A 114,033-nucleotide genomic window follows, 5' to 3' on the forward strand; every position below is an offset into this window, starting at 1 on the left:
GCGACTTCCTTATGTTAACACCTTCGTTTTTCAATGTCAACTAAGTTTTTCAATTTCTTTTTTGTCGTTTTCTGCGTTTCCGCATCAGCGACGGTTATTAATATATCATGCAGAAAAATGAAATGCAACACCTTTTATAAACTTTTTTTAAAACTACCCACATTTCTTTTTTAATATCATATACTTAAACGAAATATCTCTTTCATGTATGAGTAATTTCTACATATATTCTATATAAAGTCACTCTATCCCAAAACGTTTCTTTCTATAATAAACGTTTTATTCATATACCATATCATACAAGGAGGAATACATATGGACTATACCGATTTATTAATCAAACTAGGTCTTTCAGCTATTTTAGGATTCGCTATCGGTTTAGAGCGCGAATTAAAACGAAAACCACTCGGTTTAAAAACGTGCTTAGTTATATCTATTATTAGTTGCCTCCTAACAATCGTTTCTATTAAAGCAGCTTACAACTTACCACATACTGATCATATGAATATGGATCCGCTTCGCCTTGCTGCTCAAATTGTGTCTGGCATTGGTTTTTTAGGTGCCGGCGTTATTTTACGAAGAGGAAATGATAGTATTGCAGGACTAACAACTGCCGCTATGATTTGGGGGGCTTCTGGTATTGGTATTGCCGTTGGAGCCGGATTTTATATCGAAGCAATTTTCGGAATGTGCTTCCTTATGATTAGTGTAGAACTTATACCACTCACGATGAAATATGTAGGCCCTAGATCATTTCGACAACGTGATATCGCGGTGAAACTTGTTGTGCGAAATATGGACAATATCCCAATTGTCATTGAAGAAATAAAAGAAATGGATATAAAAGTTAAGAATATGAAGCTTAAAACATTAGAAAATGGTTCTCACTATTTACATCTTAAATTATGTATCGATCAAAAAAGACATACTGCTGATGTTTACTACGCTCTCCAACATCTTGAAAGTGTCCAACAAACTGAAGTGGAAAGTATGTAATGTAAAACAAACTCTCTTTTAAATTAGAGAGTTTTTCTTTTTTCTATAATGGTAACAATGAATGTAGTCCTGCAAAGTAAGGAGGAATAAGCAATTGAAATCCCGTCCGAATTTAGTAGATACATTTCGTGATTCCATTATTTTTCGTTTAATTTGTTTTATTGTTGTACTTACTACTTTTTCTGGCTTTCTTATACATAAGTCAGAGCCATCTCATTTCATCACGTGGTTTGATGGCATTTGGTGGTCTATTGTTACCATTTTCACTGTTGGGTATGGTGATTTCGCACCACATACAACGGTAGGAAAAATTATTGGTATGGGCATTATTTTATTAGGAACTGGATTCTGTTCTTATTATATGGTTCTATTTGCTACAGACATGATCAATAAACAATATATGAAAATTAAAGGAGAAGAAGCTGCTACCTCTAACGGTCATATGATTATCGTTGGCTGGAATGAGCGAGCAAAACATGTTGTAAAACAAATGCACATATTACAACCAAACCTTGATATCGTTTTAATTGATGAAACACTTTCTTTACTCCCAAAACCATTTCATCATTTAGAATTTATAAAAGGTTGTCCGCATCATGATCAAACTTTATTAAAAGCGAATATTACAACTGCTCACACTATATTAATAACAGCCGATAAAGAGAAAAACGAAAGCTTAGCTGATACAGAGTCTATTTTAAATATTTTAACTGCAAAAGGACTGAACCCAAACATTCACTGCATCGCTGAACTTCTTACTACGGAACAAATCCAAAATGCAACGAGAGCTGGCGTATCAGAAATTATAGAAGGAAATAAATTAACGAGCTATGTATTTACCGCTTCTCTTTTATTCCCTACTATTTCAGGTGTACTCTTCTCCCTTTATGATGAAATCTCTGATAACAAATTACAACTGATGGAGCCATCCCAATCCTGCATCGGACAAACTTTCGCAAATTGTAGCTACACCCTTTTAAAACAAAACATTCTCTTACTGGGTATAAAGCGTGACGATCAATATATGATTAATCCAGTTCGTTCCTTCATTCTTATCGAAAGCGACATACTCATTGTTATTCACCATTAAGAAAATGATTTTCTAGTTCCTGTATAAGCACTTTCCCAATATTGATATATTTTCTCTTCACATCTCCATCTGGATCTTTCGGCTCAGCAAATTGATCAAACCCACTCGTTCCAGCTGTTAAAGTATTTACATTATCATCTAGTTCGTCTTGATATACATGAGAAAGAATATATGGCGTTTCAAGACGAACCACTACACCAGGTACATCTAGTTCTCCATCTACTGCTGTGAACGGGACTCGTAAAAATTGATACCCATCTTCTTCATCAATTTTATAATCAAAGCACCCTTTATCGTAATCCCAATTGCCACCGATGCTATATCCAAGTGGTTTCATAACCTCTTCTAACTTATATAACGCATATGTACGTCCTGCTAACTTTGATTGAATCGGAATCAAGTCCATCCCTCCTAGACTTTTCCTTTAGCATACCCATTCTAGTTTAAATATACCGATGGACTTTTCGATAAAATAATAAAAAGCGACCGGGTTACGGTCGCTTTTTATTATTTTAAACGCTCTTCTAATTCCGCTTTTAATTCTTCAAATCCTGGTTTACCAAGTAAAGCAAACATGTTTTTCTTGTATGCTTCTACTCCTGGTTGGTCAAATGGATTTACGCCTAATAAGTAGCCGCTCATCGCACATGCTTTTTCGAAGAAGTATACAAGGTAACCGAATGTGTATTCATTTAATTCAGGAATGTTTACGATTAAGTTTGGTACTCCGCCATCGCTATGTGCAAGTAATGTACCTTCGTATGCTTTCGTGTTTACGAAGTCTACAGTTTCACCAGCAAGGTAGTTTAATCCATCTAAATCGTTTTCTTCTGATTCGATTGTTAGTTCATGTGTAGATTTACCTACTTTTAGAACTGTTTCAAATAAGTCACGACGACCTTCTTGAACGTATTGACCTAATGAGTGTAAGTCAGTTGAGAAGTTTGCTGAAGATGGGAAAATACCTTTTTGATCTTTTCCTTCACTTTCACCAAATAACTGTTTCCACCATTCAGAGAAGTATTGAAGTGCTGGTTCATAGTTAACAAGCATTTCAATTGTTTTCCCTTTATTGTATAAAGCGTTACGAACTACTGCGTATTGATAAGCTGGGTTTTCTTCTAGTTCTGATGTTCCGAAGTCACCATGACCAGCAGCTGCACCTTTCATCATCTCTTCAATATTTAAGCCACTTACTGCGATTGGTAATAAACCAACTGGCGTTAATACAGAGAAACGTCCTCCAACATCATCTGGAATAACGAATGTTTCGTAACCTTCGTTATCAGCTAACGTTTTTAATGCACCACGCGCTTTATCTGTCGTTGCATAAATACGTTTGCGAGCTTCTTCTTTTCCATATTTCTCTTCTAATAACTTACGGAAAATACGGAATGCTAGTGCCGGCTCTGTTGTTGTACCTGATTTTGAAATAACGTTAATAGAGAAGTCTTTCCCCTCTAATACATCCATTAAATCTTTCATGTAAGTGGAGCTAATGTTTTGTCCAACAAATAGCACTTGTGGAGTTTTGCGTTGTTCTTTAGAAAGCGTATTGTAGAAAGAATGGTTTAGCATTTCGATTGCTGCACGTGCTCCTAGGTAAGAACCACCGATACCTACAACAAGTAGAATGTCAGAGTCATTTTTAATTTTTTCTGCACATTTTTGAATGCGAGCGAATTCTTCTTTGTCATATTGAAGCGGAAGCTCTACCCACCCAAGGAAATCGTTCCCAGCTCCTGTTTTTTCGTGGATTGCGTGATGTGTTACTTTCACTGCATCACGTAAATAAGTTAGTTCATGTTCACCGATGAAGGATAACGCTTTAGAATAGTCGAAAGTTACATGTGTACTCATCTTTTTCCCTCCAATTATGTATATGTATCTCTGTATTCACTTTAGCGAAACTAAAGTTGTAAATCAAGCGGTTCAACAATTGTAAACGTAACCAATGTATATTTTTTAGAAAAAGTTCATTTTTTGCATAAAAATTCGCATTTTTCGGTATAGATGTATATACATCTATTTTCACATATTTTTTATGTATAAAAACAACATAACTACACCATTCTATAAAAGAGTTAATTAACTCATCGCTTGCTCATGCTTCAAAATTAAGGGGGGACTTTTTCATGAGTACTCTGCAACGTATCGCATTAGTCTTTACTGTTATTGGCGCCGTGAACTGGGGACTGATCGGATTCTTCCAGTTTGACTTAGTAGCTGCCATTTTCGGTGGACAAAACTCAGCTCTCGCACGTATTATTTACGGCATCGTTGGTATCTCTGGGCTTATCAACCTTGGTTTACTCTTTAAACCATCTGAAAATCTTGGTACGCACCCAGAAACAAACGAAATTCGCTAGTCAGTATGTCTTTATTTCACCTCCGACATACGAATATGATTGCATGCAATCATATTTGCAAATATATATCATAATATAAAGTAAAAGAGGAACGCTCATACGCGCTCCTCTTTTACTTTGTTAACTCCGATTCTTCAATCCATTCTGTTAGCTTTTCTCGCAGCGTATTAAATCCATTTTCAGATGGATTCGGTATAAGAATCCGTCCTTGTTTTCTTTTCGCCGCTTTTAACGATAAACTCATTTTTCTGTGTTCTTCATCAATTGAAAGTACTTTTACTTCTACTGTATCGCCGACTTTTAAAAAATCATGAATATCCTTTACATACCCATTTGTAATTTCAGATATATGCACAAGTCCTTGCGTTTCTGCATCTAACGCTACAAATGCACCGTAATCTTGAATTCCAGTTACTTTCCCTGTTACAACCACTCCTGTTGTATATTGTTCTGACATATGAAACACTCCCATACGTTTACCATTTTCTCTACAATTGTAGATAGCAAAGCAGATGTATTTATTGTTAAATATCCGATTGGTTAGTACGTACCGTAAGTAAAGCTACTCAGGATACGCATACCTTATATTAGTAAATTATACCACTATGACTGAACTCATTCAAAAATCATGAAAAAATTTCCTTGTACAAGTATAATTCTCCAATATTGGGATAGAATACTAACACATGGCTTTCTAGTATTCCCCCCCTTTTATGGACAAAACGTATTATGTTTTGTCCTTTTTTTATTCTCTACGAACCGTTCCATTCTCTTCATCGCTTCGAGAAGTTGTTCAAGCGATGTCGCATACGAACAACGAATAAACCCTTCACCACTCCCGCCAAATACACTTCCAGGTACAACAGCCACCTTTTCTTCTAATAATAACTGTTCTGCAAATTCCGCCGAAGATAGTCCAGTTGAAGAAATAGAAGGAAAAACATAAAATGCTCCGCCCGGCACATGACATGTTAATCCCATTTCATTGAAAGATGTCGTCATAAAATTACGACGTTTCTTATAGCTATCTCTCATCCGAATGACTTCATCATTCCCCCCACGTAATGCTTCAAGTGCTGCGAACTGGGACATCGTCGGTGCACACATCATGGAATATTGATGGATTTTAAGCATCAATTCTGAAAATTGAACAGGAGCTGCAATCATACCGAGGCGCCACCCTGTCATCGCAAATCCTTTTGAAAATCCTGAAATTAAAATCGTATGTTCCCGCATGTTTTGAATGCTCGCGAAACTCGTATACACTTCGTCATATACGAGCTCTGCATAAATTTCATCAGATAATACGATTAAATTGTATTTCTCCACAATCACTGCTATTTCTTCCAGTTCGGATGTATTTAACATTGCACCTGTTGGGTTATTTGGTGAACAAAGTAAAATTGCCTTTGTTTTTGCGGTAATAGCTGCTTCAATTTGCTCTGGTTGTACTTTAAACTCGTCTTCTAAAATAGTCGCCACAGGAACTGGAACTCCTCCAGCTAACGTTACAAGCGGCGCATATGAAACGAAGCTTGGTTCAATAATGAGCACTTCATCATCAGGGTTTATAATGGCACGCATCGCTACATCTAACGCTTGGCTCGCTCCAACTGTAACAATGATTTCTTCGTTCGGATCATAAGATACTGCAAATTGTTTTTTTAGATACTTTGCTATTTCTTGACGGAGCTCCAATAATCCTGCATTTGCTGTATATGACGTATATCCCTGTTCTAAAGAACGAATACATGCTTGCCTTACATTCCAAGGTGTAACAAAGTCTGGTTCTCCTACCCCGAGAGAAATAACACCTTTCATATTTGCTGCTAAATCAAAAAACTTTCGAATACCAGATGGTTGTAAAGACTCTGCTACTCTAGATAGTTCAAACCGCTTCATGGCGTCACCACAATTCGCTTATCATCATCGTTCCTTTCATAAATAATCCCCTCATGTTTATACTTCTTCAAAATGAAATGAGTTGTTGTAGAAACGACAGATTCAATTGTTGCTAATTTCTCTGAAACAAACATCGCTACTTCTCCCATCGTCTTTCCTTCTAATGTAATAGAAAGATCATATGTCCCTGACATTAAATACACGGATTTCACTTCTGAATAACGATAAATTTGTTCGGCAACTGCATCGAACCCAACGCCATGCTTTGGTGTAACTTTCACATCAATCATCGCTGTTAAGCCAGTATGTTCTTTTACTTTTGTCCAATCGATATGTGTTACATAGTCCACAATAACCTTTTCACTTTCTAATTTCGCAACTATCTTCTTTACTTCTTCTACTTCTATATTTAACAGCTTCGCTAATGTATCTACAGATAAACGACTACTTTTTTCAAGACAAGCTAATAGTTCTAATTCTTTCTCCGTCACCATATCAATCACCCTTCCTTTTCTCTTGTGTCTAAATTATACAAATACCTTTTCCAGTTTGAAAAGAAGCTTTTTTTAGAGAATTATGTCAAAATAAAGTGAAACTTTAATCAGTGGAAAAATGCAGAATAAAGTGAAAGGGGATGGAACCGTGAAACCAAAAGTTTATATTGCTGAACCAGTGCCAACATTTGTAGAAAACTATTTATCAGAACACTGTGATTATGAAAAATGGGAGCAAAATGAGAAAGTACCTCGTGATGTTCTATTGGAGAAAATACAAGATAAAGATGGGTTATTAAATTTTGGATCTGCTATTAACGATGAATTATTGGAAGCAGCCCCCAACTTAAAAGTAGTAAGCAACATTTCTGTCGGTTACGATAATTTTGATTTGCAAGCAATGGCCAAGCACAATGTTATCGGAACGAATACACCATACGTACTAGATGATACAGTAGCTGACCTCGTTTTCGCTCTTATGTTATCTGCTGGGCGCCGCGTTTGCGAACTCAATTCCTATGTAAAAAACGGGGAATGGAACGCTGAAATCGGAAAAGAACACTTCGGACTAGATGTGCACCATAGTACAATCGGTATTATCGGAATGGGACGCATTGGAGAGGCCGTTGCCAAACGAGCGAAATTCGGATTTGATATGAATGTTCTTTATTATAACCGTCGCCGTAAAGAAGAAGCTGAGCAAAAATTTGATGCTACATATTGTGATTTACAGACGCTACTAAAACAGTCTGACTTTATTGTCCTTCTTACTCCATTAACAGATGAAACATATCACCTTATTGGAGAAAAAGAATTTTCATTCATGAAAGAAACGGCCATCTTTATTAATGCTTCTCGCGGGAAAACAGTAGATGAAGATGCGTTAATTCATGCGTTAACAGAAAAGAAAATCTTTGCCGCAGGCATCGATACTTTTACACAAGAGCCGGTCCAAAAAGATAATCCGCTCTTATCATTACAAAATGTTGTAACTTTGCCGCACATCGGATCTGCAACATTAAAAACTAGGCAGCAGATGGCTATGACCGCTGCTGAAAATTTAGTCGCAGGATTACAAGGAAAGACACCGCCTAATATTGTTCGCGGCTAATATTAAATAACGAAAAGGCAAGATGACATCGTCATCTTGCCTTTTTTTGTTAACATATTTTTTTCGTGCTTGGAAATGATATGAACAAAAATCAATGGAGTGACAAAAAATGAATCACGAATATACTTGTCCTTATTTCACTTTTTCCACTCGCGGCACTACAATTCATTACGAATTGTATGAACATAATAACAAAACGGAATGTCCTACTTTCGTACTCGTTCACGGCTTTTTATCTTCCTCATTCAGTTACCGTCGTCTCATTCCTTTACTATCAAAAGCAGGGACAGTACTGGCTCTTGATTTACCACCGTTCGGAAAAAGCGATAAGTCTCATCTCTTTAAGTATTCTTATCACAATTTAGCAACGATTATTATCGATCTAATTGAACATTTATCTCTCTCAAATATTGTGTTAGTTGGGCATTCTATGGGGGGACAAATTTCTCTTTATGTAAATCGTATACGCCCTGAACTCATCTCAAAGACGATTTTACTATGCAGCTCTAGCTATTTAGCACGCGCAACCCTACCTTTACTATATTCTTCTTATTTACCGTTCTTTCATTTATACGTAAAGAACTGGATTATACGGCGCGGCATTGTTCACAACTTAATGAATGTCGTTCATGATCACTCATTAATCGACGATGAAATGAAGGAAGGTTACTCCGCTCCTTTTTATGACAACCGTATATTCCCCGCTTTAACTCGCATGATACGAGACCGTGAAGGTGATCTCTCGTCGACTGAGTTACAAAAAATCAAAACACCTACACTACTCATTTGGGGTGAAAAAGATCGCGTCGTCCCTGTACATGTAGGTCATCGTCTACACAAAGATTTACCGAATTCGAAATTTATTTCTTACGAAAATACAGGACATTTACTACCTGAAGAAAAGCCTGAACACGTTTATGAAGAAATCATCGCGTTTTCCGCGCAATAATATAAAAAGGGCTGTCGGAAATTCCGACAGCCTACAATGAACAACTTCCACCTTCTTTTACTACAAGTAACTCCACAGCTAACTTCTCACATTTTTCAAGCGCAGGCACTTCCTCAAAAGACATAAAGTATATATGTTGAATCTTCTTTGCGATATATTTTGGATCGTCAAACACACTTACGACGTTCACAACATCGCTCGCCTCTGTTTCATAAAACTCCGGTCCCATTTGAAACGGATCCCAATTCTTCACAACCTCTATCATCTTTTCATATGTACCCATTCGCTTCCCGCCTTTTCACTTTTTAATGCTTTTCTTTATCCTATCACATCAGCTATTCTATAAGAAGAGAGAGAACTTTCTAACTTAACGGTTTTACAGAAGAAGGGGGCAAACTTATGCAACTATTTCATAAAACAGTAAATCGACGTGGAACACATAGTACAAAATGGGATACTTATAAAAATGAAGAACTTCTTCATGCTTGGATTGCGGATATGGATTTTGAAGTACCAAAGCCCATTCAAACCGCTTTGAAGAAACGTATCGAACATCCTATTTTCGGCTATACACTTCCACCTGAAACTATTGGGGATATTATTTGTAATTGGGCAAAGAAACAATACAACTGGGATATTCAAAAAGAATGGATTGTCTTTAGTGCAGGAATCGTTCCAGCTCTTAGTACGAGCATACAAGCTTTCACAAAGGAAAACGAAGCCGTTCTCGTACAACCACCTATTTATCCTCCATTTTCCGAAATGGTTACAACAAACGACAGACAATTATGCTTGAGTCCATTATATAAACAAGATGGCACATATATGATAGACTTCGATCATTTAGAAAAACAATTTCAACAAGGGATCAAACTCATGCTTCTTTGTAGTCCTCACAATCCTATCGGACGCGTTTGGACGAAAGACGAGCTAACGAAGCTTGGAGCGTTATGTGCAAAATATAATGTAATTGTTGTCTCAGATGAAATTCATGCCGATATTATTTACGGAGATCGTACGCATACACCATTTGCCTCTTTATCTGAAGAATTAGCAGCACGTACCATTACTTGTATGGCTCCAAGCAAAACGTTTAATATAGCTGGATTACAAGCATCTATCGTTATTATTCCGAATGAAACACTACGTAATACCTTTACGTCTATTCAATATCGACAAGGGTTCCATGGGTTAAATACATTTGCTTATACCGCGATGCAAAGCGCCTATACAGAATGTAATGATTGGCTAAGTGAAATCCGTTTATATGTAGAAGAGAATGCTCGTTTTGCATGTGAATACATTGAAACGCACATACCTACTCTTTCTGTTACAAAGCCAGAAGGTAGCTTTTTATTATGGATTGATTGCTCTCGCCTAAACCTTTCTCAACATGAGCGCACCACATTACTTGAGGAAAAAGGAAAACTAATCGTTGAACCTGGTGAGAAGTACGGATTAGGTGGCGAAGAACATATTCGAATTAACATCGGTTGCCCAAGATCTGTTTTAGAAGAAATTTTAAACAGACTGTGCCATACATTTTCATAATAGCGAAGGAGGCTGTTCCATTTTTTTAGAACAACCTCCTTTTATTTATAGTTACTACTACGTCATTTCACAAAAAAGCTACCTTTCGCGGTAGCTTCTACTTTTTCTTTATATCCGATGCTTTTTTCACAATTACACCACAAGCAATTCGATCACCTGATTTACCTGTCGGTTGTGTCATACCATCATCCGGATTTTCTGTAATAATAATAGACGCACCATCTTTTCTATGGATCGTCATTTTTCCTTCTTCAATCGTTATATGCGGTGCATCGATTTCCGCTTTAATCTTTCCAGAACCGTCTGCAATTACATTCGGCAAATCTCCATTTTCTGCACCCTTCGGATTAAGAAGCCCATGCTTTTTATCATCTGGATTAAAATGATTCCCGGCTGATTCAAAATTAGGCGCTTTACACTCTCCAATTTCATGTACATGTATACCATGCGGGCCCGGCGCGAAACCTTCCCCTTTAATCACAATTTTCACTCCGCTTGTTTGCTGAGTTACTTTTGCAGTCCCTACTTCATCTCCTGAAGCATTATGTAATTTCACATCAATTTCTTTCGGCTTTCCTTGGTCACAACCCGCCACCAGAAATAATAAACAACAACTGAAAAAAAGCCGTCTTTTCATTCTATTCCCTCCAAAATACATTCTGCCCTTAGATTGTCCGAGCAGAGAGGGAAACATACAAAAATGCATTACGGTTTCTTTTTAGCTAAAAGTTTTTCTTCTACTTTCTGTAATTGCTCCGCTTCGCGTTTTGAAACGCGAATAAACATGCGCCACGTCGCAACCGCACCGATAATAAATAGCACGCAAACGATCCCTGGAATAATATATTCTGTTTTATCTTCCGGAAAATATAAAGGCATCATATTAGAACACTCCTTATTATAGGATTTAAAAAACATCAGAATTTTCTGTTATATCAATTTAAATTATAGTGTAACCTATCCATATTCTCAAGGGGCGTTCCGAAAGCGAATGATTTCTTTGACTCCTTCTCACACTTTCCTTACTATAAACTTGAGGTGAAAAATATGAGAGAAACACTTGAAATTGGTGAAATCGTTACTGGTATTTATAAAACAGGAAAATACATCGGCGAAATTACAAATAGCCGCCCTGGCAGTTACGTTGTAAAAGTACTAGCTGTTGTAAAGCACCCGGTACAAGGCGATCTACATAACGTAAAACAAGCTGACGTACCATTTTTCCATGAAAGACGCGCTTTAGCTTTTCGTGAACAAACGAACATTCCAGCACAAATGGTGAAAAAGTATGACGGAGAAATCCCCGATTATACAGAATCACTACAGTTAGCATTAGAAACTCAAATACATTCATTTTCTGAAGATGATTCACCTTTTGCAGCACGTAGTCTTGAAACACTAGCGCAATTGAAACAAGATTACAAACTTTAAAAAACAAAACGACCAAATTACATGTTGTGCAATTTGGTCGTTATTGTGTACTTACTTTCTTTAATACTTTTGAAAAATCAACAAGTTCCCCTAATGTTGGAGGTGCCGGTTTCACTAAATACTCTTTATCTTTTTCTACTAATTTAAAAATATTATAGGTCGTCATCGCATCATCCAGCGCACAATGATGCTTCCCTGTCCCTACTTTTCCATATGCCTCAATTGCTTTCCATAACCCCGTTTGATTTCTTTCTCCAAAAAACTTCTTATACTCCAGTGATAAATCACGACATTGTCCGAAGAATGGAAAGGGTACTCCCGCCATTTCGCAATTATGCTTCAGCACTTTCATATCCATATTTCCCCACGTTACAATTGTCGGTTTACATTTCTTTTCATATTCAGCTAGCTTCTCAATAAGTTCAGGGAAAGAAATTCCTTTATCCACTACTTCTTGCTTAATCCCTAAAAATTTTTTACACCGATCCGTTAAAGATGGAAATGTTTTTGGCCTAACATGTGATGAATACGTATCTTCTACTTTACAACCAACAACCGAAACGAGTCCGACCTCAATAATCTCTGGGAAAAATCCTTTCGGTTTCTTTCTATGCTGGGGCATCGTAAACTCAAAATCTAAAAATAAAAATCGTTGTTCATCCATACGATCCCTTCCTTATCATCTTTGTCATTCCTTTCTAATTGACAATCCTACACGAACAAGCTCGAATGCTCATTCTATTTCAAATATTCAGATTGGATGTATCTTATATATATGTCAAATGCCCATAAATATTTTTAAAAATAAGAAAAAATGACCAATGCAGAAAATATGACAAAATCCCCCCTTTCATTTACATACGCCATTTTCCTACTTTATAATGACGTTATGTGTGTTTCTTTGAGAACATTTTTGAAACACTAAGAAAAGTAAACGAAAGGAGATGAGAGTTTTGCATGAAACAACGCAAGAGCTCGCAAACTGGCAGTATTATTTTGCTATCGCAGTCTTTTTAATTACATATGCCATTATTATTTCTGAAAAAATTAATCGCGCTGTAATCGCACTTCTTGGTGCAGCACTTATGGTAATTGTGGGGGTCGTTGATTTACACAACGCCTTTACGAAACATATTGAATGGGGAACGATTACGTTACTCATCGGTATGATGATTTTGGTGAACATTACGAGTAAATCAGGTGTTTTCCAATACGTTGCCATTAAAGCAGCAAAAGGAGCACAAGGAAATCCAATTAAAATTTTAATTTCACTTTCCTTACTTACTGCACTTGGTTCCGCATTTTTAGATAACGTTACAACTGTACTTCTTGTTGTTCCAGTTACTTTATCTATTACGCGCATACTGCAAGTAAATCCTGTTCCATATTTACTTTCGGAAATTATTTTTTCAAATATTGGAGGAACAGCAACGTTAATTGGTGATCCCCCTAACATTATGATTGGTTCTGCAAATAAGCATTTAGACTTCAATGCATTCTTGCTAAATCTAGCACCAATCGTAATTATTATCATTGCAGTTACAGCAACAATGCTTTACTTCATGTACCGTAAACAGTTAATTGCTGATCCTGTACAAATTAAGAAATTAATGAGCTTAGATGAAAAACAATACATTAAAGATCCAGTTTTAATGAAAAAATCTTTAACAGTACTTGGACTTACGATTGTAGGTTTCATGACGCATTCTATTTTCCATATCGATGCAGCTATCATTGCTTTAACTGGCGCTACGATCCTTATGTTAATTGGTGTGAAAGAACATGAAATTGAAGAGGTATTTGCAAGCGTAGAGTGGGTAACAATCTTCTTCTTCGCAGGGCTATTCGTGCTCGTTGGAGGACTTATTGATATCGGTCTGATCAAGACGCTTGCTCAAAAAGTAATTGGTATAACAGGCGGAGATATTTCTCAAGCATCTATCCTGATTTTGTGGGTATCTGGTATCGCCTCTGCAACAATTGATAACATTCCATTCGTTGCAACAATGATCCCGCTTATTAACGATATGGCAGTTGGGCTAGGTTTATCACCTTCTGACGCACAAATCGATGTATTATGGTGGGCATTAGCATTAGGTGCTTGTCTGGGCGGAAACGGAACACTAATCGGCGCTTCTGCTAACGTAATCGTTGCAGGTATCGCGAGCCGTGAAGGACATAAATTTAGCTACATGGAATTCCTAAAAGTCGGCTTCCCAATTATGATCGTTTCATTAATTATTTCTCATATTTATATTTATTTACGCTACCTTATGTAGTAGAAAAAAGCGCCCTGAAAGCAGGGCGCTTTCTCTGTCTCAAATATTGCGTATACTACTCATTGTACCTCACCGGCTCATTTCGAATGATAAATAGATGAATCGGCAAGAAAACTGAAAATGTGATTACATGAATAATCGTAAATAATATAGAGTTCGTTCCGTATCTGTCTAAAATAGCGTAGATGAGATAAATAGACAGCACAATCGATACAGCCGTTGCTACTAAACTTATAATCGGTACGAAATTAAAAATGAAACATGCGACATATATACCGAATACTTTCCATCCTGCTTCTTCTTTCAAGAAATCCGGTAATTTATCCTTCGCTAAGTCCCCCCACGTCTTACTATTCAAAAAAGGAATAAACGCAAGAACACCATCAGTTGCACCATCATTTTTCGCCATCGTATAAAGTGCAAAAGCCGTTAACAAATACGAAATAATTGCCCAAATACATATAACAAGAATAAACGCAAAACTAAGAGCAAAGAAACTTGCTAGCACATCTTGATTTTCCATCTTATCCTCTCCTCTCTACTTTCAACATATTTCATTACAGTGCAAGTTATGTTTTAAAAATTAACCAAACTCTCTGTATAATGATATGAGAAAGATAATGAGAGAGGAGAAAACACTTATGCACCCATTTGTAAAAGCATTACAAGAGCATTTTACAACTCATCAAAACCCTGAAAAAGCAGAACCGATGGCACGTTATATGAAAAATCACTTCCCGTTTCTCGGTATTCAAACTCCCGAGAGAAGACAATTATTAAAAGATGTCATTCAAATACATACTCTCCCAGATCAAAAAGACTTCCAAATTATCATACGTGAACTTTGGGACTTGCCAGAACGTGAATTTCAAGCAGCCGCACTCGATATTATGCAAAAATATAAAAAGCATATAAACGAAACGCATATCCCCTTTTTGGAAGAACTTATTGTCACGAAATCTTGGTGGGATTCTGTTGATAGCATCGTCCCTACCTTTTTAGGTGGTATCTTTTTAAAACATCCAGAATTAATTTCTGCCTATATTCCAAAATGGATTGCATCAGACAACATATGGTTACAACGCACCGCTATTTTATTCCAACTGAAATATAAAGAAAAAATGGATGAAGAACTTCTTTTCTGGATTATTGGACAACTACATTCTTCAAAAGAATTTTTCATTCAAAAAGCGATTGGCTGGGTCCTTCGTGAATACGCAAAAACAAATCCAGATGTCGTTTGGGAATACGTGCAAAATAACGAGCTTGCCCCGCTCAGTAAACGTGAAGCAATTAAGCATATTAAACAAAATTATGGAATAGATAATGAAAAAATAGGCGAGACTCTATCATAGATAGACGCGTTCCTCTATTGAGATTTAAAAAAGAACGTGTTAGAATATGTTCATTATTATTAATATAAGTAGCGATGACGGACTTATAAGTACTTGCACAAAAGCGATTCAGGGATAGTGAAAGCCTGAAGCCGCAAGGAAACGGCAGTCTCGAGCAATACGTGATAAAGTGGATGCACCTTTTGTGTATCAACTAGGGTGGAACCGCGGGCAAACGCTCGTCCCTAGGCAATTAAGCCTTGGGATGAGCGTTTTTTTATGTTTTTCAAAGCATATACTGCGCGTTTCACAAGTTACCTGAGCACGTCATCGCCAATACGTTAACTTTCAAAAGGAGGATTTTCTTATGTATTCAATGGAACAAGTTGTAAACTTAGCGAAACATCGCGGTTTTGTTTTTCCTGGTTCTGAAATTTACGGTGGTCTTGCAAACACTTGGGATTACGGTCCACTTGGAATCGAATTAAAAAATAACGTTAAAAAAGCTTGGTGGAAAAAATTCATTCAAGAATCTCCACATAACGTTGGTTTAGACGCAGCTATTTTAATGAACCCAAAAACTTGGATCGCTTCTGGTCACGTTGGTAACTTCAACGACCCAATGATCGACTGTAAAAAATGTAAAGCTCGTCACCGTGCTGACAAATTAATTGAAGATGCATTAGATGCAAAAGGCATCGAAATGGTTGTTGACGGTCTTACTTTCGACCAAATGGCTGACTTAATGAAAGAGCATGAAGTAAAATGTCCTGATTGTGGTAGCGAAGAGTTCACTGAAATCCGTCAGTTCAACTTAATGTTCAAAACATTCCAAGGTGTTACAGAGTCTAGTACGAACGAAATCTTCCTTCGCCCTGAAACAGCACAAGGTATTTTCGTAAACTTTAAAAACGTACAACGCTCTATGCGTAAAAAGCTTCCATTTGGTATTGGCCAAATCGGTAAGAGTTTCCGTAACGAAATCACACCTGGTAACTTCACATTCCGTACACGTGAATTCGAACAAATGGAACTTGAATTCTTCTGTAAGCCTGGCGAAGATTTAGAGTGGTTCGCATTCTGGCGTGAAACTTGTAAGAACTGGTTACTTTCACTTGGTATGCACGAAGAAAGCATGCGTCTTCGTGACCACGGTGAAGAAGAATTATCTCACTACAGTAACGCAACAACTGATATTGAGTTCAAATTCCCATTCGGTTGGGGCGAACTTTGGGGCGTAGCATCTCGTACAGACTTCGATTTAAAACGTCACATGGAACACTCTAACGAAGACTTTAACTATATCGATCCACAAACGAATGAGCGTTACGTACCATACTGCATCGAGCCATCTTTAGGTGCAGACCGTGTAACATTAGCATTCTTATGTGATGCATATGAAGAAGAGCAATTAGAGAACGACTCTCGTACAGTTCTTCGTTTCCACCCTGCTTTAGCACCATATAAAGCAGCTATCTTACCATTATCTAAAAAACTATCTGAAGGTGCTACTGAAGTATTCGCAGAATTAGCTAAAGACTTCATGGTAGACTTTGATGAGACTGGCTCTATCGGTAAACGTTACCGTCGTCAAGACGAAATCGGTACTCCATTCTGTATCACATACGACTTCGACTCTGTTGAAGACAAAGCTGTTACAGTACGTGACCGTGACACAATGGAACAAGTTCGTATGCCAATTAGCGAACTAAAAGGTTTCTTAGAGAAGAAAATCCAGTTCTAATTATAAAAAAGAGGCCGCTCTACTGAGCAGCCTCTTTTCTATTTTTCACGTTTTTCTTTAATTGCTACTGTACATCTTGAAATACATAATAAGTCATCATTTTCATCAATGATACGAATATCCCAAACCATCGTTGAATTCCCTCTATGTATTGGTGTCCCGATTGCTGTTACAATTCCATCTTGCTTTGAACGAATATGATTTGCATTAATTTCTAAACCGAAACAAATACATTTCTCTTGATCAATTAAATTGTATGAACCAACACTTGCCACTGTTTCCGCTAACGCAACAGATGCACCCCCGTGTAAAAATCCAAACGGCTGATGCGTCCGCCCATCAACAGGCATCGTAGCAACCACCTTATCTTCTGTCATCTCTAACAACTCAATTCCAAGCGAATCCATTAAAGTTTTTCCCATCTCGTTTCCCCCTTCTCTTACGTTAATCGAATGTATAATTTTACCTATTTATTTTCAAACTACCTATAACACTTATATAAGGAGGTTTCACCTAAATGAAACAGAAATTTTGTATACTACTGCTCATGTTCTCCTTGCTGACTATTGTACCAAATTGTACACTAGCAGCCAAAGCATCCAACCTGACAATCGATGTGAAGACTGTCACGCAAAAAGGTAAGAAACCTTATATAGAATATCAAATTAACAGGCCTTCCTTTCACAACTTTTCCGATTCTAAATTTCAAAACAAGCTCAATTTCTATTACAAAAAATCTACTGACAAGTTTAAAAACAAGTTAGAAAAAGACGCAAAAAAATATTATGAAGAAACAGAAGGATCTAGTACACCCTTTCATCCGTACGTGGCAAATGTTGATTATAAAGTCTCTTTAAACAAACCACCTTTTCTCAGCTTATATGTGAATTACTATCAATATACAGGCGGCACACACGGTCTTTATACGTGGAAGGCAAACACATTTGATCTAAACGAAAAAAAGTTACTACACTTAGACGATTTATTTCAACAAGAAGATAAATACAAAGAAGTAATACGCGCAGAGATTGTAAAACAAATTAAACAAAATGAAAGCATTTATTTTCCTGATGCAACGGAAAAAGTAATGAGCGCTACAAAGTTCCACTTCTTTTTAGAACCGGACAATCTCGTAATTTATTTCCCTTTATATGAGATTGCTCCTTATTCAAGTGGAATTCCGCAATTTCGTATTCCGTATACGTTGCTAAGAGACTATATTAAGCCTTCTTATCAAAATATTTTGATTGACAACAAGTAAATAGTTTCGCTACGATAATGTTAACCTAAAAACAACAGGAGGTTAACATTATGAGAAGATTTCACGTTTTAGATTTAGCATTAGCTGCCATGTTTGTTGCTCTTATGGCCATCGGTGCAAATATTGTATCTTGGGCACCATTCTTACAAGTAGCGGGCGTCCCATTATCTATGCAACCATTTTTCGCGATTTTAGCAGGACTTCTTCTTGGAAGTAGACTTGGTGCATTATCAATGACAGTATATATGCTCGTTGGCGTAGCCGGCGCACCAATCTTCGCTAACTTCAAAGCTGGATTCGGGGCACTTTTAGATCCTACTGGTGGTTTTATTATCGCATTTATTATCGTTGCTTACGTATCAGGAAAATTAGTAGAACAAAAAGAAAGACCAACATTCAGTACATTTGCGATTGCCTCTTTCACTGGAATTATTTTAACTTATATTATCGGTACTACTTACATGTACGGGGCGGTCAATCTCTTCATGGGCGGTAATATGAGCTATAAAGCTGCTTGGATGATTATGATGTGGTTTGCAGTAAAGGATATTGTATTTACAATTATCGGTGCTATTATCGCACCTCGCATATACTATGCTGTACGTCGCTCTGCTTATCAGCATTCTCATTCGACGATTTCATAAGAAAAAAGAGTTATCTTAGTATTCTAAGATAACTCTTTTTTATATTTCGACAATATACGACACATATTGAAAATAAATTCTGTTATGCTAGTTCAGCAAATCTTGCATTTTGCACATATAATTAAAACAATGTTTTGGAGGAAAATCAGTGAAACTATCAAAAAACACACTTATTAAACTAAGTGTCGGAGTACTATCTTTATTTTTCATACTAAGTATGAGCATAAGTTACAATTTATATGGAAATAGCGAGTTAGGAATGCCATACACGCTTGGAAATGGCCTAGCATTTTTCTTTTTAATTCTTACTATAGTTAGTTTCTGCGCGGCTTTAATCTTTATTGTGATAGGATTAATAAAAAAAATTCGAAAATCACCAGCAAAAAAGTCCTTAGTGACATCTATAACACTATTTCTTACATCAGTTATATCAATCATTGTCCTTCTCTTTACTATAACAAAAGTAACAAATATGGAGGAGGAATATCAAGCTCTTCAAGCCCAAAAGAAAAAAGAAGCTAGTTACTTAATTGCAGCAGCATCCTTTTATAATAATATAAATACTTTTAAATATGCAGCATCTTACGTCTTATCCGAGTATTCAACTACATGGTCAAATGCAATAGATAACAGACATGACTTCAACAATGCACTAAGTTCTAAGAGAAAAGAAATTGATGGAACAATTGTAGCTGTAGATACGTTTTACAGCAACATGGGGAACGATTTAAAGTTAGTATCTGAAGCTGCAAAAGAACAACCAAATAAATATAAAGAAACCTATGAAGAATATAAAAAAATATATGGTATTATAACTGCCCTCAATGAACAAGCGCAATCCCCTAGTGGAAGCTTAATTTCATTTAATCAAAACGTTAATGCATTGATTCAGGAATACCAAAAAGCAGCAGGAAATATTAATATCGCTATTACTGATGAAATTAAATCCAAAGCAGATGAGCTGAAACCTACCGATCAAAATTAAAGACACTCTCTCCAGAGTGTCTTTTTTCTCAAAAAAATCCCCTTAGATTAAACAATACATTCATTTCTCTACTGCTTATCAAAAGGGGATCATATCACTATATTAAGACTCTTAGTTCGTCTGTTCTTCTAAAATTCTCTTCATCATTGTAACCATGTCATCACGTAATTCTGGGTGTTGCAGGGCCATTTCGATTGTCGTTTGAACGAATCCTAGTTTTTCACCTACGTCGTAGCGTTTTCCTTCGAAATCGTAAGCAAATACACGTTGAATTTCATTTAAGTTTTGGATCGCATCTGTTAACTGAATTTCACCGCCAGCACCGACATTTTGCTGTTCTAAGAACATGAAAATTTCAGGCGTTAAGACGTAACGTCCCATAATTGCTAAGTTTGAAGGCGCTGTACCTGCTGCTGGTTTCTCAACGAAATTGCGAACTTGGTAACGACGTCCCTCTTGCTCTAATGGGTCAATAATTCCGTAGCGATGTGTTTCATCTTCTGGAACCGTTTGTACACCAATAACAGAAGAAAGCGTTTTATCATATTCTTCGATTAATTGGCGTAAACATGGTTTTTCAGCTTGAACGATATCATCACCTAGTAAAACAGCAAATGGCTCATCACCGATGAATTTACGTGCACACCAAACAGCGTGTCCTAATCCTCTTGGTTCTTTTTGACGAATATAATGAATGTCTACCATTTTTGAAGAAGCCTGTACTTTTTCAAGTAACTCATACTTTTTCTTTTCTAATAAGTTTTGCTCTAACTCAAATGCATTATCAAAATGATCTTCAATAGAGCGCTTTGTTTTACCAGTAACGATAATAATATCTTCGATTCCTGATTGTATTGCTTCTTCTACGATGTATTGGATAGTTGGTTTATCTACTATCGGTAACATTTCTTTTGGCATTGCTTTTGTAGCTGGTAAAAAACGTGTTCCTAATCCAGCTGCTGGGATTATGGCTTTTCTTACTTTTTTCATCACAAAATACCCTCTCTTCTGTCAGAATCAATAACGATCATTTCCTTACATAGAACAAAAGGGAGATTTCGCTCCCTTTTGTTCCCTACCACTTAAAATTACTTTATATTATAAACGATTCATAATATCTTCTTTAATAGTAAGTAACTTTTGTTCACTATTTTGTAAAGAATTATCTTGTACACCAAAGTAGAACTTGATTTTCGGTTCTGTTCCAGATGGACGTAAGCAGAACCAAGAACCGTCCTCTAATTGATATTTTAACACATTTGATTTCGGTAAGTGAATCTCTTCTTTATGTCCATCTTGTAAAGATGTAACGATGCTTGCTTTATAATCTTCAACTGCTACGACTGTTAAGCCAGCTACTTCCTTCGGAGGATTTTCACGGAATGTTGCCATCATCTCTTGGATTTGTTCCGCTCCGTCTTTTCCTTTTAACGTTAACGATACAAGATCTTCACGGAAGAAACCGTACTTCTCAAATACTTCTAATAGACCGTCGTATAACGTTTTGCCTTGTGCTTTGTAGTATGCAGCTACTTCACATGCAAATAAAACAGACTGTACTGCATCTTTATCACGGCAGAATGGACGGATTAAATAACCATAGCTTTCCTCATAACCGAATTGGAATTCATATTGTCCGCTTTCTTCGTACTGTTTAATTTTCTCACCGATAAATTTAAATCCAGTTAACGTATCAACTGTATCTAAACCGTATGCTTTTGCAATTGTACGGCCAATTTCAGACGTTACGATTGTTTTTAATACAACACCGTTCTCTGGAAGTGTTCCGTTTTCTTTCTTTTGAGACAATAAGTAATCAAGCATTAATGCGCCTGTTTGGTTTCCAGTTAATACTTGGAACTCACCATCATGATTACGAACAGCTACACCAAGACGGTCTGCATCAGGATCCGTTGCGATTAACACATCAGCTCCAATTTTTTCACCGTCACGAATCGCATACTCAAAAGCAGCATGTTCTTCTGGGTTTGGTGATTTTACTGTAGAGAAGTTCGGATCTGGTAACTCTTGCTCTTTTACAACTGTTACATCTGTAAATCCAACTTCTTCTAAACCACGGCGCACAGAAACATTTGATGTTCCGTGTAATGGTGTAAAGACGATTTTTAAATCTTTACCAACCTTTTGTACCATTTCTTTATTAATAATGACATTGTTCAATTCTGTAGCATATGCATCATCTACTTCTTGTCCAATGATATGTAATAAACCGTCAGCTTTTAATTGCTCCACATCAGCAACCTCAACTGTTAATTCATCTTCTACTGCATCTACGTAGCTAATTAATTCATCAGCTTCTTTTGGAGGCAACTGCCCACCATCTTCACCGTACACTTTATATCCGTTATATTCAGGTGGATTATGACTTGCCGTAAGAACGATTCCACTCACTGTATGTAAATGACGAACTGCGAAAGAAAGAACTGGCGTTGGACGTAAGCTTTCAAACACATATGTTGTAATACCGTGTGCACCAAGTGTAGCAGCTACTTCCATTGCAAACTCAGGTGATTTATGACGAGAATCATACGCTACAACAACACCGCGCTTCTTCGCTTCTTCACCTAATTTTCCGATAAACTTCGCTAATCCTTGCGTTGCTTTACGAACTGTATATACATTTAAACGGTTCGTACCAGCACCAAGTTCACCACGCATACCACCTGTACCGAACTCTAGATTTTTATAAAAGCTGTCCTCGATTTTCTTCTCATCTTGCTTCATGTTTTCTAGTTGTTCTTTTAATTCTACGTCTAATTCTGCATATGAAAGCCAGCGACTAAATTCTTGTTTCCAATTCATAATTCTATCTCCTCTCACTTTTCATACCTTTATTATATGAAAAAAACAACCTGTGTCTCAATATTTTTTACAATCTAACAGGATTTTACTAGGAATATTTGTATACACTATGATTAAATACTCTACCAAAGGGAATGAGGATTATGCAAGAATGGGGCTTGTCAGAAGAGCTCAAAATACAAACAAAGCAAATGATTGAAATTGCTGAAAAAGAACTATCAATCATGAGACAAGCAATCGATAAGGAAGATGAATGTATTTTGTGTAAAATGGAAGATATTCATCATATGTTAGCAAATGTACAAACATTGGCAGCTACATACTATATTCAAGCTTATTTATCACCTTATACGGAAAGCTCACAGTTCATTACAACAGCTGTCCAGCATTTAAGCGCCCGAAAACATGGTGCTCTTATTGTTGTGGAACGAAACGAGACACTTCATCCTTTCATTCAAACTGGAACAACGTTAAACGCTCATTTAACCGCACCATTACTCGAATCGATTTTTTATCCAGGTAACCCTCTTCATGATGGAGCCGTTCTCGTTAAAAACAATCATATTGTCTCAGCAGCTAATATTCTTCCATTAACGAAAAGTACAGAAGTTGATCCTGAGCTAGGAACACGTCACAGAGCTGCAATTGGCTTATCAGAACAAAGCGATGCACTTATATTAGTTGTCTCTGAAGAAACCGGACGCACTTCCTTTGCTTTAAACGGGACTTTATATACGATTTCTTTATAGGATCAACTTTCACTCTGTAACAGTACGATAGTAAATGAACTTATATCGACTTACCGACAAAAACTGACAATAAGTATACTGTATCAAGAAAAAAGGCTGTTCCAACGTGTTGGAACAGCCTTCTTACATAATCTTATTCTTCCTCGAAACGTTCAACAAGTGTTGCAAGTGTACGTACCATTGCACCAGTTGCACCAGCCGGTCCTAAATCATGCGCACCTGTTGTTTCAGATGTTCCAGCGATATCTAAATGTACCCAAGGTGTATCTTCTGCGAATTCACCTAGGAATGTACCCGCCATCACTGCATGCCCTTCACGGCCTGGTGAGTTATTTAAATCAGCAAATTTACTATTTCTCACACGTTCTTTATCGCGTTCAAAAATCGGTAATTGCCAAATTGGCTCATCCGTTTCCATAGAAGCTTCTAACACTTGTTCAAATAGTTCTTCATTATTTGTCATTGCACCTGTCGTATGATTTCCAAGGGCAACAATTACACCACCTGTTAATGTTGCAACATCAATAAGGTAGTTTGCACCAAGTTTTTTCGCATACGTAATACCGTCAGCTAACGCTAAGCGACCTTCTGCATCTGTATTTAATACTTCAATTGTTTTTCCGCTCATAGATGTAATCACATCGTCTGGCTTAAATGCTGTACCACTTACAACGTTATCAGTTGAAGGAATAACAGCAATCACGTTTTGCTCTGGGCGAAGTTCTCCGATAATTTCCATCGCGCCTAAAACAGCAGCTGCACCGCCCATATCACCTTTCATACCTACCATGCCTTCACGTGGTTTTAAAGAATAACCACCTGTATCGTATGTAATTCCTTTTCCAACAAATCCAATTACATCTGTCCACTCTTCTTTTCCTTTATAAATAAGGGCGATCATTTTCGGTGGCTCTGTACTACCTTGGTTTACTGCAAGTAATGCACCCATACCAAGATCTTCCATCTCTTCTTTCTCAAGAACTTTATAATCCATATCATATTTTTCCGCTAATTCAACAGCATACTCAGCAAGTTTCGTCGCTGTTAATACGTTTGGCGGCATATTTACAAGTGTACGAGCTGAATTTGTTGCACGTCCATGTACGTATCCAACTGTTAATGCTGCTTCAATTTCTTGTGCATCTTCCGCTGTAATAGCCGTGAACTTCTCTAGCTCTACATAATCCTTTTTATCTGTTTTATACGTTTGTAATTCATATGTACCAAGGCCTTGTACTTCTGCCGCAATATGAGCTACATCAATCGCATCCAATTTCTCTGTTACGAAAGAATCTAGTAAGATTGCTGCATCTTGTACTTTTGCTGCTTGCAGTGTTTTAAACGCCTTACCAAGAGCTGCACGTAACGTTTCTGTCGTGTAAGACTCTTTCTTACCTAAACCGACGAAATAATAACGTTTCACATTTGTTTTCCCTAAACTATGTACTTTTGAAATAGCTTTTTTCTTCGTAGAAAGTTCTTTTTCTTCTAATAAAACTTGTAATTGCCCTTCAAACGCCTTATCCAATTCTTGTACAAAACTACTCGTTTTATCTTCTTCAAATAAAGCAACAATTACCGCTTCATGACCTGCTAATTCTTTTTGTACTTGAAACATGTTCAGACCCCCTAAATTTCTCTACTCTACCTGTATTATAACTTTATTTTCGATAAAATGCGACAATTCTAACTTCTATTTTGTGACATGTAACATCCATGCCCATCCAATTTCTTCTATTATGAAATATGAAAAGAAAAAAAGTCTAGTGCTATTCCCACTAGACTATCTTTGCTTTAAATATTGCCCTCGAAACACTTGCATCGTTTCGTCTTCATTTAACATCGTTAACTCTTCTTCTGTAAACTTACCATTTCCTATTTTCACTACGTATACATTTACCTTTTTCTTACCCCATTGGCTATAAACATCTTTCACCGTATCATAATATAAATCAAGACGGTTTCCTTTTATAGCACCGCCCTTATCGGCAACGACCCCATACCCGTAATCTGGCACAAATAAAATCGTTCCAATCGGGAATACGCGTAAGTCCGCAGCGATTGTCGAATATAAATCCCGTTTCGCTTTCACACCTGAATATGTAATACCATACTCCGGATGTCCCGGACTCTTACCAGTTGACTCCACTCCTGACGTATAACCCGTTGCCGTCATTTCAATTGTACGATATTTAGACCAGTCATTTGCCTGTTCTAAAGCATTTATCACTTCTTTACTCGGAGCAACATTGTTCTTCATTTCTGCTGCATGTACTTCTTTTGCACTCGTTTCCTCATATTTCTTTACAATCTCTAATAAAGAAACGCCAGTGAAAGCATTCCATGTTACGCATAATGCGGAAACAAGTAAACAAGTCATCATAATGCGAATACAATATCGTTTTAACATTTTTATATTCCACACTCCTTCATCGTTAATCATTCCCTATACGATGAAGGAATATGCAAAAAAATAATCCCCAAGCGAATTGGAGATTAAAACATTTGATATCCACTTTTCCGAAGTTTCTTAATGACGATTCCCGCTAAAGCAGCTCCTACTAATCCAGTAGATAAAATAAATACATCTGCTTGTCCTAAGTGCGATACACTTGTCCCAAATGAAGAAAATGTTTCTTTTGGCTTTGAAAAGTAATCCCACACACTCGCTTTATTAATAATGAGCATACAAACAATCGGATACACAATAACCATTACCCATGTAGCTCGCAATATCATATTTAGTAAAAATCCAATTCCAAAAAACAAAATAAAGAATAGCATCATTGAAATAAGTAGTACCGGTATACTCACTTCTTCTCCCTCTCCTTCGCATGCGCCGTAAATACGTGATAGGCCGTATAACCAAATTGCTCTCCTGGATTTAATGTTTTGTCCATTTCAAGATGTAGCTCTGATCTTCCTTCTAACAAATATTGAATAAGTACAGACGTATTTGGATCGCCTGCTATAGTCTCTGGATGTAAAAACGCTACTTCAGACAATTCCTTCTCCTGCACAATAATAGTTTCTCCTTCAGGCTCCAAAAGGAAAATAATCATATTATCACTAATCTCATTACGAATAACGCCCGATCGAACACCAATGATTCCCTTCACGTGAGCGACAATGCCTGTCTCTTCTAACACTTCACGCTTCACAGCTTCATCAACCGTCTCACCTTCATTCACAAAACCAGCCGGTAACGACCATTTCCCCTTTAATCCACTGTATTTCTTCTTAACGAATAGCCACCTGCCATCTTTTGTAGCTACTAAGCCACTAACAGCTAACCATACTTTCCCGCGCTTCCCCATGATGCAACCTCCTCCACTAGAGAGAACAGAATATTCTTTCTTTTTTATATATTATACTATATTTTTAAGTACACTGTGACTTTTCCTTTCTTAGGGTAATGCACCATTGCCATCAACTTAAAAAATTGGCATTTCCCCATATCGAAAAAGAATAAGCTGAATTATTATAACTAACTCTGGAAAGATAAAACTTTCATTTTGGGGATACTTCAAAATATCAGCCTGATGGACATAGGTATCACCACATGTCCATGGATTAAAGAAAGAGCCTATTATTAAACTGTGCCCTACTCTTTGGGTCGGAAGAGGTGCTATAGATGAATGCAAAGATATATAGAGCTCAACTGTTTTCTTGGTCTAAAAAGGACAAAGTAGAAATAGTAGAACTCATTTCTGCCGGCATAGGTATGGCCGGACCTGTTCTGTTCGCCACAGTTCTAGGCTATCCCGATCTTGGTTTTGTTGCATCGATTGGCAGTTTGGCAGTCAGTAGCGTGAAAGTCGGTTCGAGTTTTATAAATCACGGGGAAAAGTTGGCGTCAGCACTCATATCAGTAACGCTCGCTGCGATTGCTGCTGTTCTCTCTTTCGGACATGGCTCTCTGACATTCGGTGTCTTGCTCCTGCTAGTCAGCTTTGCTGCGTTAATTGGCGGATATAGTCGCGCCTTGGCGGTGGCAACAACACGCTTTGTCATATTCCTAATCATCATCCTCAACATGTTCGACCAGACGGAGTACCGGATGGAACTAATTTTTTCAATCTTAGCAGGGGCCATTTGGACCGGCAGTATCAGCTTGGTGCTAGGCATATGGGTACACCGTTGTTTTAAATCATCGCTGGACGGGGCTGTGAAAGAGCCAACATCGAAAAAAATCATTCTATGGTGGCATTCTCTTGCACACCTATCCAGTTGGCAATTCCCAATCAGGCTCGTATTATGTCTAGGTATAGCTGAGGGATTGCGAATACTTTGGCCCGAGCACCACTTCTATTGGATTGCAATTACCGTAGCAATCCTTACTCAGCGGAAAATAGAACTCTTTCCAATCAAAACAACACAACGAGTGCTTGGTACAGTAATCGGTGTGATTGTTGCGAGCTTGCTTCTCGCAACGAGTCTACCAATTTGGGGATTAGTTATAAGTATCGGGCTATTCGCAAGTGTTCGACCTCTTCTAAAGGTTCGAAATTATCTTGTATACTCTGCAACCATGATTCCGCTCATTATTTTGATTATGGAAGCCGGCAAGCCGTTTCATTCTAGCATTCTGTTTGACCGTGTATTTGCAACCCTTATCGGTGCAGTCATCGTTATTACAGTGAACTTGATATTCAGTAGAGCGATGGTGAAATCAGTGTAAAGATACTTTAATATTTCGGCTATCTTTTCCAGTTGAACAAAATCGCCGCTAAAATGAAAAAACACGCTATTCTTTCTGTAAAATCATAAGAAAGGATGGCGTTTTTGTATGTCTATTTCTGTATCCGATGAATTACAACTATTTGCTAAAGAATTATATAGAAGGAAAAGGAAGTACGAAGGAAACGAAACAGTGGTCTTGCGAATCTGCATTTTCTTTCTTCGGAAACGCAATTATTTTTTATTCCTATATCGAAAAGGTGTATTATACAAAAAAACAGAAACAGCTCATAGCCGTTTCTGCTTTTTCTACTATATATTAAAATAACTTCAATTTACCTTTTTTAAGAACTAATAAAGGCCCACCTAATAAGAATAGGTAACGGTTATCGATCACTTTCTTCATGAAAGAAGCTTTCCAACCTGTTAATTTTTTGCCCATAACAACGCCCATTGCATCGTCATGACCTAAAGAACATACTGATCCTTTATTGTCGAATGCGAATGTTTTCATTTCGCCTTTGCCACGAACTAACACAGTTAAGTTGTGTGCAATATTGTAACCTTGTTGAATTGCAATTTGTGCTGTTGGTGGGTATGGACGGTTAATTTCTTCGTTAATGATTAACGCTGCGTCACCAACCATAAATACATCTTCGTATCCTGGAGCGTGCATGTACTCATCAACTTTAACGCGGCCGCGCATTGCTTCAAAGCCAGACTCTTCCACAATACCATTACCACGAACACCTGCAGCCCAAACCACTGTTTCAGACTTAAGTAATTCAGTATCATCACCGTTTGCAACGATAATACCTTCTTCAGTTGCTTCTTTAATTGCTGTACCGATGCGGAATTCTACACCTTTTTTCTCAAGTTGTTTTACAGCATATTCTACTAATGCTGGATCAAAACCAGGAAGTGCTGTTGGAGCAGCTTCTACACAAATAATACGTGCTTTTTCACGTGGTACATTGTACTCTTTGCAAAGTTCAGGAACACGGTTCGCAAGCTCACCTACGTACTCGATACCAGTAAATCCAGCACCACCAACAACGATTGTTACTAACTCATCGCGTTGTTCAGTCGCATATTGAGCAAATTTAGCTTCCATGTGCTCACGAATTTGACGAGTTGCATTAATGTTAGCAATTGAGAATGCATGCTCTTTTAATCCTGTAATGCCGAACGTTTCTGATTCGAAACCAAGACCGATTACTAAGTAGTCATACTCTAACTCGCCGTCTTTTAAGATAATGCGTTTTTCAGCAGCTTTAATTTCTACTACTGTATCTTGTACAAAGTTCACTTTATTTGTATCGATAACGTCTTGAATATCTAGACAGATTTTTTCATCTTGTAATGTACCAGCTGCGCTCTCGTGTAACCAAGTTGCTTGGTAGTGATAGCTGTTGTTGTTTACTAACGTAATTTCAGCTTCATTTACAGATAATGCTTTTTGCAGACGAACAGTCGTAATCATTCCGCCATAACCTGCACCTAAAACTACGATTTTTGGAGTCTTCACCAAATCACAACCCTTTTCTTTATATAATAGTAATAAAATAATACCAAGTACTAAAAACTCTATTTGTCAAGAATGTGGAATTTATCACATTCTATATCGTAACAAAACGCAGTCAAAAAATCGTACGAATTTTGTCATAGAAATTTAACATAACACTACCCTATATTAGTCGGTTTTATTCCAGAATTCAAGCGTCTGGAGAATTATCAATATTTTAAAATAACATAGCGTTTTCAAGGGTTTTTCAGCCTTTTTTTCATGTATTTTCCTTTCCCTATATTTTATATAATTACAAAAGCATCTATGCAAAAACTTACACACAATTCAGTCGTTTTCAGAAGTATTATGAACTCAAATATGCTATCATTTATTTGAAAGTGTCATCATTTGCAGGATTTTCGTGTACATATGAACAATATATGAAATCAATATTAAAATTCCATCTATAGGGGGAATGAAAGTGGCAGAAAATCAAAAAGTTTACGACATAACAATTATTGGTGGTGGTCCAACAGGACTATTCACAGCATTTTATGGCGGTATGAGACAAGCAAGTGTCAAAATCATTGAAAGCTTACCTCAACTTGGAGGACAATTATCCGCGCTCTACCCTGAAAAATACATTTATGATGTAGCTGGATTTCCAAAAGTGCGTGCACAAGAGTTAGTTGATAACTTAAAAGAGCAAATGAAGAAGTTTGATCCAACCGTTTGCTTAGAAGAAGCTGTTGATACGCTTGAAAAACAAGCTGACGGTATATTCAAGCTTGTTACGAATAAACAAACTCACTATTCTAAATCAGTCATTATTACTGCTGGCAATGGTGCTTTCCAGCCACGTCGCTTAGAGTTAGAAGGTACAGCAAAATACGAAAAGACAAACTTACATTATTTCGTTGATGATATGAATAAATTCGCTGGAAAACGCGTCGTTGTATTTGGCGGTGGTGACTCGGCAGTAGACTGGACAATGATGTTAGAACCAATCGCTGACAAAGTTACAATCGTTCATCGCCGTGATAAATTCCGCGCACATGAACATAGTGTAGAAAGCTTAATGAATTCTCGTGCAGAAGTAAGCACACCGTACGTTCCAGTTGAACTCATTGGTGATGACAAAATTGAACAAGTCGTTCTTCAACACGTAAAAACGGAAGAAAAAGTTATTATCGATGTTGATGACGTAATTGTAAACTACGGCTTCGTTTCTTCTCTTGGCCCAATTAAAAACTGGGGCTTAGATATTCAAAAAAACAGCATTCTCGTGAACTCGAAAATGGAGACAAATATTTCTGGTATTTATGCTGCTGGTGACATTTGTACATATGAAGGAAAAGTAAAACTCATTGCTTGCGGCTTTGGTGAAGCACCGACAGCAGTAAACAATGCAAAAGCTTACTTCGATCCAAACGCAAAACTTCAACCGATGCATAGCTCAAGTATGTTTTAATATAGAAATGAAAAGAACTCCTTTTACATGAAAGGAGTTCTTTTTTATCGCGCTACCTTCCCCTTCCAAAATATGTTACAATAAATAAGAACATACGTTTCGTTTATAGAGGGATTATAAAATGAAAGAACCTATTATCGTAAAGAAAGAAGCTTTCCAAGCAATCGGTGTTTCAATTACGACGACAAATGAAAAAGAGGCATCTACTGAAGGAGAAATTCCAAAACTGTGGAACCGCTACTTCCAAGAACAAATGATACATCACATCCCAAATCAACAAACGAAAGAAACATTCGCTTTCTATTCAAACTACGAATCAGATGAAACGGGTGTATATCAATTTACAATTGGTATGCCCGTTTCTTCGTTAGAAAACGTTCCTGAAAATATGACAACTTTAACAATACCTGCTGCTACATACGCGGTATTTACAACGAGAAAAGGGCCAGTTGCTGAAGTTGTTTGCGAGGCTTGGGAATATATTTGGCAATGGTCGAAAGAAAATAAACGCGCTTTTACAACCGACTTTGAGCTTTATGATGAAAAAGCGGTAGATCCAAATAACGTACAATTAGATATTTATATCGCCTTAGCTTAAAAAAGATGCCTCTTCGGCATCTTTTTTTGTCGTTAAATAGCTACTGTGCAAATCCAACATTATTGTCTACAATGAGAAAGTGCAGTATAGAAATATTAGAAACTGTATAAAACGATTGTTAACAGGTTTTTTAGTTTAAATTTGTCACATAGAAAGGAAGCAATATGGAGGAACTACAACAAAATAAATCTGCTTTAGAAGCAAATGCGAAACCACTATTAAAAAATACGAATTTCCTTTTTCTTTGGGCAGCTACCCTTTTTTCAAGTTTTGCTTTAGCCTTTTTTACATTTTCACAAACATGGTACATAGCAAAAACATTAAACCTTGAAGCTTCACTCGGTGTTGTTTTCGTGGCTCTAAGTGTCCCAAGGCTTATTTTTATGATTGTTGGCGGCGCTGTAGCTGATAAATTCCCGAAAAAAAACATAATGTTTTACTCCAACATTATTCGAGCGATTCTTGTCGCAACCATTCTCACATGGTTTATCGTTGGTGATGTAACACTATATACATTTGCTTTATTCGCTTTATTCTTTGGACTTGCTGATGCTTTCTTCTGGTCCGCAGACGGATCTATTCTGCCGGAACTTGTAGAAAAAAGCCGTTTAACACAAGCGAATTCACTTACACAAATGACAAACCAAGCATCGGTCATCTTGGGCCCTGTACTTGGCGGAATTCTCATCAAATTTACGAACTATGAAACAATCTTTTCAATTACGATTTTGCTGTTAATCGTCGCAGCCATACTCGTTCAAAAAATACAATTTACGATATCAGAACAAAAAGATACAGACAAAGGCATGTTCACTTCTATAAAAGAAGGAATCTTATATGTAAAGGAATCACCTTTCCTTTCAACTTTCCTTATTTGTAGCGCCTTTCTAAACTTATTTTTAATCGGTCCGATGCAAGTCGGCTTCCCCCTATTTGTTAAAAACGTTCTGCACGGTGACTCGCTCCAGTTTAGTTACTTAGAAGCATCTGTAGGCGGTGGAATGGCAATAGGCGCTGTCATTGTCGGATTAAAAAATATTAATCGTAGACGTGGTCTATTTTGTATTATCATGATGCTACTGTCTGGTGTATTCTTCTTATCCATCAACTTTAGCACCGTACTTTGGCAAGCATTATTAGCCGGCATGTTTTACGGTATTACAATCGCAATGGCGATCGTCCCGCTTATGGCAATGATTCAATCTACAGTAAAAGAAGAAATGATGGGACGCGTAATGAGTTTACTAATGCTATCATCAATGGGCTTTATTCCGCTCTCTTATGCATTCACATCCATTGCGCTTGCAATAGGAATTCCAATCGTAACCGTTATGAAAAGCGGTGCAATCGCTGTTATCGTCTTCGTACTATTTGTAGCGATTCGTGTTCCGGTTGTAAGGAAGTTTGATTAGCTAATTAGAGTCATGTGTTATACGCATGGCTCTTTTTTAAATGGATCAAACAGCGATATCCCCTTACTTCTCCTTAATGCTGCTCCCCACTCTAATCCAACCTCTAAAAATAAATCTCTCACTGTACTGTATAAAAGTGCCCCAATGTCTTTACGGATTTCCCCATATTTATCTGCCCTCACAACACTTTTCACACGCCAAATGAAATTTCCGTTCACTTCTTCATCAGCTAATATTTGCTCCAGTAAAACACCTTGCTCTAGTAACCCGCTCTTTTTATAAGCAAGCTCCACCTTACTCCACAGTATGTTAATCTTCTTTGGATTACTCGTCATTGGCACAAGTGCGTATATAAAAGGCTTTGGTATATCATGACGACAGTACGTCTCATCAAGCTCGTACGTTCCTTTTCTCTTCTCTTTTATTTGTGGAATGTTTTTAGAAAGAATTGTTTCCCCCTCGCTTTTTTGCTCCTTTCCGCTACAGCCAGCTGCATCATCTTCACTTTCACAAGCGGACATTTTCATACGGTCATCCATGCGGTCAATCGCAGATGCAAGAAATACATATAAGTTCGCACTATACCCGCCGCGCTTACGTCTTTCTTTTGTCGCAACACGCTTAATAATTCCTAATTCCTCTAACTTTGCAATGGAGCGGCGCACCGTACGAATACTCTTTCCAACATTCGTCGCAATCGTCTCCATTAACGGACAAGCAACTCCTACTGTTTTTTGTTTCTCATTCACTGCATACTTTCCTAAAAAATGAATAATGATAGAATCAGTTTTATTCAATTGAAATCGATAGCACTTCAAAACTTGTTTTTGATATGTATTAAACTCTTCTTTACTTCGAAATTCACTATATGGTTTCATTAAATTATATAAGCTTCCCATTTATATCACCTCACTTATAAGTAAGAGGTAGGAAGTAAAATTGGCGTGATAGTTAATATTTTTTTACTGGAGATGAAAATATGATCGTAATTAGCGCTTGTTTAGGTGGTATCGCTTGTCGGTATGACGGGAATGACAATCTTGTTTCAAAAATAGAGGAGCTTCTGCAAAAAGAAGATACAGTCCTCATTTGTCCTGAAGTATTAGGAGGATTACCAACGCCTCGTCCTTCCGCTGAAATTATTGGTGGGAATGGCGATGACGTTTTAGATGGAAAAGCGAAAGTGATGACAAAAGATGGTGAAGATGTCACAGAAGCTTTCGTACGTGGTGCTTATAAAGCATTAGAACAAATTAAAGATTTACACCCGGAATATATTATTTTAAAAGAACGTAGCCCGTCTTGTGGTAGTACTACGATTTACACTGGGGAATTTAACGGTAATAAACAAACTGGTTACGGGGTAACAACTGCTTTATTTAAAAGACATGGCTTTACAGTGGTTTCAGAAGAGGATTTTGAGAACGAAAAAAGGAATTGACCCTGTTCGTCAATTCCTTTTCTATCTGTCTTATTTCACGCCTAATTTTTCTTTCACTTTCGCTGGAAGCTCGTCTTTCTTCACTTCTTCCCAAGCTGATACACCTTTTTTATCTGAATGATATACACGCAGGAATGCTTCTTTACGTAAGTTTTTTTGAGCTGTGAATTCTAATTCTTTCTCTTTACCTTCTTTATCAAATCCAGTTAGCTTATATTGGTAATCTTTATAAGGCTGACCATTATCAGCTTTACCATTATACTCTTTTCCATCTACTGTAATTTGAACGTAATACTCATCTTTCCCCATACGGTTAATATCACAACCAACTAACAAACTTGCAAAGACAACTAAAATACTAAAAAGTGCAATATATCTTTTCATTTCCTTCACCTCATGTGTTTTTTCTTATACTCTTATCTTAAAGTCCGGGGCTCAAAGAAGAAATTCAAAAACATGACATGAACATTACACTTTTGTAAGATAATAATTATCGCTTCACTCTAGACACCGTCATTCCATCACCAATTGGAAGGAGTACACATTCTAACCTCGGATGATTGGCTACTAACTTCATTAAACTTCTTCATCATTTCTGTATACCGTTTTTGTTTTGCACTTTCATCTGCCACGACACTTGTTACGGATTTCATCACGCAATCTCCTTTAACGCATGCATTAGTGGAACAACCTAAGGTATGCTTCGGTAGCCATTGTTGTACCAACTGGCGATTTCGTTTTCAATATGTGAAAAAGGATTTCTAAATGATGAATTGAATATATATTTATTGTTCTCTAACTTTTGAGCGAAAGTTTTTTACATACGTTTCATTCTGTCCTAATTTAAAGTTTTCGAGGGGAGAAATAATATGGATCCTATTTTATTAGATGTTCCGTTACAAATAGAAACAGACAGACTCATTCTTCGAGCACCACTTCAAGCTGGTGAAGGTAATGTAGTACATGAAGCTATTAAAGACTCAATTCGTGAATTAAAGCAATGGTTGTCTTTATTTCAGTCAATTCCTACTGTTGAAGAAACGGAAGTTCTCCTGAGAAATGCGCATATAGATTTTTTGAAAAGAGAAAGCTTTCGCTATCTTATCTATCATAAGGAGACTCATGATTTTATTGGAACTGCTAGCCTTCACGGAATTAATTGGAAGGTTTCTAAAGGTGAAATTGGATACTGGGTTAACACGCAATTTAGTGGCAGTGGATATATGACAGAAACAGTACGTGCGTTAACAAACCTTGGATTTCAGTTATTCAAATTTAGAAGGATTGAAATACGATGTGAATGTAATAACACGAAAAGTCGTGCGATCCCTGAAAAACTAGGCTTTGAGCTTGAAGGGATATTACGTAATGAAGATCTTTCAGCTGATGGTAAACAACTAGTTGATACTTGCATCTATGCAAAGGTAAAGTGAAACTTTAATCCGCCCTCGCGAATCGGGCTTTTACAGCAAAAGAAAAGACCTTTTTAACGATGTATTCCATCGCTAAAAAGGTCTTTCTCTATTGCTACTAAAATCTTAGCACTCTTCCGGCTTACCAGCATTCGATGCTGTACGGAAAGATGATCCACATCCGCATGATGCGATTGCATTTGGATTATCAATTGTAAATCCGCCGCCAAGCATAGATTGTTTATAATCAATTTTTACTCCTTTAACAATGGGAGCACTTTCTGTATCAATAACAAATTCAACACCGAAAAACTCAAGAACTGTGTCGTCTTCTTTTGGTTCTACTTCAAATCCTAAGCCGTAAGAAAGACCGCTACATCCGCCGCCGTGTACAGCAAGGCGCACATACTTTTCTCCATCTTCAGCATCTTTTAACATATCTTTAATTTGAAAAGCTGCTTGTTCTGTTACTTCAATCATGAAATACACCTTCCTTTCTGTTCTCATTCTATTATACATCTTTACGCTTCTATCTTGTACTCATACACTCCGTGGCAAATTACTTCCGCAGGTCCTTTCATTAACACGTTTCCTTCTTCTGTCCACGCAATCATTAAGTCGCCGCCAGCTAAATGGACTGTAATTTCTTTACCACGTTCCATCTTCCCATTCAAAATAGCAGCAACAACCGAAGCACATGCTCCTGTTCCGCAAGCTTGCGTTACACCAGAGCCACGTTCCCAAACGCGGAAATTCATTTCTTCATCGTTTAAAATCTCGATAAATTCAACGTTCACTCGCTCTGGGAACATTTCATGTGTTTCAAGAACTGGACCAAGTGTTGTAAGAGGTGCTTTCTCTACATCATCAACAAAAATAACCGCATGTGGATTCCCCATTGAAACAGCTGTAAATGCATAACGATGGTTATTGTATAAGAAGTTTTCACGAATAAATGGTGTTTCACCTTCACCGAGCATCGGTATCTCTTCGCGTGTTAAACGTGGTGCTCCCATATCGATTTTCGCTAATGTAACTTTCCCTTCTTCTACCGTTACTTCCGCCGTTACAATGCCAGCTAACGTTTCAATTGTGAAAACTGTTTCCTCTACTAGTTTATGCTCATACGCATATTTCGCTACGCAGCGCAAACCATTACCACAGCTCTTGCCTTCTGAACCATCGTTATTAAACATACGCATTTTCACTGGAGCTACATCAGACGGACAAATTAAAATCATCCCGTCTGCTCCAATACCAGTATTAATATTTGAAACCTTTTCCGCCACAAAAGCTAAATCTTCTTCAGGAATTTGTTCTTCAAACATATTTACATATATATAACTATTGCCAAGACCATGCATTTTTGTAAAAGAAAATTGGCTCATTTATATTCACTCCAAAAATAATTTATTATTTTAAGTATAGAATGCATGCTTTTAGAACACAATATGAATGTCCCCCGTTTCTCATATTTGACAACGTTTGGCGATGAGCCACTCTTACACAAATTGTGTAGGAAAAAAGCCCTTCTAAAAGGGCCTTTTTTTATTTATCTATAGTCTTAATCTACCCTCCAAAATAACGTTTTATCTAAAATAAAATGAAAAAGGCGCTGCTCATTCGCAACACCTTAAAACATTGGATTTTCATCCAAATAATCATATACATTATTTACAAGTTCTTCTACTGTCGCACCTTGTACAACTTCACCATTCACAAGTGCAAATGGTCCTTCAAAACAAATACCACAATAACCTAAACAACCATATTCCATTACATCTAAATTAGGATCTTTTTCTAATTTCTCTAAAGCTGCTTGTGAACCACTTGCCAGGTTACCTACACAAAATTCAATTAATGGTTTAATCAAAATTCTCCCCCCTGTACTACAAAACAAATTACCTTCTGACATCTATAAGAAGAAAACTAAGCTGTTTCTCGTTGTTTTCGTTACACTTACTAAACTATTCAATTCCTTCACTGATTTACTTCAAAGTAAATATTCTTCTCTATATCAATATATTCACGGCAACGCTTTGCGGCCCCCGCAATGAAATAGTAACTAGAAAAGGAAAACAGTTTACTTTACTTTTCTTCTTATTGTACAACAGAGTATTCATTCATGCATTGTTATTTGTTCACAAATTCGATATAATTTGATTGAGTAAAGTCGAAATATTTTATTAATATAAAATTTTAGGATTAGGGGATATTTCAACAGAAAAGGGGTAATCCATCATGAAACACCTCGTAATACTAGGTGGCGGCTACGGTGGAATGAGAATTCTACAACGGCTACTTCCAAGCAACCAACTTCCAGATGATGTACAAGTGACATTAATCGACAAAGTACCATACCATTGTTTCAAAACTGAATATTATGCATTAGTAGCGGGTACAATTTCAGAAACGCATATTCGCATACCGTTTCCTGAGCACCCACGCCTTAATATTCAATACGGCACAATAACAAATATTGATCTCGAAGAAAAAGCTGTTCATCTTGATGGTGGCGAAGCAATCCAATATGATGATTTAATTATTGGACTTGGCTGTGAAGATAAATATCATAACGTTCCTGGGGCGAAGGAATATACACACAGTCTACAATCAATTGAACAAACACGTAAGACATATGAACAACTAAATAGCCTAGAACCTAACGCAACAGTAGCTGTCGTCGGTGCTGGCTTAAGTGGCGTTGAAGTAGCAAGTGAACTTCGTGAAAGCCGTTCGGATTTAAAAATCTATTTATTTGACCGAAAAGATAGAATTTTATTCCCGTATCCAGAGAAATTAAGTAGATACGTAGAAGAATGGTTTGTAAAGCATAAAGTTAACATTATTCGAAACTCTAACATTACAAAAGTAGAACCAAATATTGTATACAACCACGATGAGCCACTTGAATGTGATGCAATCGTCTGGACAGCTGGTATTCAAGCAAATGAAATTGTTCGAAACCTTCCAGTTGAACAAGATGGTAGCGGACGGGTTGTTTTAACAAAATATCACAATATTCCAAATAACGAGCACGTTTACGTTGTAGGAGATTGTGCAGCACTTCCACATGCACCATCTGCTCAGCTTGCTGAAGGTCAAGGAGAGCAAATTGTCCAAATATTATTAAAACGTTGGAATAATGAGCCACTTCCTGATGAACTACCTGTTATAAAATTAAAAGGTGTTCTCGGTTCTCTCGGCAAAAAACACGGATTTGGTTTACTAGCAAACCAACCATTAATGGGGCGTGTACCGAGATTATTAAAATCCGGTCTTCTTTGGATGTACAAACATCATAAAGGTTAATATTTTAAAGGCTGTCTACTACGTAGGCAGCCTCTTTGCATCCATGAAAAATAATTATCAGACATATTTTTCTCAACATGAATCATGTTTTATTTTTCATTTTTATATTAAAAACTACGAATGAAAAGTGTATGCTATTTATAAGTTGTTTTATTATTTCCGTTAAGACCGAATTCATTCGGTCTTATTTTTTTATGTAATACATACTTTTTTAGGAGGCATTACAATTCACTTATGAATGTAACGAAACTCAACGATCGAATAGAAATGAAGAAGAAAGAATTGGTCTATCTTGTTGAAATGTACGGATTCACTCATGATAAAGTAATTTCTTTCAGCCAAGAATTGGATCGCTTACTTAACTTGTTACTAGAGATTAAAACGAAAAAGAAACGTTGCTCTTTATAACCTTATTTTTCTATTTCTCTCTCTTTTTTGATACGATATAACTAGAATCAGAAAGGAGCAATTTATGTTTATATTAAAAGACATTACATATAGAGATATACTAAGTATTCCTTATTTACAGATTCAAAAAGAAAAAATCACATGTATTATCGGGGAAAGCGGGAGCGGAAAAAGTACATTACTCCGCATGCTAAATGATTTGCAATCTCCAACATCCGGTACAATTGAATATAACGGAAAATTAATTTCTGATTATCCCCCTATTCAATTACGACGGGACGTAGTCATGCTTGGGCAAACTCCACCTATTTTTGATGGCACGATTAAAGATAATCTATTAATGGGACTCCGTCTTTCTGAAAAACCCTTTCCAAATGATGATGCCCTGCGAAGCGCATTAACGACTGTTAGCTTAGAAAAAAAATTAGAAGACAACGCTAATTCATTATCAGGCGGGGAAAAACAACGACTTGCTTTTGCACGTATTGTACTTATGGATCCACCTGTCTATTTATTAGACGAACCAACCTCTGCGCTAGATAGTGATACAGAACGCCGCGTTATGAAACAATTTTCTACGCTGGCAAGAGAAAAGAAAAAAACAGTTATCTTCATCACACACTCACAACAACTTCCAGAAGAAATTGCAGACGATATTATTGAAATTAGTAAAACAAACGGTGCAATTAGAAAGGGAGTGCTCTCCGTTGAAGGGCGTTATTGAACTCCAAATTTGGCAACTTGCCGCTGCATATATTTTCATTCTTATTTTAATCGGGCTTGTAAAATTAAAGGGAATACCTCGCGAAAAACAAATCGCGCTCGCAACATTCCGTATGACGATTCAGCTCGTACTTGTTGCCTATGTTCTTACATACGTATTTGAAAATAGTAATCCATTTTATACAATTGCTCTTATTACTTCTATTACTACCTTTGCAATTTTTAATATTTATAAACGAGTCAACATCCCAATGTCGAAAGAATTAAAACGAGTAGCCGCCCTTTCCATGGTCGCCGGATCAATTGGGCCACTTCTACTATTTATCTTTGTTATTATCGGGCACGACCCTTGGTATGCGCCGCAATATATCGTTCCGATTACCGGAATGTTAGTTGGAAACGCGATGACAGGTGTTTCTCTCGGTGCAAATACGTTCTTAAACAGTATGAAATCGCAAAGAGGGCAAATTGAAGGAGCACTTATGCTCGGCGCAACACCGAAAGAAGCAGCTGCTCCGCTCATTCGGGACGCCTTTGACTCTGCCATTTTACCAACAATCAACTCTATGGTCGGAATGGGAATTATAAGCCTACCAGGCATGATGACTGGTCAAATATTATCCGGTGTATCACCGTTCACAGCCATCCAATATCAAATCGCCATCATACTCGGCATTTCAGGAAGTACCGCTTTCGCTGTCATTATCTTCTTGCAGCTCGGATATAAAACGTTCTTTAATAAACGGTGTCAGTTGAAAGAAGTAGATTATGGTGCGAAGTGAATCGTACCTCTCGCTCAGCAAATGATGCACAGTTCTCGGCGAATGAAATTATATCGACGATTTTTCGAATATATCGTCGTAACTCACATTATATCGGCGATTTTTCAAATATATTGATCGTAACTCACATTATATCGGCGATTTTTCAAATATATCGATCGTAACTCACATTATATCGGCGATTCGACAAGGAATATCGACTTACCGACAAAAAATGACAATAAAAAAGAGGAGGCTACTCGCCTCCTCTTTTTACTTACGCCTTCTTAACGAACTGTGATTTTAACTTCATAGCTCCGAAACCGTCGATTTTACAATCAATATCGTGATCGCCATCAACTAGACGAATGCTCTTTACTTTCGTACCGATCTTCACAACTGAAGACGTTCCTTTTACTTTTAAATCTTTAATGACAGTAACAGCATCACCATCTTGAAGAACGTTTCCGTTCGCATCTTTTACAACTTTTGCACCATCATTATTTTCAGCTTCTGCTTCTTGGCCCCACTCATGAGCACATTCTGGACATACGAAAAGAACGCCATCCTCATACGTATATTCTGAATTACATTTTGGACAATTTGGTAAAGTAGCCATAAATTTATTTCCTCCGTTCATTATTTATACGTAAAAATCAAAATTGATGTTTACATCTCGATAAATAAAATTTGTATAGCATTTCTTTATAGTGCCACAGTCTCACGTTATTGACAAGCCTACCTCAAATTCTCATTTTTTATTGTATTTTACAAAATTTCAATTCATATGGTGTTTCCAGTAAAAAAGAAGAACCTTCACAAGATTCTTCTTTTCCAACTAATCGAGTTTCTCTCTAGAAAAACCACATATTTTCTTCAACATAAATTTGATACTCTTCTGCTTCTTCTTCACTTAACTTTTTATTATTTAAATAAATTTCTTGCCATTCAAAGTAATCATCATTTAAATATACAGCGAATTTAATTTTCACATTCTTTTTTTCTTCATAATCATAACCAGTAAATTCTACTACGTCATAATCTTGTTCTTTCTTTACATACTTCCAATTTGGTTTGTCTGCGATAGACTCTAAAGCTTCTCCTTCAAGACTTAAGCGAACAACGTTTTTAATATTAGGTTCCGTTGGTACATAAGATAAACCGAAACTAGCACCTGCAAACAATACAAATACTATCACTTGTAAACCAATCATAAGCCCGATATGAGCGCCACCTTTTGATTGTAAATAATACTCTTTCTTATACTCAGGCACATCTTCTACTTTATGTAAAATGCGTGTAACATGCTTATAATATAAACGGTTTCCTTGCCATCCGGTAAAGACCATCGTTCCAGCGTATATTATAAAATCTATCCACATTGGTATATCAATAAAAGTAGCTATAATTAAAGTAGGTATCGCCAGTAATGTAAGTATAATAAATAACTTATACATTTTACGATACGCTAACCAAAAGTGTGGAAATATAAAGGCTACCCAATTCCACGTATTTCCTTGCGCTGGATTTTTTACTTTGCCCCACTTAAAGTCATAATAAGCTGTATTCTTTTGAACAACTTTATGTAATTCTTGCGGAGAAATTGCTCCCTGTAAAACCGTGTCCTTCACGTACATCATCCTTCTCTTATTTCTATATAACTTTATTGTATATGTACAAAACGAAGGAATCTAACAAAAAAGACATATATTTCACAAAAGTGAACGGAAATCGAATATATTCCGACAATTACCCGTTTCTTATTCCATTTTACTTTTAAATATATTAAAATACTTATGAATGATACATTTAATACACTAAGTTAAACATTTTGTAATAAAGAATGTTTCACATGAAACTATCTATATTTCGTATTACCTTTTCTATCTGCTACAAAATAAAAAGACGCCCTTTTCAAAAGGCGTCTTTTTATAGTTGAAAATTTACTAGTAAATAAAACAAATTGTTTAATAAATGAATGCCCCATGGAACGAGTAATTTATTTGTTTTCTAACAATACCCCATATCATATTATCCTTGTTCTTCCCTACCATTTCTCTCTACACTCTTCAATCAAACTTAGCAAATACCTCTTCGTCATATCCGCTCTTCTCCAAACAGAGAGTTTCTTCTTTTCCATTGGACTTCGCCTCATTCGCTCTACTTCTTTTAATAAAGGCTCCCATTCTTTCGCTGAACGCTCTAACAAGTATTGTAATCCTCTATCTTTTGAAACGATTGTTTTATGGTCTAGTGTATATAAAATACGCCCCATCGTAACGACAGCCGATTCTACCCATTCTTCTATGAAAAATAAATAGGGGCGCTTCGCTTTTTCACTCCAGTAATGCTCGACGTTATATTTCATTGTTTGTACTACATCGTCCCATTTTATTTGAAATGGAAGGTCCCCTGCCTCTTTCCCCATCACTGTAATGCCTTCGTTCTTTAATGTCCACCACGTGACTGCATTAATGTCCCAATAACCAATAGCCGCTTTTCCCTCTGCGCAATATACGTACTCGTTCATTGCATCATTGTATTTCCCTAAATCAGCGAGCGGAATATACATGCCATCCATTCGTTTCCCTAACGTACTACTACTAAGTTTCTTATGTAGTTCTACAAGTTGTTGTTTTTCAGCTTCATTCACAGAATCACTTATTACCGTAACAAAATCTACATCGCTCGTTTCTATATGAAATGCTCCTAGCGCAATAGATCCGTAAACGTATACCCCAACTATTTTTTCATCTAAAAAAATCTCTTTTAATTCTGCTATGTACTGCCCCATTAACTTTTTTACTTCTTCTGGTAGAGCATGTTTTACTCCATTCTCCACATCTATCCCTCCATTAAAAAAAGCCTTTGCTAATTTGCAAAGACTTCTTGTTTTATAAATATTTCTCGATTTCTTCGTAAACATCCTTCAAACGAGGATTTCCTTCTCCAACAATTTCTCCATTTACAAGAACGACTGGATAGAATAAATCTTCCTCCACTACGCGCTCTGCGAATGCTTTTTTATCTTCATCTTCTTGTTCTTCTTGAAAATCAATATACTCGAAATTAAATTTATTTTCTTGTCCTTCATATTTACGACCAATCGCCGCTTGTAACCATTCAAACGTTTCTGTTGAAGATGGCATTCCAACGCAGCTCGCACAAATTACTTTCGTCCCATACACTTGCACATTAACCATTTCTTCTCCCCCACTTCTTGTTCTAACAGTATATTCAGATGTCTTATTACATAAGCACATCATTTTACAAACTTATTCCATACCCCTATACTGAAAAAACACGTTATAAACATGATAAAATATTTCGGCAATAAAACAAGAACAGAAAAAATAGATTTTCCCCTCTATCTTGATTATAATAAAACTGATGAAAGGAGTCGATAAAAATGGAAAACCCACATATGCAAGAACAAGTACTAGAAGTATTAGATAAATTACGTCCATTCTTACTTCGCGATGGCGGAGACGTTGAATTAGTAGACATTGAAGAAGGTATCGTAAAATTACGCCTTATGGGTGCATGCGGAAGCTGCCCAAGTTCTACAATCACACTAAAAGCTGGTATCGAGCGCGCGTTACTTGAAGAAGTACCAGGCGTTATCGAAGTAGAACAAGTATTTTAATTTAAAGCGGAAGCGGCTCGTTCAGAACAGGAGGTCATTGGAGCTCCTGACGAAGAGGCGCTTTTTGCCTCACAGGAAGGCGCGAAATGGCCGACTGTTCTAGCCGCTGGAGCTGGATATTACTAAAAGCGGAGGCGGCTCGTTCAGAATCGCTTGCTAAAAAGAGACCAAAATTGGTCTCTTTTTTTTATTCACATAACTATTCTGGTTTAACATCATAAAACAAAATTGGAAATCCTTCTCAAAAAATGCGATAATTGATACTATATAGTGAATCGTTCACACATATAAAGTAAAAAACATAGGGGGACGACACATGCCAAAAATGGGGAACACTTTTTTAACAATTCAAGAACTAGAAAAGAAAAAAGAATATTTATTAGACCTTTCATCCGCTATACCGACATGGAATGCGAGCTATCAATTTTTATTCAAAGAAATCCAGCAAGAATTATTGAGTAAAGTAAATGAAAAAATCGAAAGACATCAATTCATTTTAAATATATGTGCAGATCAACAAGTAGGGGCATAATGTATTACATACAATTGTGGTATATAAAAAAGAGACCTCACTCGGTCTCTTTTTTATATTTTTAAGATAGCCAATCTAATTTCCGAATCCCTAACTTATCAATTGGTAAACGAAGTGAGCCATAAAAATGCCTCATAAATTGCTCGGAGCGGTTCACATCATGTAAAATGGCTTCTAAGCGATCTCTATATATGCTTTTTTGTTCTTCGTTTCCTGTTTGGTAATATCGTTCGACTGTTTCAAAATAGTGGAGCGGGAACAGAAGCCTTGCAAATAATAAGCGCCAACCAAATGAGGATAGCGAATAATTCCGTTCATAATCTGTAACAAATTGAACGATTGTTTGCTCCCAGTCTTTCTTTTTTTCTATCATCATATAGCGAATCAATTCTGCTATATCTCTAGTTGGGTGATCATACACCCACTCAAAAGGCAGTTTTAGACGCTTCGTTTGATGCCATAATAAAGGTGTAAAGCGTTCTTGGCAAATTGTTGCCGCATCACTCATTTGCGGTGTATCATCCATCTCTGTATCGACAACGTATTGAATTGCATTTTCTGCAACTCCTAAGTAATACGGGAAGGATTCGATAAACAATTGATCGAATACATCTGTAGGGTGATTCATCACTTGTGATTGCCAAAACCTTTCTAATTGATCGAGCCTTTTTTCCCATAATGCCTTCCATTCACCAATGCGGCTTAATTGCTCGATTTCTTCTGGAAAGAATGCACCACGTTTATGAAATATAGAAAGCTCGCTGCCTAATGATATAGCATGTCGCTCTAATGCGCGCATACCTTTTAATAAGCAGTAATTTTTTTCTTCTATCTCACTTACATAGTAACCGTGTATAGTCGGAACGAAAGTCGCAACAGTTATATCCCCTTGCTGGTTCATATAATCACTGAGCTTTTTCATCTCTACAAGTACTTCTTCCTCCATTTCTCCAATTGGAACAAGTACATAAATTTTGTTACGAATCCAAAAGCTTTTATAGGGGCCAAGGGGGATTAATTCTTTAACATGCATGTGATAATGCTCATAAATATGCTGAATCATCGCAGTCGCCACCTATGGTTTTTCTATATATATATGAGCTTGTGCTCGCCTTTCATTCCTATGCACATGATAAAGCAACGAAACGTATACAAATACTAAAAAGAAGAAAAGGTGATAAACATGAAAGAATCTAATCAACTACAAGAAAGAGCATTACAACTATTACAAGAACGCGGTGTAACAATTGACGACATTGCTGAACTTGTTCATTTTCTTCAAAAGAAATACCATACAAATCTAGAGATGTCAGAATGCCGTTATAACGTTGAGCGTGTACTATCAAAACGTGAAGTACAAAACGCACTTATTACAGGTATTGAACTTGATGTCCTCGCTGAAAAAGGAATGCTAAGTCAGCCATTACAAGATATCGTAAAACGTGATGAAGGCTTATACGGAATTGATGAAGTTATCGCACTTTCTATCGTTAACGTGTACGGCTCTATCGGTTTCACGAACTTTGGATATATTGATAAATTAAAACCTGGTATTTTAGAATACTTAAATGATAAATCATCTGGAAAAGTGCATACATTCCTTGATGATATCGTTGGCGGAATTGCTGCCGCTGCTTCAAGCCGTTTAGCGCACAGAGCTGAGCACTCAGAATAAAGTATCTAGGCCGTCAGTTTCATACTGACGGCCTTTCATATTCCATAAGCATAAATTCTCTTCCGCGACTCAAAAATATAGGTCCTTGTTGAAAGCCTATGTTTTTATATAGCGTAATCGCTCTTTTATTAAATGTTGCTACACTAAGTCGAAATATTTTTGGATGCCATTCCTCAATAGCAAACACTATCCCAGCTTGAAAGAATGTTTTTCCCATCCCTTTCCCTGTTAAATCTGGCTTCATGCCAATTCCGATATCGACTACATCTTCTCCCGTATATAAATTAGCATCTCTTCCACCTGGCACTTGTGCATTTTCTCCAAAACAAAAATAACCGATGAGCCCTCCCTTATCGTTACAACAACCATAATATGTTCCGTCCAGCAACTCTTCTATTACTTCTTCCTCTTCTGAAAAACTATATAAATTATACGGCTCCTCGTACGTCCACATCGCTATCTCCATCGCTTCTTCTTCTGTTAACTTATGTATATTCATCCCTCTCGCTCCTTATTAAGTATTCTATATATGTACTCATTCACTTTTCACATTAGATTTCCCTTTAATCGTGATATGCATAATTACATACGCATGCTCATTTCAAAAATGTTAAAATTTACTTAAATCGCTGTTGTTACACTTCTTGATTAAGAAAGGCCGTTAATCGGAAAATTAACGTCTTATCAAATTCAAGCATTTGGCACATTTTGTCATCATGAAAGACATTCGAAAGAGTGTCTTTTTTTCTATATTTCACAAGGACTTACTCATTTCAAAACATAAACACATACAATAATGTAACTCTTTACACGCATGAATCCCTTTCTAAAAGTTATGAAGTAGATTCAAAATAAAAAAGCACTCTTTCGCTAGAGTGCTTTTTACTTTCAAACAAGGAGGTTACATATATGGATAGTACTCTCATATTTAACTTCGGCATTGGTATTGTCATCATTTTATTTGTCTTCTTTGTTCTTTGTATGAGCGGGGTATAGAAAGGCGATTTTGAGCGTCTTTTTATACATACATATTTATTATTTGACTATCATAACAAAGGTAACCATACTAGTTACACAAATACAAATAGGAGGAAGACAATGAAACATGTAATCGTTTATGCACACCCGAATACAGAAAGCTTCAACCATGCGATTTTAGAAACAATAAAAAGTGAATTAGAAGAAAAAGGTCATGAAGTACGTGTTCGTGATCTATACGAATTAAACTTCAATCCAGTATTAGGCGCTTCCGATTTCACCTCATTTTCTCAAGGAAACACACCAGAAGATATTAAAGAAGAGCAGGAGCATATCTCTTGGGCAGATAGCATTACATTCATTTACCCAGTTTGGTGGGCGGGACTTCCTGCTATTTTAAAAGGATACGTTGACCGCGTATTTAGCCACGGCTTCGCTTATGCTTACGGTGAAAATGGCATTGAAAAGTTATTAAGCGGTAAAAAAGGCTTATTATTATCTACAATGGGAAATTCGAAAGAAGCATACACAGCAGGCGGTATGTTTGACGCAATGAAGAAAACAGCGGATGTTGGTATTTTTGAATTTACAGGTATTGAAACACTTGAGCATACATTTTATACAAGCGTCCCTTCTGTGGATAACGATGTGCGTAAACAATATCTTGAAGAGGTTAAAGATGTTGTGAATCGAGCGTTTTAATAAAAAAACTCCGGTTATAACAACCGGAGTTTTTATTTCATCATCAATTTCGGAATATACCTTTGAAGAATGTTTTCTAATTCATTCATATCTTCCTGTCTAATAAGTAAATTCACATTGTCATTCATTTTTTCTCGCCCTCGATATAAAAATATATTTTCTTTTGGATTTTCCCACGTTGATGTTTTATAGCCCTTTAATTCTTCGTATGAATAAAAGTTCAATCCGTCTATTACACCCTTTTCATATATTTGTACACTTTTAATAAGATGGATCGCTATTAAAGTCATAAAACAACTTGCTACAGCATGAATACCTAACTGAATGAGAAACTGTTCAATTGTACCAATATCACCACTTACGTACTGAGCACATATATACATACACTGTCCGATGAAGTACGCTGGTCCAAGTAATGCAATCCAACGTCGTTTCACCCGAGGATATGTTGCAATAAGTTTTCCCGCGCCTTTTTTCATTTCATTTATTTTGTATGTCTTCCATAGAACAAAGAACAAAACACATAATGTAAAAACAAACATAATACATGACATCCAATACACTTTTATTCCCTCCCCTTTCTATATCACCACATATAAATTTTACATTTTATACAACTATATTACATATGCAATTATGCATAAAAAAACAGGTAACCACTTCCGGTTACCTGCATTTCATTACATCTTCTCAATCCACTCCGTCAAGTTATGCACAACTTGCGTCGGTTGTACTTCATATTCTGTTAACTTCTCCACAGTTGTGACTCCAGTGTGGACAAGTAGGGTATGCATGCCAGCATTTATTCCTGCTAAAATATCTGTATCGTAGTTATCCCCAACCATTAACGCCTCATCTTTTTCTATGCCAAGCACTTTTAACGCTTGTTCCATAATGATCGATTCTGGTTTTCCGATAAAGATTGGTTCCACGCCTGTTGATACTGCTACAACTGATGTTAATGAACCGTTACCTGGTAATAATCCTCGCTCAGTTGGAATGGCAATATCCCCATTTGTAGAAATGAACGTCGCACCGTTACGCACAGCAAGACACGCTTTTGCTAATTTTTCATATGTGATGTCGCGATCTAAACCTACAACAACGAAATCAGGATTTTCATCCACAAGTTCAAATCCTTTTTCCACAAGTGCATCGTGTAAGCCTTCTTCACCAATCATATATACAGTTGCGTCTTGTTTACGTTCATAAATGAAGTTTGCTGTCGCCATGCTCGTTGTAAATACTTGGTCCGCTTTCGCTGGAATATCGAAACGAACAAGCTTTTCTGCCACTTGTTCTGGTTTACGAGTAGAGTTGTTTGTAACGAATAAATACGGAATGCCGTGCTCTCCTAATGCTTTTACGAAGTCGCTTGCTTCTTCAATTTGTTCTTCTCCGCGATACATCGTACCGTCTAAGTCAATTAAGTAACCTTTATACATCGATTATGTCTCTCCTTCTACGCTAACGTTCTCACCTATCATACCACTCTTATATTACCCGCTTTTTCCAAAGAAAAAAACGCTTTACCTTAAAGCGCCCCATAACGTTCATTTTTTCTCTTTTACTTGGTAAGAACAACTACAATCGCCCTCGCACATGTTTGCTAGCGTCTTTACATCTGCATCCACAAATATACGCTTATACATTTCTTTTTCATCTTCACATACTTGCGGGAATCTCTCTGCAATTTCTTTTAACGGACAGTTTTGTTTTTCCATTACGAAAGAATTATCCCCATCTCTCTTTATTTGAACCATATACCCGTTTCTCTCTTGAATAGCCGCTATCTCTTGCACTTTATATGCTAAATTCTTTTGGTTACTCACTCTTTTTTGCAACTGTTCTTCCATTCGCTTCGTTCTCTCTTTTAAAACGTAACGAAGTACTTTTTCATCGCCCATACGAGCTAAATCTTCTAGCATATCAATCGCAAATTGCTTATACTCTTTTGGGAATGTGTCTTCTCCCTTTTCACTTAATCCATACAAATAAGTTGGTCTTCCGACATGTTGCCTTACCATCTTGGAATAAATAAGTCCGTCTTTCTCAAGATTACTTAAATGTCTTCGAATCGCCATTTCTGTAATCTCTAAAACGTCAGCCAATTCCGCTACTGTGTGCTCTCCCTTTACTTTCAACAAATGTACAATCTCGTCTTTCGTCGTACGTGCTTCCCCCATGATTCAACCTTCTCCCTTGTCTTTCTCCCATACAATATAAGATCCCCAAAAGATATTCCCTTGGGGATCTTATACGCATAATTATTCTGGTACAAATGCAGATACAGGTCCTAATTCCTTTTCTAAATAACTACGAATATTCGCTGGGTATTTCTCTACCACTGCAATATGTTTTTGAATCGTCGTATATAATTCATCATGATTCATTTGAATATAATCTTGCGTAAGCATTTTTCGAAGAAGGATTACTTCTTTCATTCCTTGTCCCTCTTCTGCACTTATCACTCGCTCGTCCATTAAAATATCGATAATATCTTCGTAACTTCCTGGATCGCGCATAATAAATCCATCAATCATCGCATTCCCTACATCTAATACACAATCAATCATAAGATGAGCTATGCGTTCTAATGCGTAAAATTCAAACTCGGTTTCATATATCTTTTTCTCTTGAAATGTACTTGTTGCTCGTTCTAAACATACTAGCATTTGTTCTATTTTCTTTCTGTCTACAAAATACATGAATGTCACCTACCTGGAAATTAAAGCATTTACATTTTAATTGTAACGCTTTCTTCTGAAAAAATCGACAATTTTTCGAATTCACCTTTTCTCCATTATTTGTTATAGTTATACCTGTATGATTTTTGAAATTGGAGGAATGGAATCTTGGAACGTGAACTCGCACTAGAAATTGTCCGTGTAACAGAAGCAGCAGCATTAGCATCCGCACAGTGGATGGGCCGCGGAAAGAAGAATGAAGCAGATGATGCAGCAACTACAGCAATGCGTGATATGTTCGATTCAGTAAACATGGCAGGTACAGTTGTAATTGGTGAGGGAGAACTTGATGAAGCACCGATGTTATATATTGGTGAAGAACTAGGAACGGGTAACGGTCCAGAAGTAGATATCGCCGTTGATCCATTAGAGGGTACAAACATCGTTGCAAAAGGTCTTGCAAATGCAATGGCAGTTATTGCAATCGCGGATAAAGGAAACCTTCTTCATGCTCCTGATATGTACATGGAAAAAATCGCGGTTGGTCCAAAAGCAGCTGGTAAAATTAGCTTAGATGATCCAATTGAAAAAACAATTGAAATTGTAGCAGAAGCTAACAATAAAAAGATTCGCGATCTAACGGTTATCGTTCAAGAACGTGAACGTCATCAAGATATTATTGACCGTGTTCGTGCAAAAGGTGCACGCGTAAAATTATTTGGTGATGGTGATGTTGGTGCTTCAATTGCTACAGCACTACCTGGAACAGGTATCGACTTATTTGTAGGTACTGGCGGAGCTCCAGAAGGCGTTATTTCTGCAGCAGCATTAAAATGCCTTGAAGGTGAAATGCAAGCTCGCTTAGTTCCAATGAACGAAGAAGAAGAAGATCGTTGTCGTGAAATGGGACTAGAAGATCCTCGTCAACTTCTTATGTTAGATGACTTAGTATCTGGTGATGATGCAATCTTCTCAGCAACAGGTGTTTCTGCTGGTGAATTATTAGACGGCGTGAAATTCCTTGGCGGAGATTTAGCTGAAACATATTCTATCGTAATGCGCTACAAAACAAGAACAGTGCGATTCATTAAAACGCACCACCATTTAGATCATAAACCACACTTAAACTTAGATATTTAATAAAAGGAGCCATGTGTATGGAAGAACGTTTCTTTCTGTACGACGATACAGTCGCTACAAGAACTCGTTTCGTTAGCTTTATGGGGGAAAATGAGCGTCATGACTTAGCGCTTTTATACTCTGATCGTCATTACGGTAAAACAATTGTGCTTGATATGCAGCGCAATAAATTTGCTATCATCGGTCCTGACGATTTAAACGAACCAGGCTACTTAGAGCACGCATTTTCTATGTCTGAAGAAATTGCAGAAGAATTACGCTCATTTTTATTTGAACTTATATAATTTATCGTATGCACCAGCTATTTTAGCTGGTGTTTTTTTGTTACGAAAGTTTCGAATTTTCAATCTTCTATGTTATAATGAGGAATAAATCTATTTGGATAGAAAGGACGTTTACGACGTATGCCAACATTTACTTTGTAATGGACCAGCAATTGGATAGCATTACTCTCAAAAAAGCACCACGCTTTTTCAAGGGAGTAGTCTGCCCATTCCCATTACAAAGGAACGTATTGCATCTGTAGTATGATGTTTACGGAGGTTCCTCTTTGGGGGAACCTCCTTTTATTTTTGTCTACTTCTCCTGTCTTCATACTACAAGACATCCAAATAGCTGTATTACGTTCTTTTGCCACTAATATAAGAGGTGAAGGAAAATGCAGAAAGTACAACTTTCTTGGAGTTTATATGAAAACGAGCAAAACACAATCGAAAAGTATTGTAAAAATTGCAGAAGCACTACCCTATTTACCGACACAAATATTCGTAGGCATAACGCCAATGGAAAAAACATATACCGCTTTGCCATTTATAAATGTCCGAAAGATCATACGTGGAATCAAAAACTGCGTATTTATAAAGCATTTACTGATCACGTTGAAACAGTCGATATGACTCAGCAAGATCAAATAGAAACAACTACTACCATTTCCATTATGCAACATAAAGAAAGCGGCATAGCCGAAATCACAATCGTATTAGATCTCATTTTCGGTTCCCACCGAATCGATAAAGCCTTATCCACATATATTTCCGACTGGAGCCGTACACTCATTGTGGATAAAATTAAAAGTGGGGATATTCAATTGAACGGACAACAAATGAAACCAAATACACTCCTTTCTGAAGGCGATCATATCTCGATTTGTTTGTGAACGAGAATATGCAAAAATCCTCTTACAATCGTAAGAGGATTTTTTTATTTCTTCACTTTTCGTAATACAAAATGTGCACAACCGAAGTTACAGTACTCGTATAAATACTCCGATAACGTACTAATTTTCGTATCATATGTCGCACGTTGGTTACTATCATCAAAGAATCCGCGCAATCTAAGTTGCTCATAACCCCAGTCCCCAACGATGTAATCATATTTATTTAAAATTTCTGCATAGCGCTCTTTAAATGCTTCTTCACTAAAACCGTCACGAAAGTTTTTAATTACTTCGTACTGAACATTATTAATGCTCACCGTAGCATGAATCTCTTGCTCTTGCTTTTGCTCCATTATTAACTTCCTCTCTAAGCATTCTTCTTTTTATCGTATCACAAAGCATAACAACCAACAATTTCAAATACAAAAAATTGCAAATTAGTACATGCTATGGAGAAGGAGGTGATACATCGTGAAAAAACAAATTGTACTTTCCCTTCTCACTCTTTCCTTATTTGCAGGCTGCCAAACAAATAATAAAGCCGAAATGGAACGCGAAGAAGGAAGCCGTGTTCTTGTTTCCAATAAAAACGACATGTATCATACAGAAAATACAAATACAAGACTCACGAGAGTCGGTTATTCATCGAAACAAAAACATGAAGTGTCTAACAAACAAGTAGGGGCCATTAACCGTGAGAAAGTTGCTGAGATGATTACAAGCATGACAGTCCAACTTCCTGACGTTACAAATGCCGCTACACTCGTTACCGATGATGAAGTGTTCGTCGTATATCGTGCAAACACAACGGATCAGAAACTCGTAGCAGATCAAGTATATAAAACCGCTTTGTCCATCGTCCCTCGCTATTATAAAGCATATGTATCAACAAACCAAAAGTTGATTTCTCAAATTCAAGGGCTTCAATCTGGCTCATTAAATGATACAGAATATACACAAAGCCTCGATATGTTAAAACGTGAAATGAGTAAAAACCCTCATTTAAACAATACAGAGAATCAAACTTTGAATGATATGATACAAAAATAAAAGGTGGAGAAAACCTCCACCCTTTTTTACTTTTTATTACGATCCGCATAAACCTCCATCGCATCACACATAAACTGCGCTAACCCTTCGCCGAACTTATCGATATTTTTCGTGAAGCGCTCATCCGCGACGTACATTTGGCCGAGCCCTTTAAAAGCATCTAATGAATATTCTCCAAAGTTTTGCAAGTAATCGTACCATACTTTAATAGCGTCCTGCGCCTCTTTAGAATCAGGTGCACCGTGTCTAAGCGTCGCTAAATTTCTATAAATATCATTAAATTCTTCTTGCTTCTCTTTTGACATGCCTTTCGCATATTCATTCGCTTTATCTACAGCTGTATCTCCCCATCTTTCTCGTGCTTCTTCTTCATATGGGTTATGGCTGAAATCGAATCCTTCAAATTTCTCTTTGTTCGTCATTTCAATCTCTCCTTTTGTATGCTGAATTGTTTTATCAATCGTCGCAATCACTTTATCTAACCTAGCTCGCTTTTCAAGAAGCATTTTCTTATGAAGCTGTAGTGCTCCTTCGCGATCAAATGACGGACTGATGATAATTTCTTTAATTTTCTTCAAAGGGAAGCCAAGCTCTTTAAAAAATAAAATTTGCTGCAATGTCTCTAAATTTTCATTGGAATACAGACGATATCCCGACTCTGTCGTCTCGTCTGGGGTTAACAACCCAATTTCATCGTAATGATGCAGTGTGCGCACACTAATTCCAACTAAACTAGCTACTTCTTTTATCCTCATTGTCATTTGTATCTCCCCCTTAGTACATACGATAAAGTATGACGCAACGTTAGAGTCAATAAAAACTTCATGTTGTTTTTGAAAGATTCATCTCTCCACATTTTCCTCCATTTCATGCATAATATATATGTACATATATTAGAAAGCGGTGAAAGTATGGTTTCAAATACGGTAATTGCCAGCATCACAATTCAGCTTGTGCTTTCAGTTCTGGTACCAATTATTGCGCTCGTTTATTTTCGTAAAAAATATCATATCAGTTGGAAAGTCGTTGGAGTTGGTGTCCTTATCTTTATCGGATTTACCCAAATTCTCGAAACACCTTTCCACCTATTTATGCGCGGTAATCCAGCGATAGCTCCATTTTTAGAAAACCCATTTATTTTTGCAATATACGGCGGATTAACTGCTGGTATTTTTGAAGAATTAGGACGCTTCGTTGCCTTTTACTACTTACTAAAAAAATATCAAGAATATAAAGATGGTTTCGCTTACGGAATTGGTCATGGCGGAATAGAGTCCATTTTAATCGGCGGATTCTCTGCTTTGCAAGCACTTATATTCGCGAATTCAATTAACAACGGTAGCTTCGCTCAAATGGTTGAAAAACTACCAGCAGAACAACTATCGCAATTAAACTTGATAAAAGACATGTTAGTTGAACAACCTGCCTATTTACACCTCCTTGGTAGCCTAGAAAGAATTATGGCACTAGTACTGCAAATCGCCTTTACAATGCTTGTCTTATACGCGGTAAAACAGAAGAAGTACATCTTCCTTGTATACGCTATACTATTCCACGCATTGGTAGACTTCTTCGCGGCACTTTACCAAACAAAAACAATCAATATCTTTGTTGCAGAAGGCATCACCCTTCTCTTCACAATTGGTGCTGTCGTTCTTATTCGCAAAATGAAAGCGAAATTAATGAGTGTGCCGCAGTAAAAAATAACCCACCAATTGGTGGGTTATTTTTTATAAGAATCATCACAATGATGATAACTTTTACCCGCTTGCAGCTCCCTTTTTGTTTCTGCATCTATAACGATATATTTATGCAACTCCTCTACTTCATTTTGAGAAAAGGAAGCGAAAAAATATACTTGGCGATCTGGATGAATAAATGAATCATGCAGCACCACTCTACTCCGACAGCCGACAGCTGTTTTTTGCTGGAAGATAAATGTCTCATCGGCCACTTCTTTAAATGATATTTTTTTCCGAACGCTGTATGCTGCATTTTTGTACTCTTTATAGATTTTCTTATCTAACTGTTCATAAAACACATCCTCACTCACAAATGGTTTATTTCGATTGCTTGGATAGTCTATTTTTGGGTTGGATGCTGCATATGTTGTGGACAATTGCATAAGAAAACAAATAATAAATACAATACCTATTATTTTTTTCATAATGACACCTCATTTTTTTATCCACATTACTTTTCCACATATTCAGATCACTATGCCCTTTCCGAGAAAAAGGAATATTTTCCACTTTTGTCGAAGTATATAAGCGTCAACTTGAAAGATGGGGATGAATTATGAAAAAAATTATTGTAATACGACATTGTTCCGCAACTGGCCAAGAACGTGATGCCGAATTAACGAACGTAGGAAGAGAACAAGCAAACAGCCTTGCTACATTCCTCTTAGAAAATCATCTACAAATAAATCATATTATTTCAAGCCCATTTGTCCGAGCTATCGATTCCATTCGGCCCTATGCGCTTCAAGCTAATTTATCTATCCACGAAGATGAGCGACTAGCTGAGCGCATATTAAGCAACGTTCCAATGGATGATTGGATGCAAAAATTAGAATCTACTTTTACAAACATAGATATTTCCTTTTCAGGCGGAGAGTCAACAAAACAAGCAACAGACCGTGCCATATCGCTTATCCAAGACGTTTTAAAACTAGAGCATGACACAACAGTACTCGTTACACATGGCAACTTACTTACATTAATTTTAAAGCACTTTGATCCTTCCATTGGCTTTCATGAATGGAAAACTTTAACCAATCCTGATATGTACGAAATTACATTAGATGAACAATCGATTATAAAACGATTATGGGAAGTACCATCCAAGTAATATCCCTTTCCAAAACATTCAGTTGACGCCGCGAGAAGAGACTGTACTAACAATAGAAAGGGGTATCATTCCATATGTACGAAGACGTACTTGCTTTACTACATAAAACAAATGTTTCTTATGAGAAGTTTGAACACGAGCCAGTACTCGATTATGAAACAGATCGTATCGTGCGTGAAAGGCTTGGCTTACGAGGTACTCCAAGTAAAAGTTTATTTTTAAAATCAAAATCCGGGGCATATTACGTATTTTTCACTTTAGAAGGCACTCGGCTTAACCGAGGAGAGATGAAAGAAATAACTGGCGAGCACTTATCGCTCTATTCTCCTGATGAATTAAGAATGGAAATGGGCTGTACTCCAGGATGTGTAGCTCCTTTCGGTTATTCACAAGATGTGACAATTATTGTGGACAGTTCCATTTATACGTACGATAAAATTTTAATTACACCTGGTGTACCTGAATTTACGATTGAATTATCCACAGAGGAATTAAAAAAGATTTTATTAACATGCCCAAATACCGTTTTAGAGTACAAACAAAAAGAGAGCTAATGATTAGCTCTCTTTTTTCATTATTTCGCTTCTGCTGTGTTTTCTTTTGCAGAACGTACTTGCTCGTCCGCATGGTAAGAAGAACGCACAAGTGGGCCAGCTTCACAGTGGCTAAATCCTTTGCTAAGTGCAATTTCTTTTAGCTCTGCAAACTCTGCTGGTGGGTAATATTTAAGAACTGGTAAATGCTTCTTAGACGGTTGTAGGTATTGTCCAAGAGTTAAAATATCCACATTGTTTGCACGTAAGTCATCCATTGCTTCAATTAAATCTTCTCTTGTTTCACCTAAGCCCACCATAATGCTCGATTTAGTTGGAATATCAGGCTGCATTTCTTTTGCTCGACGTAAAAACTCTAATGAACGGTCATACTTTGCTCTAGCGCGAACTCGGTCAGATAATCGACGTACTGTTTCAATGTTATGGTTCAAAATATCTGGTTTTGCATCCATTAACATTTTTAAGTTTTCTTCTACTCCACCCATATCAGATGGTAATACTTCGATAGACGTAAATGGATTTTTACGACGTACAGCGCGTACTGTTTCAGCAAAAACAGCTGCTCCGCCGTCCTTTAAATCATCACGTGCAACCGCTGTTATAACAACGTGCTTTAAGCCCATTTGTACAACAGAATCTGCTACGCGTTCTGGCTCTTGTAAATCAAGCTCATTTGGTAAGCCTGTTTTAACCGCACAGAAACGACAAGCACGTGTACAAACCGCACCTAAAATCATAAATGTTGCTGTTTTCCTTACAGCCCAGCATTCATGAATATTTGGACATTTAGCTTCTTCACAAACGGTATGAAGATTTTTAGAACGCATCATTTTCTTTAAGCCTGTATAGTTTTCATTCGTGTTTAACTTAATTTTCAACCATTCGGGCTTGCGCTTATATTCTGTTTGTTTTGTCATGGTTATCAACTCCGCACAATATGAAATAGTTTACCGTGTTCGCTTCTTTCAATGTAACATATCTATTCTAACGTATGAAAGCGATTTGCTCAAATGAAGATTCTAAGATTTTTTCCAATCGTTCCCTATAATGAAATACTCCGTATATCCCACACTAAAAAGAGTGATGTTGCGAAAGGAGTCTATTTCATGCTTCGAAAAATTTCTCTTTTGCTTTCGATTTGTTTTCTTCTTCACCAAAACATCGCTTACGGTGAAGATAATCAGCAAAGCATATACGAAAAGCGCATGGCACTCTATAAAGAAACCGAGCAATCTTCAGGCATTCCGTGGTATTACTTAGCTGCAATGGATCAATATGAAAGAAATATACGGAGCGTAAGAAAAGATATTCCGAAAAAACCAGATGCCATCATTTCCCTTTATTTCAAACCAGAAATATGGGCTGGACCTGTTAATAGTAACGATACTCTCCCCCATACAATTTCTCTATTTGGCGGGTTAGGTTTAGATGGTGACAAAGATGGATTTGCAAATCCAAATAGCGATCGTGATCTTCTGCAAACTGCAGCGACCATTTTAAAGAAGCAAGGAACGTCAGAAGACCGTATAAAAATTATGCTTTGGGAATATTATAGACGTGCGAAAACAGTTGATTTAATTACCGAATACGCCCAAATTTATAAACAGTATGGACGTATTAACTTAGAAGGAAATGCCTTCCCTCTTCCGATTCGTAGTGATCATAGCTACCGGAGTACATTTGGCGCTGGAAGAAGTTTTGGCGGCAGAAGGATTCATGAAGGAACAGATATTTTTGCCCGATATGGCGTACCAGTTAGATCTACTTGCTATGGCATTATTGAAACGAAAGGCTGGAATCGTCTTGGTGGATGGCGCATCGGCATTCGCGACCTTCATAATAATTACCATTATTACGCTCACTTAGGTGGGTTCTCAAAAGAAATACAGCTTGGACAAATTGTCGAGCCAGGAAAAGTAATCGGATTTGTTGGCAGCACTGGATACGGTCCTCCTGGCACAGCTGGAAAATTCCCGCCCCACTTACATTTCGGCATGTATAAAGACAATGGTTATACAGAATGGGCTTTCGATCCATATATGCATTTAAGTCTGTGGGAACGAAAAGAACGAGCGAATACAAAATGATAACCGTAGCATATTGCTACGGTTATTTTTTATATGCACTAACTATCTGTTTTCTTCTTATCAGGTACAACAACACTTCCGCTTCCGTAATAAGTAGGTACTTCTCCTTGGACGATACGCGTTGCAATTGGGACATCTTTCTTCACCGTTATTTCTTTCGTATGAAATGGAATAATCACTTGCAATGTTACTTCCATCTCCATAACAATTTGAATGGCTGTCGTATTAATCCCATGTGGCTCAATTTTTTGTTTAATATCCGTATTCACATGACCAATTGTAGTGAAATCAATAGGAATATCTGGTCCTATATTTCCAAGAAGCGCATTATCCGTTACACGCCCAAAAGGAATCGACATCGTTGCCCCGTTTTTTTCAGAAAGCCCTAGCTCCTTCAAATTCCCTTGCTCTACTTGCTGTAAATATTTTTCTATGTATGTGGTCGTTGATGTTACGATTTCATTTACTTGCTTTGTATTTAAATTAATTGTGGATACTTTCCCGTTTTTATCATTTTGTACTTTCATTAATGAATCGACATCGAATCCTTCATCAATCCTGTCTTTTACCGCCTTCGTCATAACCGCTGTTGCCATTTTATGCGTCTCTACTTCCCCATATTTAAGTAAGGTCGGCTGAATACTACTATTTACAATCCATAATCCTTGCACAAGTAATATGACAAAAAGAATAAACGACATAAGCAGTATGTACCGAAAGGAAATAGGCCCCCTTCGAAACCGCGAATTTCTCAAGCGAAATATACTCATAAAAAAACCTCCTTCTTATATCATTTCTATGCAAGAAGGAGGGACGATATATGCTTATCTCATTTTTAATAATGCTTCTTTTCCAATCGTTCCTACTGGAATACCTAACGCTTCAGCTCCAGTCGTTACCGATTCTAACGGTGCTTCAAGAAGTTGTTCAATCGTTCTTACGCCAACCGCACGGCCAGCAATAATTCCTCGATCTCCTAACTTCTCATTTAAAAGACCTACATCTAATGCACCGCACATAATATATCCTTTATCGCTCATTACAGCTAGCAAATTTGTCTTTGGAAGTTTGACGCTAACGGCAATAAACGTATAGTTATCAATTATAATAGGCTCTACATTAACCATAGTTCACACTCCTCTCTTTCTTATCTGTATGACAAGAGAAAAATGAGTGTTACAAGTTAACTAGCCTATAGTTTGACGGAAGATGTATGAGTTATTAACATGTCTGTTAACACATCTCTAAGTAGTTCTGGCATATAATATTGTTTGTCAGAAAGTGTGGATAGCTCTGGGTATAAGTATCCAAATGTAAACATATCAATCGTTCCTACCGTATATATACGATCTAACTCCAGCGATTCTCCGTTAACCAATACATCTTCGAGTAAAATTTTATTCCCAGGAATCGTGTCTGGAATGACTTCTACACCAGCGTAAATCATTTTCCCCATTACTTTCCCGCGAAATCCGAATCCTTTCACCTCAAGATTCTCCATATTCGGGCGGCGTGCTTTCAAAATAACTTCCCTTAACGTTTTCCCCGGCACTTTTAATAAACATGGATTAATTGGATGTGGACAAATTCTGTGAATGTCTCCGCGTGTCACAACACCTTCATTTAATCCTTCAAGAAGTACACCAGCGTTCACCATTCCAATCTCTGCACCGCACCACGTTTTCAGCGCACTTGCTAACATGTGCGAAAACGTCGTCTCATGAAACCAATCGACCGGTAATGATTCTTTTAAATGAACGACAGGCTCTGCCATAATATGTTTACTCTCTTCCTGCAGCGCTTCAATTGTGGATAACGGTTCACTATAAGCACCTAACCGTTCTGTCTTAATCGCTCTACCATCTTTCTTCAACAGCTTCTTCGTCTCTTTATCCACAGTAAGCTGAACGTGTCCAACGTAACGTCCCCACTTTTCACAACAACAAAGCAAAGTATTATTCACAAGAACGCCTCGCTCAAATAAATGATGCGTATGCGCCCCTAAAATAACATCTATATCATAATGCTCCGCCATATACTCATCCATACTTTTTCCAAGGTGAGATAGGACAACAGTAACATGCGCCTCATCTTTCACTTCTTCTAAAATGGATTCTAAATGCTCGATTGGATCTTCAATGTGCCAGTCTAACATTTGATAAAACTCTGGATACGCTACCGTTAATCCAATAAAGGCAATCGTAATCCCATCTGTCGTTGTATGCAATTTATAAGGCTGCGCCCACCCAGGACGTACCCCTTCTTTTTCAAATAAATTCGCTACAAGCACCTCAAACCCAGCATCATCATATAGACGATTCAAATGCTCCTTCGCTAACGTAATTCCTTCGTTATTTCCAATCGTTACATAGTCATATAACGCCTCATTTAAAAGCTTCGTATTTCCAAGCCCATTTGTCGCTTCCGAAATACTATGAAAACGATCCACATGATCGCCAATATCTACAGTTAAAACAGTCTCCCCCGCTTCCTGTCTTCGCTTTTTCTCCCCTTGTACAAACCGAGAAATTTGCGGCCAATTTTCAAAATGACTATGTATATCGTTTGTATGATAAAGGTGGATGATTGTTTCTTTATTTATATTCAGAGAAAAAACCTCCTCTCAGTTCCTTACTGCCATTTACGCTATACGTACGCAATAATCCTGTAAATACTTTTCGTCTTTTCTTGCTATTTTACATTGTACTCGCATTATGAGAAAAAGCAAAAGATTGCCCTTTTCATGCGAAAAACTTTATATTACTTTTTCTAGTTTGAGGAGATTTTCTGTGGAATGATTGTAGCTAGAGGAGAGGTTTGGGATTTGGGATTGGGGATTGGGGATTTGTCAGTATCTTTGCCTCACTTACCTGCTTTTCGTATAGTTGCCGGGTATACAGTCCTCTCTGCCATGTCGTAATTTGTTGGTAAATCGATATTCCTTGTCGAAACGTCGATATATTAAAATAATCGCTGATATATTCCAAGTTATGGTCGATATATTTGAAAAATCGCTGATATATTTAACCGAACACCCACCTGGGTATCCCGTCTCAGCCTAAACTGATCTCAACCAAGCAGAACACAAAAAAAGCGCCCTGCACAGCAGGGCGCTTTCTTCATACATATATTATCCAGTTCCAGCGGCTAGAATGTTCGGTGGCTTCACTTCTTCCCCCTCACATTCTGAACGAGCCGCTTCCACTTTAAATATTGTCCAGCTTCGCCTCCTAGACCCTCATGTCTAAGAACCTTCCGCACCAGAAGATAAAAAGCATCTTCTGTGCGAAAGAACCTTAGCCAACGGGTCTGAACAGTCGGCTCCGCATTTCTATTTAACCAATAGAACCTTCCATCTCAAACTTAATCAGGCGGTTCATTTCAACTGCGTATTCCATTGGAAGTTCGCGAGTGAATGGTTCGATGAAGCCCATTACGATCATTTCTGTAGCTTCTTGCTCAGAAATACCGCGGCTCATTAGGTAGAATAATTGTTCTTCTGATACTTTCGATACTTTCGCTTCGTGCTCAAGTGAAACGTAATCGTTTTTGATTTCGTTGTAAGGAATTGTATCAGATGTAGATTGGTTATCCATGATTAACGTATCACACTCGATGTTAGAGCGAGAGTTTTTCGCTTTTGGTCCGAATTGTACGATACCACGGTAAGTTACTTTACCACCATGCTTCGCAATCGATTTAGAAACGATTGTTGAAGATGTGTTTGGTGCTAAATGAATCATTTTCGCACCAGCATCTTGGTGTTGGCCTTTACCAGCAATCGCGATAGATAATGTTAAACCACGAGCGCCTTCGCCTTTTAAGATAACTGCTGGGTATTTCATCGTTAATTTAGATCCGATGTTACCGTCAATCCATTCCATCGTTGCGTTTTCTTCACAAACCGCACGTTTTGTAACTAGGTTGTATACGTTGTTCGCCCAGTTTTGGATTGTAGTATAACGGCAATATGCATCTTTCTTAATGATGATTTCTACTACCGCACTGTGAAGTGAGTTAGTAGTGTAAACAGGTGCTGTACAACCTTCTACGTAGTGTACGTGTGCGCCTTCGTCTACGATAATAAGCGTACGCTCGAATTGTCCCATATTTTCAGAGTTAATACGGAAATACGCTTGAAGTGGTGTATCAACTTTCACACCTTTTGGAACGTAGATGAATGATCCACCAGACCAAACTGCAGAGTTTAATGCAGAGAATTTGTTGTCTGTTGGTGGGATTACTTTTCCGAAATGCTCACGGAAAATGTCTTCGTTCTCTTTTAATGCGCTATCTGTATCTTTAAATACGATTCCTAGAGCTTCTAGGTCTTCTTTCATGTTGTGGTATACAACTTCAGATTCGTACTGTGCAGATACACCAGCTAAATATTTTTGCTCAGCTTCTGGAATACCTAATTTATCAAATGTCGCTTTAATTTCATCAGGTACTTCATCCCAAGACTTCTCAGATTTCTCAGATGGTTTTACGTAGTACGTAATTTCATCGAAATCTAAGTCGTTTAAGTCGCCACCCCATTGTGGCATTGGCATTTCATAGAACTTATCCAGTGATTTTAAACGGAAGTCTAACATCCACTGTGGTTCTTCTTTCATACGTGAAATTTCTTCAACGATCTCTTTTGTTAAACCGCGTCCAGCACGGAAAATCGAAACGTCTTTGTCTTTGAAACCATATTTGTAATCGCCGATATCTGGCAGTTGCTTCGCCATGTTGGTGTGTCCCTCCTTAGATAACCTCGTTTTTAGGAACCTTTAACATTACTTATCTTCGTTTAAGCCCTTTTCTAACGCTTTCCACGCTAATGTTGCACATTTAATACGTGCAGGGAACTTGCATACGCCTTGTAATGCTTCAATATCTCCTAAATCGATGCTGTCATCGTACTCTTTTCCTAGCATCATGTCAGAGAAAATTTTCGAAAGCTGAAGTGCTTCTTCAATTTTCTTCCCTTTTACTGCTTGTGTCATCATTGAAGCTGAAGACATTGAGATGGAACATCCTTCGCCTTCAAACTTCGCTTCTTGTACAATACCCTCTTCTACTTTCATCGTAAGTTGAATACGATCGCCGCACGTTGGATTGTTCAAGTTAACGGTAACACTATCTTCTAACACGCCATGGTTACGAGGATTCTTATAATGATCCATAATAACTTGACGATATAACGTATCTAAATTATTAAATGACATTTGTGAAATACTCCTTTGTCTTGATTAGCGATTCAACAAATGTATCAATTTCTTCTTTTGTATTATATAAATAGAAGCTCGCACGTGCTGTTGAAGAAGCTTTTAGCCACTTCATAAGCGGTTGTGCACAGTGGTGTCCTGCGCGAACTGCAATGCCTTCTACATCTAATACAGTCGCTACATCATGAGGATGTACGTCTTCAATATTAAATGTAACAAGACCAGCGCGATGCTTTGGACCATAAATTGTAACGCCATCTACTTCTGATAGTCTTTCTAAAGCGTATTGCGCTAATTCATGCTCATGCTTTTCAATATTATCAAGACCGATTTCTTCTAGGAAATCAATTGCCGCACCAAGTCCGATTGCATTACCGATAATCGGTGTACCTGCTTCGAACTTCCACGGAAGCTCTTTCCAAGTAGATTCTTGTAAATCTACGAAATCAATCATTTCACCACCAAATTCAATTGGCTCCATATTGTTTAGCAATTCTTTTTTACCATATAATACGCCGATGCCTGTAGGTCCACACATCTTATGAGCAGATAATGCATAGAAATCACAGTTTAGATCTTGTACATCCACTTTCATATGAGGTGTACTTTGTGCACCGTCAACGACCATAATTGCGCCATTTTCATGTGCAATTGCACCGATTTCTTTGACAGGGTTAATCGTTCCAAGTACGTTTGATACTTGCATAATAGAAACGATTTTTGTATTCGGTGTAACTGTTTGACGAACATCTTCTAAAGAAATTGTACCGTCTGGTTGAAGCGGAAGGTATTTTAAAGTTGCACCCGTTTTCTTCGCAACTTGTTGCCACGGAATGATGTTACTATGGTGCTCCATGTAAGAAATAACGATTTCATCGCCTTCTTTTACATTTTCAAGACCATAGCTAGCCGCTACTGTATTTAATGCAGTTGTCGTCCCGCGCGTGAAAATAATCTCTTCCATTGATTTCGCATTGATGAACTTGCGAACTTTCTCACGTGCACCTTCATACGCGTCGGTAGCTTTCGTACCGAGCGTATGAACACCGCGATGCACGTTAGAATTATATTCTTTATAATAACGTTCTAACGTTTCAATGACTTGAATTGGTTTTTGAGAAGTTGCTGCACTATCGAAATAAACAAGTTGTTTGCCGTTCACTTTTTGATCAAGAATTGGAAACTGTTTGCGTATTTCATGAATATTCATTAGCGAACTTTCCTTTCAATTACCTCAACAAGCTGTGCTTTTACTCCTTCAATTGGAAGCTCATTTACTACTGGTGCTAAGAATCCATGGATGACTAAACGTTCTGCTTCGCGTTTTGGAATACCACGGCTCATCAAGTAGTATAGTTGGATTGGATCTACGCGACCTACTGAAGCTGCGTGACCTGCCATTACATCATCTTCATCAATTAAAAGGATTGGGTTTGCATCGCCGCGAGCTTTTTCGTCTAGCATAAGAACGCGAGAAGATTGTTGTGCATTTGATTTAGATGCACCGTGTTCAATCTTACCAATTCCGTTAAAGATAGATGTTGCACTATCTTTTTGTACACCGTGTTTTAAGATCCAACCTTCAGAGTGTTTACCGAAGTGAACAACTTTAGTTGTAAAGTTTTGTGTTTGGTTACCACGGCCAATTGTTACTGTTTTCGTATCAGCATATGAACCGTCGCCCATTAAGTTCGTAACGTTCTCTGAAATTGTGTTTCCGTCATTCATAAGGCCTAGAGCCCAATCAATACGGCCGTCGCGTCCTACTACTCCGCGGCGGTTCACATAAGTTGTTACGTCTTGTGCTAATAGATCAACCGCACCGAATTTCACTTGTGCGCCTTGTTCCACGATTACTTCTGCTACGATATTTGCAATACCTTTAGCATTTTCATTTGCAACGTAGTTTTCTACATAAGTTGCAGTACTGTTCGCATCAGCTACGAATAATACGTGGTTATATACGTTAGCTTCTTCGCCGTCTACTAAGAATACAGCTTGAAGTGGAGTTTCAAGAACAACGTTTTTCGGAACATATACGAATGCACCGCCGTTGATTAATGCAGCATGAAGTGCAGTTAAACGATGCTCGTCTACTTTCACGCCGTCTTTCATTAAGTACTTTTGTACTAGTTCAGCATGCTCTGTTGCAGCTGTTACGATATCTGTAAAAATAACACCTTTTTCTTTTGCTTCGTCTGCTAAAGAAACGAACGCAGTTGTACCAGTACGTTGCACTAATACGCTGTTATTTTCATCGATTAAGTTTTTCACTGCTTCTGGAAGTTCAGTTAAAGAACTTACAGGCTCTTGCTTAGCAGCGTCGCCTTTTCCGATAAAGTCCCATTTGTCAATTTTCGTTTTATCAGGCGTTGGCATTGGAAGTTCAGTTGCTTGTGCAAGAGCTTGTAAGCGGAACTCAGTCAACCAAGCAGCTTCGTTTACTTCGCTTGCGCGTTGACGGATTGTTTCTTGATCGAAAGGTAATGTACCGATTGTCATGTTTATGCTCCTCTCTTACGCTTCTTGCTCTGTTGTTTCGTCTTCAATACCTAATTCTTTTTTAATCCAGTCGTAACCTTCAGCTTCTAGACGTTGTGCAAGCTCAGGGCCACCAGATTTAACGATACGACCGTTCATCATAACGTGAACGAAGTCTGGAGTGATGTAGTTTAATAAACGTTGGTAATGCGTAATCATTAGGCAACCGAACTCTTCGCCGCGCATTTCGTTAATACCTTTAGATACAACTTTTAACGCATCGATATCAAGACCAGAGTCGATTTCGTCTAAGATTGCGATTTTTGGCTCGATCATCATTAATTGAAGAATTTCGTTACGTTTTTTCTCACCGCCAGAGAAACCTTCGTTTAAGTAACGTTGTGCCATTTCTGGATCCATTTCTAGGAATTCCATGTTTTTATCTAACGTACGGATAAATTTCATAAGAGAAATTTCATCGCCTTCTTCACGACGTGCGTTAATTGCAGAACGTAAGAAGTCAGCGTTTGTAACTCCGCTAATTTCACTTGGATATTGCATTGCTAGGAATAGACCTGCTTGTGCGCGCTCGTCTACTTCCATTTCTAATACATCTTCACCGTCGATGATGATGCTACCTTCTGTTACCTCATACTTTGGGTGACCCATAATTGCAGAAGATAAAGTTGATTTACCTGTTCCGTTAGGTCCCATAATTGCGTGGATTTCTCCACCCTTTACTTCAAGGTTTACACCTTTTAAAATTTCTTTGCCATCAATTGATACGTGTAAGTCTTTAACCGTTAATGTAGAACCAGCCATCTCAATACCTCCATTAATCCTATATATACATTTTAAAAATTCCTAAAACGTTCATATTCTCATTTTATTCTCATTCTAATTTTATATCAAATAAAATGATATCGCAAACGACGAAAAAAAGTAACAATTTTTTCACAAATGTATATAAGTATTTCCTTTTCACCTTTATATGATACACCTTTCTTCTTATATATATAAAGAAAAAAGGACCGGAAAATTACCAGTCCTTTCCTTATTTTCATTCACTTACCGGAAGTACAGCACCTTTATATTCTTTATTAATAAAATCTTGAATTTCTTTTGAATGTAGTACTTCTACTAGCTCTTTAATTTCTTTTTTCTTCTCGTCACCTTTACGAACTGCAATAATATTTGCATATGGAGAGTCTGATCCTTCGATCGCAATTGCATCCTTTGTTGGGTTTAATTTCGCGTCAATTGCGTAGTTTGAATTAATAAATAAAGCATCCCCTTCATTATTTTCATACAGCTTCGGTGAAAGTCCAGGTTCCACATCTGTTTTAAACTTTAAGTTCTTCGGATTTTCCACAACATCTTTTACTGTCGCCTTAACAACGTCTACTCCATCTTTCAGTTTAATAACGCCACCTTTTTGTAACAGTGCTAACATACGGCCACGCTCCGCTACGTTATTACTCATAATAACTGTCCCGCCATCTGGCAAGTCTTTTAAGCTTTTATATTTCTTAGAATAAATGCCCATTGGTTCTAAATGGATTTTTCCTGCGTTTACAATTTTATATCCTTTTTCTTGAATTTCTTTATCTAAATACGGAATGTGCTGGAAATAGTTCGCATCAATCTCCTTATCCGCTAACGCTTTATTTGGTAACACATAGTCTTGGAATTTTTTAATCTCTAACTTAATACCTTTTTTCTCTAATATCGGCTGTGCCTTCTCTAAAATAACAGCGTGCGGCACGTTAGAAGCTCCAACGACAAGCTTATTCTCCTCTTTCCCCCCGCAGGCAGCTAATGTAAATACAGATAGTGCTGTAACAACTGACAGTAGAATCTTTTTCATATGACGTCCCCTTCTCCCCTATAGTTATGTAGTTATAAAAAGGGCCGGCATACACCAGCCCTCCCGCAGCAATTATTCTTTTACAGGAACAACTGCCCCTTTATATTCTTTGTTAATAAAGTCTTCGATTTCTTTAGAGTGTAATACTTCTACAAGAGCTTTAATCTCTTTCTTATCTTTATCGCCTTTACGAACAGCTACTACGTTTGCGTACGGTGAATCATTTCCTTCAATCGCAATCGCATCTTTTTCTGGATTTAATTTCGCATCAATCGCATAGTTCGAGTTAATTAGAACAGCATCGCCTTCTTTATTGTTATACACTTGCGGTAATAAACCAGGCTCAATATCCGTTTTGAATTTTAAATTTTTCGGATTATCTGAAATATCTTTTGGCGTTGCTTTAACTGGATCTACTCCATCTTTAATTTTTAAAATGCCTTCTTTTTGTAAAATCGCTAAACCACGTCCATGGTCCGCAACAGAGTTACTCATAATAATTGTCGCTCCGTCTGGAAGCTCTTTTAAGCTTTTATATTTTTGAGAATATACGCCAATTGGCTCTAAATGAATTTTTCCTGCTACTTCAAAATCATACTTTTTATCTTTTATTTCTTTTTCTAAATACGGAATGTGCTGGAAGTAGTTTGCATCTAATTCCTTATCCGCTAACGCTTTATTTGGCAACACGTAATCTTGGAATTTTTTCACTTCTAATTCAATTCCTTTTTTCTCAAGTAACGGTTTTGCCTTTTCTAAAATTTCAGCGTGCGGTACGTTAGAAGCACCAACAACAAGTTTATTTTCATCTTTATCTTTTCCCCCGCAAGCCGCTAACCCAAAAATTGAAGTTGAAATAAGTGCTGTAAGTAATAATTTTTTCATTTGAAACATCCTCCCGTTTTCATTATCTTTTATCTATTCGAGTCGTTACACGATCACCAATCCATTGAATGAAAAATACAACAAGTAATACACAAATTGTCGCAACGATTGTTACATCGTTATTTCCTCGCTGGAATCCTTCTAAGTAAGCAAGTGTCCCGAGGCCACCTGCACCAACAACTCCTGCCATTGCCGTATAGCCTACTAAAGCAATTGTCGTTACCGTAATACCAGATACTAGTGCTGGTAATGATTCTGGAATCAATACTTTTAAAATAATCGTGCTCGTTTTTGCCCCCATTGCTTTTGAAGCTTCAATTACACCTTTATCAATTTCACGAAGTGCGATTTCAACCATTCTTGCATAAAATGGTGCCGCTCCGATGATTAAAGCTGGCAGTGCTGCACTCGCTCCAAGAATTGTTCCAAGGAGGATTTTTGTGAATGGGATTAATAAAATGATTAAAATGATGAACGGTATCGAGCGGAAAATGTTTACGAACGCTCCAATTGCCGTATTAACCGCTTTGTTTTCCCATAAATTATCTTTCGCTGTCATGAAGAGTAACAATCCTAAAATAAGTCCTAAAATAAATGTGGCAAGAGCTGCGATTGCCGTCATATATAACGTTTCACCAGTTGCTTCTAACATTTGATTCCAATCAACATTTGTGAGTAACTTATCCATGTGCAATCACCTCCAGCTCTACTTGATCTTGATGAATTCCTTCTATCGCTTGCTGGATCGCTATTTCCTCACCATTTAAATGAACGACTAAACTACCGTAAGAGCCGTTATTCGTTTGTGCGATATTTCCTTGCAAAATGCTTACTTCTATATCACTGCGCTGCATTAACCTTTGAAGTACCGGCCTTTCTACAGCCTCACCGATAAACTGCAAACGAATTACTTTTCCATCTGGATATTTTTCAATTAAACTTTCAATCGTTTCATTTGTATCTTCAGAATCCGTTAACTGTTGTACAAAACGTTTCGTAATGTCCTGCTGCGGATTACGGAATACGTCAAGTACTGGACCCGTTTCTACAATCTTTCCTCTCTCCATTACCGCAACGCGATTACAAATCTTTCGAATTACATGCATCTCATGTGTAATCAGTACAATTGTTAAACCGAGACGCTTATTAATATCTAGGAGTAAATCTAAAATTTGATCTGTCGTTTCTGGGTCAAGAGCTGACGTTGCTTCATCACATAAAAGTACTTGTGGATTGTTAGCCAATGCTCTTGCAATCCCGACACGTTGCTTTTGTCCACCACTTAACTGAGATGGGTATGCGTCTCCTCTTCCCTCTAACCCAACAAGATGAATTAACTCATCAACACGTTTTCTTCTCTTCTCCTTATCAACGCCTGCAATCTCAAGTGGAAATGCAATATTTTCACGTACAGTTCGTGACCAAAGTAAGTTGAAGTGCTGAAAAATCATTCCAATTTCTTGCCTTGCCTTCCGAAGCTCACTTCCTGTAATTGCTGAAATCACGCGATTTGCAATTGTAATTTGGCCAGAAGTTGGTTTCTCTAACTGATTAAACAATCTGATTAAAGAACTTTTTCCGGCGCCACTATATCCAATAACACCAAAGATTTCACCTTTCTCTATTTTTAAATTGGCGTTATCTACAGCAGTGACATCACCGCTTTTTGCCTTATATATTTTCTTTACATTTTCTAATAAGATCATGATGTTCACCCCTTTTTTTAATAAAAAGCGTAAGCGGCTCGTTTAGAATGTGAAGTGGATGGAGCTTCTGACGTAGAGGCGTTTTTTGCCTCATAGGAAGAAGCGAAGCCATCGAACATTCTAGCCGCTGAAGCTGGATTTTTGATTGACTCCGCAATTTTTTATTTGTAATGCGTGTAGTCCACCGTTATCATTACTTTTATTATTTGAATGTCCTCCACATTCAAACAACAAAAAAACCTTTCCGCTTTAGAGAAGCAGAAAGGTTTATATGCGTATATAACAACATTATCCCTCTCTCTCATCTCTCAAAGCATTTGCTTTGCAGGAATTGGCACCATTTCAACATAAGTTGACGGTTGCCGGGCTTCACAGGGCACAGTCCCTCCACCTCTCTTGATAAGAGAAATCAGATTACATTTTCGTCTGATTTGTAATTTATGAAATTGTCTATATTTTATGAATTGAATTGTATCAACATCCACACACCGTGTCAACAGAAATTTTCGTAAAAAATGAACCTTCAGAATTTTAAGCACCTACTGACATCGGTTTACATATATGAAACATCGACTCGACTACTAGCATCGTTCGATACGTCCCCGAATAATGTACACGTCCATCGTTCATTAACATTTGTAATCGTATATTTCCGTTCACCAATTGTTCTACATCTTCTTCGTCTACACAAACGATTTGTTCTGTTCCTCTTTCCTCTTTCAACAACTCTATATAATCTCTTGAAATTTGTAACGAACAACATTCATCCCCAAAACGGAAGTTGACAATTCTTTCTCCTTGTCTTAGAAGTGGTTCTAAATGGTATTGACCATTAGCGTAATTTACAAATGATTGCAGCAAAGAATATAATTTCACCCTAAATCACATCCTTCATATCACTTTCTATTACATACCATTCCCTCTCACTAAAGAGCAATCCTGTTACTTTCGCTCGACAAATACTGTACCCACCCTGCATCTCGACATATTTCCCAAGAAATATGTCGAGGCGGCAAAAACTTTGCCGCCTACTTTAACTCCGTATATAAATATTCAACCGAATGAAATGCATATATCTTCTTCATTAGTGTCCCATTTTCAAAAACAAGTAAACACGGTACACTTTCGATTCCATACTCTTTCGCTAAATGCGGGGCATAATTTAAATCTAACATTCCAATTTTCAAATCCTCAATTGTCATCTCAACAACCGTTAACATCTTTTTTGCTAATTGGCATGTTCCACACATCGGAGTATATACATATAACACTGTTTTTTCTTCGTTCTCTATTAGGGCTGTAGCTTCGGCTCCTGTCCAGTCAATCACTTCTATCATTCCTTACCGTAAATATTCTGTATAGACGTCAATGTCAGCTCCCCATAATACATTTGCTAAGTGTGAAGACGGCGCAGTTGCCACTTCTCGGTACGAGCGATCGATATAAATATGCTCTGCTTGCGGAAATTCTTTTCGAAATTGTTTCCTTAACTTTTCTCCAGCATCATCAGCATCCACTAGCACATACACTTCCTTATCAAAAAACTGATCAACGAGCTCATCCATTTTCGACAAACCAATTGTACCATTTGTACAAACAATTTCCACCGGTTCACGAATAATAGATTCAATCTTTCTTCTATCTGATGTACCTTCTACAATAATGACTTTTTCTACATAAATCATATGTCATCACCCGATCACCATATACTATACAACCTTTAACTTAGTATATAGTATATTCGTTATTTTCATGTTGTTTCCTGTTTATTTTTGCAAAAGAAAAGCAGAAGCGGCTCGTTCAGAACAGGAGGACATTGGAACTCCTGAACTAGAGGCGCTTTTTGCCTCAAGTGAAGGAGTGAAATGACCGACTGTTCTAGCCGCTGGAGCTGGACAATAAGAAAAGCGGAACCGACTGTTTAGCCCTGTTGGCTAAGGTTCTTTCGCACAGAAGACGCTTTTTGTCTTCTCGTGCGGAAGGTTCTTAGACATGAAGGGCTAGGAGGTGGAGCTGGACAATAATGAAAAGCTTTAGCGGCTCGTTCTAGCCGCTAAAGAAAAACGAAATTTTTTTCCAAAAAGCGTTCTCCTACACGATAATTAGTATATGATTCTACGTTCATTATTTTACACAAAATAAAAAAGGACAGCACAAAGGCTGTCCTTCAGTCGACTAAAATTAGTCTTGGTTTGTCATTTCTGCATATTTTTCTGCAGTTAATAACTTCTCAACTTGGCTTGCATCAGAAAGTTCAACTTTAACCATCCATGCACCTTCGTATGGAGATTCGTTAACAAGTTCTGGTTGGTCACTTAATTCTTCGTTTACTGCTACAACTTTACCGCTTACAGGTGCGTATAACTCAGAAACTGTTTTAACAGATTCTACGCTTCCGAATGGCTCGTCAGCTTCAATTGTTGCACCTACTTCAGGAAGTTCAACGAATACGATATCGCCTAGCTCACCTTGTGCAAAGTGAGTAATACCGATAACAACTTCATTACCTTCAGTTTTTACCCATTCGTGTTCTTCAGAGTAACGTAAATTATTTGGAATGCTCATGACTGTACCTCCAGTGAATGTATTAATTATGTAAAAATACCTTATTGGTACTTTTTCCACACACTTTCAAACTGCTCTTCGTTAAAACCAAGTGTTACACTCGTTCCATCTGTTACGATTGGACGCTTAATCAACATGCCATCAGATGCTAAAAGTTCATACATTTCGTCTTCACTCGCATCCTTTAACTTATCTTTCAGACCAAGTTCGCGGTAACGCATTCCACTTGTATTAAAGAATTTTTTTAATGGTAACTCACTTTTTTCATGTAAATTACGTAAATCTTCTTTTGACGGTGGATTTTCAACAATATGAATCATCTCATATGCTACATCGTTTGCCTCAAACCATTTCTTTGCTTTTTGACATGTGCCACACTTTGGATATGAATAAAATGTTACTGTCATAAATTCACCTACTTTTTTACTAACCTTTACCCTTATCATATAGAAAACGTTTTATTATTTCAAACGATTATTCGCTAAACTTTTACTTATTTCGTGATAAATTTTAATAATCCTGCGAATTTTTCTTATTTTTCCGCCATTTGTTAAGAAAAAAAATAAATATATATTTTTTTAGATTCTCCTCACATTAAACCGAACATATATCTTAAACAAACGTTTGATTAGTTTCCTAGTTTCCTTCATTCCCTTTGAACTGCGTTGATCCTTTCTTACCAAACATACATCTTAAACAAACGTTTGATTAATTCCCTATTTTCCTTTGTTTCCTTTGAACTGCATTGATTCCTTTCTACCGAACATACATCTTAAACAAACGTTTGATTAATTCCATACTCCTTCACATTCACTTTCAAAATGAAGCCTTACGTTCTTATCAAACATATTTAAATAAAAGAAGAAGCCCCTATATAAAGGCTTCTCATGATCTATTCAAATAGTCTGCAATTGTTTGAAACACTACGATATACATGTTGTGAATACTTTCTTCTGTATTTCCACCATTTGATAAACCAACTGCCCATTGCTGCCCTTCACCACTTCCGATATTCGCAAAACCTTGCGTATACATAGCATTTACATCTTTTTTTGCGCTGTTATACTCTATACCTTTTGTAATAAAAAGTGAATATGATTTATCTTGTAAACCGATAAAAAACACTGGTTTCTTTAGCGATGAAAATACATCTTTATACTGCTCTGTTGAGGCTTCTTGAAAGTGATCTTTCATTATTAGAAACCCGTCTACTTTCTTAGATTTCTTTTCCAGGTCCTCTAACTTAATTTTCTCAAACTTTACATTTCTAAACGTGTCTTTCGGCTCTTCTCCAACAACTCCAATTACGAGTGCTCTCCCGTTATATTCTAATTTCTCTCCTTCGTTATTCTTTGCACACCCCGCACCGACTAGGCATAACAATATAAAAACTAAGAAATACGATAAACGCTTCATTTAGCACCCTCCTCTTCTTTTTAGTCAAGTGACAAAAATGTAAGGTTAATTCAAGAAAATGTAAGTGAAATCAATAGCCCAATTGAATTTTCTATATTATAATCAATTGAATTTACTTACATTACTAAAAAACATAGGAGATTGTCATGAAGAAATTTAAACTTTCATCTTTTCTTCCGTTAAGTTATATACTTCTACTCGTACTCGTAAGTCCCCTTTACGATGTATTAAATAAATCATCTGTCCACGCAGTAGACGTCACAACAGTAGTAGATGAGTGGATTCCATTTGTAAAAGCATTTATTATTCCTTATTTACTTTGGTTCCCATACTTATACGGTACACTTATTTATTATTGTTTTGCTGATCGAAAGCAATATTACGTTACTTTAAGCAGTGTCATTCTTGGCAAACTTGCTTGTTTTTCTATTTATTATTTTTGGCAAACAACAGTACCTCGTCCAACCGTCGTTGGAACAGACGTATTTTCCGAACTAGTCCGCTATATTTATAGTATCGATCAACCGGTAAACTGTTTCCCAAGCATTCACGTCCTTACTACATTTGTGATTATGTTAGCTGCCTTTAAACGTAGAGAACAGCACGCTTTTGAATATTACATTCTTACTTTCTTCGGTACACTTATCATTTTATCAACGCTATTTACGAAGCAACATGCATTTATAGATGCCGTTTCTGGAATGACGCTGGCAAGCATACTATACTTCGGTGTTCAGCTATTGTTAGCAAAAGAACCAATAAGGGTTCCAGTAAAACAAAATCATAAAATGTAACGCAACAAAAAAGCAGACTGTGGCTTCTTCAGTCTGCTTTTATCTATTAATAAGGAGATTTTCAATTTAAGATTGCGGTACAGTCATATCACCAGAATGAATACGACCTGATTTTTTAAGAGCGCTGTAAAGCATATAAGAAACAGCTACTGGAATGATGACATAAGTGATTATCATCGCTGGGACAACTTCCCATCCTTGGCTGGAAATTAAATTAATTGGTGCGATAAGAGAACTTAATCCAAGACCTGCAATTTCTTTTCCTGCTTCTAGCTGGAAAATGAGTGCCGATACTGGGCCGACTATGGCGCTGGCGACGACAGTTGGGACGAGAATCATTGGATTTTTAGTAATGTTCGGCAACTGTACTTTCGGAGTACAAAGGGCCTGAGCTAATATGCCGCCTAAATTATTTTCTTTCGCTGAGATGACAGCGAATCCGATAAACTGAGCAACACATCCTGCAAGAGCAGCACCACCTGCAACACCATCTAAGCTAAGTGCTATCGCTAACGCAGCTGATGAAGCTGGAGATATAAGTAACAGTCCCCAAACCACTGCAATGACGACAGAAGCGATGAATGGGCTACCAGCTGAGCTATCTTTAATGAATGCTCCAACTGCATTTAAAACCGGGCTAATATTTTGTGCTAACCAAATACCGACTACACCAGAACCTAATATTGCTGCAAATGGAACGAGCATCATATCTAAAGCAGTTTTTCCGCTTAAACGTTTACCAATATAAACTGCTAAAGTTGCTGTTAATAAGGCACCGATTGGTTCACCTGTTTTTATGATGAGACCAGCTTCAGTCATTGAAATGGATCCGGCACCAATCGCTCCAGCTACCATCGCTGAAAAGATGACAAGACCGTTTGCACCGAGCATAAAAGCAATCCCGGCTCCAATGGCTGGTGCCATAAGTGATTTTGCAACAACTCCGATTGTAATAAGTAATGGAATATCAACAATTCTTCCTATATTTTCGATTAGTAAACCAATTCCAAGGGATACGAAAATACCTTGCGCGATTCCAGCAGATGCTTTAAATACACGAGACATTATATATTCCTTCATTTGTTTCACCTTCTCCTATAAGTTAGTAACCAATTGTTTTCATATAATCGCGTAAAATATCGTTTGATTTTGCGAATCGAGCTTCTTCTTCCTCAGTTAAATTTAGTTGTACAACTTCTTTCATACCATCTCTAGTAATAATAGCTGGCACTCCTGTACAAATGTCATATTCACCATACTCACCATCTAAAATAGCTGATACAGCAATTACGCGATGGTCATCATTAAAGATTGAGCTCGCAATATATGCTAGAGAATTTCCGATTCCATAATAAGTAGTGCCTTTTCGTTTATAAATTTCCCATCCAGCTTTTGCAGTCTTCTCAACAATTTCATCTAAATCTATTTCACCGAAACGTTCTTTTTGCTCTTCTAAAATTTGTAGAATTGGCTTTCCTCCAACAGTTACATGTGACCAAGCAACCATTTGAGAATCTCCATGCTCTCCTAATGAATATCCATGAATGCTACGAGGGTCTACATGTAACATTTCAGATAAAATTGTTCTTAAGCGAGAAGAATCTAATGATGTACCTGTACCAATCACACGATTTCTAGGTAATCCAGATAATTTCCACACTTGATATGTAATAATATCAACCGGGTTCGATGCGAGTAAGAAAATACCATCAAATCCGCTTTCCATGACGCCGCCAACAATACTTTCCATAATTTTCGCGCTTGCTCCTAAAGTATCTAAACGACTTTGTCCAGGCTTTGGTGCTGGTCCTGCTGTAATAATGACAATGTCCATATCTTTGCAGTCTTCATAGTTTCCTGCATATACTTTTGTTCTTGTATTTGTAAAGTTAATGCAATGCGATAAATCCATCGCTTCCCCAACTGCACGTTCATGATTTATATCAATTAATAATAGTTCTTCGCAAATCCCTTGATTTACAATGGAATACGCACAACTTGATCCCACTAATCCAGTACCGATAATTGCAATTTTTCTTGTATTTCTTTTCATAGCAATCTCTCCTAATTGATCATAGTAATCTAGTTCTTTTGTTCTTTACACTCCTAATTATAGAGATTCCCACAATAGAAACCATGGATACTTTGTGAAATATCGAGCAAAGTTTTTGTCCTTTCTGTGAATTGTTATATTTAATTTTCGTCATATTTGTTACAACCGGAAAAATATTTATTATGTATTTATTGACATGTACAAAACAAAAAAACGAGCGACTTCATTCGCCCGTTTTTTTTCATCCGATTATTCCGCACTTAATTGACCTTTCAATTGCTGCACAATCATCGGATTCGCAGGTGATGCCGGCTTATAATAACTTTTTTGCTTTGCGTACTCATACATATTACGTTGGCGCATCTCATCCTGATTACGAATTTGAATTAACGTTTGATGTAATTGTTCATTATCAGACTGAGAAATATAATTTGCATAACTCGTTAAACTTGCATTTAATCCTGCTAAATAATCATTTACCATATCTTTTTCATTCATCTTTCGCTTCCTCCTATCCTAAGAAAGTCATTAATTGTTGTTTCGTATTTCTTGCATCTTGTGCATCTTTTTGTAGCATTTGCTTTAGCTGCGGATCTGTACAAGCCTGTGCATACTGTTCTAACTTGTTAATAATTGTTGCGTGTCCACCAATTAAATGACGTAAATTTTCTACTTCAAGTTCTGTTAAATTTTGCATAGGATACTCCTACCTTTCTTTGTTCATTCGTCATTAGTATTTGGCTCTTTTTAAATCGTATTCATTAAAAATCATTCTTAAATTCATTTCATACTAAAATCAACAACATCTATTTATATAGACAAAAAAATGTTATAATTACAGAAAAATACAAATATTAAAAATACATCCTTAACTTTATAATTCACAGATACAACATATTAAGAAGGTGTGCCTACGTAAAGAACATTTAAAGTCATCTTCTTCATCGCTTATGCGATCATTGATGTATTAACTTTAAAACCACTATCCACCTCTATACCTTTACACATGATATTTCTCATTTATTTTCTATTTATAGCACTGAACAATTATAAAAATCAGAACACTACATTTTTCTTATTATTTATTAATGCAGCTCTATTAGTAAGCGGTAGTTTTAAAAAACTCCCTTTTATAAATTCTACATAATAAAGGAGCAATACTCATGAAAATCCACGAATTTCTTACAAAAAGCCAAGAAGCTTATGATTCTGAGTCAAGCCACGACCCTTTCGTATTTACGTTTTTCAATTTTTTCTTAGCAATATATACATTTCTAAAGCCTGCTAAATAATATTATTTAAGTAGAAAGAGCCTCNNGAGGCTCTTTCTACTTAAATTCTGCTTTGCCTCTTCAATCGCCCGTTGCATGTGCACGAACGGCTCTTTCATCATCTTCCCATGCCCTGTCGCCAATATAGCTGGCTTATATTCCAGCAATTTTTGAGCACTTGTTAACGAAACTTCTGCATCCCAAGTGCCAAACACAGGAAACGGAAACAACCACTTTATTTGTCCTGCTACCGCCACGCCTCCTCTCGTTTGAAATGCATCTCCTACAATGAGTGCATCATTTCTCGTATCTAAAAATGACATCGAACCTGGTGTATGACCTGGAGTCGCAATCGCTACAAGTGAACCAATTCTATCTCCTTCTTGAAGAAGAATATCTGGAACCGTATTTATCTGTTTTGACACCCCTACTTTCACCTCTGTGCCCGGTTCCCCTAGTTGCAGTGACAAATCTCCTTCAAGTAAACAAGCATCTCTTTTAGAAATATAGACCGGAATATCCGGCAGCTCTTGTTTTATAGCGTCTAGCGCTCCAATATGGTCATCATGCGCATGGGTAATCACGATATTCGTAATCGGTTTTCCTATTTTTCGAGCCGATTCTAAAATTTTCTTTGCACAAAATGGTAACGCTGCATCAATTAAAGTTAATCCCGATTCTTCTTCGACAAAGTAACAGTTAATCGGAAATAGACGCGGTAAAAATGCGATTTGATGAACTGTTTCTACTCTTATTAACTGCATTCCCTTTACCTCCATCACAAAAAGCTGTTTACACATACATATGTAATACAGCTCTCTTCAAGAATCCACCAACAAAAAACCAGCAGCCAAAAGGCTACTGGTTCTCTTTCATCTATTAAACTGTATAACGCTCTTCTTCTAAAATTTTCGCAGCGATTTCACGTTTCTTCGGAATTACGTTAAGTGGTGTGTGGCGAGTTAATTTACGTAATGATGATAACATCATGCGCAGCATGTCGCCATTTTCAACTGCGATAAGTGTTTCTTTCGCATCTGCTTCGATTTCGTTGAATGCTTCTTGGCAGAATACTTCAGTGTATAACACTTTTTGTTTATTCTTTTCAAGACCAGTCGTTTTAATTGCTTTTTCTGTACGAAGAACAGCTGATTCCATTGCATATAAGTTGCTTACGATGTCAGCAATATTCACAAGAATTTCTTGCTCTTTATCTAATGCTTTACCGTATTTTTGAGCAGCCAATCCAGCTACCATTAAGCCGATTTTCTTCGCGTTACTTACTAAATATTTTTGAAGTGCTAATGGCTCATCGCCTACTTCTTCTGGCATCATCATCATTAACTCTTCTTGTAATTTTTGTGCTTTTTGAAGAAGTGGTAATTCACCTTTCATCGCTTTACGTAAGAACGTACCAGGTACGATTAGGCGATTAATTTCGTTCGTTCCTTCGAAAATACGGTTAATACGAGAGTCGCGGTACATTCTTTCAATCTCGTACTCTGCCATAAATCCGTAACCACCGTGGATTTGAACACCTTCATCTACTGTATAATCTAATACTTCAGAACCGAATACTTTATTTAAAGAGCACTCGATTGCATATTCAGCGATAGAAGCTGCTACTGCTTTACCGTCTTTTACTTCCTCTTCAGATAATGTGCTCATACGGCTTTCAAATAAACCTACTGTACGGTATACAGAGCTTTCAGCTGCATATGTTTTTGCTGCCATATTCGCAAGTTTCTCTTGAATTAATGGGAAGCGAGCGATTGGTTGTTTGAACTGTTGACGTTGGTTTGCATATTGTGCTGAAATTTCTACTGCACGTTTCGCAGATCCAACTGTACCAACACCTAATTTATAACGGCCGATATTTAAAATGTTGAACGCGATAATATGACCTTTACCGATTTCACCAAGTAAGTTTTCTTTCGGTACTAACGCATCTTCTAAAATCAACGTACGAGTTGAAGAACATTTAATACCCATTTTCTTCTCTTCTGGGCTTGTAGATACACCAGCATATTCTTTCTCTACGATAAATGCTGAGAAGTGCTCACCGTCTATTTTTGCATATACAACAAATACGTCAGCGAAAGCAGAGTTTGTAATCCATTGTTTTTCACCGTTTAATACGTAATGTGTACCTTCTGCATTTAAACGTGCAGTTGTTTTTGCACCTAACGCGTCAGAACCTGAACCTGGCTCTGTTAATGCGTATGCAGCTAATTTTTCACCAGTTGCAAGTAATGGTAAATATTTTTTCTTTTGCTCTTCGTTACCGAATAATACGATTGGTAAAGATCCGATACCTACGTGAGCACCGTGAGTAATTGCAAAACCACCAGCGCGAGAGAATTTCTCTGCGATTAACGCTGAACTTACTTTATCAAGGCCAATTCCGCCGTACTCTTCTGGTACGTCAGCGCCTAATAAACCAAGTTCCCCAGCTTCTTTTAAAAGACGAACAGAACGATCAAATTCGTGTTGCTCTAAATATTCAAGCTCTGGAAGAACTTCATTTACGATAAAGTCCTCTGTCGTTTTTGCAATCATTTTATGCTCAGATGAAAAATCTTCTGGCGTAAACACTTGATCAATCGTAATCTCATCAACTAAAAAGCTACCGCCTTTAACCGCACTTCCTACTATTTTTTCCATGAAAATTTCCTCCTCCATATTTTCATGAGCCGCTTCTCTCATTTTGAAAGAAGCTGGCTCTCAATTTTATTTTTTATAAACCTTTGTTGCTTCCATTCTTTGTATTGGCGGCGTCACGTTCTGAGCAAGCCACCTGCACTTTTTATCTAATCCAGTTCCAGCGGCTAGAACAGTCGGTCGTTTCATCCCTTCCTGTGAGGCAAAAAGCGCCTCTACGTCTGAAGCTCCATCCCCCTCACATTCTGAACGAGCCGCTTCCACCTTTTTTTCATAATCCAGTTCCAGCGGCTAGAACAGTCGGTCGTTTCATCCCTTCCTGTGAGGCAAAAAGCGCCTCTTCGTCAGGGCTTCCAACGTCCTCCTGTTCTGAGCAAGCCGCTTCCACTTTTTTTATAGTAATTCAAATACTCCCGCTGCTCCCATTCCGCCGCCGATACACATTGTTACGATACCGAATTGCTCATTGCGACGTTTCATTTCGTGAATAAGAGATAGTGTTAGTTTTGCTCCTGTACAGCCAAGTGGATGTCCAAGTGCGATTGCACCGCCGTTTACGTTTACTTTATCTTCGTCTAAACCAAGCTCGCGAATAACTTGGATTGATTGAGAAGCAAATGCTTCATTTAGTTCGAATAGGCCGATATCAGATAGCTCTAACCCCGCTAGTTTTAACGCTTTTGGAATTGCAGCGATTGGACCGATACCCATTACTTCTGGTGGTACGCCAGCTACTGCAAATGAACGGAATTTCGCAAGTGGTTTCATGCCATCACTCACTGCTTTTTCACGGTCCATTAATAGTACAGATGCTGCGCCATCACTCATTTGTGAAGAGTTACCAGCTGTTACCGAACCGCGAACGTTAAATGCTGGACGTAATTTACCTAAAATGTCTAGCGTCGTTTCTGCTCTTACACCTTCGTCTTGTGCGAAAATGATTGTTTCTTCTTGCAGTTTGTTGTTTGATCCAACAGTACGTAACGTTACATCTACAGATACTGTTTCATCAGCAAAGTTTCCTGCAGCTAATGCTTTTGCTGCACGTTGATGACTTCTTACTGCAAATGCATCTTGCTCTTCACGAGAAATTCCATATTTCACAGCAACTTGCTCTGCTGTATGTCCCATACCCATATAATATTCTGGAGCCGCTTCTACAAGGCGACTATTCGGACGAACAACGTGTCCCATCATTGGAACTAAACTCATTGATTCCGCTCCGCCCGATAATACAGCTTCAGAGTGACCAAGCATAATACGCTCTGCTCCGTAAGCGATACTTTGTAAACCTGAAGAACAGTAACGGTTAATTGTAATAGCTGGCACATCGTAAGAAAGTCCTGCTAATCCGCCGATATTACGAGCCATGTTTAACCCTTGCTCTGCTTCTGGCATTGCACAACCGAAGATTAAATCATCGATTGGTCCTTCATAATTCGCACGCTTTAACGTTTCCTTTACTACTAACGCCCCTAGATCGTCAGGACGAACTGTTTTTAATGAACCCCTCTTTGCTTTTCCAATTGGTGTTCTTGCTCCCGCAACAATGACAGCTTCTCTCATGAACGATATCTCCCCTCGTTATTAGTTACGTAATGGCTTTCCTTTTACAAGCATGTGCTGCATTCTTGCTTGTGATTTCATCTCACTTACTAAGCTAATAAATGCTTCACGTTCTACATCTAATAAATACTGCTCATCAACTTCTGTTCCGTACGGCACTTTTCCGCCCGCAATGACATATGCAAGTTTCTTCGCAATGTGAAGATCGTGCTCTGAAATGTAACCAGATAAATGCATTGCTTCTGCACCAAGTGCAAGAGTTGCATATCCTGTTTCACCAACAACCGGAACCTTTTTACGGATCGGCGCTTTATAACCAGCTTCATATAAAGCAAGTGCTTTCTGTTTCGCATCGTATAGTAAGTGATCGCCATTCACACTAATACCGTCTTTATCACCTAAGAAGTTATGAGAAATTGCTTCTTGTCCTGAAGTTGAAACTTTTGCCATTGCTACTGTTTCGAACACTTTATTTGCAACTTTTTGCAGATCAAACTCTACACCGTTTGCCATTTTATTTAAGTGTTTAATGTATAACTCTTTGTTACCGCCTCCGCCAGGGATTAAGCCAACACCAACTTCTACTAAGCCCATATACGTTTCACTAGAAGCTTGAATGCTAGCAGCTGGTAAACATACTTCTGTACCTCCGCCAAGCGTCATACCATAAGGCGCTGCTACAACTGGCTTAGAAGAATACTTAATTTTCGTCATTGCATCCTGGAAGTTTTTCACAACCAACTCAATTTCAAAGTAGTTGTCGTCTTGTGCTTCCATTAAGATCATTGCAAGGTTCGCACCAACGCAGAAGTTCTTCGATTGGTTACCGATAACAAGACCTTTATAATTCTTTTCTACTTCATCAACAGCGTAGTTAATCATTTGCGTAATATCCATACCGATTGCATTGCTCTTCGAATGGAACTCTAAGCAAAGGATGCCGTCGCCTAAATCAATTAAGCTCGCGCCGCTATTTTTCTTTAATACGCCGTTTTTCGCTTTTAATTGTTTAAGAGAAATTGCTTTTTTATTACGTTCGATTAACTTATATTCGCCATTATCGTAATAGTAGCTATCACCGTTATCGTGTTTATAGAAAGTAGTGAAACCTTTCTCTAGCATTTCTTTCACCCAAGTAGGAATAACTGCGCCGTTTTCTTCCATCTTTTGAACAGATTTTTCAACGCCGATTGCATCCCAAACTTCAAATGGTCCTTGTTCCCAGCCGAAGCCCCACTTCATCGCTTGGTCAATTGCAACGATATCGTCAGCAATTTCTTTATGAAGCTTTGCAGAGTATAAAAGAGTTGGTGTAATGATGTTCCATAACAACTCTCCTGCGCGGTCTTTCGCGTATACAAGCGCTTTCAATTTATTCGATAAACCTTTTTCTTGTTTACTTAATTCGATAGATGCAGCTTTTAATTTTTTGCGTGCTTCGTATTCCATCGTTTCAGGATTTAATTCTAAAATTTCTTTTCCTTGTTTTAAGAAGAAGCCTTGACCTGTTTTACTTCCAAGCCACTTTTTATCAAGCATGTCATGCATGAAAGCTGGTACTTTAAACACTTCACGCTCTTCTTCTTGTACGTTTTCGTATACGTTATTTGCAACGTGTACGAATGTATCTAAACCGACAACATCTAATGTACGGAACGTTGCGCTCTTCGGACGACCAATAAGTGGACCTGTTACAGAATCAACTTCCCCAATGCTGTAGCCGCGTTTTATCATCTCTTGAAGAGTTACAAGTAAACCGTACGTACCAATGCGGTTTCCAATAAAGTTTGGTGTATCTTTTGCGATAACAACGCCTTTTCCAAGAACGTCTTCGCCAAATAGTTTCATGAAGCTTAATACTTGTGGATCTGTTTCTTTCGTCGGTATTACCTCTAGAAGTTTTAAATATCGTGGTGGGTTAAAAAAGTGTGTGCCTAAGAAGTGTTTCTGGAAGTCGTCTGAACGACCTTCTGCCATTTTTTCAACTGAAATGCCTGACGTATTCGAGCTTACAATAGAACCCGGTTTACGAACAGCATCTACTTTTTCAAATAATTTCTTTTTAATATCTAAGTTTTCAACTACTACTTCAATAATCCAATCTACATCAGCTAGACGCTCAAGATCATCTTCTAAGTTACCTGCTTCAATCAGTGTTAAATTTCCTTTCACTGTCAGAGGAGCTGGTTTTTGCTTTAATAGTTTTTGCACAGCCGTATTACTAAAACGATTTCTCACACTTTTATGTTCTAATGTAAGTCCCTTCGCTTCCTCTTCTTTCGTAAGCGCAGGTGGTACAATATCAAGCAATAATGTCGGAATACCAATATTAGCTAAGTGTGCCGCAATTCCTGAACCCATTACGCCTGAACCTAGAACAGCAGCCTTTTTAATTTGGAACATCCAATTCTCCCCCTATTCTTGAATGAATGCTCATTCAATTTTTCGACATAAGTCGCAATCAATGAATGAGCCTCTACTAATAAATATATGTTATTGTTTAAATTTTCGCAATATATTTATTGATAAAATTTTCTGAAATAAATATATTTCTTTCATTTGGCTATGCTATATATGTATTTTCTTCATTCAAATACACTTTTCCTTTTTATAATCTGACGAAACTGGAGGAATATATATGGCAAAACTTAAGAAGAACCCTTCAAAGGCTGGAATTAGCGCAGCAAGCGTAACTGGAAATGCAGGTCCGCATAATCACGGTGTAGAAAAAGGCCGTCAAGGTAATAATCAACAATATAAAAAGCATAATATGGGCGAAAAATAACGCTATATTTTTGGGCAGAGAACGTGGCATAATGGGTAATGGCTGCTTTTTCTGCCCAATTTATTTGTAACAAATGAGGGAATTATAATGAAACGAACAATAGTTATGATTGTAATGATTGCTACACTATTTACAGGGGTGATTTTCTTCTCTTATGCACAAAGGCAACAAGCTGTAAGAGCGGATCAGCCTACTATTACAGGGCAATACGGAATTACAATCGATGCAGACACAGGTGAAATTTTGTATGGGAAACGCGAAGATGAACGCTCTTATCCGGCTAGTATAGCCAAAATGATGACAACGCTTCTCTTACTAGAGAATGTAAAAGAAGATGAAGAAATTACAATTACAGAAAACGCGATTAAAACAGAAAGTCAAAGTAAGAAGATTAAGCTTCACGCGGGTGAAAAATTAAAACGTGATGAGGCATTAAAACTTATGCTTATCATTAGTGCAGACCCAGTTGCCGAATCTATTGCAGAACATATCGCAGGATCAAAAAATGAGTTTGTGAAAATGATGAATGCTAGAGCGAAGGAACTTGGTACAAAGCATGCGACTTTCAAAAACGCAAGTGGTGCTGATGCACTCGGAAATAAAGTATCACCATATGACATTGCTATTATTACGAAAGAAGCATTAAAGTACCCAGTTGTTTTAGAATATATGAATTCAACGCGTACAACTCTACATACTTCAGAACGCTCTCCCAAAATCGCAAACTATGGACGAGAAGAACTATATAATGATCCATATGCGATCGGAAGTAAAAGCGGTCTATCGACACTCGGAAAATATACGGTCGTAACAGTGGATGAAAAAGATGGGAAACGCGTCATTAACGTCGTATTATCCTCTACTCGCACGCAACTATATCCTGATACGAAGAAAATGGCACATTACGCATTTCAACAATTAAAATAACCAAGGAGCTAGTCTCCTTGGTTATTTTTTGATCATACCTTTTAATACGAACGCAACGTTTGCTGGACGCTCTGCTAGACGGCGCATGAAATATCCATACCAGTCGTTTCCGTACGGCACGTAAACACGCATTTTGTAGCCTTCTTTTACTAGCTCAAGTTGACGCTCTGTACGAATACCAAATAACATTTGGAATTCAAATTGATCTCTTGAAATATTGTGTTCTTCGGCAAGTTTTTTTGTATATTCAATAATCGCTTCGTCATGTGAAGCAATTGCAGTATAATTTCCATTTAATAAGTGCATTTTAATAATCTTTTTATAATTGTCATCTACATCTTTCTTGTCCGGGAACGCCACTTCTTCAGGTTCTTTATAAGCCCCTTTTACAAGACGTAAATTAGGATTATAAGAGTTTAAGTCCTCAATATCTTTTTCTGTACGATATAGGTAAGCTTGAATAACAGTACCAATATTATCGTATTCAGATTTTAATTGTTTAAAGATATCAATTGTTTTTCCGCAACGTGTATAGTCTTCCATATCAATGGTAACAAACACACCATTTTCTTTTGCAGCTTCTAAAATACGGCGCATATTGTTCATTACGATTTCATCAGAGATATCTAATCCCATAGAAGTCATTTTTAAAGAAAGCTGCGAATCAAGACCTTCTCTTCCAATTGCACGGATCGCTTCAATCGATTGGTTAGCCATTTCATTTGCTTCTGCTTCATTATCAACGAATTCCCCTAAATAATCGATCGTTACACAAAGACCTTGCTTGTTTAATTGTTGAATAGCAGCTGTCGCTAATTCAATCGTCTCCCCTGCGACGAAGCGACCTGCACCAAAGCGCAAACCGTACTTTTTAGCCAGTTTTGTTAGCGCTTTATTTTTAGATAAGAAAAGAAACGAATTTCGCATTAATTGTTCCATGTAATTCACCCCTATGACTGTACTTTATCTGTTTTTTACCCCTCTTCAAAATTATATCATTCTTTAAAATTATTTGATACAAATAATTATTTAGATAATTTATAAAATACTATAAAAACATTTAAAACCTTATATTCTCGCTTGTAAATATGAAGGAAATATTTTTCGACATTTAGAAAAAACGGGTTTACTAGGTACAAAATAGGCATGCCAAAAATATTCGACATGCCTATAAAACCCTTTATATTCCATGTAAATTATATAAGGATATTAATAAAAAAACCCTGAGGTAACATTACCTCAAGGTTTTCTCACTGCTCATTTCGCTTCTCTTCATTCAGCTTTTTAATATTCGTAATTAGCTGTACCATCTCTTCTTTTGCATCAGGATACGTCTCATTCCAATGCTTCACTAAAGCTGGCATCGTCTTCGCAATGTAAGAATACAGTGCCCACTTCTGCACCTGCTCTTTTCGCTCTTCATTGCTTTCTCCCAGTAATAGTTCCGTGTATTTCTCTAACAACCCATCAAATTGTTCGTTAAACTTTTCACTCATCTTATCTACCTCCTATATGAAAAAAGCAGCGAACATCGCTGCTTTTTCTTATAATTTTGATCGAACAGAGTTTAATTTCTTCTCCATTGTGCTTACTTTATCACGGCGATCATCGATACGAATCGTTGTCGCAACACGCTGTGCACCTTTCGTATATGGCACTTCATGCATTTGTTGAATAACTTCTAGAATGACAGGAAGATCTCCTTCAATAATTGTGTTCATCGGTGTTAATTGATACTTCACGCGATCTGCATTTTTCTCTAGCACCTTTTGTACTTCTGCTACATACTCACTAACACTTGGATTACCTGTTCCTACTGGAATAATCGATACGTCAACAATTGCCATAGTAACTTGCCTCCTATATTCACTTCTTATATATCCATTGTCTATTTTACCAAAATCTTTATCATTTTAATAATATGTTATTCCTCTACTTTAAACTGCTCAACCAGTCTTTCTAAATCGTTCATATGCTCTGTCAAACTTTCCATGGAGCTATTCATTTGTTCCACTGACTGCGCCATGTTCTCAAGTTGTGCTGAAACTTCATCTACACTATTAGCAAGAGTAGATGCTCCCCCGCTTACATCATCCATTGCACCAGAAACTTCTCAACATCTTCCCCCAAGCGTCCCCTTCTCGTTGTATTTTAATTACGTTAATCAATATATTAAGTATAATAGATAATATTAAAAAATTGAAATTAATTCTCATCTCTATCTGATGAAAAAACTTACTACCACTTGTGCAAAAACAAATAGTTCATTATCCTTAAGCTATATAAAGTGAAACTTTAATCAGTGGGATTTTATTCACCCCCACTGATTATTAGCCTTCACCAATCGGGCATTTACGGGCAGCAGGGCTCCCCCCCAACTTCTTTGCTCCAGCCGAATTTTGAGGTGGGCATCTTACTGCCCGCAAATAGCGGGATAATCACATTTGTTCGGAGGGAACTATGTTACAAAAATTCGGTTTCTCACAATATGAAAGCCAAGCTTATGAAGTTGTCGTATCAAGCAATGAACCGTTAGATGCTACGACAATTGTGAAGCACTCTGGTGTTCCAAAAGCAAAAATATATGAAGTGCTAGCGCGCCTAATCGATAAAGGAATGGTAATGGATTCTGTTTCAGAAAAGAAAAAGTTGTATACAGCATTGCCACTCAAGCTAGCAATTGAAAAATTAACGACAGAATTCCAATCAAACATTCAAGAATTGGAAACGAATATATCGAAAAAATCATTTACAGATGACCGTGTATGGAGCCTAAAGATGCAATCTTCTATTCGAGTTCAAAGTAAAGAACTCATAGAAAGTGCAACAGAATCGATTCGTATTTCAGCTTGGAATGATACGCTTTTAGAATATCTTCCATTATTAGAACAAAAAGCAAAACAAGGTGTCTTGATTGAATCCCTCATAGTCGGAAACGTAGAAACAGAATTAGAAAATATGCATTTTCTAATTCCAACTGAAGAACCTAACGCACTAGAGCGTTATTTACTCCTTATCGTAGACGACCGCGAAATTTTATTCGCTGGTGTAGAGCAAGAATCATGGCAAGCGATGAAAACAATGTCACAACCTTTCGTGAAGTTCTTTACAGAATTCTTCTATCATGATGTTGCACTTGCAAAGATTACTCAAAAACACCATGATCTCTTTATGGAAGATGAGGAAATTAAAAGTTTGTTGATGAAATTGAGATATTAACACATCCCAAAAGGAATTCCTCACACAAAAATAGCTGTACCAAAAGGAGTTTTATATACTCTTTTGATACAGCTATTTTTTATGATTTCGCTAATTCAACTTTATGTAGTTTGTTTTTCGGATGATTTTGATTTGTAAATACAGAACGGTCATTTTTTAATACAATTACTTCAAAGAATGGCTTAAATCGCTCCTCTGAAATGTCAAAGGCTTGTAAAAACTTCCCGAACATTACTTGCTCTTCACGTTCAGCCTCTCCATCAGAAAGAGATGAATCAATTAAGTTAACAAGAATACACATTTTTTGTGCATCTGTAAGAGATGGTGCTGCTTCTCTTAAAAATGTATCTACACTATTTTTACGAACATACTTAATCGCCTTCTCAAGTAGGTCATCGTTATTTCCACCTACATAAATCTTGCCGCCTTTATTTTTACCACCTAAAACAGATAATAATTGTCCTAATTCCTCATTATCATATTCTCCATCTGCACCCATCATGTAAAGTAAAGATGTAGCAAATGCAAAGTGTGGTTCCATCCCATTTTCTGTACGAGTTTTGTCACCTTTAAACATATCAAATAAACCCATTTGTGGCCCTCCTATATGAAACTATAATCTTCCTAAATATAACAGAAAGCGCTACAAAAGGATGTGTCTGTTTTGTAAAGTTTGCACTCGAATGATTAGGTCATTTCACGATTTTTTTTGCTCCTTTATCTCCATCAACAGCTCAATAATCTTCTCATTTTGCTCCACTTGTTTCTCAGAATTTTGATAGATAAAACGAATCCATCTAAGAACAAAAATAACCACAAATAACGGAAGTACCGTGAATATAAAACCAATAATTGAATACTCCATATACTATCACCTCGCTATATACCCCTTTCTCCATATCTCTCCTAACCCCTGCAATTTTTTACAAACAAAAAAGAACCTATCAAACGATAGATTCTTCTTTCGCAAACTGAGTAGAGCGCCCTCTCGTAATCGAGAAAATCGCACAAAGCAATGCTAATATAATAAAGCCGCCGCCTACCCAAGCGTTATATATAACAGATGATTTTTCAATAACAACTCCGCCTACTGTTGAACCGAGCGCAATTCCTAAGTGAAGAGCGGAGTTATTTAAACCTTGCTGAATACCAGCTGATTCCGGTGCAATTTCAATTAAATAGTTTTGCTGTGCTGGTGAAATAGCCCAGCTCAGCATACTCCAAAGCCCCATCATCATAATGAAAAGCGGGAATGAGAATGTCATCATTGGTAACATAAAGATTGCACATGCAAATACGATAATGATGGAAATAATACTTTTCTTCGATCCCCATTTATCAGCAAGCCAGCCTCCGAAGCCGCCTCCAATTACTGCTGCGATTCCGAAAATGAAGTAAAACACACTAATCCAATTCGCTTCAACATGCATCACATCTTTTAAGAAAGGTGTTAAATATGCATATAGTGTTAAATGACCTGTTAAAAATAAGAATGACGTTAACTGTGCACTTACAATTTTCTTATCTTTTAACGTAGCAATTTGTTCTCTTATTGATAACACCGACGTCGCTGGTACTTTCGTTAAAAATAATGAAATACAAGCGATCGCCATAACTGTTAAAATCGAAATTAATACAAACGGCGCACGCCATCCGTATGCATTTCCTAACACAAGACCTAACGGTACTCCAAGTACAAGTGATCCACTAATTCCCATAAAAATAATTCCTATCGCACGCGCACGAAAATGCGGTTCTACTACACTAGAAGCAAGTGTTACAGATAGTGCAATAATAAGCGATCCACTCGCCGCACAAATAACCCTTGAGAACATTAACATTCCATAATTCAAACTAAACGCTGAAATAATATTTCCAATTAAGAAAATCGATAATGCCCCAATATATAATGTTTTTCTTTCAACCTTCCCTGTTACTGCTAATAAAACTGGACCTGACAAAGCAAATACTACCGAAAATATTGTGATAAGCTGACCAGCCGCACTAATTGATACACCTAAATCATTGGCCACTAAATCGAGCGTTCCTCCTATAATTAGCTCAACCGTTCCGACTACAAAAGCCGCAATAGCTAAAATATACACACGAAAATTCAAGTCTTTCCCCACACTTTCTATTTTGGTTACTNNAGTAACCAAAATAGAAAGTGAATACAAGTACAATTTTTTCACAGCAAAAAAGGTAGGCGTATTATACGCCTACCTTTCAATCATGACACTTCACTTTTATTTTTCTTATTCAAATACCAATACACCGGAAGCCCCGTAAATACAATTCCAATCGATAAGAAGCAACTTACTGGATCGTTAATAATCGCACTACCGATTACAAAGAACGAACCTAAAATCGCAACGATTGGTACAATTGGGAATAACGGTACACTATACGCACGTTCTTTATTTTTATTACGTTTTCTTAAAATGAAGACACCAATAAACGTCATTACATAGAAAATATAAATGATGAATACGGAAATCTCAGATAGCTTATTCGGATCACTAATAAGCATTAAAATAATTCCTAAAATGATTTCAACAGTAATCGCATTTGCTGGTGTTTTAAATCTCGAATTTTCTTTTGCAATAAACTTAGCAAATGGAAGCTGTCCACGCTCTGCCATTGACATTGGAATACGTGGGAACGTTAAAATCTTTCCGTTTAAACAACCGAAAATAGAAATAATAATACCAATACTAATAATTTTCCCGCCATATTCTCCAAGTAGCATGCCCGCAGCTGTCGCTGTTGCATTTTCACCAAGATCTACAATTTGTGTTGCTGGTAATACATTCAGTAACGCCAAATTAATTAATACGTAAGCAGCCGTTACAATTAAAATCCCAACTGTCATTGCTTTCGGTAATAACTTTGTTGGATTCTTCATTTCTCCACCAATAGAAGCAAGTAGAATCCAGCCGTCATAAGCAAATAACGTTGCTAAAATTGCCATCCCGATACTTTGATTTTCTGATATCGGTACAACTACGTTAAAGATATCACTATTCCCTTTCCAAAAACCTAACACAACAATTAAAACGATCGGAATCATCTTCCCAACCGTCGTAACCGTTTGGACGATACCTCCATACTTTGTTCCCATACTATTTACAACGCCTAGGAACACAACTGTCCCAATCGCGATTGGTAAATTCCATACTTTATCTAAAGAGAAAAAATTAATCATTAAAGAACTAAAATACAAACCTAACGTTCCAATAATAGCTGGTCCATAAACAATTGTTTGCATCCAGCCTGATAAATACCCCCAAAAACTTCCGTAAATCTCCTCTAAATACGTATATAACCCACCATTTTTTGGGATTTGCGCTCCGATTTCAGCTACTGTTAAACCACTTGCTAGCGTCAACAGACCACCAATTACCCAAGCAAGAATAGCCATATTAGAACTCCCTGAGTAATCTAATACGCTCCCTGGTTTCATAAACACACCAGATCCAATAATAGTTCCTACTACGATAGAAAGTGCAACTGTTAAACCAATTTTGTTCTTCTCATCATGATGCATGCTGCGTATCCTCCTTCCAATTCTAGTGTGATGCAAAAATGAAATAAAAAAACACTCCTCCCTAAAAAAGGGACGAGTGTTGTATTCGTGGTTCCACCCTTGTTTCAATTCGTAAAGTTGCACACTTCACCAATTTCTCAAGTCTACATAACGGTTTTTGCCGGCAAGCAATTACTAGGTATCCGTTCACTGCTGCAGTTCAGAGGTGGTAATCCATTTTTCCGTATTAGGAAGCTCACAGCCAAAGACTTCCCTCTCTGAGAATCGTAAAAAATTGATCATGTCCTCATCATCACTTCTTGATGTCGAATTTTGTAGTTATTTTACATTATATTGAATTGTTAGAAAAAATCAATATATTTTTTATATAACATCAGAAATTTTTCTCTTCTTATATTATAACAGAAGATACAATACTTCTCTAATTCCCTTATACCTTCGAAGCAATATGATTGTAAAAAAAGTATATCAACGGTTTCCGAAATATACCTATCCCCCCATCGAAAACGACAATAATAAAAGGAGGCTGTTTCAAGGACAGCCCCCTCACATACGTATCTTCCGATTGCCCCACGAAAGATACATAACTCAATTACTTATCTTCTTTTTTCATGAAAAATTTTTGATGCGGAAGATCCACATTCAATTCCTCTAATTGTTTCTTTTCATTTTCTAGAATGGCTTTCGCTTTTTCTTTCGTCTGATCGTCTAATCCCGCAAAGATGTCTTCATGCTTCGCTTTTTCTAGAAGTTTCACACCTAGTTTTGTTAATTCCTCTTTGGCTTGCTCACGTGTTAATTTCCCGGACTTTTCTTGCTCTAAGATCGACTTCGCTTTTTCTTTTGCCTGCTCGTCTAATCCTGCAAACATATCCTTGTGTTTACCCTTCTCCGGCAATTTCACACCTAGTTTCGTTAATTCCTCTTGCACTTGTTCACGCGTGAGCTTTCCTGATTTCTCTTGCTCTAAAATTGACTTCGCCTTTTCTTTCACCTGCTCATCTAATCCTGCAAACATATCTTTGTATTTACCCTTTTCTGGGAACTTCACACCTAATTTTGTTAATTCCTCTTTGGCTTGCTCACGTGTTAATTTCCCAGACTTCTCTTGTTCTAAAATTGACTTCGCCTTTTCTTTCGCCTGCTCATCTAATCCTGCAAACATATCTTTACGTTTTTCTTTCTCCGGAAGCTTTACACCTAGTTCCTCTAACTGTTTCTTTGTATCATCCATAATTGTTTTCACTTTTTGTTTCGTAGCGTCATCTAAGTTCTTTTTCACCGTTTTTGTAGGCTGATCTGCTGCTGGAGTATTTGTTGCCGCAAATGCTGGGACACCCACTCCTCCTATAATTCCAAATGATAAAGCACCCGCAATTGCTAAATACCCAACTGTTTTCTTCTTCATAGGAAATTTCCTCCTTCATATTTCTAAAGCATGTACACTTTCGTATACAATACCCATAGTAATGTTGGTTTCTTAAAATTCCCTTAACGATTTAAATAAAAAAACACCGCTCGTGATGAGCGGTGTTTCTCTATGCATTTTGTAATTGTACTTCTTCACGTTCCATTATTTTTCTTAATACAATTGTTTGCGTCATTGTAAATAAGTTACCTGTGATCCAGTACAGTACAAGACCTGATGGTGCCGCAAATCCCATAAATAGAATCATGGCCGGCATCATAATTTGCTGTACTTTCATCATTTGCCCTTGCTCACCAGACGCCATATTTGATTGAAATACCTTCATTTGAATAAATGTCGTTAACGCTGCAATAATCGGTAATATATGATATGGATCTGCATGTCCTAAGTTCACCCATAAAAATGAAGATGTGCGAATCTCTTCCGTTCGGCTAATCGCATAATACAAAGCAGAGAAAATTGGCATTTGTATAAAGATTGGCCAGCAACCAGCAAGTGGATTCCAACCGCCTGATTTCATTAGTTCTGACATTTCTTTTTGATACTGCTTTTGTTTTTCAAGATCTTTGCTTACATCACCATATTTTTTCTTTAACTTCTGCAATTCAGGTTGCATTTTTTTCATTTTCGCTTGGCTACGATATTGTGAAACAGCTAATGGAATCATTGCTGAACGAATAACGAGCGTCATGATAATGATAGCAATCCCGAAGCTAGCTCCAGGTATATGATGAGCAACAAATTGAATCATATACGAGATTGGATATACGAAATAATGGTTCCAAATTCCCGTACTATGTGAATCTATTGTGCCTGCAGTACTACAACCAGATAAAACAAAAACAAGTACTAATGAAAAACTAATGAGCTTAGCTCGGTATGATTTTAACATGTTTATTCCTCCAATGTTTCGTAATTATTTAGCGAAACATTGGTGTATACGGACCGACCTCGTCACTCTCGTCACTCGATTCTTGTCTACGTACAGAACGAATCATTCCATATTTATAAAAAATGGAGAAAAGCGGTACAGTTCCGGTACCCTCTTCACACGTATCAACTAGTTTAAAAGCTCTTTGTCTACTGCTCGATGCTTGCTGACGCACAAAGCGAGAAACATTTGTGAGAAAGAAGACTTCTAATAAACAAAGCGCTGTCGTTACAAACGATATATATAGAATTGCATCCTGGAATAAAAACTCCATCGCTTCACATCCTTAATAAAGTCATTTTAGCACATTAGGCAAACATTCTCTATTTCCTTTTGTTTGCAAAAAATAATTTTGCATATTTTCTCAAAAAAATTATGCTAGGAAATTAATGTATTCGCTTTCTTTAGTATATTCACGCACATCAATGAATAGGTTTAATTTATTAGAAATTTATAAAATTTTTGCATTATAATAAAACTATTGCCAGTTTTTGAAAAAAGCTTTATTCTCTTCTTGTAATCAAAAATGAATATGGAGATGAAACATACTATGGGTCAACTAGGAGACGCCGATTACGTTCCCGACACCGCCTTTTTATCCTTCCCAGCAGCTAAAACATTTCATCTAGAATTTATCATACAGTTAATTGTTATTTTTATAGCTTCTATTTTGTATGCAATTTCTATGAATATGTTTTTTATCCCGCATAATATGATTAGCGGTGGATTCGCTGGTGTAGGGATGATTATCGGTTATTTAATGCACTACAATATCGGAGCACTTATCTTTTTACTAAACATTCCGCTTCTTATTTTAAGTCACTTTTACTTAGGAAAGAAGACAACCTTTTTAACAGCATACTTTGTAGCAGTATCATCTTTAGCGATGAATATTCTTCCCGTACACCAAGTTTCAGACGATATTTTACTTTCTTCTGTATTCGGTGGTGTCATCTGCGGTGCTGCTTCAGGAATCATATTCCGATTTGCTTCTTCAACAGGTGGTTTTGATGTCGTTGGATTGATTGTAGCAAAACATCGAGATATTTCGATTGGAGCAATCATCTTTGGATTCAACTTAATCTTACTTGTTGTAGCAGGATTTATTTTCGGATGGGATATTACGCTTTATACGTTAATTAGTCGGTTTGTAGTCAGCAAAGTGATTGATGCCGTGCATACAAAACATATTAAATTAACGATAATGACAGTTACAGAAAAAGGCGAGGAAATAAAAAGCGCACTACTACATCACGGCATACGTGGCGTGACAATGGTAGATGCTGTCGGCGGCTATACAAACCATAAGAAAAAAATGATTTACACTGTCGTAACTCGCTATGAGTTAGGCGAAATGAAACGTATTATCCGTCAAGTGGATAACAAAGCATTTATGAACATTACTGAAACAGTTGAAATTGTCGGCCGTTTCAAACGCATATAAAAAGGCGCAAGGAACTACCATTCCTTGCGCTTTTTATTTTTTACACTTATTACAAAATCAGATAATTCTATTATTATGCGCTCATTTATGTTATAATACAAAAAGAACGTATAGACTTTGGGGGTTTCTCTTAAGAAACGAGAAGTCAGGTATACACCAATCAACTTAGTTACTCTTCAATAACCTTTTAACAATTCACTTCAATTGACTATACCTACCTTTTTGACTTCCAAATCATCTTATTACACAGGGAGATGAACATATGAATCAATATATACGATATACAATAGCTGTCCTGTTTGCTATTATCGGCGGAACAATCTGCTTCTGGACAAACACTCAGCTTGGAGAGAATATCATTTTTAATGGAATTGAAACACTTGTAAGCGCTTCAATTTTAGGCGGATACATTTACTTCCTCTTCAATCCAGAAGAAAATGCACAAAAAACAATGTTATTAACAATGATCGGAATCGTTGGAGGATGTATTTCCTACTCAATGACAGACTATACAGTACCACTTCAATTAAGCTCAGCTTTCTTCCACGGTCTATGGACTTGGTTCATTGCATTCTGCTTAGCAGACATATTCAACCTATTACAAACTACTGAAGAAGATAGCGGTCGACAAATTGAAAGTAAATCGTAAGCTGGAAGATATTCTTCCAGCTTTTTTTGATTGATTTGCATACCCTAGTTGGTATTTACCAAAATATATCAGCGATTCTCCAAATATATCGAATGTTTCTNNCGACCTACCGACATTTTTCGACACTCAAAACGCACAATATACCCTATCCCCCAAGCAATTTACTGCCGAACTCTACGATTAAAAAGATAATTAATAGGATCGCGAGTATTTTTAATGCTACATACGCTACTTTAAAAACAGCATAAATAAGCAAGGCTATCAAAATAATCGTTAAAATTTCCATCTAGAATTCCTCCAAGCTTTGCTCTTCTTATCTTATTTTACTCGCCTCAGACTTTTTATGGAACGGCATAAGATGACATACAAAAAAGAGGATACCTCACCCATCGTAAGATACCCTCTCCTTTAGCCGCTCAAACCATTCTCTCTCTAATTGTAAATATCCCATTTCACTCCTCTCAGCATTCTTCAACTCTGTACCAGCTTTCTTCATATAAATACAAGAAGCTTCCATATCGCCCTCTAAATATTTAACAATTCCTTGTGTGCGATAATATCCGTTTAGATCCATTTTTGTAACGGCCTTCGCATATTTTTTTGCTTCTTGCAAAGAAAGGCTTTCCACCTGATAAAGAACTTTATATAAAAGATACCAACTATGAAAACTACTAACGAAAAACTTATTTTCTTTCGTCACAGGTAGTTGAACAATTTGTTCTACATACGGTATCGCTCTTTCCATTCCCTCTTGATCCGCTCTGGCATAAAAGACAAGCATAAGTCCGCTCATTGTCTCTCTTATACTTTTATTCTCTTTTAGTTTATCTTCGCTAAGTTTTACTAATCTCTCATCCCAATCTTTCGGCCTTTTATAATTAAATAACTCACTCGATACTTGAATCGTATATAAATGCTCTCTAGCCTTTTCATCATCTTTAATTAAAATAAGAAATTGCATACCATCGCTCATAAGCGTTCCTTTTATCGGCACGATTGTAACCGCGAAAATCACCAAATGGAAAACGGAAAAATATAAAAGATATTGATAATAACTTACCATGTATATGTAACCTGAAGTAATACCGAATAGTAAACTCACAATCGGTCCACCTAAAGTCATCCATGCCCATTTTTTTGAAAGATTCGGTGTCACTGTAGAAGGCGGTACTAACATTGCGACGCCACCAAAATAAGCCCATAATTTATTTTCTCGAATGCGTACTTTCCCCTTCTCTTTTTGAACAGTAATAGGCCCTACTGTCATAAATCTAAATTGTAAACCGCCTATTAAACCGAATATGACATGTCCTAACTCATGAATAGCTATCACTAACAATAAAATTCCAACTACTGCCCATATGTTCAACATCGTTTCTAATTTCTCGGTTCGGATTACTCCGTATAAAATGGACAGAACTAGCGCCGCTGTCACTGAACCAGCTGGCCTTTTTAAAATATCCACTTTTCTCTCTCCTTAATAAATCATTTTCCTATCTATTTCGTACATATATGTTACAACGTGTAAAACCAAAACAAATGAAGTCATAATGACCATAAGGAAGTTATTCCCATCTAACAACTTTACTTTGCTAATTGTTTGCTGCGATGAGCCAATCACTTTCCCTAAATCCCCTTGTGATAAACGATGCTTTGCTCGCAATTCTCTTACCCGATTTTGAAGCTTCATACCTTATCTCTTTTTTATGTATTTAATTAAAATTGTAAATAATATCCTTATTTTTATCAATTATAATTGTCATTTTGACGTGAATATATGTCAAAAAATATTATATATATTATGCTAGATATAACATATATAATATTTTTTAAGAACTACATAATTGAGGTGTCTCATGGATAAAAAAAGGATTTTTTCTTATGCTCTTATTAAATTTTCAGCGGCCTGTTCTCTCTTTTTTGCTTTTTTATTATTTTTCTTTATTAGAAATGATATGAACTTCTTTAAAACATCCGGATACTTAATTGGATTTTTATATAATTTTTGGCTTTACCTTCTTTTCTTCTACGCGATCTTATGCTCATTTGTAATTGATAAATTAAATTCAAAACATAATAGCACCCCAAGAAAAATTTCATTTTATATTTTATGTGGTTATTTATTCTTCCTCCCATTCCATATATACAATGGGGGAGATGTAATCGTAACTTTCATAATGGGATCTGTGGGGGCAATCTGTTCACTTTTCTTTTATTTATGTACCTGTATAGCAAATAAATACAAATGGTTTCGATATACAACCGCTATTATCATTCCGCTTCTATTCATTGCGCTATGCTCTATTGATTTTACTCAAAAAGAACAATGGGTTGAGCATAGTACAAAAAATACATTCGAGGCGAATTTCTCATATTTTAACGGTGCGCATAAAATACCCATTCATGTAAAAAAAGGAGAAACAATTGAGGTTAACGTAAACTTCCTTGTCACTGAAAATAGCGCCTACCAAGGTTATGGGACTTACTTTTCTAGTGAATTTAATAAATATGAACCCCTTTCCGAACGAAGTGACGATACGTACGAACTTTCACCTAGTAAAACGGGAACATATTATATAGTAGTGATTGGTTACGGTATCGAAGGAAAGATAAAAACAAATTGGAAAATAAAAAAGGCAGTGCCCAAAAGCACTGCCTTCCTAAATTCTGACATAGAATGGATTCCATATTAACTTGCGTTTTGTAAGAATACTCGTTTTAACTGTTTGCGGAAACGAACACCTAGCGTAATCGCTACAATCACAATAACCCCAAAAATAATTTTACCGATATGATCTTGTAAAACCCCAAAGATATCATGTAAGTTTCCACCTAACCAGTAACCACCTATTAAGAAGAATGATACCCAAAATAGAGCACCTGAGTAAATTGTAATTGCAAAACGACGGAATGGTAAATTAATGATTCCTGCAAAGTATCCTGTAAAATGGCGTACACCAGGAATGAAGAAACCAATAAAGATAAGGAAGTACCCATACTTATCAAACCACATTCTTGTTAAGTCGATTTTTCTTTGTGTTAAAAATACGTATTTCCCATACTTTTGAACAAAGGGCATACCTAATTTATTCCCTAAAAAGTATTGAATCGTCATTCCTACACTTGTCCCAATAAAGGATAGAATAATTAAAATTGGTAAACTCAAATCGCCCTTCTGTGCTAAAAATCCCGCATATGCTAATGTTGGCTCTCCCGGAAACGGAAGTGCAATATATTCTAACAGCAAGCCTACAAGTACAACATAGTACCCGTACTGCTGAAATAATTCATGAACCCATTCCATGTCATCTCTCCTTCCAATCACGTGCAACTTCTTACTATTATTGTATAAAAAAATTGTCGAAATAACTATCACAATAGCTTACATTTTTATTACATTTTTGTAAGGATTAAACTACAATTCGCCCTTTTTTCTTGAATGATATAAATTTTTTTCAAGGAGAGATAACAGCCAATCCGCCTAAAAATATACATTTTTCAACACTTAAATTACCTTTGTTTTGTTCTCAATAAAAAACCATCACAAACTCATACTAACTTCATATTAGCTTCATATACGTATTGTAAGATTATATCGGAATTTGTTGAAAAATTTAACTAATATATGACTAAACATGAAATTGAATAAATATAAGTCGCTTTTCGAAATTGAAAAAAGGGTGAATAAGAAATGGAAGCTTATAAAATGCACGATTTTATTAAAACAAATGTTGAATCTCATCAAAATGAAACCGTTTTTAATTTACACATATGTGAAACAAATGAGTTTGACGTAAGTTTAACAAAATCTACAACGCTGTCTTTTGTCGTTTCAAAAAAGAATATTAAGATTGCCACGAGAAAATGGATTAATTCAAATCAAGAGAGCATGGTTGGCAAAAGCTACATCATTCCAACGAAAGCGTTTCATTATTTCTTACCGATCATTTCTGAAACTGAAGATGAACTACATATTCAAGTTCAAAGTTTTGGACTACATGGTGAGCTTTTACTAAATGAAAGATTATTAATTGATAAAAACAACAAAAACAATGCAAAGATTACTACTTTCTTTGAAACATTAAATGAAAATGTAAATCAAGCACTACGAGGATTACAAATTCATTGTATGTAATACTACTACAATAATAAAAGGAGAATATAATGAAAAAATTATTATTAAGCGTTTTATTATCAGTAGTTTTTTTATCAGTCCCACATATTTCTGCTGAGGCATCATCAACGAACGATCAACTTATTGTGGACACAAACGCAAAGAAAATGGATTTTTATCAAAATGGAAAGTTTGTAAAAAGCTTTACTGTTGCGACTGGAAAAGCTGCAACGCCAACTCCAAAAGGCACTTTTAAGATCGTAAATAAAATTAAGAATCGTCCCTACTATACAGGAAAGATTAAAGGTGGAGATCCACGTAACCCACTTGGTGATCGTTGGCTTGGATTAAATATGGCAGGTACTTACGGAACTACTTATGCGATTCATGGAACGAACAATAATCAAGCAATTGGAAAGGCGACAACACTTGGCTGTATACGCATGTATAACAATGATGTACGCTGGTTATTTGAGCGTATTCCGGAGCAAGCTACTGTCACTGTAAAATAACTTAAGAACAAGATTTACGTGTAGCCAAGATTTTTAATATCTTGGCTTATTTTATTTCTTCATTTACAGTAGCAAAACGACTATACTTGCATATATAATGGGAATAGATTGTGTTAAACAATATTGAAACATTTATAAACATGGATATTAAAATTATACAGTTATAATATTTTATAAATTTTACAATACATACTATAATGGAATTACTGTAATTCCAAGATATTCAGTTAAGATAAACAATCCCCCCTTGCTACTTTTATGACTCTTTTATAGCGGGGGCTTATTATATGTATAAACAATCTGAGTCACTCGAAAAATGATGAATTTGAATATTGCAGTAAAAAGCGTTATTTAGGAGGTGTTACTATGACGCATATACTGGTGATTGAAGATAACCCAGATATACAAGAACTGATTCGTGAATTTCTAATGGCACAAAACTTTACCGTTGATGTTGTTGGCGCTGGAACAGAAGGTATACTTCTTTTCCAAAAAAATTCATACGATCTTGTCCTCCTTGATGTGATGTTACCAGATATAGATGGCTATAGTATTTGTAAAATTATGCGAGGACAATCTGATGTACCAATTATTATGTTAACAGGTCTACATAATGAGGAAAGTGAAATTAAAGGATTTGAATTAGGTATTGATGACTATATTACAAAACCTTTCCATTACACCGTATTTATTAAGCGTGTAGAAGCTGTATTAAGAAGGGCAGCAACGAAGGAAGCAGAAACTGCAACTATACTGCACTTCCATGAATTGATGTTAAATTCTACAGCATACGCCGCTTACGTTCATGGTAATCAAATTGAATTGACTACAAAAGAGTTTGAAATTATATATACTTTACTGCAAAACCGAGGAAAAGTATTATCAAGAAGTGATTTGTTGAATAAGGTATGGGGCTATGAACATTATGGTGATGTAAGAGTTATCGATACACATATTAAAAACTTACGAAAAAAATTAGGAATTCCTTATATTAAAACGGTGAAAGGCATTGGCTACAAAATCGAATCGTAGCAAAAACAACATCACCAAAAATATTTTCATCAAAACCTTATTATTTTGTATTCTTTTATCATTTTGTCTTTATCAAATTATTTATTTTCTAGCTTCAAACTATGATAAAGAACATTTTGCAAATGGAACGCAGACTACAGAACATGCGGATTCAGACAAACAAAACGAACAAAGTAAAACGAATCAAAATACAGCTGTTTCAGAGAGTAACATGTTTAATTTTCAATCTTCTATTATAGACTATAAAACACTCTCTAGAGCTATCAATCACCTTTTGCAGCCTAGCCAAACTGTAAAAGCAAAAGAACATGCACAAAGTATTTCGGGGGAAAATAGCGCTAATGTGCCACTTACAGAAGCGGAAAAGAAAGTCGCTAACAATGATGCCTTACATAAACAAACGGCAGCAAGTAAAACAAATGATACAAATGATAATCCAAAATTAGCAGATGCACTGCAGCAATTAGCTCCGCGTATTGGCGCGACAATGCTTGCATTATCTCTGCTCGGATCTTTAATTTATGCAAAACTAATTGCCAAACCTTTTCAATATATGAGCGATGCGTTAAAAGATATTATGAATCTTGATTTCTCAGATAAAAAGGCACTGAACCAACATACAGATCAAACAGATTTTAATTTACAAGTCGCTGCTTCACAAGTACCAAATATTGTGAAGAATTTACATGAAAGTAATCAAGATTTAAGAAATGAGCTCAAAAAGGAACAACAATTAGAACAATCTCGTAAAGAATTTATGTCTATTTTATCCCATGAATTAAAAACACCAATCGCAGCCGTTATGGGACAACTAGATGGCATGATTCACGGAATCGGAGCTTATAAAGATAGAGATAAGTATTTAAAACGCTCCTACGAAATGATGCAAGATATTAACGTATTAACGGAAAAAATGTCAGAATTATCCAAAATACAAAACCCTCAATTTAAACCGAATTTAGAAGTTATTTCATTAACTACTATTATTGAGGATGTTATGAAGAAAGTAGATTATTTTGTATCTGTAAAACAATTACATGTTCAATCTAATATTAAACAAGATGTACAAATTTTAGCTGACCCTAAATTTATTCAAACTGCTATTTTTAACATTATTTCAAATGCAATTCATTATACAATTGATCATCAGCATGTATATATAAAGCTTTATGAAAAGCCAAACGGTTACGCATTAGAAGTATTAAATACAGGTTCACAAATCGATGAGGATAAACTTGCTCATTTATTTGAGCCATTCTATCGCGCAAACCCTTGCAAACATGGATTAGTACAAGGTAGTGGTCTTGGGTTATATATTGTAAAACAAATATTAGATAAACATCAGTTTCCTTATGGAATACAAAACACACCTCAAGGTGTAAAATGCTCCATCGTATTCCCAAAAGCAATGTAAAAACCAACTCTAATTTCATACCCCAAATTCATACTTCGTATGAATGGCGGAATTTTGTAGAGTGTCTTACTCTGTTTCGTTCGCCCGTTATCCTTTTTGGATAGCGGGCGTTTTTTATTATTTATAAGGAGGATTTTTATGGAGAAGTTTAAGTATTCATTACTCGTTTTATTCGGCGCTTGTAGCTACGGCGTACTTTCAACTATTTTCAAACTTGGATTCATTGATGGCTTTTCAGCACAGCAACTATTAGGAGGACAATATGTCTTCGGATGGATTGGACTACTTTTACTCGTTCTTTTCTTTTCACGTCATACAGTAACAAAAAAGCAATTCTTTTCCTTACTAACAGTCGGAACAACGATGAGTATGACTGGGATTTTCTATGCTATTTCTGTAGAAGAACTACCAGCATCTATCGCTGTCGTCCTACTCTTCCAGTTCACTTGGATTGGTGTAGTTATCGAAGCAATTGCAAATCGAACATTTCCAAGCCGTGAGAAAGTTATATCTATCATTATTTTATTTACTGGTACATTGTTTGCAGGTGGTATCTTTGACGGCCTCGAACAAAATTTTTCTACAAAAGGGATTATCTTTGGACTATTAGCCGCTGTCTCTTTTTCATTCTATGTTTTTGCAAGTGGGCGCGTCGCTACAGATGTTCCGCCTTATACGAAAAGCTTTCTTATGACAACAAGCGCTACTCTGATCGTATGCCTATTCTTCCCGCCAACCTTTTTAACAGATGGTGCCCTACAAGCTGGTCTATGGAAATATGCGTTCTTCCTTGGATTGTTCGGTGTTGTTGTACCTGTCATTTGTTTTTCCATCGGTGTACCGAAAGTTGGAACAGGGCTTGGCACAATATTAGGAGCAGCTGAATTACCAACGGCCATTATCGCTTCTATTACACTTGTACATGAAGTCGTAACGTTCATGCAGTGGATTGGGATTATTTTTATATTGATTGGGATTTTCACTCCTCAGCTGCTTACAGCTAAAAAAAGAAAGAAACATAGTAGTGTGCATAGCGCATGACAAAAGACCTTTCATTTATTTGAAAGGTCTTTTTCTACATTTCACTTTACCGCTCCATGCAGCTTCTCTACCTCACGCTCAATTTGTTTTACATCGATTCGTTCAAATAATGGCTGCACGCTATCAATTCTATCCGGCAACGTATGTTGAGGTTCCCAATTTCGTTTTACAATCGACAATGTGTTTCGAACTCTTTCACTTGAAAATGGTAAAAATGGCTCAAGGAGATTTGCAAAATTAGCGATAAGATAAACACAATTATAAATGGTTTCTTCACATGAAGCTGGATCATCTTCCCTTTGTTTCCAAGGCTGCCTCTCATCAAAGTATTTATTTGCAAAACGTACTGCCTCAAATATTGTCTCTAACGCCACCTTGAATTTTGTTTGCTCAATCGCCTCTCCTACATTTTTATATAATCCTTCTACTTTATCTTTCAGCTCTACATTGATAGTTCCCTTCGGCACAATGCCACCATAATATTTTTCAACAAACTTTAATGTCCGGTTCACGAAGTTTCCATACGCCCCTAACAATTCACTATTATGGCTGTAAATGAATTCGCGCCATGAAAAGTCAGTGTCACGATTTTCTGGTGCATTGACTGTCAAAAAGTAACGAATAGAATCTGGATCGTATCGTTCCAATATGTCAGGTATCCATACTGCCCAGTTTTTACTTGTCGATAACTTTCTTTTTTCTACTGTTAAATATTCATTCGAAACGATATGGTGCGGGATTGCTTCCTCACCTATTCCGAGTAATACCGCTGGCCAAATGATGGAGTGAAATGGAATATTATCCTTCCCATGTACATAATATGTTTTTGCATCTCTATCCCAAAACTCTCGATCATCTTTTCCTGTTTCTTCAGCCCAATGTTTACTCGCTGAATAATAACCTGTCACTGCTTCAATCCATACGTAAACTTTCTTACCTTCATATCCTTCTACTGGAATTGGAACCCCGATTGGTAAATCTCGTGACACGGCTCTATCTTGTAACCCTTCCTTTACATATCTTTCTGTTAGCTGAATGGCATTGTCACGCCATGTTCCGTTTTGTTTTGCGATTTCTACAGCTCCTTTAATTTGCTCCTGAAATGTATGCAATGCGAAATAGAAATGCTCTGTTTCCTGTACAGATGGCGTACTACCACATAACTTACATTTCTTTTCTAACAAATCGAGTGGATCTAAAATGGCTGAACAAGCATCACATTGATCTCCTCTTGCTGCTTCATGACAATGAGGACAAATTCCTTCTACGTAACGATCTGGTAAAAACTGCGTACACGTTTCGCAATATGCTTGTTCCACTGTTTTTTTATGAATATGGCCTTCCTCTAATAAACGTAAAAAAACTTTTTGAACTGTTTCATGATGGTGCTCGCTATCTGTACGTGTATAACAATCATACGTAAAACCGAGATTCTGAAAACATCGCTGGAATTCTTCATGATACTTATCAGCAATTTCTTTCGCCGTTACACCTTCTTGTTTTGCCCGAATTGCAATTGGTGTTCCATTACAATCACTTCCTGAAACATACAACACATTCTCGCCTTTTGCCCTATAATAACGTGCTAAAATATCTCCAGGTAACAAACTAGCAATATGTCCAAGGTGTAACGAACCATTTGCATACGGCCAAGCGCCTCCAATAAAAGTACTCATCTTACACTCCTCCTTTACAATATAAAAAGCCCCACCCCTATCTTAAAAAAGATAAGGGCGGGGCTGTATAAACAGTCGCGGTACCACCTTATTTCGCCAATCACTCACATAATTAGCCTTAACAAGTACGGAGCTCTATGCTCTTATACTGTGGTTTTGATAACGAGTACCAACTCTCGTCGCCGCCTACTATTATCATGTGATAAGTTCAGGACGCAGCTCAAAGGCCATTGTTCAAATGAATATTCTTGCTTCTTCTCAGCTACCGAAGCTCTCTGGAAAGAATGTTTTCATCCTACTTTTCCTTTTCAACGCTTTTACGTATAACACGTATTTTACGACTAAATAACAGAAAAATCAAATTATATTTCAAAAAAACAGGAAATTCCCTCCACCCACCGAATACCTATACGTTCACGAAAGGAGTGATACTATTGAATCAAAAACAACTAAGCGCTATAAATGAAAAGAGCTGGAATGCAGCTGCTTATGAAGCTTGGACAAATCGCCACGGTGCACCAGCTGATTATGCTAAAAAGCTCATGGAAGATCCCGTGCGCGAAGTAGATCACTATTTACCTTACATACAATCTCCAAAAGGAAAACGTATTATTAATTTACTCGGGTCAAAAGGCAATAAAGCCGTTGCTCTCGCTCTCTTAGGAGCTGACGTAACGGTTGTTGATATTTCAGCAAGTAATGCAAAATATGCAAATGAGCTCGCAGAAGCTGCAGGTATCTCTATCCAGTATGTCGTTTCTGATATATTAAATGCGCAGCTCTCCGAATCATTTGATATCGTATTACTAGAACTTGGTGTACTTCATTACTTTCTAGATTTAAAACCGCTCTTTCAAAAAATTGCTACTTTACTAAAAAGAAATGGAACACTTATCCTTCGCGATTATCATCCAATGTATACAAAACTGCTAGGAGTAGACCACCCATCATTTCGGGCCAATGGAAATTATTTCGATGAAGAATTAATTGAAGATGATGTTGCTTACAGCATCCTTCTTACAGAAGCGCAGAAAGAATCGTTACCGAAAACAACCATCCGTCGCTGGACGCTAGGAGAAATTATTACAACACTTGCGGAAGAACATTTTAAAATTGAAAAACTAGTTGAAGAACACGGGTCTCATCAAAAGTGGGTATTCCCTTCTACTGCACCCGAAGGAATTGAAGAACGCGTGCCCGGTCTATATACATTAATTGCGACAGCATGCAAAAAAGGATCCCTTCACGGATAGGATCCTTTTTGCATGCTGTCGCATATAAGTTGAGGTTGGAGATTACCATAATTCTGTAGAATAGGACACAAGATATTTCAACATTTTGTCTCTGACTTACGTCGTCAAAAAGGGGTATGACCAACATAACGAAGAGTAATGTCTTTAGTTGATACTGATAATCGTTATCAACTAATTAGAAGTATACATGATGTTATTTCAAATTACAATAGCATTTTTAATATTTATTTATCAATCTCCAAATATACAAATATATACATTTCAAGAACAATTCCCCCTATCAATCTGTCACCTTTCACCCGCTTGAGGAAAGAGACCTTTTTCGGATAATGCGTTAAAATATATCTTTCTCTCTCCAATTCTGTCTGCTATAATGCCTAAAGGAAAGAAGAAAGCTTTATTCCAACTGGAGTAAAGCTTTCTTTTGATTTTACATCTATTAATTATAATACTAAGATTTTAAAAAAGGAGGATTTTTTTATCACATGAATTTTTTCAGTATTAGAAAAAAACTTATGTTCATGATGGGAACGATTTGTGCTTTATTCGGCATCGTCTTAACTTTCATTTTATACTTCGCCATCGATCAGTCACATAAAGCTGAAGCATTACAACAAGAAATTTCACCTCTTGCAACTGAATTAAAAGAGCGCGGGGACGCTTATCAAGTACAGCTTTCTACTTTAAGAGGTTATTTACTACAACATGATAAAGTCGAATTAGACCAACTCGTATCTCATTTTAAAACCGAATAGCTGGTCAAAAAATACCCCTCCTCCAAAAGGGATATTTTTGAGCTCATTTCCTGCACATTATACACAATTCCGTTATAATGAGAATCGATATCATTAATATATAGGAGGTACTCCTTATGTCACAAGAGGCATTTGAAAATAAATTATTTGCAAACTTAGAAGCTGTTATTGACCCTGAACTAGGGGTTGATATCGTCAATCTTGGATTAGTTTATGATGTTACCGCAGATGAAAATAATAATGCTGTCATTACGATGACAATGACTTCCATCGGTTGTCCAATGGCTGGTCAAATCATAGCAGACGTTAAAAAAGTATTAGCAACGAATGTACCTGAAGTAAATGAAATAGAAGTAAATGTCGTTTGGAATCCACCGTGGTCTAAAGAACGCATGTCACGTATGGCGAAAATCGCATTAGGTATTCGTGACTAAATAAAGTGAAACTTTAATCAGTCAGGGGTGTTCATCCCCCACTGATTATTAGCCTTCACCAATCGGGCGTTTGCCGGATAAAGAAAAGACCTGACGGCATAAGTCAGGTCTTTTTCTCTTATTATTTTACGCCTACAGCGTCATAAGCTTTCGTTACAGCTTGTACAGCTTTAGAGTTTTTACCATATAAATCTTCTGCTGACTGAATTGCTGCCTGGCGCATCATTTTGAAATCAGAGTTTGCAGTTAAATATTTAGTAAGAGCACGGTAGTAAATTTTCTCTGTTGCTTCACGACCCACCCCAGTTACTTTCACATTGTAATGTGTGCCGCCCTCTGATACTAAATACGCAGCTTTATTGTTAATACTACTGTTAATATGAACGCCGCCATTATCAGCTGTTCCAGTATAGCGTTTATTGTAATGATCTGGGTAGCCTTCACTTGGTTTTAATGGGTTTGGAATAGATGCTGGATCTTTCAGAGAACGAAGTGCATCACCAGGTTTGCCAGGTGTATAAATGTCTGCACCTAAATCCCAGCTCTTCTTCTCAACCATAACACCCATAATATCAGATAACGATTCATTTAACGCACCTGATTCATTTTTATAAACAAGATTTGCTGTATGTTCAGTTACAGCATGTGTTAATTCGTGACCGATAACATCAAGTCCAGCAGATAACGGAATGAAAGTCTTTCCATCTCCATCACCATACATCATTTGTATACCATTCCAAGCTGCGTTATTCCAAGATTCCCCTACGTGAACAGTAGAAATAAGTTTCGCACCTTTATCATCGAAAGAGTTACGGTTAAATGTCTTTTTGTAGTAATCATATACTTTTCCTGCATTCACATGCGCATCAACTGCCGCTTTATCTTCGAAGAACTTAGATTTACTTTCAACTTCTTCTCCTGTATATCCAAGCCATTGTGAGAATAAATTAAACCAGTTTTCATCCATATTCTCTGCATCAAATGTATGGACACCTTGTCCTCGTTTCCCATCAAATAAGTTGAATGCTCCTGTCTTCTCATCTTGAGCAATTTCAAATGATTGTCTAGCGCCTAATACTCCATAGCCAAATCCTGTAATGTTATCTACAGCGTTATATTTCTCAATCACATTTCCATTTGTTGCATCTACAAAGTAGTGCCAATAGCCTGGAGCTGGTTTTGAAATCGATGCCTTAACTAAGTAAGCAAGATAGTAATTTCCATCTTTTTCATACACAAATAAATCTTTTTTCACACCATCATAATTCTTTACTTGACCAATCTCTTTCTCTATATCTGCCTTTGCAATTGTTTCTGCTTGCTCCGCACTAATACTTGCAAAGGTAGGAATATTTTTATCCTCTAAATTCGGAATAACTTGTCCGAAGAATGCCTTTACATTATTCTCTTTATCTAGCGTAACAGTTTGGTCTGAACCATACACAGGAATGTTATTATGTTTCTCAACTAACTTCACATGTGTCGTGCCAGATTCAGCATCCTTCTCTTCCCCAACAACATTGAAATGTTTATCAATGTTTCCTGCTAGTTTAAACATATCTTTTTTACTTTCTAAATATTGAAAGACCGTTTCTTTTTTATCTAGGCCTTCCGGTGCTTTCCATTCTTCACCTATGTATGCAGGTGTTTTAAACTCTTGATGATATTGAATTTTTTGTTCTTCTGCTTTCGTTGTCGTTGCTCCAAATGTTCCAAATCCCCCGGCGATAACAGTTAACGCTAATGCTGATGAAATGACTTGCTTTTTCACTATAACATTCCCCATTCCCATAAAGATTTTTGACACTTTTATACAATTCTCGTTTTTCCAGTTAATACCTCTCCCTGAAATTTGAGAAAGTGTTTTCTGACAATTCCAATCAAAAAAGAGGCTTC

General features: G+C 37.0%; 129 protein-coding genes, 5 pseudogenes, 1 riboswitch and 2 other annotated features. Of the genes and pseudogenes, 50 read left to right on the forward strand and 84 right to left on the reverse strand.

All coding sequences use genetic code 11. The features are described 5' to 3' along the window. Positions 1 to 315: 315 nt before the first annotated feature. Together COE49_RS08500 and COE49_RS08505 are read left to right on the forward strand one after the other, a co-directional pair. Positions 316 to 996, forward strand: coding sequence for an MgtC/SapB family protein (locus COE49_RS08500; protein WP_088232184.1), 681 nt, complete (start codon positions 316 to 318; stop codon positions 994 to 996). A 94-nt stretch (positions 997 to 1,090) separates the two neighbouring features. Then, the gene (locus tag COE49_RS08505; RefSeq protein ID WP_098841348.1) at positions 1,091 to 2,086 is read left to right on the forward strand and encodes a potassium channel family protein; all 996 of its coding nucleotides are present in this window, start codon (positions 1,091 to 1,093) and stop codon (positions 2,084 to 2,086) included. On the opposite strand, the gene COE49_RS08510 is transcribed toward COE49_RS08505, so the two are convergent. Both COE49_RS08510 and COE49_RS08515 read right to left on the reverse strand, forming a co-directional pair. Continuing rightward, entirely contained in the window at positions 2,073 to 2,486 is a 414-nt protein-coding gene (locus COE49_RS08510) for a YugN-like family protein (RefSeq protein WP_098253203.1), read from the reverse strand. The two genes, COE49_RS08505 and COE49_RS08510, sit on opposite strands and share 14 nt — an antisense overlap. Before the next feature lie 107 nt (positions 2,487 to 2,593). Continuing rightward, positions 2,594 to 3,946 carry a glucose-6-phosphate isomerase gene (locus COE49_RS08515; RefSeq protein WP_098253204.1) on the reverse strand — a complete coding sequence of 451 codons (1,353 nt, stop codon included), beginning with the start codon at positions 3,944 to 3,946 and terminating at the stop codon, positions 2,594 to 2,596. Between the two features lie 275 nt (positions 3,947 to 4,221). Here COE49_RS08515 and COE49_RS08525 point away from each other — a divergent pair, with 275 nt between their 5' ends. Next, complete coding sequence (locus tag COE49_RS08525; RefSeq protein ID WP_000105788.1) at positions 4,222 to 4,455, forward strand: DUF378 domain-containing protein; 234 nt, start codon at positions 4,222 to 4,224, stop codon at positions 4,453 to 4,455. A 112-nt stretch (positions 4,456 to 4,567) separates the two neighbouring features. On the opposite strand, the gene yugI is transcribed toward COE49_RS08525, so the two are convergent. From yugI to COE49_RS08540, 3 genes are all read right to left on the reverse strand, one after another. Then, positions 4,568 to 4,912, reverse strand: coding sequence for a S1 domain-containing post-transcriptional regulator GSP13 (yugI, locus tag COE49_RS08530; RefSeq protein ID WP_000003765.1), 345 nt, complete (start codon positions 4,910 to 4,912; stop codon positions 4,568 to 4,570). Between the two features lie 254 nt (positions 4,913 to 5,166). Next, a complete protein-coding gene (locus COE49_RS08535) occupies positions 5,167 to 6,357 on the reverse strand; it encodes an aminotransferase (protein ID WP_088232179.1) in 1,191 nt (396 codons plus the stop codon). Next, on the reverse strand, positions 6,354 to 6,851 hold the full coding sequence (locus COE49_RS08540) for an Lrp/AsnC family transcriptional regulator (protein ID WP_140417457.1): 498 nt from the start codon (positions 6,849 to 6,851) through the stop codon (positions 6,354 to 6,356). Before COE49_RS08540 ends, COE49_RS08535 begins: the two co-directional genes overlap by 4 nt. 118 nt (positions 6,852 to 6,969) lie before the next feature. Between COE49_RS08540 and COE49_RS08545 the strand changes: the two genes are divergently transcribed. Together COE49_RS08545 and COE49_RS08550 are read left to right on the forward strand one after the other, a co-directional pair. Continuing rightward, positions 6,970 to 7,962 (forward strand): 2-hydroxyacid dehydrogenase, encoded by a 993-nt coding sequence (locus tag COE49_RS08545; protein WP_088232177.1) that lies wholly within the window; start codon positions 6,970 to 6,972, stop codon positions 7,960 to 7,962. A gap of 109 nt (positions 7,963 to 8,071) precedes the next feature. Then, positions 8,072 to 8,911, forward strand: a complete 840-nt coding sequence (locus tag COE49_RS08550; protein ID WP_088232176.1) for an alpha/beta fold hydrolase — start codon at positions 8,072 to 8,074, stop codon at positions 8,909 to 8,911. Between the two features lie 31 nt (positions 8,912 to 8,942). On the opposite strand, the gene COE49_RS08555 is transcribed toward COE49_RS08550, so the two are convergent. Continuing rightward, positions 8,943 to 9,194, reverse strand: a complete 252-nt coding sequence (locus tag COE49_RS08555) for a YugE family protein (protein WP_061680261.1) — start codon at positions 9,192 to 9,194, stop codon at positions 8,943 to 8,945. Positions 9,195 to 9,310: 116 nt separating this feature from the next. Here COE49_RS08555 and COE49_RS08560 point away from each other — a divergent pair, with 116 nt between their 5' ends. Continuing rightward, positions 9,311 to 10,462, forward strand: a complete 1,152-nt coding sequence (locus COE49_RS08560; protein WP_088232175.1) for a MalY/PatB family protein — start codon at positions 9,311 to 9,313, stop codon at positions 10,460 to 10,462. A gap of 97 nt (positions 10,463 to 10,559) precedes the next feature. Here COE49_RS08560 and sodC read toward each other — a convergent pair whose 3' ends face one another. Next, a complete protein-coding gene (gene sodC, locus COE49_RS08565; protein WP_098945866.1) occupies positions 10,560 to 11,099 on the reverse strand; it encodes a superoxide dismutase [Cu-Zn] in 540 nt (179 codons plus the stop codon). A gap of 68 nt (positions 11,100 to 11,167) precedes the next feature. Beyond that, positions 11,168 to 11,344 carry a hypothetical protein gene (locus COE49_RS27575; protein WP_088232173.1) on the reverse strand — a complete coding sequence of 59 codons (177 nt, stop codon included), beginning with the start codon at positions 11,342 to 11,344 and terminating at the stop codon, positions 11,168 to 11,170. Positions 11,345 to 11,509: 165 nt separating this feature from the next. Between COE49_RS27575 and kapB the strand changes: the two genes are divergently transcribed. Continuing rightward, positions 11,510 to 11,893 carry a kinase-associated lipoprotein KapB gene (kapB, locus tag COE49_RS08570; RefSeq protein ID WP_088232172.1) on the forward strand — a complete coding sequence of 128 codons (384 nt, stop codon included), beginning with the start codon at positions 11,510 to 11,512 and terminating at the stop codon, positions 11,891 to 11,893. Positions 11,894 to 11,933: 40 nt separating this feature from the next. Here kapB and kapD read toward each other — a convergent pair whose 3' ends face one another. Then, entirely contained in the window at positions 11,934 to 12,557 is a 624-nt protein-coding gene (gene kapD / locus COE49_RS08575; RefSeq protein WP_088232171.1) for a 3'-5' exonuclease KapD, read from the reverse strand. 289 nt (positions 12,558 to 12,846) lie between these two features. Here kapD and COE49_RS08580 point away from each other — a divergent pair, with 289 nt between their 5' ends. Then, complete coding sequence (locus COE49_RS08580; protein WP_140417456.1) at positions 12,847 to 14,172, forward strand: ArsB/NhaD family transporter; 1,326 nt, start codon at positions 12,847 to 12,849, stop codon at positions 14,170 to 14,172. A gap of 55 nt (positions 14,173 to 14,227) precedes the next feature. Here COE49_RS08580 and COE49_RS08585 read toward each other — a convergent pair whose 3' ends face one another. Next, positions 14,228 to 14,695, reverse strand: a complete 468-nt coding sequence (locus tag COE49_RS08585) for a hypothetical protein (protein ID WP_098945867.1) — start codon at positions 14,693 to 14,695, stop codon at positions 14,228 to 14,230. 118 nt (positions 14,696 to 14,813) lie between these two features. Between COE49_RS08585 and COE49_RS08590 the strand changes: the two genes are divergently transcribed. Next, positions 14,814 to 15,527 carry a DNA alkylation repair protein gene (locus COE49_RS08590; protein WP_088232168.1) on the forward strand — a complete coding sequence of 238 codons (714 nt, stop codon included), beginning with the start codon at positions 14,814 to 14,816 and terminating at the stop codon, positions 15,525 to 15,527. Positions 15,528 to 15,873: 346 nt separating this feature from the next. After that, complete coding sequence (locus tag COE49_RS08600) at positions 15,874 to 17,250, forward strand: glycine--tRNA ligase (RefSeq protein WP_000287143.1); 1,377 nt, start codon at positions 15,874 to 15,876, stop codon at positions 17,248 to 17,250. Between the two features lie 38 nt (positions 17,251 to 17,288). On the opposite strand, the gene COE49_RS08605 is transcribed toward COE49_RS08600, so the two are convergent. Next, on the reverse strand, positions 17,289 to 17,672 hold the full coding sequence (locus COE49_RS08605) for a hotdog fold thioesterase (protein ID WP_088232166.1): 384 nt from the start codon (positions 17,670 to 17,672) through the stop codon (positions 17,289 to 17,291). Positions 17,673 to 17,767: 95 nt separating this feature from the next. Here COE49_RS08605 and COE49_RS08610 point away from each other — a divergent pair, with 95 nt between their 5' ends. The 3 genes from COE49_RS08610 (at position 17,768) to COE49_RS08620 (ending at position 20,140) form a co-directional block, all read left to right on the forward strand. Beyond that, entirely contained in the window at positions 17,768 to 18,511 is a 744-nt protein-coding gene (locus tag COE49_RS08610) for a DUF3298 and DUF4163 domain-containing protein (protein ID WP_098945868.1), read from the forward strand. A gap of 50 nt (positions 18,512 to 18,561) precedes the next feature. Beyond that, a complete protein-coding gene (locus COE49_RS08615) occupies positions 18,562 to 19,155 on the forward strand; it encodes a biotin transporter BioY (protein ID WP_088232164.1) in 594 nt (197 codons plus the stop codon). A gap of 148 nt (positions 19,156 to 19,303) precedes the next feature. Next, a complete protein-coding gene (locus COE49_RS08620; RefSeq protein WP_088232163.1) occupies positions 19,304 to 20,140 on the forward strand; it encodes a hypothetical protein in 837 nt (278 codons plus the stop codon). A 111-nt stretch (positions 20,141 to 20,251) separates the two neighbouring features. Here COE49_RS08620 and galU read toward each other — a convergent pair whose 3' ends face one another. After that, positions 20,252 to 21,130 (reverse strand): UTP--glucose-1-phosphate uridylyltransferase GalU, encoded by an 879-nt coding sequence (gene galU, locus COE49_RS08625; protein ID WP_088232190.1) that lies wholly within the window; start codon positions 21,128 to 21,130, stop codon positions 20,252 to 20,254. 108 nt (positions 21,131 to 21,238) lie between these two features. Continuing rightward, positions 21,239 to 22,963, reverse strand: coding sequence for a phospho-sugar mutase (locus COE49_RS08630; protein WP_098841353.1), 1,725 nt, complete (start codon positions 22,961 to 22,963; stop codon positions 21,239 to 21,241). 143 nt (positions 22,964 to 23,106) lie between these two features. On the opposite strand from COE49_RS08630, the gene cdaS reads away from it, so the two are divergent. Beyond that, a complete protein-coding gene (cdaS, locus tag COE49_RS08635) occupies positions 23,107 to 23,712 on the forward strand; it encodes a sporulation-specific diadenylate cyclase CdaS (RefSeq protein ID WP_088232161.1) in 606 nt (201 codons plus the stop codon). Positions 23,713 to 23,845: 133 nt separating this feature from the next. On the opposite strand, the gene pepA is transcribed toward cdaS, so the two are convergent. The 4 genes from pepA to COE49_RS08655 all read right to left on the reverse strand — a co-directional run bounded on the left by pepA (position 23,846) and on the right by COE49_RS08655 (position 27,029). Then, positions 23,846 to 25,330: a cytosol aminopeptidase gene (gene pepA, locus COE49_RS08640; protein WP_088232160.1), complete on the reverse strand. Its 1,485-nt coding sequence runs from the start codon at positions 25,328 to 25,330 to the stop codon at positions 23,846 to 23,848. Positions 25,331 to 25,495: 165 nt separating this feature from the next. Then, the gene (locus COE49_RS08645; RefSeq protein WP_140417455.1) at positions 25,496 to 26,122 is read right to left on the reverse strand and encodes a 3D domain-containing protein; all 627 of its coding nucleotides are present in this window, start codon (positions 26,120 to 26,122) and stop codon (positions 25,496 to 25,498) included. A gap of 86 nt (positions 26,123 to 26,208) precedes the next feature. Continuing rightward, positions 26,209 to 26,526, reverse strand: a complete 318-nt coding sequence (locus COE49_RS08650) for a YuiB family protein (protein WP_000027019.1) — start codon at positions 26,524 to 26,526, stop codon at positions 26,209 to 26,211. Next, on the reverse strand, positions 26,523 to 27,029 hold the full coding sequence (locus tag COE49_RS08655; RefSeq protein ID WP_088232158.1) for an NUDIX hydrolase: 507 nt from the start codon (positions 27,027 to 27,029) through the stop codon (positions 26,523 to 26,525). Before COE49_RS08655 ends, COE49_RS08650 begins: the two co-directional genes overlap by 4 nt. A 317-nt stretch (positions 27,030 to 27,346) precedes the next feature. Between COE49_RS08655 and COE49_RS08660 the strand changes: the two genes are divergently transcribed. After that, positions 27,347 to 28,393, forward strand: coding sequence for an FUSC family protein (locus tag COE49_RS08660; protein WP_088232157.1), 1,047 nt, complete (start codon positions 27,347 to 27,349; stop codon positions 28,391 to 28,393). Positions 28,394 to 28,711: 318 nt separating this feature from the next. Here the strand turns inward: COE49_RS08660 and COE49_RS08670 are convergent, their stop codons facing one another. Then, positions 28,712 to 29,920: an NAD(P)/FAD-dependent oxidoreductase gene (locus COE49_RS08670; RefSeq protein WP_140417453.1), complete on the reverse strand. Its 1,209-nt coding sequence runs from the start codon at positions 29,918 to 29,920 to the stop codon at positions 28,712 to 28,714. A 460-nt stretch (positions 29,921 to 30,380) separates the two neighbouring features. On the opposite strand from COE49_RS08670, the gene COE49_RS08675 reads away from it, so the two are divergent. The 3 genes from COE49_RS08675 (at position 30,381) to COE49_RS08685 (ending at position 33,380) form a co-directional block, all read left to right on the forward strand. After that, positions 30,381 to 31,370: an NAD(P)/FAD-dependent oxidoreductase gene (locus COE49_RS08675; protein ID WP_140417452.1), complete on the forward strand. Its 990-nt coding sequence runs from the start codon at positions 30,381 to 30,383 to the stop codon at positions 31,368 to 31,370. Between the two features lie 121 nt (positions 31,371 to 31,491). Further along, positions 31,492 to 31,968, forward strand: a complete 477-nt coding sequence (locus COE49_RS08680) for a GyrI-like domain-containing protein (RefSeq protein WP_088232153.1) — start codon at positions 31,492 to 31,494, stop codon at positions 31,966 to 31,968. 164 nt (positions 31,969 to 32,132) lie between these two features. Continuing rightward, a complete protein-coding gene (locus COE49_RS08685; protein WP_088232152.1) occupies positions 32,133 to 33,380 on the forward strand; it encodes an MFS transporter in 1,248 nt (415 codons plus the stop codon). A gap of 17 nt (positions 33,381 to 33,397) precedes the next feature. Here the strand turns inward: COE49_RS08685 and COE49_RS08690 are convergent, their stop codons facing one another. Next, entirely contained in the window at positions 33,398 to 34,279 is an 882-nt protein-coding gene (locus COE49_RS08690) for a helix-turn-helix domain-containing protein (RefSeq protein WP_088232151.1), read from the reverse strand. A gap of 80 nt (positions 34,280 to 34,359) precedes the next feature. On the opposite strand from COE49_RS08690, the gene COE49_RS08695 reads away from it, so the two are divergent. Then, positions 34,360 to 34,821 (forward strand): 2-thiouracil desulfurase family protein, encoded by a 462-nt coding sequence (locus COE49_RS08695; RefSeq protein ID WP_088232150.1) that lies wholly within the window; start codon positions 34,360 to 34,362, stop codon positions 34,819 to 34,821. Between the two features lie 30 nt (positions 34,822 to 34,851). Here COE49_RS08695 and COE49_RS08700 read toward each other — a convergent pair whose 3' ends face one another. Further along, positions 34,852 to 35,205: a YxeA family protein gene (locus COE49_RS08700; RefSeq protein ID WP_088232149.1), complete on the reverse strand. Its 354-nt coding sequence runs from the start codon at positions 35,203 to 35,205 to the stop codon at positions 34,852 to 34,854. 106 nt (positions 35,206 to 35,311) lie between these two features. Beyond that, positions 35,312 to 35,453, reverse strand: a pseudogene (locus COE49_RS08705) (methyltransferase); the annotation flags it as partial. A 237-nt stretch (positions 35,454 to 35,690) separates the two neighbouring features. Here COE49_RS08705 and COE49_RS08710 point away from each other — a divergent pair. Next, entirely contained in the window at positions 35,691 to 36,254 is a 564-nt protein-coding gene (locus COE49_RS08710) for a GNAT family N-acetyltransferase (RefSeq protein ID WP_088232148.1), read from the forward strand. Between the two features lie 105 nt (positions 36,255 to 36,359). Here COE49_RS08710 and COE49_RS08715 read toward each other — a convergent pair whose 3' ends face one another. The 3 genes from COE49_RS08715 to COE49_RS08725 form a co-directional block, all read right to left on the reverse strand. Continuing rightward, positions 36,360 to 36,713, reverse strand: coding sequence for a HesB/IscA family protein (locus COE49_RS08715; protein WP_000573825.1), 354 nt, complete (start codon positions 36,711 to 36,713; stop codon positions 36,360 to 36,362). A gap of 41 nt (positions 36,714 to 36,754) precedes the next feature. Beyond that, positions 36,755 to 37,621 carry a diaminopimelate epimerase gene (dapF, locus tag COE49_RS08720; protein WP_088232147.1) on the reverse strand — a complete coding sequence of 289 codons (867 nt, stop codon included), beginning with the start codon at positions 37,619 to 37,621 and terminating at the stop codon, positions 36,755 to 36,757. A gap of 245 nt (positions 37,622 to 37,866) precedes the next feature. After that, the gene (locus COE49_RS08725) at positions 37,867 to 38,106 is read right to left on the reverse strand and encodes a YuzB family protein (protein ID WP_000595025.1); all 240 of its coding nucleotides are present in this window, start codon (positions 38,104 to 38,106) and stop codon (positions 37,867 to 37,869) included. A gap of 368 nt (positions 38,107 to 38,474) precedes the next feature. Between COE49_RS08725 and COE49_RS08730 the strand changes: the two genes are divergently transcribed. The 4 genes from COE49_RS08730 (at position 38,475) to COE49_RS08745 (ending at position 41,458) form a co-directional block, all read left to right on the forward strand. Beyond that, positions 38,475 to 39,545 (forward strand): NAD(P)/FAD-dependent oxidoreductase, encoded by a 1,071-nt coding sequence (locus COE49_RS08730; RefSeq protein ID WP_088232146.1) that lies wholly within the window; start codon positions 38,475 to 38,477, stop codon positions 39,543 to 39,545. Between the two features lie 234 nt (positions 39,546 to 39,779). After that, complete coding sequence (locus COE49_RS27250; RefSeq protein ID WP_088232145.1) at positions 39,780 to 39,953, forward strand: aspartyl-phosphate phosphatase Spo0E family protein; 174 nt, start codon at positions 39,780 to 39,782, stop codon at positions 39,951 to 39,953. Between the two features lie 64 nt (positions 39,954 to 40,017). Continuing rightward, positions 40,018 to 40,677 carry an ABC transporter ATP-binding protein gene (locus tag COE49_RS08740; RefSeq protein WP_088232144.1) on the forward strand — a complete coding sequence of 220 codons (660 nt, stop codon included), beginning with the start codon at positions 40,018 to 40,020 and terminating at the stop codon, positions 40,675 to 40,677. After that, the gene (locus tag COE49_RS08745) at positions 40,661 to 41,458 is read left to right on the forward strand and encodes an ABC transporter permease (protein ID WP_088232143.1); all 798 of its coding nucleotides are present in this window, start codon (positions 40,661 to 40,663) and stop codon (positions 41,456 to 41,458) included. Before COE49_RS08740 ends, COE49_RS08745 begins: the two co-directional genes overlap by 17 nt. Before the next feature lie 256 nt (positions 41,459 to 41,714). Here the strand turns inward: COE49_RS08745 and phnA are convergent, their stop codons facing one another. The 5 genes and pseudogenes from phnA to COE49_RS08770 all read right to left on the reverse strand — a co-directional run bounded on the left by phnA (position 41,715) and on the right by COE49_RS08770 (position 44,640). Continuing rightward, positions 41,715 to 42,056, reverse strand: coding sequence for an alkylphosphonate utilization operon protein PhnA (gene phnA / locus COE49_RS08755; RefSeq protein WP_000212737.1), 342 nt, complete (start codon positions 42,054 to 42,056; stop codon positions 41,715 to 41,717). A gap of 235 nt (positions 42,057 to 42,291) precedes the next feature. Then, positions 42,292 to 43,074: a DUF2628 domain-containing protein gene (locus COE49_RS08760; RefSeq protein ID WP_170933779.1), complete on the reverse strand. Its 783-nt coding sequence runs from the start codon at positions 43,072 to 43,074 to the stop codon at positions 42,292 to 42,294. A 292-nt stretch (positions 43,075 to 43,366) separates the two neighbouring features. Continuing rightward, positions 43,367 to 43,447, reverse strand: a pseudogene (locus COE49_RS27255) (CPBP family intramembrane glutamate endopeptidase); the annotation flags it as partial. Positions 43,448 to 43,484: 37 nt separating this feature from the next. Continuing rightward, a complete protein-coding gene (locus tag COE49_RS08765) occupies positions 43,485 to 44,363 on the reverse strand; it encodes a nucleotidyltransferase domain-containing protein (RefSeq protein ID WP_088232142.1) in 879 nt (292 codons plus the stop codon). Further along, complete coding sequence (locus tag COE49_RS08770; protein ID WP_000248590.1) at positions 44,332 to 44,640, reverse strand: YuzD family protein; 309 nt, start codon at positions 44,638 to 44,640, stop codon at positions 44,332 to 44,334. The genes COE49_RS08765 and COE49_RS08770 overlap by 32 nt, the downstream gene beginning before the upstream one ends. Positions 44,641 to 44,846: 206 nt before the next feature. Between COE49_RS08770 and COE49_RS08775 the strand changes: the two genes are divergently transcribed. Together COE49_RS08775 and COE49_RS08785 are read left to right on the forward strand one after the other, a co-directional pair. After that, positions 44,847 to 45,083, forward strand: coding sequence for a NifU family protein (locus tag COE49_RS08775; RefSeq protein WP_000431159.1), 237 nt, complete (start codon positions 44,847 to 44,849; stop codon positions 45,081 to 45,083). A gap of 316 nt (positions 45,084 to 45,399) precedes the next feature. Further along, positions 45,400 to 45,615, forward strand: a complete 216-nt coding sequence (locus COE49_RS08785) for a carbonic anhydrase (RefSeq protein ID WP_088232141.1) — start codon at positions 45,400 to 45,402, stop codon at positions 45,613 to 45,615. A 61-nt stretch (positions 45,616 to 45,676) separates the two neighbouring features. Here COE49_RS08785 and yutH read toward each other — a convergent pair whose 3' ends face one another. Then, positions 45,677 to 46,678 carry a spore coat putative kinase YutH gene (yutH, locus tag COE49_RS08790; protein ID WP_088232140.1) on the reverse strand — a complete coding sequence of 334 codons (1,002 nt, stop codon included), beginning with the start codon at positions 46,676 to 46,678 and terminating at the stop codon, positions 45,677 to 45,679. Between the two features lie 120 nt (positions 46,679 to 46,798). On the opposite strand from yutH, the gene COE49_RS08795 reads away from it, so the two are divergent. Continuing rightward, entirely contained in the window at positions 46,799 to 47,290 is a 492-nt protein-coding gene (locus COE49_RS08795) for a phosphatidylglycerophosphatase A family protein (RefSeq protein WP_000665105.1), read from the forward strand. Between the two features lie 19 nt (positions 47,291 to 47,309). Here the strand turns inward: COE49_RS08795 and COE49_RS08800 are convergent, their stop codons facing one another. Beyond that, entirely contained in the window at positions 47,310 to 47,789 is a 480-nt protein-coding gene (locus COE49_RS08800) for a GNAT family N-acetyltransferase (RefSeq protein WP_088232139.1), read from the reverse strand. Between the two features lie 599 nt (positions 47,790 to 48,388). Here COE49_RS08800 and COE49_RS08810 point away from each other — a divergent pair. After that, positions 48,389 to 48,970 (forward strand): NAD(P)H-dependent oxidoreductase, encoded by a 582-nt coding sequence (locus COE49_RS08810; RefSeq protein ID WP_088232138.1) that lies wholly within the window; start codon positions 48,389 to 48,391, stop codon positions 48,968 to 48,970. Positions 48,971 to 49,002: 32 nt separating this feature from the next. Here COE49_RS08810 and COE49_RS08815 read toward each other — a convergent pair whose 3' ends face one another. The 4 genes from COE49_RS08815 to COE49_RS08830 form a co-directional block, all read right to left on the reverse strand. Then, positions 49,003 to 49,533 carry an iron ABC transporter substrate-binding protein gene (locus COE49_RS08815; RefSeq protein WP_088232137.1) on the reverse strand — a complete coding sequence of 177 codons (531 nt, stop codon included), beginning with the start codon at positions 49,531 to 49,533 and terminating at the stop codon, positions 49,003 to 49,005. A gap of 117 nt (positions 49,534 to 49,650) precedes the next feature. Next, positions 49,651 to 50,415 (reverse strand): TIGR01457 family HAD-type hydrolase, encoded by a 765-nt coding sequence (locus COE49_RS08820; RefSeq protein WP_088232136.1) that lies wholly within the window; start codon positions 50,413 to 50,415, stop codon positions 49,651 to 49,653. A gap of 108 nt (positions 50,416 to 50,523) precedes the next feature. Further along, the gene (locus COE49_RS08825) at positions 50,524 to 51,156 is read right to left on the reverse strand and encodes a helix-turn-helix transcriptional regulator (RefSeq protein ID WP_088232135.1); all 633 of its coding nucleotides are present in this window, start codon (positions 51,154 to 51,156) and stop codon (positions 50,524 to 50,526) included. Positions 51,157 to 51,237: 81 nt separating this feature from the next. After that, positions 51,238 to 51,678 (reverse strand): DUF86 domain-containing protein, encoded by a 441-nt coding sequence (locus tag COE49_RS08830; protein WP_088232134.1) that lies wholly within the window; start codon positions 51,676 to 51,678, stop codon positions 51,238 to 51,240. A gap of 147 nt (positions 51,679 to 51,825) precedes the next feature. Between COE49_RS08830 and glpX the strand changes: the two genes are divergently transcribed. The 3 genes from glpX (at position 51,826) to COE49_RS08850 (ending at position 53,953) form a co-directional block, all read left to right on the forward strand. Then, positions 51,826 to 52,797: a class II fructose-bisphosphatase gene (glpX, locus tag COE49_RS08835; RefSeq protein ID WP_088232133.1), complete on the forward strand. Its 972-nt coding sequence runs from the start codon at positions 51,826 to 51,828 to the stop codon at positions 52,795 to 52,797. A 17-nt stretch (positions 52,798 to 52,814) separates the two neighbouring features. Next, positions 52,815 to 53,081, forward strand: coding sequence for a DUF3055 domain-containing protein (locus COE49_RS08840; RefSeq protein WP_088232132.1), 267 nt, complete (start codon positions 52,815 to 52,817; stop codon positions 53,079 to 53,081). Positions 53,082 to 53,455: 374 nt separating this feature from the next. Then, positions 53,456 to 53,953: a cytoplasmic protein gene (locus COE49_RS08850; RefSeq protein ID WP_088232130.1), complete on the forward strand. Its 498-nt coding sequence runs from the start codon at positions 53,456 to 53,458 to the stop codon at positions 53,951 to 53,953. A 44-nt stretch (positions 53,954 to 53,997) separates the two neighbouring features. Here the strand turns inward: COE49_RS08850 and COE49_RS08855 are convergent, their stop codons facing one another. After that, a complete protein-coding gene (locus COE49_RS08855) occupies positions 53,998 to 54,306 on the reverse strand; it encodes a YutD family protein (RefSeq protein ID WP_140417451.1) in 309 nt (102 codons plus the stop codon). 118 nt (positions 54,307 to 54,424) lie between these two features. On the opposite strand from COE49_RS08855, the gene COE49_RS08860 reads away from it, so the two are divergent. Beyond that, positions 54,425 to 55,003 (forward strand): YhcN/YlaJ family sporulation lipoprotein, encoded by a 579-nt coding sequence (locus tag COE49_RS08860; protein ID WP_088232128.1) that lies wholly within the window; start codon positions 54,425 to 54,427, stop codon positions 55,001 to 55,003. A 26-nt stretch (positions 55,004 to 55,029) separates the two neighbouring features. Here COE49_RS08860 and COE49_RS08865 read toward each other — a convergent pair whose 3' ends face one another. Next, the gene (locus COE49_RS08865; RefSeq protein ID WP_088232127.1) at positions 55,030 to 55,764 is read right to left on the reverse strand and encodes a MerR family transcriptional regulator; all 735 of its coding nucleotides are present in this window, start codon (positions 55,762 to 55,764) and stop codon (positions 55,030 to 55,032) included. Between the two features lie 108 nt (positions 55,765 to 55,872). Here COE49_RS08865 and COE49_RS08870 point away from each other — a divergent pair, with 108 nt between their 5' ends. Further along, on the forward strand, positions 55,873 to 56,703 hold the full coding sequence (locus tag COE49_RS08870) for a YhfC family intramembrane metalloprotease (RefSeq protein WP_098253219.1): 831 nt from the start codon (positions 55,873 to 55,875) through the stop codon (positions 56,701 to 56,703). Positions 56,704 to 56,726: 23 nt separating this feature from the next. Here the strand turns inward: COE49_RS08870 and COE49_RS08875 are convergent, their stop codons facing one another. Continuing rightward, on the reverse strand, positions 56,727 to 57,170 hold the full coding sequence (locus tag COE49_RS08875) for a hypothetical protein (protein ID WP_140417450.1): 444 nt from the start codon (positions 57,168 to 57,170) through the stop codon (positions 56,727 to 56,729). Positions 57,171 to 57,301: 131 nt separating this feature from the next. Between COE49_RS08875 and COE49_RS08880 the strand changes: the two genes are divergently transcribed. Beyond that, entirely contained in the window at positions 57,302 to 57,856 is a 555-nt protein-coding gene (locus tag COE49_RS08880; protein WP_088232125.1) for a histidine phosphatase family protein, read from the forward strand. A 74-nt stretch (positions 57,857 to 57,930) separates the two neighbouring features. Further along, positions 57,931 to 58,410 carry a YbaK/EbsC family protein gene (locus tag COE49_RS08885; RefSeq protein ID WP_088232124.1) on the forward strand — a complete coding sequence of 160 codons (480 nt, stop codon included), beginning with the start codon at positions 57,931 to 57,933 and terminating at the stop codon, positions 58,408 to 58,410. A 20-nt stretch (positions 58,411 to 58,430) separates the two neighbouring features. Here the strand turns inward: COE49_RS08885 and lipA are convergent, their stop codons facing one another. Continuing rightward, the gene (lipA, locus tag COE49_RS08890; protein ID WP_088232123.1) at positions 58,431 to 59,327 is read right to left on the reverse strand and encodes a lipoyl synthase; all 897 of its coding nucleotides are present in this window, start codon (positions 59,325 to 59,327) and stop codon (positions 58,431 to 58,433) included. A 189-nt stretch (positions 59,328 to 59,516) separates the two neighbouring features. Between lipA and COE49_RS08895 the strand changes: the two genes are divergently transcribed. Continuing rightward, a complete protein-coding gene (locus COE49_RS08895; RefSeq protein ID WP_088232122.1) occupies positions 59,517 to 60,497 on the forward strand; it encodes a M23 family metallopeptidase in 981 nt (326 codons plus the stop codon). Between the two features lie 38 nt (positions 60,498 to 60,535). Here COE49_RS08895 and yunB read toward each other — a convergent pair whose 3' ends face one another. The 18 genes from yunB to COE49_RS08995 all read right to left on the reverse strand — a co-directional run bounded on the left by yunB (position 60,536) and on the right by COE49_RS08995 (position 76,630). Then, positions 60,536 to 61,267: a sporulation protein YunB gene (yunB, locus tag COE49_RS08900; RefSeq protein WP_088232121.1), complete on the reverse strand. Its 732-nt coding sequence runs from the start codon at positions 61,265 to 61,267 to the stop codon at positions 60,536 to 60,538. Positions 61,268 to 61,321: 54 nt separating this feature from the next. After that, positions 61,322 to 61,624 carry a YunC family protein gene (locus COE49_RS08905; protein WP_000248467.1) on the reverse strand — a complete coding sequence of 101 codons (303 nt, stop codon included), beginning with the start codon at positions 61,622 to 61,624 and terminating at the stop codon, positions 61,322 to 61,324. A gap of 65 nt (positions 61,625 to 61,689) precedes the next feature. After that, positions 61,690 to 63,105 carry a bifunctional metallophosphatase/5'-nucleotidase gene (locus COE49_RS08910; protein ID WP_306659997.1) on the reverse strand — a complete coding sequence of 472 codons (1,416 nt, stop codon included), beginning with the start codon at positions 63,103 to 63,105 and terminating at the stop codon, positions 61,690 to 61,692. Positions 63,106 to 63,832: 727 nt separating this feature from the next. Continuing rightward, on the reverse strand, positions 63,833 to 65,230 hold the full coding sequence (sufB, locus tag COE49_RS08925) for a Fe-S cluster assembly protein SufB (protein ID WP_088232119.1): 1,398 nt from the start codon (positions 65,228 to 65,230) through the stop codon (positions 63,833 to 63,835). Positions 65,231 to 65,278: 48 nt separating this feature from the next. Next, the gene (gene sufU, locus COE49_RS08930) at positions 65,279 to 65,710 is read right to left on the reverse strand and encodes a Fe-S cluster assembly sulfur transfer protein SufU (RefSeq protein ID WP_000009523.1); all 432 of its coding nucleotides are present in this window, start codon (positions 65,708 to 65,710) and stop codon (positions 65,279 to 65,281) included. Further along, the gene (gene sufS, locus COE49_RS08935; protein ID WP_001020767.1) at positions 65,700 to 66,920 is read right to left on the reverse strand and encodes a cysteine desulfurase SufS; all 1,221 of its coding nucleotides are present in this window, start codon (positions 66,918 to 66,920) and stop codon (positions 65,700 to 65,702) included. Before sufS ends, sufU begins: the two co-directional genes overlap by 11 nt. Beyond that, on the reverse strand, positions 66,920 to 68,212 hold the full coding sequence (sufD, locus tag COE49_RS08940) for a Fe-S cluster assembly protein SufD (protein ID WP_088232118.1): 1,293 nt from the start codon (positions 68,210 to 68,212) through the stop codon (positions 66,920 to 66,922). The genes sufS and sufD overlap by 1 nt, the downstream gene beginning before the upstream one ends. A gap of 15 nt (positions 68,213 to 68,227) precedes the next feature. Beyond that, positions 68,228 to 69,013, reverse strand: a complete 786-nt coding sequence (gene sufC, locus COE49_RS08945; protein ID WP_000929160.1) for a Fe-S cluster assembly ATPase SufC — start codon at positions 69,011 to 69,013, stop codon at positions 68,228 to 68,230. A 238-nt stretch (positions 69,014 to 69,251) separates the two neighbouring features. Further along, complete coding sequence (metQ, locus tag COE49_RS08950; RefSeq protein WP_000722401.1) at positions 69,252 to 70,058, reverse strand: methionine ABC transporter substrate-binding lipoprotein MetQ; 807 nt, start codon at positions 70,056 to 70,058, stop codon at positions 69,252 to 69,254. Positions 70,059 to 70,130: 72 nt separating this feature from the next. Continuing rightward, positions 70,131 to 70,943 carry a methionine ABC transporter substrate-binding lipoprotein MetQ gene (gene metQ / locus COE49_RS08955; protein WP_088232117.1) on the reverse strand — a complete coding sequence of 271 codons (813 nt, stop codon included), beginning with the start codon at positions 70,941 to 70,943 and terminating at the stop codon, positions 70,131 to 70,133. Positions 70,944 to 70,965: 22 nt separating this feature from the next. Beyond that, positions 70,966 to 71,631: a methionine ABC transporter permease gene (locus COE49_RS08960; RefSeq protein WP_000359553.1), complete on the reverse strand. Its 666-nt coding sequence runs from the start codon at positions 71,629 to 71,631 to the stop codon at positions 70,966 to 70,968. Continuing rightward, on the reverse strand, positions 71,624 to 72,649 hold the full coding sequence (locus COE49_RS08965; RefSeq protein WP_088232116.1) for a methionine ABC transporter ATP-binding protein: 1,026 nt from the start codon (positions 72,647 to 72,649) through the stop codon (positions 71,624 to 71,626). The genes COE49_RS08960 and COE49_RS08965 overlap by 8 nt, the downstream gene beginning before the upstream one ends. A gap of 298 nt (positions 72,650 to 72,947) precedes the next feature. Further along, positions 72,948 to 73,055, reverse strand: a riboswitch (SAM riboswitch). A gap of 125 nt (positions 73,056 to 73,180) precedes the next feature. After that, positions 73,181 to 73,525, reverse strand: a complete 345-nt coding sequence (locus tag COE49_RS08970; protein ID WP_088232115.1) for a hypothetical protein — start codon at positions 73,523 to 73,525, stop codon at positions 73,181 to 73,183. Between the two features lie 152 nt (positions 73,526 to 73,677). Continuing rightward, entirely contained in the window at positions 73,678 to 73,986 is a 309-nt protein-coding gene (locus COE49_RS08975; protein WP_002008881.1) for a thioredoxin family protein, read from the reverse strand. Positions 73,987 to 73,989: 3 nt separating this feature from the next. After that, positions 73,990 to 74,334, reverse strand: a complete 345-nt coding sequence (locus tag COE49_RS08980; protein WP_000640869.1) for a toprim domain-containing protein — start codon at positions 74,332 to 74,334, stop codon at positions 73,990 to 73,992. Between the two features lie 496 nt (positions 74,335 to 74,830). Then, on the reverse strand, positions 74,831 to 75,214 hold the full coding sequence (gene gcvH / locus COE49_RS08985) for a glycine cleavage system protein GcvH (RefSeq protein WP_000026896.1): 384 nt from the start codon (positions 75,212 to 75,214) through the stop codon (positions 74,831 to 74,833). A 41-nt stretch (positions 75,215 to 75,255) separates the two neighbouring features. Further along, positions 75,256 to 75,621, reverse strand: a complete 366-nt coding sequence (locus COE49_RS08990; protein ID WP_002129756.1) for an arsenate reductase family protein — start codon at positions 75,619 to 75,621, stop codon at positions 75,256 to 75,258. A gap of 478 nt (positions 75,622 to 76,099) precedes the next feature. Then, complete coding sequence (locus COE49_RS08995) at positions 76,100 to 76,630, reverse strand: type 1 periplasmic-binding domain-containing protein (protein ID WP_088232114.1); 531 nt, start codon at positions 76,628 to 76,630, stop codon at positions 76,100 to 76,102. A gap of 146 nt (positions 76,631 to 76,776) precedes the next feature. Between COE49_RS08995 and COE49_RS09000 the strand changes: the two genes are divergently transcribed. After that, positions 76,777 to 77,424, forward strand: coding sequence for a phosphatase PAP2 family protein (locus COE49_RS09000; RefSeq protein WP_088232113.1), 648 nt, complete (start codon positions 76,777 to 76,779; stop codon positions 77,422 to 77,424). Positions 77,425 to 77,490: 66 nt separating this feature from the next. Here the strand turns inward: COE49_RS09000 and COE49_RS09005 are convergent, their stop codons facing one another. From COE49_RS09005 to COE49_RS09055, 9 genes are all read right to left on the reverse strand, one after another. After that, on the reverse strand, positions 77,491 to 78,504 hold the full coding sequence (locus COE49_RS09005; protein ID WP_088232112.1) for a PTS sugar transporter subunit IIC: 1,014 nt from the start codon (positions 78,502 to 78,504) through the stop codon (positions 77,491 to 77,493). Positions 78,505 to 78,526: 22 nt separating this feature from the next. Then, complete coding sequence (locus COE49_RS09010; protein ID WP_088232111.1) at positions 78,527 to 79,477, reverse strand: L-lactate dehydrogenase; 951 nt, start codon at positions 79,475 to 79,477, stop codon at positions 78,527 to 78,529. 249 nt (positions 79,478 to 79,726) lie between these two features. Then, the gene (locus tag COE49_RS09015) at positions 79,727 to 79,975 is read right to left on the reverse strand and encodes a spore coat protein (protein ID WP_088232110.1); all 249 of its coding nucleotides are present in this window, start codon (positions 79,973 to 79,975) and stop codon (positions 79,727 to 79,729) included. A 13-nt stretch (positions 79,976 to 79,988) separates the two neighbouring features. Beyond that, positions 79,989 to 80,174: a hypothetical protein gene (locus COE49_RS09020; protein WP_001180552.1), complete on the reverse strand. Its 186-nt coding sequence runs from the start codon at positions 80,172 to 80,174 to the stop codon at positions 79,989 to 79,991. A gap of 597 nt (positions 80,175 to 80,771) precedes the next feature. Continuing rightward, a complete protein-coding gene (locus tag COE49_RS09030; RefSeq protein ID WP_098253520.1) occupies positions 80,772 to 81,512 on the reverse strand; it encodes an MBL fold metallo-hydrolase in 741 nt (246 codons plus the stop codon). Between the two features lie 115 nt (positions 81,513 to 81,627). Then, on the reverse strand, positions 81,628 to 83,412 hold the full coding sequence (locus COE49_RS09035) for an acyl-CoA dehydrogenase family protein (protein WP_088232107.1): 1,785 nt from the start codon (positions 83,410 to 83,412) through the stop codon (positions 81,628 to 81,630). 66 nt (positions 83,413 to 83,478) lie between these two features. Beyond that, positions 83,479 to 83,673: a hypothetical protein gene (locus COE49_RS27270; protein WP_140417447.1), complete on the reverse strand. Its 195-nt coding sequence runs from the start codon at positions 83,671 to 83,673 to the stop codon at positions 83,479 to 83,481. A gap of 129 nt (positions 83,674 to 83,802) precedes the next feature. Further along, complete coding sequence (locus tag COE49_RS09050) at positions 83,803 to 84,975, reverse strand: acetyl-CoA C-acetyltransferase (protein WP_088232106.1); 1,173 nt, start codon at positions 84,973 to 84,975, stop codon at positions 83,803 to 83,805. A gap of 21 nt (positions 84,976 to 84,996) precedes the next feature. Next, the gene (locus COE49_RS09055; RefSeq protein ID WP_088232105.1) at positions 84,997 to 87,378 is read right to left on the reverse strand and encodes a 3-hydroxyacyl-CoA dehydrogenase/enoyl-CoA hydratase family protein; all 2,382 of its coding nucleotides are present in this window, start codon (positions 87,376 to 87,378) and stop codon (positions 84,997 to 84,999) included. A 235-nt stretch (positions 87,379 to 87,613) separates the two neighbouring features. On the opposite strand from COE49_RS09055, the gene COE49_RS09065 reads away from it, so the two are divergent. Both COE49_RS09065 and COE49_RS09070 read left to right on the forward strand, forming a co-directional pair. After that, entirely contained in the window at positions 87,614 to 87,760 is a 147-nt protein-coding gene (locus tag COE49_RS09065) for a YuzL family protein (RefSeq protein WP_001096344.1), read from the forward strand. An 87-nt stretch (positions 87,761 to 87,847) separates the two neighbouring features. After that, complete coding sequence (locus COE49_RS09070) at positions 87,848 to 88,687, forward strand: D-alanyl-D-alanine carboxypeptidase family protein (RefSeq protein ID WP_088232104.1); 840 nt, start codon at positions 87,848 to 87,850, stop codon at positions 88,685 to 88,687. Between the two features lie 21 nt (positions 88,688 to 88,708). Here COE49_RS09070 and COE49_RS09075 read toward each other — a convergent pair whose 3' ends face one another. The 4 genes from COE49_RS09075 to COE49_RS27275 all read right to left on the reverse strand — a co-directional run bounded on the left by COE49_RS09075 (position 88,709) and on the right by COE49_RS27275 (position 90,785). Next, complete coding sequence (locus COE49_RS09075; RefSeq protein WP_088232103.1) at positions 88,709 to 89,626, reverse strand: proline dehydrogenase family protein; 918 nt, start codon at positions 89,624 to 89,626, stop codon at positions 88,709 to 88,711. A 311-nt stretch (positions 89,627 to 89,937) separates the two neighbouring features. Continuing rightward, complete coding sequence (locus COE49_RS09080; RefSeq protein WP_001290597.1) at positions 89,938 to 90,183, reverse strand: YusU family protein; 246 nt, start codon at positions 90,181 to 90,183, stop codon at positions 89,938 to 89,940. A 48-nt stretch (positions 90,184 to 90,231) separates the two neighbouring features. Then, positions 90,232 to 90,534 (reverse strand): MTH1187 family thiamine-binding protein, encoded by a 303-nt coding sequence (locus COE49_RS09085; protein WP_001018860.1) that lies wholly within the window; start codon positions 90,532 to 90,534, stop codon positions 90,232 to 90,234. A 77-nt stretch (positions 90,535 to 90,611) separates the two neighbouring features. Continuing rightward, positions 90,612 to 90,785: a V-type ATPase 116kDa subunit family protein gene (locus COE49_RS27275; protein ID WP_140417446.1), complete on the reverse strand. Its 174-nt coding sequence runs from the start codon at positions 90,783 to 90,785 to the stop codon at positions 90,612 to 90,614. 362 nt (positions 90,786 to 91,147) lie between these two features. On the opposite strand from COE49_RS27275, the gene COE49_RS09090 reads away from it, so the two are divergent. Next, a complete protein-coding gene (locus tag COE49_RS09090; RefSeq protein ID WP_088232101.1) occupies positions 91,148 to 91,906 on the forward strand; it encodes a TrmB family transcriptional regulator in 759 nt (252 codons plus the stop codon). Positions 91,907 to 91,985: 79 nt separating this feature from the next. On the opposite strand, the gene COE49_RS09095 is transcribed toward COE49_RS09090, so the two are convergent. The 7 genes from COE49_RS09095 to COE49_RS09125 all read right to left on the reverse strand — a co-directional run bounded on the left by COE49_RS09095 (position 91,986) and on the right by COE49_RS09125 (position 98,087). Then, entirely contained in the window at positions 91,986 to 92,498 is a 513-nt protein-coding gene (locus COE49_RS09095) for a tellurite resistance TerB family protein (protein ID WP_088232100.1), read from the reverse strand. A 105-nt stretch (positions 92,499 to 92,603) separates the two neighbouring features. Further along, entirely contained in the window at positions 92,604 to 92,771 is a 168-nt protein-coding gene (locus COE49_RS27580; protein ID WP_088232099.1) for a hypothetical protein, read from the reverse strand. Positions 92,772 to 92,850: 79 nt separating this feature from the next. Further along, on the reverse strand, positions 92,851 to 94,035 hold the full coding sequence (locus COE49_RS09105; RefSeq protein WP_141524817.1) for an MFS transporter: 1,185 nt from the start codon (positions 94,033 to 94,035) through the stop codon (positions 92,851 to 92,853). 101 nt (positions 94,036 to 94,136) lie between these two features. After that, positions 94,137 to 95,453: an APC family permease gene (locus tag COE49_RS09110; RefSeq protein WP_088232097.1), complete on the reverse strand. Its 1,317-nt coding sequence runs from the start codon at positions 95,451 to 95,453 to the stop codon at positions 94,137 to 94,139. A gap of 65 nt (positions 95,454 to 95,518) precedes the next feature. Then, positions 95,519 to 95,755 (reverse strand) — a binding site (T-box leader). Positions 95,756 to 96,045: 290 nt separating this feature from the next. Continuing rightward, entirely contained in the window at positions 96,046 to 96,861 is an 816-nt protein-coding gene (locus COE49_RS09115) for a hypothetical protein (RefSeq protein ID WP_098945869.1), read from the reverse strand. A 130-nt stretch (positions 96,862 to 96,991) separates the two neighbouring features. Further along, the gene (locus tag COE49_RS09120; protein ID WP_088232095.1) at positions 96,992 to 97,774 is read right to left on the reverse strand and encodes a membrane protein insertase YidC; all 783 of its coding nucleotides are present in this window, start codon (positions 97,772 to 97,774) and stop codon (positions 96,992 to 96,994) included. Between the two features lie 28 nt (positions 97,775 to 97,802). After that, a complete protein-coding gene (locus COE49_RS09125) occupies positions 97,803 to 98,087 on the reverse strand; it encodes a hypothetical protein (RefSeq protein WP_088232094.1) in 285 nt (94 codons plus the stop codon). Between the two features lie 276 nt (positions 98,088 to 98,363). Between COE49_RS09125 and COE49_RS09130 the strand changes: the two genes are divergently transcribed. Together COE49_RS09130 and COE49_RS09135 are read left to right on the forward strand one after the other, a co-directional pair. After that, on the forward strand, positions 98,364 to 99,257 hold the full coding sequence (locus COE49_RS09130) for a YitT family protein (RefSeq protein ID WP_071712722.1): 894 nt from the start codon (positions 98,364 to 98,366) through the stop codon (positions 99,255 to 99,257). Between the two features lie 262 nt (positions 99,258 to 99,519). After that, positions 99,520 to 99,906 carry a DUF3938 domain-containing protein gene (locus COE49_RS09135; RefSeq protein WP_098945870.1) on the forward strand — a complete coding sequence of 129 codons (387 nt, stop codon included), beginning with the start codon at positions 99,520 to 99,522 and terminating at the stop codon, positions 99,904 to 99,906. A gap of 145 nt (positions 99,907 to 100,051) precedes the next feature. Here the strand turns inward: COE49_RS09135 and COE49_RS09140 are convergent, their stop codons facing one another. The 5 genes and pseudogenes from COE49_RS09140 to COE49_RS09160 form a co-directional block, all read right to left on the reverse strand. Continuing rightward, positions 100,052 to 100,192 carry a DUF3985 family protein gene (locus COE49_RS09140; RefSeq protein WP_000404781.1) on the reverse strand — a complete coding sequence of 47 codons (141 nt, stop codon included), beginning with the start codon at positions 100,190 to 100,192 and terminating at the stop codon, positions 100,052 to 100,054. Positions 100,193 to 100,288: 96 nt separating this feature from the next. Then, positions 100,289 to 101,371 carry a M50 family metallopeptidase gene (locus COE49_RS09145; protein WP_088232091.1) on the reverse strand — a complete coding sequence of 361 codons (1,083 nt, stop codon included), beginning with the start codon at positions 101,369 to 101,371 and terminating at the stop codon, positions 100,289 to 100,291. A gap of 12 nt (positions 101,372 to 101,383) precedes the next feature. Then, positions 101,384 to 101,488, reverse strand: a pseudogene (locus COE49_RS28460) (DUF3169 family protein); the annotation flags it as partial. Further along, positions 101,489 to 101,596, reverse strand: a pseudogene (locus COE49_RS28465) (helix-turn-helix transcriptional regulator); the annotation flags it as partial. It abuts the pseudogene before it with no gap. 999 nt (positions 101,597 to 102,595) lie between these two features. Next, positions 102,596 to 103,210, reverse strand: coding sequence for a DedA family protein (locus tag COE49_RS09160; protein WP_088232088.1), 615 nt, complete (start codon positions 103,208 to 103,210; stop codon positions 102,596 to 102,598). 387 nt (positions 103,211 to 103,597) lie between these two features. Here COE49_RS09160 and COE49_RS09165 point away from each other — a divergent pair, with 387 nt between their 5' ends. The 5 genes from COE49_RS09165 to COE49_RS09185 all read left to right on the forward strand — a co-directional run bounded on the left by COE49_RS09165 (position 103,598) and on the right by COE49_RS09185 (position 108,019). Beyond that, positions 103,598 to 104,041 (forward strand): DUF3978 family protein, encoded by a 444-nt coding sequence (locus COE49_RS09165; RefSeq protein WP_088232087.1) that lies wholly within the window; start codon positions 103,598 to 103,600, stop codon positions 104,039 to 104,041. A 29-nt stretch (positions 104,042 to 104,070) separates the two neighbouring features. Continuing rightward, entirely contained in the window at positions 104,071 to 104,532 is a 462-nt protein-coding gene (locus COE49_RS09170; RefSeq protein ID WP_088232086.1) for a L,D-transpeptidase, read from the forward strand. Positions 104,533 to 104,898: 366 nt separating this feature from the next. Beyond that, positions 104,899 to 105,564, forward strand: coding sequence for a response regulator transcription factor (locus tag COE49_RS09175; RefSeq protein ID WP_000148837.1), 666 nt, complete (start codon positions 104,899 to 104,901; stop codon positions 105,562 to 105,564). Beyond that, entirely contained in the window at positions 105,542 to 106,978 is a 1,437-nt protein-coding gene (locus COE49_RS09180) for a sensor histidine kinase (RefSeq protein WP_098945871.1), read from the forward strand. Before COE49_RS09175 ends, COE49_RS09180 begins: the two co-directional genes overlap by 23 nt. A 138-nt stretch (positions 106,979 to 107,116) precedes the next feature. Then, positions 107,117 to 108,019: an EamA family transporter gene (locus tag COE49_RS09185; RefSeq protein ID WP_098253508.1), complete on the forward strand. Its 903-nt coding sequence runs from the start codon at positions 107,117 to 107,119 to the stop codon at positions 108,017 to 108,019. Positions 108,020 to 108,060: 41 nt separating this feature from the next. Here the strand turns inward: COE49_RS09185 and metG are convergent, their stop codons facing one another. Continuing rightward, on the reverse strand, positions 108,061 to 109,695 hold the full coding sequence (metG, locus tag COE49_RS09190) for a methionine--tRNA ligase (RefSeq protein ID WP_088232083.1): 1,635 nt from the start codon (positions 109,693 to 109,695) through the stop codon (positions 108,061 to 108,063). Between the two features lie 50 nt (positions 109,696 to 109,745). Further along, positions 109,746 to 110,016 (reverse strand) — a binding site (T-box leader). 113 nt (positions 110,017 to 110,129) lie between these two features. Between metG and COE49_RS09195 the strand changes: the two genes are divergently transcribed. From COE49_RS09195 to COE49_RS09205, 3 genes and pseudogenes are all read left to right on the forward strand, one after another. Further along, positions 110,130 to 110,948 (forward strand): class I SAM-dependent methyltransferase, encoded by an 819-nt coding sequence (locus COE49_RS09195; protein WP_088232082.1) that lies wholly within the window; start codon positions 110,130 to 110,132, stop codon positions 110,946 to 110,948. A gap of 485 nt (positions 110,949 to 111,433) precedes the next feature. Then, positions 111,434 to 111,676, forward strand: a pseudogene (locus COE49_RS09200) (CHASE3 domain-containing protein); the annotation flags it as partial. A 143-nt stretch (positions 111,677 to 111,819) separates the two neighbouring features. Continuing rightward, positions 111,820 to 112,137, forward strand: a complete 318-nt coding sequence (locus COE49_RS09205; protein ID WP_088232081.1) for a metal-sulfur cluster assembly factor — start codon at positions 111,820 to 111,822, stop codon at positions 112,135 to 112,137. Positions 112,138 to 112,258: 121 nt separating this feature from the next. Here the strand turns inward: COE49_RS09205 and nprB are convergent, their stop codons facing one another. After that, on the reverse strand, positions 112,259 to 113,908 hold the full coding sequence (gene nprB / locus COE49_RS09210; RefSeq protein ID WP_140417444.1) for a neutral protease NprB: 1,650 nt from the start codon (positions 113,906 to 113,908) through the stop codon (positions 112,259 to 112,261). Positions 113,909 to 114,033 lie beyond the last annotated feature (125 nt).

Origin of the sequence: Bacillus sp. AFS029637 (genome assembly GCF_002584985.1) — a bacterium.
Lineage (GTDB): Bacteria > Bacillota > Bacilli > Bacillales > Bacillaceae_G > Bacillus_A.

Bases quoted from the DNA above. Each gene is read 5' to 3' on its own strand.
- COE49_RS09005 (WP_088232112.1), bottom strand. From the start codon at position 78,504: ATGAAGGAATATATAATGTCTCGTGTATTTAAAGCATCTGCTGGAATC.
- COE49_RS08515 (WP_098253204.1), bottom strand. From the start codon at position 3,946: ATGAGTACACATGTAACTTTCGACTATTCTAAAGCGTTATCCTTCATC.
- COE49_RS08825 (WP_088232135.1), bottom strand. From the start codon at position 51,156: ATGGGGGAAGCACGTACGACGAAAGACGAGATTGTACATTTGTTGAAA.
- COE49_RS08905 (WP_000248467.1), bottom strand. From the start codon at position 61,624: ATGGTTAATGTAGAGCCTATTATAATTGATAACTATACGTTTATTGCC.
- COE49_RS09035 (WP_088232107.1), bottom strand. From the start codon at position 83,412: ATGGAAAAAATAGTAGGAAGTGCGGTTAAAGGCGGTAGCTTTTTAGTT.
- COE49_RS09165 (WP_088232087.1), top strand. From the start codon at position 103,598: ATGGAAGCTTATAAAATGCACGATTTTATTAAAACAAATGTTGAATCT.
- COE49_RS09205 (WP_088232081.1), top strand. From the start codon at position 111,820: ATGTCACAAGAGGCATTTGAAAATAAATTATTTGCAAACTTAGAAGCT.
- COE49_RS08605 (WP_088232166.1), bottom strand. From the start codon at position 17,672: ATGGGAAAAACTTTAATGGATTCGCTTGGAATTGAGTTGTTAGAGATG.
- COE49_RS08555 (WP_061680261.1), bottom strand. From the start codon at position 9,194: ATGGGTACATATGAAAAGATGATAGAGGTTGTGAAGAATTGGGATCCG.
- COE49_RS08990 (WP_002129756.1), bottom strand. From the start codon at position 75,621: ATGACAGTAACATTTTATTCATATCCAAAGTGTGGCACATGTCAAAAA.
- COE49_RS08590 (WP_088232168.1), top strand. From the start codon at position 14,814: ATGCACCCATTTGTAAAAGCATTACAAGAGCATTTTACAACTCATCAA.
- COE49_RS08740 (WP_088232144.1), top strand. From the start codon at position 40,018: ATGTTTATATTAAAAGACATTACATATAGAGATATACTAAGTATTCCT.
- metG (WP_088232083.1), bottom strand. From the start codon at position 109,695: ATGAGTACTTTTATTGGAGGCGCTTGGCCGTATGCAAATGGTTCGTTA.
- COE49_RS09015 (WP_088232110.1), bottom strand. From the start codon at position 79,975: ATGAATGAAAAAGATATGGTAAATGATTATTTAGCAGGATTAAATGCA.
- lipA (WP_088232123.1), bottom strand. From the start codon at position 59,327: ATGACAAAACAAACAGAATATAAGCGCAAGCCCGAATGGTTGAAAATT.
- COE49_RS27575 (WP_088232173.1), bottom strand. From the start codon at position 11,344: ATGATGCCTTTATATTTTCCGGAAGATAAAACAGAATATATTATTCCA.
- cdaS (WP_088232161.1), top strand. From the start codon at position 23,107: ATGCAAGAATGGGGCTTGTCAGAAGAGCTCAAAATACAAACAAAGCAA.
- COE49_RS09075 (WP_088232103.1), bottom strand. From the start codon at position 89,626: ATGGAACAATTAATGCGAAATTCGTTTCTTTTCTTATCTAAAAATAAA.
- phnA (WP_000212737.1), bottom strand. From the start codon at position 42,056: ATGGCTACTTTACCAAATTGTCCAAAATGTAATTCAGAATATACGTAT.
- COE49_RS08770 (WP_000248590.1), bottom strand. From the start codon at position 44,640: ATGGTTAATGTGCAAGTGTATGGGACGAAAGTAATTTGTGCGAGCTGC.
- COE49_RS09175 (WP_000148837.1), top strand. From the start codon at position 104,899: ATGACGCATATACTGGTGATTGAAGATAACCCAGATATACAAGAACTG.
- COE49_RS09080 (WP_001290597.1), bottom strand. From the start codon at position 90,183: ATGAGTGAAAAGTTTAACGAACAATTTGATGGGTTGTTAGAGAAATAC.
- kapB (WP_088232172.1), top strand. From the start codon at position 11,510: ATGAGAGAAACACTTGAAATTGGTGAAATCGTTACTGGTATTTATAAA.
- COE49_RS09095 (WP_088232100.1), bottom strand. From the start codon at position 92,498: ATGGGTTTATTTGATATGTTTAAAGGTGACAAAACTCGTACAGAAAAT.
- COE49_RS08895 (WP_088232122.1), top strand. From the start codon at position 59,517: ATGCTTCGAAAAATTTCTCTTTTGCTTTCGATTTGTTTTCTTCTTCAC.
- COE49_RS08850 (WP_088232130.1), top strand. From the start codon at position 53,456: ATGCAGAAAGTACAACTTTCTTGGAGTTTATATGAAAACGAGCAAAAC.
- COE49_RS08645 (WP_140417455.1), bottom strand. From the start codon at position 26,122: ATGTTAAAACGATATTGTATTCGCATTATGATGACTTGTTTACTTGTT.
- COE49_RS08765 (WP_088232142.1), bottom strand. From the start codon at position 44,363: ATGTTTACGAAGAAATCGAGAAATATTTATAAAACAAGAAGTCTTTGC.
- COE49_RS09170 (WP_088232086.1), top strand. From the start codon at position 104,071: ATGAAAAAATTATTATTAAGCGTTTTATTATCAGTAGTTTTTTTATCA.
- COE49_RS08500 (WP_088232184.1), top strand. From the start codon at position 316: ATGGACTATACCGATTTATTAATCAAACTAGGTCTTTCAGCTATTTTA.
- COE49_RS08975 (WP_002008881.1), bottom strand. From the start codon at position 73,986: ATGATAGAAGTGATTGACTGGACAGGAGCCGAAGCTACAGCCCTAATA.
- COE49_RS09140 (WP_000404781.1), bottom strand. From the start codon at position 100,192: ATGGAAATTTTAACGATTATTTTGATAGCCTTGCTTATTTATGCTGTT.
- COE49_RS09090 (WP_088232101.1), top strand. From the start codon at position 91,148: ATGTTACAAAAATTCGGTTTCTCACAATATGAAAGCCAAGCTTATGAA.
- COE49_RS08700 (WP_088232149.1), bottom strand. From the start codon at position 35,205: ATGAAAAGATATATTGCACTTTTTAGTATTTTAGTTGTCTTTGCAAGT.
- pepA (WP_088232160.1), bottom strand. From the start codon at position 25,330: ATGTTTCAAGTACAAAAAGAATTAGCAGGTCATGAAGCGGTAATTGTT.
- metQ (WP_000722401.1), bottom strand. From the start codon at position 70,058: ATGAAAAAGATTCTACTGTCAGTTGTTACAGCACTATCTGTATTTACA.
- COE49_RS09020 (WP_001180552.1), bottom strand. From the start codon at position 80,174: ATGCAAAATTTAACAGAACTTGAAGTAGAAAATTTACGTCATTTAATT.
- COE49_RS08785 (WP_088232141.1), top strand. From the start codon at position 45,400: ATGCCAAAAATGGGGAACACTTTTTTAACAATTCAAGAACTAGAAAAG.
- COE49_RS08600 (WP_000287143.1), top strand. From the start codon at position 15,874: ATGTATTCAATGGAACAAGTTGTAAACTTAGCGAAACATCGCGGTTTT.
- COE49_RS08880 (WP_088232125.1), top strand. From the start codon at position 57,302: ATGAAAAAAATTATTGTAATACGACATTGTTCCGCAACTGGCCAAGAA.
- COE49_RS08870 (WP_098253219.1), top strand. From the start codon at position 55,873: ATGCATAATATATATGTACATATATTAGAAAGCGGTGAAAGTATGGTT.
- COE49_RS27250 (WP_088232145.1), top strand. From the start codon at position 39,780: ATGAATGTAACGAAACTCAACGATCGAATAGAAATGAAGAAGAAAGAA.
- COE49_RS08610 (WP_098945868.1), top strand. From the start codon at position 17,768: ATGAAACAGAAATTTTGTATACTACTGCTCATGTTCTCCTTGCTGACT.
- COE49_RS08795 (WP_000665105.1), top strand. From the start codon at position 46,799: ATGAAAGAATCTAATCAACTACAAGAAAGAGCATTACAACTATTACAA.
- COE49_RS08855 (WP_140417451.1), bottom strand. From the start codon at position 54,306: ATGGAGCAAAAGCAAGAGCAAGAGATTCATGCTACGGTGAGCATTAAT.
- COE49_RS08540 (WP_140417457.1), bottom strand. From the start codon at position 6,851: ATGGTGACGGAGAAAGAATTAGAACTATTAGCTTGTCTTGAAAAAAGT.
- COE49_RS08615 (WP_088232164.1), top strand. From the start codon at position 18,562: ATGAGAAGATTTCACGTTTTAGATTTAGCATTAGCTGCCATGTTTGTT.
- metQ (WP_088232117.1), bottom strand. From the start codon at position 70,943: ATGAAAAAATTATTACTTACAGCACTTATTTCAACTTCAATTTTTGGG.
- COE49_RS08840 (WP_088232132.1), top strand. From the start codon at position 52,815: ATGGAAGAACGTTTCTTTCTGTACGACGATACAGTCGCTACAAGAACT.
- yutH (WP_088232140.1), bottom strand. From the start codon at position 46,678: ATGATTCAGCATATTTATGAGCATTATCACATGCATGTTAAAGAATTA.
- COE49_RS08775 (WP_000431159.1), top strand. From the start codon at position 44,847: ATGGAAAACCCACATATGCAAGAACAAGTACTAGAAGTATTAGATAAA.
- sufS (WP_001020767.1), bottom strand. From the start codon at position 66,920: ATGAATATTCATGAAATACGCAAACAGTTTCCAATTCTTGATCAAAAA.
- COE49_RS08715 (WP_000573825.1), bottom strand. From the start codon at position 36,713: ATGATTGAAGTAACAGAACAAGCAGCTTTTCAAATTAAAGATATGTTA.
- COE49_RS08960 (WP_000359553.1), bottom strand. From the start codon at position 71,631: ATGGATAAGTTACTCACAAATGTTGATTGGAATCAAATGTTAGAAGCA.
- sufD (WP_088232118.1), bottom strand. From the start codon at position 68,212: ATGACAATCGGTACATTACCTTTCGATCAAGAAACAATCCGTCAACGC.
- COE49_RS08525 (WP_000105788.1), top strand. From the start codon at position 4,222: ATGAGTACTCTGCAACGTATCGCATTAGTCTTTACTGTTATTGGCGCC.
- COE49_RS08820 (WP_088232136.1), bottom strand. From the start codon at position 50,415: ATGTATAAAGGTTACTTAATTGACTTAGACGGTACGATGTATCGCGGA.
- COE49_RS08830 (WP_088232134.1), bottom strand. From the start codon at position 51,678: ATGTATTTTGTAGACAGAAAGAAAATAGAACAAATGCTAGTATGTTTA.
- COE49_RS08885 (WP_088232124.1), top strand. From the start codon at position 57,931: ATGTACGAAGACGTACTTGCTTTACTACATAAAACAAATGTTTCTTAT.
- COE49_RS08545 (WP_088232177.1), top strand. From the start codon at position 6,970: ATGCAGAATAAAGTGAAAGGGGATGGAACCGTGAAACCAAAAGTTTAT.
- COE49_RS09185 (WP_098253508.1), top strand. From the start codon at position 107,117: ATGGAGAAGTTTAAGTATTCATTACTCGTTTTATTCGGCGCTTGTAGC.
- COE49_RS08995 (WP_088232114.1), bottom strand. From the start codon at position 76,630: ATGAAGCGTTTATCGTATTTCTTAGTTTTTATATTGTTATGCCTAGTC.
- COE49_RS09010 (WP_088232111.1), bottom strand. From the start codon at position 79,477: ATGAAAAGAAATACAAGAAAAATTGCAATTATCGGTACTGGATTAGTG.
- COE49_RS09000 (WP_088232113.1), top strand. From the start codon at position 76,777: ATGAAGAAATTTAAACTTTCATCTTTTCTTCCGTTAAGTTATATACTT.
- COE49_RS09135 (WP_098945870.1), top strand. From the start codon at position 99,520: ATGAATCAATATATACGATATACAATAGCTGTCCTGTTTGCTATTATC.
- kapD (WP_088232171.1), bottom strand. From the start codon at position 12,557: ATGGATGAACAACGATTTTTATTTTTAGATTTTGAGTTTACGATGCCC.
- COE49_RS27580 (WP_088232099.1), bottom strand. From the start codon at position 92,771: ATGGAGTATTCAATTATTGGTTTTATATTCACGGTACTTCCGTTATTT.
- sodC (WP_098945866.1), bottom strand. From the start codon at position 11,099: ATGAAAAGACGGCTTTTTTTCAGTTGTTGTTTATTATTTCTGGTGGCG.
- COE49_RS08690 (WP_088232151.1), bottom strand. From the start codon at position 34,279: ATGGGAAGCTTATATAATTTAATGAAACCATATAGTGAATTTCGAAGT.
- COE49_RS08965 (WP_088232116.1), bottom strand. From the start codon at position 72,649: ATGATCTTATTAGAAAATGTAAAGAAAATATATAAGGCAAAAAGCGGT.
- COE49_RS09120 (WP_088232095.1), bottom strand. From the start codon at position 97,774: ATGTTAAAATCATACCGAGCTAAGCTCATTAGTTTTTCATTAGTACTT.
- COE49_RS08585 (WP_098945867.1), bottom strand. From the start codon at position 14,695: ATGGAAAATCAAGATGTGCTAGCAAGTTTCTTTGCTCTTAGTTTTGCG.
- COE49_RS09160 (WP_088232088.1), bottom strand. From the start codon at position 103,210: ATGGAATGGGTTCATGAATTATTTCAGCAGTACGGGTACTATGTTGTA.
- COE49_RS08980 (WP_000640869.1), bottom strand. From the start codon at position 74,334: ATGATTTATGTAGAAAAAGTCATTATTGTAGAAGGTACATCAGATAGA.
- yunB (WP_088232121.1), bottom strand. From the start codon at position 61,267: ATGAGTATATTTCGCTTGAGAAATTCGCGGTTTCGAAGGGGGCCTATT.
- COE49_RS09110 (WP_088232097.1), bottom strand. From the start codon at position 95,453: ATGCATCATGATGAGAAGAACAAAATTGGTTTAACAGTTGCACTTTCT.
- COE49_RS08710 (WP_088232148.1), top strand. From the start codon at position 35,691: ATGGATCCTATTTTATTAGATGTTCCGTTACAAATAGAAACAGACAGA.
- sufU (WP_000009523.1), bottom strand. From the start codon at position 65,710: ATGTCATTTAATAATTTAGATACGTTATATCGTCAAGTTATTATGGAT.
- COE49_RS08655 (WP_088232158.1), bottom strand. From the start codon at position 27,029: ATGGGGAAGCGCGGGAAAGTATGGTTAGCTGTTAGTGGCTTAGTAGCT.
- COE49_RS08865 (WP_088232127.1), bottom strand. From the start codon at position 55,764: ATGACAATGAGGATAAAAGAAGTAGCTAGTTTAGTTGGAATTAGTGTG.
- COE49_RS08685 (WP_088232152.1), top strand. From the start codon at position 32,133: ATGGAGGAACTACAACAAAATAAATCTGCTTTAGAAGCAAATGCGAAA.
- galU (WP_088232190.1), bottom strand. From the start codon at position 21,130: ATGAAAAAAGTAAGAAAAGCCATAATCCCAGCAGCTGGATTAGGAACA.
- sufC (WP_000929160.1), bottom strand. From the start codon at position 69,013: ATGGCTGGTTCTACATTAACGGTTAAAGACTTACACGTATCAATTGAT.
- COE49_RS08680 (WP_088232153.1), top strand. From the start codon at position 31,492: ATGAAAGAACCTATTATCGTAAAGAAAGAAGCTTTCCAAGCAATCGGT.
- dapF (WP_088232147.1), bottom strand. From the start codon at position 37,621: ATGAGCCAATTTTCTTTTACAAAAATGCATGGTCTTGGCAATAGTTAT.
- COE49_RS09070 (WP_088232104.1), top strand. From the start codon at position 87,848: ATGAAACGAACAATAGTTATGATTGTAATGATTGCTACACTATTTACA.
- COE49_RS27275 (WP_140417446.1), bottom strand. From the start codon at position 90,785: ATGGATGATGTAAGCGGGGGAGCATCTACTCTTGCTAATAGTGTAGAT.
- sufB (WP_088232119.1), bottom strand. From the start codon at position 65,230: ATGGCGAAGCAACTGCCAGATATCGGCGATTACAAATATGGTTTCAAA.
- COE49_RS08560 (WP_088232175.1), top strand. From the start codon at position 9,311: ATGCAACTATTTCATAAAACAGTAAATCGACGTGGAACACATAGTACA.
- COE49_RS08660 (WP_088232157.1), top strand. From the start codon at position 27,347: ATGAATGCAAAGATATATAGAGCTCAACTGTTTTCTTGGTCTAAAAAG.
- COE49_RS08875 (WP_140417450.1), bottom strand. From the start codon at position 57,170: ATGAAAAAAATAATAGGTATTGTATTTATTATTTGTTTTCTTATGCAA.
- COE49_RS08800 (WP_088232139.1), bottom strand. From the start codon at position 47,789: ATGAATATACATAAGTTAACAGAAGAAGAAGCGATGGAGATAGCGATG.
- COE49_RS08535 (WP_088232179.1), bottom strand. From the start codon at position 6,357: ATGAAGCGGTTTGAACTATCTAGAGTAGCAGAGTCTTTACAACCATCT.
- COE49_RS09125 (WP_088232094.1), bottom strand. From the start codon at position 98,087: ATGGAGTTTTTATTCCAGGATGCAATTCTATATATATCGTTTGTAACG.
- COE49_RS08730 (WP_088232146.1), top strand. From the start codon at position 38,475: ATGAAACACCTCGTAATACTAGGTGGCGGCTACGGTGGAATGAGAATT.
- COE49_RS09115 (WP_098945869.1), bottom strand. From the start codon at position 96,861: ATGAAGAAGAAAACAGTTGGGTATTTAGCAATTGCGGGTGCTTTATCA.
- COE49_RS08810 (WP_088232138.1), top strand. From the start codon at position 48,389: ATGAAACATGTAATCGTTTATGCACACCCGAATACAGAAAGCTTCAAC.
- yugI (WP_000003765.1), bottom strand. From the start codon at position 4,912: ATGTCAGAACAATATACAACAGGAGTGGTTGTAACAGGGAAAGTAACT.
- COE49_RS08760 (WP_170933779.1), bottom strand. From the start codon at position 43,074: ATGTACGTGAAGGACACGGTTTTACAGGGAGCAATTTCTCCGCAAGAA.
- COE49_RS08550 (WP_088232176.1), top strand. From the start codon at position 8,072: ATGAATCACGAATATACTTGTCCTTATTTCACTTTTTCCACTCGCGGC.
- COE49_RS08630 (WP_098841353.1), bottom strand. From the start codon at position 22,963: ATGAATTGGAAACAAGAATTTAGTCGCTGGCTTTCATATGCAGAATTA.
- COE49_RS08695 (WP_088232150.1), top strand. From the start codon at position 34,360: ATGATCGTAATTAGCGCTTGTTTAGGTGGTATCGCTTGTCGGTATGAC.
- COE49_RS09085 (WP_001018860.1), bottom strand. From the start codon at position 90,534: ATGGCAATTGTTGACGTATCGATTATTCCAGTAGGAACAGGTAATCCA.
- COE49_RS09130 (WP_071712722.1), top strand. From the start codon at position 98,364: ATGGGTCAACTAGGAGACGCCGATTACGTTCCCGACACCGCCTTTTTA.
- COE49_RS09065 (WP_001096344.1), top strand. From the start codon at position 87,614: ATGGCAAAACTTAAGAAGAACCCTTCAAAGGCTGGAATTAGCGCAGCA.
- COE49_RS09055 (WP_088232105.1), bottom strand. From the start codon at position 87,378: ATGTTCCAAATTAAAAAGGCTGCTGTTCTAGGTTCAGGCGTAATGGGT.
- COE49_RS09050 (WP_088232106.1), bottom strand. From the start codon at position 84,975: ATGAGAGAAGCTGTCATTGTTGCGGGAGCAAGAACACCAATTGGAAAA.
- gcvH (WP_000026896.1), bottom strand. From the start codon at position 75,214: ATGAGCATTCCAAATAATTTACGTTACTCTGAAGAACACGAATGGGTA.